The organism is Niveispirillum sp. (assembly GCF_017996735.1).
Lineage (GTDB): Bacteria > Pseudomonadota > Alphaproteobacteria > Azospirillales > Azospirillaceae > Niveispirillum.
The window spans coordinates 115,343-208,021 of record NZ_JAGOGJ010000002.1; the positions used below are offsets into that span (position 1 = coordinate 115,343).

Annotated in this window: 61 protein-coding genes (1 of these 61 running past the window's edge); 38 read left to right on the forward strand and 23 right to left on the reverse strand. The window is 66.2% G+C overall.

What is annotated here, in order from left to right:
* A protein-coding gene (locus tag KBA48_RS01425) for a S9 family peptidase (protein ID WP_292903025.1) crosses the window boundary here: on the forward strand, positions 1–379 show its 3' end. 1,838 nt of this gene lie to the left of the window's left edge; 379 of the gene's 2,217 nt are visible here — the last part of the coding sequence; its start codon lies off the left edge, out of view; the stop codon is at positions 377–379.
* Positions 380–450: 71 nt separating this feature from the next.
* Here KBA48_RS01425 and hutU read toward each other — a convergent pair whose 3' ends face one another.
* The 4 genes from hutU to hutI all read right to left on the reverse strand — a co-directional run bounded on the left by hutU (position 451) and on the right by hutI (position 5,848).
* Positions 451–2,121 (reverse strand): urocanate hydratase, encoded by a 1,671-nt coding sequence (gene hutU / locus KBA48_RS01430; protein ID WP_292903027.1) that lies wholly within the window; start codon positions 2,119–2,121, stop codon positions 451–453.
* Positions 2,122–2,129: 8 nt separating this feature from the next.
* Positions 2,130–2,954 carry an N-formylglutamate deformylase gene (gene hutG, locus KBA48_RS01435; RefSeq protein ID WP_292903029.1) on the reverse strand — a complete coding sequence of 275 codons (825 nt, stop codon included), beginning with the start codon at positions 2,952–2,954 and terminating at the stop codon, positions 2,130–2,132.
* Positions 2,955–3,140: 186 nt separating this feature from the next.
* Positions 3,141–4,685, reverse strand: a complete 1,545-nt coding sequence (gene hutH, locus KBA48_RS01440; RefSeq protein ID WP_292903031.1) for a histidine ammonia-lyase — start codon at positions 4,683–4,685, stop codon at positions 3,141–3,143.
* Positions 4,685–5,848, reverse strand: coding sequence for an imidazolonepropionase (hutI, locus tag KBA48_RS01445; protein WP_292903140.1), 1,164 nt, complete (start codon positions 5,846–5,848; stop codon positions 4,685–4,687). Before hutI ends, hutH begins: the two co-directional genes overlap by 1 nt.
* 338 nt (positions 5,849–6,186) lie before the next feature.
* Between hutI and KBA48_RS01450 the strand changes: the two genes are divergently transcribed.
* From KBA48_RS01450 to KBA48_RS01460, 3 genes are read left to right on the forward strand one after another with little or no spacing between them, the layout of a single operon-like run.
* Entirely contained in the window at positions 6,187–7,542 is a 1,356-nt protein-coding gene (locus tag KBA48_RS01450; RefSeq protein WP_292903033.1) for a formimidoylglutamate deiminase, read from the forward strand.
* Positions 7,539–8,267 carry a histidine utilization repressor gene (hutC, locus tag KBA48_RS01455; RefSeq protein WP_292903035.1) on the forward strand — a complete coding sequence of 243 codons (729 nt, stop codon included), beginning with the start codon at positions 7,539–7,541 and terminating at the stop codon, positions 8,265–8,267. The genes KBA48_RS01450 and hutC overlap by 4 nt, the downstream gene beginning before the upstream one ends.
* The gene (locus KBA48_RS01460; RefSeq protein WP_292903037.1) at positions 8,264–8,794 is read left to right on the forward strand and encodes a HutD family protein; all 531 of its coding nucleotides are present in this window, start codon (positions 8,264–8,266) and stop codon (positions 8,792–8,794) included. The genes hutC and KBA48_RS01460 overlap by 4 nt, the downstream gene beginning before the upstream one ends.
* A 166-nt stretch (positions 8,795–8,960) precedes the next feature.
* Here the strand turns inward: KBA48_RS01460 and KBA48_RS01465 are convergent, their stop codons facing one another.
* The 4 genes from KBA48_RS01465 to pgmB all read right to left on the reverse strand — a co-directional run bounded on the left by KBA48_RS01465 (position 8,961) and on the right by pgmB (position 17,979).
* Positions 8,961–10,181 (reverse strand): sugar MFS transporter, encoded by a 1,221-nt coding sequence (locus KBA48_RS01465; protein WP_292903039.1) that lies wholly within the window; start codon positions 10,179–10,181, stop codon positions 8,961–8,963.
* Positions 10,182–10,228: 47 nt separating this feature from the next.
* On the reverse strand, positions 10,229–12,211 hold the full coding sequence (locus tag KBA48_RS01470) for a hypothetical protein (protein ID WP_292903041.1): 1,983 nt from the start codon (positions 12,209–12,211) through the stop codon (positions 10,229–10,231).
* A 260-nt stretch (positions 12,212–12,471) separates the two neighbouring features.
* Positions 12,472–14,916 (reverse strand): TonB-dependent receptor, encoded by a 2,445-nt coding sequence (locus KBA48_RS01475; protein ID WP_292903043.1) that lies wholly within the window; start codon positions 14,914–14,916, stop codon positions 12,472–12,474.
* Between the two features lie 105 nt (positions 14,917–15,021).
* Positions 15,022–17,979, reverse strand: a complete 2,958-nt coding sequence (pgmB, locus tag KBA48_RS01480; RefSeq protein ID WP_292903044.1) for a beta-phosphoglucomutase — start codon at positions 17,977–17,979, stop codon at positions 15,022–15,024.
* Positions 17,980–18,240: 261 nt separating this feature from the next.
* On the opposite strand from pgmB, the gene KBA48_RS01485 reads away from it, so the two are divergent.
* A complete protein-coding gene (locus KBA48_RS01485) occupies positions 18,241–19,272 on the forward strand; it encodes a substrate-binding domain-containing protein (RefSeq protein ID WP_292903046.1) in 1,032 nt (343 codons plus the stop codon).
* Between the two features lie 109 nt (positions 19,273–19,381).
* Positions 19,382–22,039 carry a calcium-binding protein gene (locus KBA48_RS01490; RefSeq protein ID WP_292903048.1) on the forward strand — a complete coding sequence of 886 codons (2,658 nt, stop codon included), beginning with the start codon at positions 19,382–19,384 and terminating at the stop codon, positions 22,037–22,039.
* 142 nt (positions 22,040–22,181) lie between these two features.
* On the opposite strand, the gene KBA48_RS01495 is transcribed toward KBA48_RS01490, so the two are convergent.
* Positions 22,182–23,336 carry a GGDEF domain-containing protein gene (locus KBA48_RS01495; protein WP_292903050.1) on the reverse strand — a complete coding sequence of 385 codons (1,155 nt, stop codon included), beginning with the start codon at positions 23,334–23,336 and terminating at the stop codon, positions 22,182–22,184.
* 124 nt (positions 23,337–23,460) lie between these two features.
* Positions 23,461–24,192 (reverse strand): cyclic nucleotide-binding domain-containing protein, encoded by a 732-nt coding sequence (locus KBA48_RS01500; RefSeq protein ID WP_292903052.1) that lies wholly within the window; start codon positions 24,190–24,192, stop codon positions 23,461–23,463.
* Positions 24,193–24,406: 214 nt separating this feature from the next.
* On the opposite strand from KBA48_RS01500, the gene KBA48_RS01505 reads away from it, so the two are divergent.
* The 7 genes from KBA48_RS01505 to KBA48_RS01535 all read left to right on the forward strand — a co-directional run bounded on the left by KBA48_RS01505 (position 24,407) and on the right by KBA48_RS01535 (position 43,636).
* Positions 24,407–25,258 carry an MBL fold metallo-hydrolase gene (locus tag KBA48_RS01505; protein WP_292903054.1) on the forward strand — a complete coding sequence of 284 codons (852 nt, stop codon included), beginning with the start codon at positions 24,407–24,409 and terminating at the stop codon, positions 25,256–25,258.
* Positions 25,259–25,478: 220 nt separating this feature from the next.
* Complete coding sequence (locus tag KBA48_RS01510) at positions 25,479–27,137, forward strand: ShlB/FhaC/HecB family hemolysin secretion/activation protein (protein ID WP_292903056.1); 1,659 nt, start codon at positions 25,479–25,481, stop codon at positions 27,135–27,137.
* 11 nt (positions 27,138–27,148) lie between these two features.
* Complete coding sequence (locus tag KBA48_RS01515; RefSeq protein ID WP_292903058.1) at positions 27,149–37,294, forward strand: MBG domain-containing protein; 10,146 nt, start codon at positions 27,149–27,151, stop codon at positions 37,292–37,294.
* Positions 37,294–40,263, forward strand: a complete 2,970-nt coding sequence (locus KBA48_RS01520) for a CHAT domain-containing tetratricopeptide repeat protein (protein ID WP_292903060.1) — start codon at positions 37,294–37,296, stop codon at positions 40,261–40,263. Before KBA48_RS01515 ends, KBA48_RS01520 begins: the two co-directional genes overlap by 1 nt.
* Positions 40,264–40,266: 3 nt before the next feature.
* Positions 40,267–40,947, forward strand: a complete 681-nt coding sequence (locus KBA48_RS01525) for a hypothetical protein (protein ID WP_292903062.1) — start codon at positions 40,267–40,269, stop codon at positions 40,945–40,947.
* Positions 40,948–41,168: 221 nt separating this feature from the next.
* Positions 41,169–43,112 (forward strand): adenylate/guanylate cyclase domain-containing protein, encoded by a 1,944-nt coding sequence (locus KBA48_RS01530; protein ID WP_292903064.1) that lies wholly within the window; start codon positions 41,169–41,171, stop codon positions 43,110–43,112.
* Positions 43,113–43,183: 71 nt separating this feature from the next.
* Positions 43,184–43,636: a Crp/Fnr family transcriptional regulator gene (locus KBA48_RS01535; protein ID WP_292903066.1), complete on the forward strand. Its 453-nt coding sequence runs from the start codon at positions 43,184–43,186 to the stop codon at positions 43,634–43,636.
* Here the strand turns inward: KBA48_RS01535 and KBA48_RS01540 are convergent, their stop codons facing one another.
* Positions 43,637–44,512, reverse strand: coding sequence for a hypothetical protein (locus KBA48_RS01540; protein WP_292903068.1), 876 nt, complete (start codon positions 44,510–44,512; stop codon positions 43,637–43,639).
* 233 nt (positions 44,513–44,745) lie between these two features.
* Here KBA48_RS01540 and KBA48_RS01545 point away from each other — a divergent pair, with 233 nt between their 5' ends.
* Complete coding sequence (locus tag KBA48_RS01545; RefSeq protein WP_292903070.1) at positions 44,746–45,777, forward strand: LacI family DNA-binding transcriptional regulator; 1,032 nt, start codon at positions 44,746–44,748, stop codon at positions 45,775–45,777.
* 61 nt (positions 45,778–45,838) lie between these two features.
* Here KBA48_RS01545 and KBA48_RS01550 read toward each other — a convergent pair whose 3' ends face one another.
* Positions 45,839–46,606 carry a 4'-phosphopantetheinyl transferase superfamily protein gene (locus KBA48_RS01550; RefSeq protein ID WP_292903072.1) on the reverse strand — a complete coding sequence of 256 codons (768 nt, stop codon included), beginning with the start codon at positions 46,604–46,606 and terminating at the stop codon, positions 45,839–45,841.
* Positions 46,607–46,888: 282 nt separating this feature from the next.
* Here KBA48_RS01550 and KBA48_RS01555 point away from each other — a divergent pair, with 282 nt between their 5' ends.
* Together KBA48_RS01555 and KBA48_RS01560 are read left to right on the forward strand one after the other, a co-directional pair.
* Positions 46,889–49,348, forward strand: coding sequence for a M1 family metallopeptidase (locus KBA48_RS01555; RefSeq protein WP_292903074.1), 2,460 nt, complete (start codon positions 46,889–46,891; stop codon positions 49,346–49,348).
* On the forward strand, positions 49,345–49,875 hold the full coding sequence (locus tag KBA48_RS01560; RefSeq protein WP_292903076.1) for a DUF6702 family protein: 531 nt from the start codon (positions 49,345–49,347) through the stop codon (positions 49,873–49,875). Before KBA48_RS01555 ends, KBA48_RS01560 begins: the two co-directional genes overlap by 4 nt.
* Positions 49,876–49,881: 6 nt before the next feature.
* On the opposite strand, the gene KBA48_RS01565 is transcribed toward KBA48_RS01560, so the two are convergent.
* Positions 49,882–53,358, reverse strand: coding sequence for an autotransporter domain-containing protein (locus KBA48_RS01565; protein WP_292903078.1), 3,477 nt, complete (start codon positions 53,356–53,358; stop codon positions 49,882–49,884).
* Positions 53,359–53,604: 246 nt separating this feature from the next.
* Between KBA48_RS01565 and KBA48_RS01570 the strand changes: the two genes are divergently transcribed.
* A complete protein-coding gene (locus tag KBA48_RS01570; RefSeq protein WP_292903079.1) occupies positions 53,605–54,348 on the forward strand; it encodes a polysaccharide deacetylase family protein in 744 nt (247 codons plus the stop codon).
* Positions 54,349–54,386: 38 nt separating this feature from the next.
* Here the strand turns inward: KBA48_RS01570 and KBA48_RS01575 are convergent, their stop codons facing one another.
* The gene (locus KBA48_RS01575) at positions 54,387–55,187 is read right to left on the reverse strand and encodes a DUF2189 domain-containing protein (protein WP_292903081.1); all 801 of its coding nucleotides are present in this window, start codon (positions 55,185–55,187) and stop codon (positions 54,387–54,389) included.
* Between the two features lie 575 nt (positions 55,188–55,762).
* On the opposite strand from KBA48_RS01575, the gene ccoN reads away from it, so the two are divergent.
* From ccoN to KBA48_RS01645, 14 genes are all read left to right on the forward strand, one after another.
* Positions 55,763–57,244: a cytochrome-c oxidase, cbb3-type subunit I gene (ccoN, locus tag KBA48_RS01580; RefSeq protein WP_292903082.1), complete on the forward strand. Its 1,482-nt coding sequence runs from the start codon at positions 55,763–55,765 to the stop codon at positions 57,242–57,244.
* A gap of 13 nt (positions 57,245–57,257) precedes the next feature.
* Positions 57,258–57,986 carry a cytochrome-c oxidase, cbb3-type subunit II gene (ccoO, locus tag KBA48_RS01585; RefSeq protein WP_292903084.1) on the forward strand — a complete coding sequence of 243 codons (729 nt, stop codon included), beginning with the start codon at positions 57,258–57,260 and terminating at the stop codon, positions 57,984–57,986.
* Between the two features lie 10 nt (positions 57,987–57,996).
* Positions 57,997–58,164, forward strand: a complete 168-nt coding sequence (locus tag KBA48_RS01590) for a cbb3-type cytochrome c oxidase subunit 3 (protein ID WP_292903086.1) — start codon at positions 57,997–57,999, stop codon at positions 58,162–58,164.
* 4 nt (positions 58,165–58,168) lie between these two features.
* Entirely contained in the window at positions 58,169–59,038 is an 870-nt protein-coding gene (gene ccoP, locus KBA48_RS01595) for a cytochrome-c oxidase, cbb3-type subunit III (protein WP_292903088.1), read from the forward strand.
* 249 nt (positions 59,039–59,287) lie between these two features.
* The gene (gene ccoG, locus KBA48_RS01600; RefSeq protein ID WP_367273799.1) at positions 59,288–60,835 is read left to right on the forward strand and encodes a cytochrome c oxidase accessory protein CcoG; all 1,548 of its coding nucleotides are present in this window, start codon (positions 59,288–59,290) and stop codon (positions 60,833–60,835) included.
* Positions 60,836–60,838: 3 nt separating this feature from the next.
* Positions 60,839–61,318, forward strand: coding sequence for a FixH family protein (locus tag KBA48_RS01605; RefSeq protein WP_292903090.1), 480 nt, complete (start codon positions 60,839–60,841; stop codon positions 61,316–61,318).
* Complete coding sequence (locus KBA48_RS01610; protein WP_292903092.1) at positions 61,315–63,711, forward strand: heavy metal translocating P-type ATPase; 2,397 nt, start codon at positions 61,315–61,317, stop codon at positions 63,709–63,711. Before KBA48_RS01605 ends, KBA48_RS01610 begins: the two co-directional genes overlap by 4 nt.
* Positions 63,708–63,899, forward strand: coding sequence for a cbb3-type cytochrome oxidase assembly protein CcoS (gene ccoS, locus KBA48_RS01615; protein ID WP_292903094.1), 192 nt, complete (start codon positions 63,708–63,710; stop codon positions 63,897–63,899). Before KBA48_RS01610 ends, ccoS begins: the two co-directional genes overlap by 4 nt.
* Positions 63,892–64,071, forward strand: a complete 180-nt coding sequence (locus KBA48_RS01620; protein ID WP_292903096.1) for a hypothetical protein — start codon at positions 63,892–63,894, stop codon at positions 64,069–64,071. The genes ccoS and KBA48_RS01620 overlap by 8 nt, the downstream gene beginning before the upstream one ends.
* 146 nt (positions 64,072–64,217) lie before the next feature.
* The gene (locus KBA48_RS01625) at positions 64,218–64,880 is read left to right on the forward strand and encodes a DNA-binding transcriptional regulator (protein WP_292903098.1); all 663 of its coding nucleotides are present in this window, start codon (positions 64,218–64,220) and stop codon (positions 64,878–64,880) included.
* Positions 64,881–64,969: 89 nt separating this feature from the next.
* Positions 64,970–65,782: a ParB/RepB/Spo0J family partition protein gene (locus tag KBA48_RS01630; RefSeq protein WP_292903144.1), complete on the forward strand. Its 813-nt coding sequence runs from the start codon at positions 64,970–64,972 to the stop codon at positions 65,780–65,782.
* A 149-nt stretch (positions 65,783–65,931) separates the two neighbouring features.
* Positions 65,932–66,441 (forward strand): GAF domain-containing protein, encoded by a 510-nt coding sequence (locus tag KBA48_RS01635; RefSeq protein ID WP_292903100.1) that lies wholly within the window; start codon positions 65,932–65,934, stop codon positions 66,439–66,441.
* A 224-nt stretch (positions 66,442–66,665) separates the two neighbouring features.
* Positions 66,666–68,384, forward strand: coding sequence for an MFS transporter (locus tag KBA48_RS01640; RefSeq protein WP_292903102.1), 1,719 nt, complete (start codon positions 66,666–66,668; stop codon positions 68,382–68,384).
* Positions 68,385–68,563: 179 nt separating this feature from the next.
* Complete coding sequence (locus tag KBA48_RS01645; protein WP_292903104.1) at positions 68,564–69,229, forward strand: response regulator transcription factor; 666 nt, start codon at positions 68,564–68,566, stop codon at positions 69,227–69,229.
* Positions 69,230–69,299: 70 nt separating this feature from the next.
* Here the strand turns inward: KBA48_RS01645 and KBA48_RS01650 are convergent, their stop codons facing one another.
* Genes KBA48_RS01650 through KBA48_RS01665 form a run of 4 tightly spaced genes read right to left on the reverse strand, consistent with a single transcriptional unit; the run spans position 69,300 to position 73,967 of the window.
* Complete coding sequence (locus KBA48_RS01650; RefSeq protein ID WP_292903106.1) at positions 69,300–70,271, reverse strand: ABC transporter permease; 972 nt, start codon at positions 70,269–70,271, stop codon at positions 69,300–69,302.
* 3 nt (positions 70,272–70,274) lie between these two features.
* On the reverse strand, positions 70,275–71,399 hold the full coding sequence (locus KBA48_RS01655) for an ABC transporter permease (RefSeq protein WP_292903108.1): 1,125 nt from the start codon (positions 71,397–71,399) through the stop codon (positions 70,275–70,277).
* Entirely contained in the window at positions 71,396–72,967 is a 1,572-nt protein-coding gene (locus KBA48_RS01660) for an ABC transporter ATP-binding protein (RefSeq protein ID WP_292903110.1), read from the reverse strand. The genes KBA48_RS01655 and KBA48_RS01660 overlap by 4 nt, the downstream gene beginning before the upstream one ends.
* A 37-nt stretch (positions 72,968–73,004) precedes the next feature.
* Positions 73,005–73,967 carry a BMP family ABC transporter substrate-binding protein gene (locus KBA48_RS01665; protein WP_292903146.1) on the reverse strand — a complete coding sequence of 321 codons (963 nt, stop codon included), beginning with the start codon at positions 73,965–73,967 and terminating at the stop codon, positions 73,005–73,007.
* 317 nt (positions 73,968–74,284) lie between these two features.
* Here KBA48_RS01665 and KBA48_RS01670 point away from each other — a divergent pair, with 317 nt between their 5' ends.
* The gene (locus KBA48_RS01670; RefSeq protein ID WP_292903111.1) at positions 74,285–76,333 is read left to right on the forward strand and encodes a PhoX family phosphatase; all 2,049 of its coding nucleotides are present in this window, start codon (positions 74,285–74,287) and stop codon (positions 76,331–76,333) included.
* A 361-nt stretch (positions 76,334–76,694) separates the two neighbouring features.
* Positions 76,695–78,296, forward strand: coding sequence for an alkaline phosphatase D family protein (locus tag KBA48_RS01675; RefSeq protein WP_292903113.1), 1,602 nt, complete (start codon positions 76,695–76,697; stop codon positions 78,294–78,296).
* Between the two features lie 4 nt (positions 78,297–78,300).
* Here KBA48_RS01675 and KBA48_RS01680 read toward each other — a convergent pair whose 3' ends face one another.
* A complete protein-coding gene (locus tag KBA48_RS01680; protein WP_292903115.1) occupies positions 78,301–78,864 on the reverse strand; it encodes a hypothetical protein in 564 nt (187 codons plus the stop codon).
* 171 nt (positions 78,865–79,035) lie between these two features.
* On the opposite strand from KBA48_RS01680, the gene KBA48_RS01685 reads away from it, so the two are divergent.
* The 3 genes from KBA48_RS01685 to KBA48_RS01695 all read left to right on the forward strand — a co-directional run bounded on the left by KBA48_RS01685 (position 79,036) and on the right by KBA48_RS01695 (position 84,289).
* Complete coding sequence (locus KBA48_RS01685; protein WP_292903117.1) at positions 79,036–80,091, forward strand: sensor histidine kinase; 1,056 nt, start codon at positions 79,036–79,038, stop codon at positions 80,089–80,091.
* Entirely contained in the window at positions 80,088–80,693 is a 606-nt protein-coding gene (locus KBA48_RS01690) for a DNA-binding response regulator (RefSeq protein WP_292903119.1), read from the forward strand. Before KBA48_RS01685 ends, KBA48_RS01690 begins: the two co-directional genes overlap by 4 nt.
* 89 nt (positions 80,694–80,782) lie before the next feature.
* Positions 80,783–84,289: a PAS domain-containing hybrid sensor histidine kinase/response regulator gene (locus KBA48_RS01695; RefSeq protein ID WP_292903121.1), complete on the forward strand. Its 3,507-nt coding sequence runs from the start codon at positions 80,783–80,785 to the stop codon at positions 84,287–84,289.
* 7 nt (positions 84,290–84,296) lie between these two features.
* Here KBA48_RS01695 and KBA48_RS01700 read toward each other — a convergent pair whose 3' ends face one another.
* Both KBA48_RS01700 and KBA48_RS01705 read right to left on the reverse strand, forming a co-directional pair.
* Positions 84,297–84,749: a hypothetical protein gene (locus KBA48_RS01700; protein WP_292903123.1), complete on the reverse strand. Its 453-nt coding sequence runs from the start codon at positions 84,747–84,749 to the stop codon at positions 84,297–84,299.
* 128 nt (positions 84,750–84,877) lie between these two features.
* Complete coding sequence (locus tag KBA48_RS01705) at positions 84,878–85,486, reverse strand: DedA family protein (RefSeq protein WP_292903124.1); 609 nt, start codon at positions 85,484–85,486, stop codon at positions 84,878–84,880.
* A gap of 325 nt (positions 85,487–85,811) precedes the next feature.
* Here KBA48_RS01705 and KBA48_RS01710 point away from each other — a divergent pair, with 325 nt between their 5' ends.
* Positions 85,812–86,045 (forward strand): hypothetical protein, encoded by a 234-nt coding sequence (locus KBA48_RS01710; protein ID WP_292903125.1) that lies wholly within the window; start codon positions 85,812–85,814, stop codon positions 86,043–86,045.
* 281 nt (positions 86,046–86,326) lie between these two features.
* Here KBA48_RS01710 and KBA48_RS01715 read toward each other — a convergent pair whose 3' ends face one another.
* Both KBA48_RS01715 and KBA48_RS01720 read right to left on the reverse strand, forming a co-directional pair.
* The gene (locus tag KBA48_RS01715; RefSeq protein WP_292903126.1) at positions 86,327–86,857 is read right to left on the reverse strand and encodes a nucleoside 2-deoxyribosyltransferase; all 531 of its coding nucleotides are present in this window, start codon (positions 86,855–86,857) and stop codon (positions 86,327–86,329) included.
* Positions 86,854–88,815 (reverse strand): bifunctional 2',3'-cyclic-nucleotide 2'-phosphodiesterase/3'-nucleotidase, encoded by a 1,962-nt coding sequence (locus KBA48_RS01720; RefSeq protein ID WP_292903128.1) that lies wholly within the window; start codon positions 88,813–88,815, stop codon positions 86,854–86,856. The genes KBA48_RS01715 and KBA48_RS01720 overlap by 4 nt, the downstream gene beginning before the upstream one ends.
* Before the next feature lie 282 nt (positions 88,816–89,097).
* On the opposite strand from KBA48_RS01720, the gene KBA48_RS01725 reads away from it, so the two are divergent.
* Positions 89,098–92,358, forward strand: a complete 3,261-nt coding sequence (locus tag KBA48_RS01725; protein ID WP_292903130.1) for a TonB-dependent receptor — start codon at positions 89,098–89,100, stop codon at positions 92,356–92,358.
* Positions 92,359–92,679: the final 321 nt, after the last annotated feature.

Sequence of the window (92,679 nt, forward strand, 5' to 3'; positions counted from 1 at the left end):
GAGTCTGCTGCGCCATGGCGAGCTTTATGCCGCCGGCGTCGCCGCCGCGCCGGTCAGCGACTGGAAACTGTACGACACCTTCTATACGGAACGGTTCATCGGCCGCCCGGACGCCAAGGGCGGCGTCTATGAGCGGGCGGACGCCAACAGGCTGGCCGACAAATTGTCAAAGCCGCTGCTGCTGATCCATGGCATGGCCGATGACAATGTCTTCCTGGACAATTCCGTGCGCATGGCGGCCGCCCTGCAGCAGGCGCGCAAGCCGTTCGACATGATGTTCTATCCGGGCGAACGCCACGGCTTTTACGACACCAACCTGGCCGCGCATTATTATCTGTCGGCCAAGGCGTTTTTTGATCGGGAGTTGAAGGGGAAATAGGGGCGTCGCTCACCATCCCCCGCCCCGCTTCGCCGTGGCAGGGGATGATGAGACCGGTTGGGGGTGTGGCGTCAGCCCAATATGCCCGGCAGGTTCAGGCCCTTTTCCCGCGCGCAGTCCCGGGCGATGTCGTAGCCGGCGTCGGCATGGCGCATGACGCCCGTGGCGGGGTCGTTCCACAGCACGCGTTCCAGGCGGCGGGCGGCGGCAGGCGTGCCGTCGGCGACGATGACGACGCCGCTATGCTGGGAAAAGCCCATGCCCACCCCGCCGCCATGGTGCAGGGAGACCCAGGTGGCGCCCGACGCGGTGTTGAGCAGGGCGTTCAGCAGCGGCCAGTCGGAGACGGCGTCGGACCCGTCCAGCATGGCCTCTGTCTCGCGGTTGGGCGAGGCGACGGAGCCGCTGTCCAGATGGTCGCGGCCGATGACCACGGGGGCCTTCAACTCGCCCTTGGCCACCATCTCGTTGAAGGCGAGCGCCAGACGGTGACGGTCGCCCAGGCCGACCCAGCAGATACGGGCGGGCAGGCCCTGGAACTTGATCTTTTCCCGCGCCATGTCCAGCCAGTGATGCAGGTGGGCATTATCGGGCAGCAGTTCCTTCACCTTGGCGTCGGTCTTGTAGATATCCTCCGGATCGCCCGACAGGGCCGCCCAGCGGAAGGGGCCGATGCCGCGACAGAAAAGCGGGCGGATATAGGCGGGCACGAAGCCAGGGAAGGCGAAGGCGTCGGTAACCCCCTCCTCCAGCGCCATCTGCCGGATATTATTGCCGTAATCCAGCGTGGGCACGCCTTCTTTCCAGAAATCCAGCATGGCGCGGACCTGGACCGCCATGGAGGCGCGGGATGCCTTCTCCACGCTTTTGGGGTCCTCCTCCCGCGCCTTCAGCCATTGATCGAGCGTCCAGCCGGCGGGCAGGTAGCCGTTGATCGGGTCATGGGCGGATGTCTGATCGGTGACGGCATCGGGGCGCACGCCGCGGCGGACCAGTTCGGGGAAGACATCCGCCGCGTTGCCCAGCAGGCCGACGGAGACCGGCTTTCTGGCCTTGCAGCTTTCATCGATGATGGACAGCGCTTCATCCAGGCTGTCGGTGGCGCGGTCGAGATAGCCGGTGCGCAGGCGCATATCGATGCGCGATGGCTGGCATTCCACGGCCAGACAGGAGGCGCCGGCCATCACGGCGGCCAGCGGCTGGGCCCCGCCCATGCCGCCCAGACCGCCGGTCAGGATCCAGCGGCCGGCAAGGCTGCCGCCATAATGACGGCGGCCCACCTCCACAAAGGTCTCATAGGTGCCCTGGACGATGCCCTGAGTGCCGATATAGATCCAGCTTCCGGCCGTCATCTGGCCGTACATCATCAGGCCCTTGGCATCCAGTTCATGGAACTTGTCCCAGGTGGCCCAGTGCGGCACCAGATTGGAATTGGCGATCAGGACGCGCGGGGCATCTTCATGGGTGCGGAAGACGCCGACCGGCTTGCCGGACTGTACCAGCAGGGTCTGGTCATCCTCCAGATCGCGCAGTGCCGACACGATGCGGTCGAAACTGGCCCAGTCGCGCGCCGCACGCCCGATGCCGCCATAGACCACCAGCTCCTCCGGCCGTTCGGCCACGTCGGGGTCCAGGTTGTTCATCAGCATGCGCAGGGCGGCTTCCGTCAACCAGGACTTGGCGGTGCGGTCAGTGCCGTGGGGCGCGCGGATCACGCGGGTATTGTCGATGCGGCTCATCATGTCCTCGGTTATTTCGCGTCCGTCGCCCAGCCGATGCAGGCGGTCAGGATGTTGCGCAGGGCCTTCACCATCGGAGCCGCATAAGCGGCATCATAGGCGGGGGGCCAGTTGTCGGGCGCCAGATCGCCCTCGGGTTCCAGCAGGTAACCGCGTGTCGCCAGTTCCATCTGCACCGCATGCACGCCCTTGGCGGGCTGCCCGTAATGGCGGGTGATGTGGCCGCCCTTGAAGCGGCCATTGGTCACGCGGGTGAATTGTGTGACATCACACGCCGCCTCGATCACCCGCGTCAGGCTGGGGTCGCAGCTTCTGCCCTCGAACGTGCCGATGTTGAAATGCGGCAGGGCGCCGTCGAACAGGCGCGGCACGAAGGACCGGATGGAGTGGCAATCATAGAGCACCACACGCGGATGGGTGCGGCGCAGGCGCAGGATCTCGGCCATCAGGGCCGCGTGATAGGGGGCATGGAACAGTTCGCGCCGGCGCAGGCTTTCCAGCGCGTCGGGCTCGCGGCCGGGACGATAAAGCGGCTCGCCATCAAAACTGGTCAGCGGGCAGAGGTCGGTCGTGGCCTGTCCCGGATAAAGCGAGGCGCCGTCGGGCGGACGGTTCACGTCGATCATGGTGCGCGACAAGGTCGTCTGCACGATGGTGGCGCCCAGGTCGCGGGCGAAGAAATAAAGCTGATCCACCCACCAGTCGGCATCCTTGCGCGCCAGCCAGGGATCGACCAGCGCATCTTCCATTTCCCAATCGATCTCCGTTCCCGCATGCGGGATGGAAAGGATCAGGGGGGCGGTGCCCTGGTGGATGATCAGCCAGTCCTGTTCCATGATCGCTTCCTCCTGTTCTGGGCGGGGGGGGGGCCCCTCCCTCTCCCACCTTGGTGGGCGAGGGGTGAAATATCGCCCCTCTACCATTGTCGTGGGCGAGGGGTGGAATATCGCCCCTCTACCGTTTGCGGGAGAGGGAGGGGCCCGAACGCGGCAGCGTTTGGGAGGGTGAGGGAGCAACCATCCTTACATACAAGGCAGGTCCACGCCCGCCGCCGTCACTGTCCTGATCAGGGCACCGGAGCGGACCAGGGTCAAGGCGGCGGCAATGTCGGCGTGGAAATAACGGTCGTCGGTCAGGGTCGGCACCTCCGCGCGCAGGGTGGCGCGCAGGCTTTCCAGGACCGTGCTGCTGGTCAGGGGGGCGTGGAAGTCGCAGCCCTGGGCCGCCGACAGATATTCGATGGCCACCACGCTGTCGGCGTTTTCCACCATGGACAGCAGGCGCCGGGCGCCGTGGGCCGCCATGGAGACATGATCTTCCTGGTTGGCGGAGGTGGGGATGCTGTCGACGCTGGCCGGGTAGGCGCGTTGCTTGTTTTCCGACACCAGCGCGGCGGCGGTGACCTGTGGGATCATGAAGCCGGAATTCAGGCCGGGTTTCGGCGTCAGGAAGGCGGGCAGGCCGGACAAGGCCGGGTCCACCAGCATGGCGATGCGGCGCTCCGACAGGGACCCGATCTCACACACCGCCATGGCGATCATGTCGGCGGCGAAGGCCACCGGTTCGGCGTGGAAATTGCCGCCGGACAGCACGCTGTCATCCTCGGCAAAGACCAGCGGGTTGTCGGAGACGGCGTTGGCCTCCGTCAACAGGGTCTGGCCCGCCTGACGCAGCAGGTCCAGGGCGGCCCCCATCACCTGCGGCTGGCAGCGCAGGCAATAGGGGTCCTGCACGCGGATATCATCCTCGCGGTGGGAGGCGCGGATGGCGGAGCCGTCCATCAGGCGGCGCAGCGTGTCGGCCACGGCAATCTGGCCCTTATGCCCGCGCAGCAGATGGATACGCGGGTCGAAGGGGGTGTCGGACCCCTTGGCCGCCTCGGTGGAGAGTGCGCCGGTGGCGAGCGCCGAGCCGTGCAGGCGTTCGGCTTCGAACAGGCCGGCCAGCGCATAGGCCGTCGAGAATTGCGTGCCGTTCAGCAGGGCCAGCCCTTCCTTCGGCCCCAGGGTCAGGGGCGACAGGCCGGCCGCGGCCAGCGCGTCGGCGGCCTTCATGCGCGTACCCTTGGCGATGACCTCGCCATGGCCGATCATGGATGCTGCCATATGCGACAGGGGGGCCAGATCGCCCGAGGCGCCGACCGAGCCCTGGGCCGGGACCACGGGCAGGATGTCTTGCGTCAGCAGCGCTTCCAGCAGGTCCAGCGTTTCCGGCCGCACGCCCGAGGCGCCCACGCCCAGGCTGGACAGCTTCAGCGCCATCATCAGGCGCAGCACGGTACGCGGCATCGGCTCACCCACGCCGGCGGCATGGGACAGCACGATGTTGCGTTGCAGCAATTCCAGATCGTCGGTGGCGATGCGGACGGAGGCCAGCTTGCCGAAACCGGTATTCACGCCATAGACGGGGTCGCCCTTGGCGATGATGCGGGCGATGGTGGCGGCGCTGCGCTCCACCGCCGGGCGGCAGGCGGGGTCCAGTGTGACGGCGGCCCCGTTATAGATGCGGCGCCAGTCGGACAGGCTGACAGCGCCGGGGCGCAGCGTGACGGACATGGAGTGCGACATCAGATCCCCCTGTGGATACGGGCGTGCAGGGGGTTGAACCCCATGCGGTAGACAAGTTCGGCGGGACGCTCAATGTCCCAGATGGCGAGGTCGCATTGTTTGCCGGCCGCCAGCACGCCGATATCGGCCTGCCTTCCCAGCGCCTTGGCGGCGTGGCGGGTGGCGCCCAGCAGGCATTCCTCCACACTCATCCGGAACAGGGTGGCGGCCATGTTCAGCGACAGCAGCAGCGAAGTCAGCGGCGCGGTGCCGGGGTTGCAGTCGGTTGCCACCGCCATGGGCACGCCGTGCAACCGGAACAGGTCGATGGGCGGCGCCTTGGTATCGCGGGTGAAATAATAGGCGCCGGGCAGCATGACGGCGACCGTGCCCGATTGCGCCATGGCGCGCACGGCGGGTTCATCGACATGTTCCAGATGGTCGGCCGACAGTGCCCCGCACTGCGCAGCCAGCGCCGCACCGTTCAGGTTGGAAAGCTGCTCGGCATGCAGCTTGATAGCCAGCCCATTGGCCTTGGCGGCGTGGAAGACGCGGCGGACCTGGGCCAGGGAAAAGCCGATGCCTTCGCAGAACCCATCCACCGCGTCGGCCAGCTTATGCTGCGCAACATGCGGGATCATGGTGCGGCAGACCAGATCGATATAGGCGTCGTGATCCTCGGCATATTCCGGCGGTACCGCATGGGCGCCCAGGAAGGTGGTGGCGACATCGACGCCGCGATGATCGGCCAGCGCGCGGGCGGCGCGCAGCATCTTCACCTCGTCCGCCAGCGTCAGGCCATAGCCGGACTTCACCTCGATCGTCGTCACGCCCTCGTCCAGCAGCGCATCCAGGCGCGGCAGGGCCTGACAGATCAGCGCCTCCGTCGTGGCGGCACGGGTGGCACGCATGGTGGAGACGATGCCGCCGCCGGCCCGCGCAATCTCCTCGTAGGTCGCACCCTTCAGGCGCAGTTCGAATTCATGCGCGCGGTCGCCGGCATGGACCAGATGTGTGTGGCAATCGATCAGGCCCGGCGTGACCCAGCGGCCATCCAGGTCGGTGGTTTGTACCGCGTCGAAAGCGGGGGCGTCGGCCTTGGGGCCGGCAAAAATGATGCGGCCATGCTGCGCAGCAATCACCCCATCCTCAATGATCCCCAGGCCGGGCAGGTCGGGGCGCATGGTGGCAAGGCGCGCATGGGTCCAGAGATGGTCGGCGTTCATGGGGTTCACGTCTCCACTCCCGTCACCCCCGCGAAAGCGGAGACCCGGCGGGGGGCGCGGTCAGCGCCGATATGAGTCATGTCATCGCTTACGCTGCGCCCCCGCTTTCGCGGAGGTGACGCCAGCAGGGCCATCATCACAGGGTGACCATTGAACCCATGCCGCATGTCCGAACCCTTTCCGCTGAACCCCTTGCCCGGGCGTCTGTCGCACCCGTTTTGGCCTGTTTTATGTCTATACATAATTTATGTCTATACATTAATATGGGGCTCGCGACAAAATTCGGGGGTTGGGTGATGGCCGGGTTCTGGTTCCAGCAGGCGCTGCTGCCGGGCGGTTGGGCGGAGGGGGTGCGGGTGGTGGAACAGGGCGGGGTGATCACCGCCGTCAGCGTCCATGCTGCCCCGGAAGCGACCGATGAGCGTCAGGCGATTGCCATTCCGGGCCTGCCCAACCTGCACAGTCACGCGTTCCAGCGCGGCATGGCCGGGCTGGCGGAGGTGCGGGGGCCAGGAGAGGATAGTTTCTGGACCTGGCGGGAGCTGATGTACCGCTTTGCCCACCGGATCGGGCCAGACGAGATGCAGGCCATTGCCGCCATGGCCTTTGTCGAGATGCTGGAGGGCGGGTTCACGCGTGTGGGCGAGTTCCACTATATCCACCATGATCTGGATGGCCGTGCCTATGCCAACCCGGCGGAAATGGGCGCAAGGCTGGCGGATGCTGCGGCGGAGACGGGCATCGGCCTGACCCTGCTGCCGGTGCTGTATCAATATGGCGGGTTCGGCGGGCAGGCGCCCAGCCAGGGGCAGAAACGCTTCATCAACAGCATCGACGGGTTTGCGACCCTGGTGGAGGCCAGCCGCACGGCGCTGGCCGGGCTGCCCGACGGGTTGGTGGGTGTGGCCCCGCACAGCCTGCGCGCGGTGACGCCGGTCAGCCTGTCCCATGTCCCCGCCCTGGCGGCGGGTGGCCCCATCCATATCCATATCGCCGAACAGATCAAGGAAGTGGCCGATTGCCATGCCTGGAGCGGGCAGCGGCCCGTGGCCTGGCTGTTCGACCATGCGGATGTCGACGGGCAATGGTGCCTGGTGCATGCCACCCATATGGACGCGGCGGAGACGGCGAAGCTGGCCGCGAGCGGGGCCGTGGCGGGCCTGTGTCCGATCACCGAGGCCAATCTGGGCGACGGGATCTTCAACGGGCGGGATTATCTGGCGGCGGGGGGCCGGTTCGGCATCGGGTCGGACAGCAATGTCCTGATCGATGCGGCGGAAGAACTGCGCAGCATGGAATATGCCCAGCGTCTGGCCCACCGGGCGCGCAATGTGCTGGGCCGGGCCGACACGCCGTCCACGGGGCGGGTGCTGTTCGATGGCGCGCTGTCGGGTGGGGCGCGGGCGTTGGGGCAGAAGGGGGCTGGCCTGTCCGTAGGCGCAGCGGCGGATTTTGTGACGCTGGATACGACACAGCCCAGTCTGGCGGCGCGGCGGGGTGACGCGCTGCTGGACGGGTTCGTCTTTGCCGGGCAGCGCATGGTGGACGGGGTTTGGCGGCGGGGCCGGCGCGTGGTAAGCGGGGGCCGCCATATCGTGCGCGACGCCGTCGCCGCCCGTTACCGTCTGGCGCTGGGAACCATCCTGTCATGAGTTTGGACGATATAACCCTATCGCTGCATGCCCGCATCCGGGCCGATATCGAAGGGGCCATTCTATCGGGCACCCTGCGCCCCGGTGACCGTATTCCGTTCGAACATGAGTTGATGGCGCGCTATGGCTGCGCCCGCATGACGGTGAACAAGGCGCTGTCGGGGTTGGTGGAGGCAGGCCTGCTGGAGCGGCGCCGACGGGCGGGGACCTTTGTGTCACGCCCGCAGATCCATATGGCGGCCCTGGCCATCCCCGATATCCAGGCGGAGGTGACGGGACGGGGCCAGATTTACCGCCTGGAATTGCTGTCGCGCGACGTGTTACCGGCAGCGTCGGTCGATCCGGAACGGATGCGGCCGCCGCGCGGGGCCAAGGTGCTGTCGCTGACCTGCCGGCATCTGGCCGATGGTGTGCCCTTTGCCGTGGAGGAGCGGTTGATCAGTCTGAAAGCCGTGCCGGAAGCAGCAATGGCGGATTTCACCACCGTGGCGCCGGGGTCCTGGCTGCTGGCGCATGTGCCGTGGACGGAGGCTGAACACCGGATCACGGCGGCGGCGGCGGGAAGGCTGGCCGGCGCCCTGGACGTGGATGAGGGCACGGCCTGCCTGATCCTGGACCGCCGCACCTGGCGCGGGGACCAGCCCATCACCCATGTGCGGCAGGTGTTTCCGGGTGCCGGCTTCGATCTGGTGGCGCGCTTTACCGGCGCCGGGGGGGCGGGATGAGCGGGGTTCTGCTGCGCGCGGCAACCCGCGTATCGACGCCCTGGAAGAATGGCGGGGGCGAGACGGCGACGGTGGCCGTCTTCCCGGAAGGGGCGGGCCTGTCGGATTTCGACTGGCGCGTGTCCATCGCCCGGGTGGAGGGGGATGGGCCGTTCTCCGCCTTTCCCGGCATTGACCGGACGCTGACCATCCTGTCGGGCGGTTCCATGGCGCTGAACGGCCATGTACTGACGCCGGCCAGTGCGCCATTTTCGTTTGATGGCGGGGAGGCGGTGCAGGCATTGGTGACCGGCGGGCCGGTGCAGGACCTGAACGTCATGACGCGGCGGGGACGGTTCACGCATTCGGTGGCGCGTGTGCGTGGGCCGGTGGCGCTGGGCGCGGTGCCGGCGGTGCGGCTGCTGCTGGCGCTGGATGGCGGCTATCGGGGTTTGAGCCGCTGGGACGCGCTGATGGTCGGGCCGGAAGAGGTGGCCAGGGTGACGGGGGAGGGGTCGGGGCTGCTGGTGGTGATGACGGGGGTGTAGGGGGAGGGTTGTTCCCTCACCCTCCCAAGCCTTTGCAGGCTTGGGCCCCTCCCTCTCCCACTTTCGTGGGCGAGGGGCGAAATCAAGCTCAAGGTGTGTTTCCGTCCCTCGCCCGCCTGGCGGGAGAGGGAGGGGCCCGCCGCGTCGCGGTGGGAGGGTGAGGGGGCTAGGCTGCCGCTTTCGTCCGCTGGTTCAGCAGGAACAGCGTCACGGCGATGGCACCCATGGGCACCAGCGCCATGTAAAACGCCGTGTGGCCGCCCAGCCGGTCGAACAGGAAGCCGGTGACGAAGGAGCCGAAGGTGCCGCCCAGGGCGGAGAACACCACAATCAGGCCGGTCATGGCGGCATGGTCATGCTTGGGCAGGGCCGACAGGATCACCGAGTTGATCACCGGATAGATCGGCGCCATGAACAGGCCGATCAAAGGCAGCATGAAGGCGGCGATGGGGGCCGCCAGCCAGTTGGCCTCCGCCATTGGCTGCACCCCTTCGGCCAACGGCAGGGTCAGCAGGACCAGGGCCGTCATGGCCACCAGACAACCGGCCAGGAACGGGAACCAGCCGATACGGGCCAGCGCCACGCCCGCCCCCAGCCGGCCCAGCGCGATGCCGGCGGCGAAAATGCTGGTGGCCTGGATCGACATGGCGGCGGGCAGATGCAGTACCTCCGCGTTGAAGGTGGGCAGCCAGGTGCCGATGGCCTGTTCGATCAGGACATAGAGAAAGGCCGAGGCCAGGAAGACCACGGCGATGGGGGTGACGGCCAGGCGCGCCATCTGTTGCAGGCCGGGCTTGGCGTCCGGCGCATGCGCCTCGCTTTCATCCAGGGGCGTGATGGCCCAGAGTGCTGCAGCGGCAAAGGCGATGGCGGACAGGACCCAATAGACATTGAGCCAGGAGGGATCGGCGGGGTTGTCCTGATTCACGAACAGGCTGAACAGCCAGTAGCTGCCCAATACACCCAGCATGAACACGCCCTCGATCAGGTTGGTCAGGCTGGCATGGCCCTGTTTGTCGCGGGTCAGCAGGCCGATGGAGGAATATGCCGCCACCTTCACATGCGCAAAGCCGACGCCGATGCAGAAAAACATCAGCTTCATGGCCCAGAAGGCCGACAGGAAAGGCATCAGGGCCGCCGCCAGCCCCTCCAGCACCAGCGCCGCGATCATGGCGCGGCGATAGCCGATGCGGGGCAGAAAGCTGGCGACGATGAAGCTGGTGATGGCGATGGGCAGATCCTTGTAGGCCTCCAGCCGCCCCGCCTCCAGCTTGGTCACGCCAAAGCTCTGGATCGATTGCAGGATGACCGTGCCCACCGAATTCAGCAGCATGGCAAAGACCACATAGGTCAAAGCCACCGCCAGTACCGCCCGTCCGTTACGCATGCCTCATATCCTTCCCTGTTCCGTTCTTGTTGGTTTGGCGCTGTTTGTCAAAGGGCCGGTGGTTTGACGGCCAGATAGACCGTGCTCCACAACTGGGCGGCGTTGGATTCCGTCTGATCCCCGCCGCCCTGGCCGAAGGGGCGGTAGCTGAAGCGGCCGCTATTATAGGCCCAGGACCAGAGCTCAGAGGTCTGCTGATCGGCCGGCACGGCGCGGATCGCCCGCCACAGGGCGCGCTGGGCCGCGTGCAGGCGGGTGCGGGTGACGGCGGGCAGGTCGGTGCGCGCCAGTTGCCGTTCCAGGCCGGCGGCCATCAAGGCCTGCTGCCAGGACCAGATCACGGCGCCGTGGTAGTAGCCGGGGCCGAATTCGGCGCGGATGGGGGCGGGGGCCCAGGCGGCGTTGGCCACCACCATACCGGCATCGGTCATCAGGCCGGCGGGCAGGCGGTGCAGCAAGGGGGCGATGGCACGGTCCAGGGTGGCGGCATCGGGGTTCAGGAACAGCAGCGCAAAGCCCGTGTCGGAATGCATGACGGGCAGGGGGCGGCCGGCATCATCCAGGGAAAGCGCGTCGAAACTCAAGGGGCCGGGGGGCCGGGGGGCGGCGTCGATGCCCAGTTCGGCGGCAAAGCGGTTGGCGGCGGCCTGGGCTTCGGGTGCCGGGATGGTGACGGCGAAAAGACCGGGGGCCTTGTCGGTCCAGACCTTCGCCAGAGTTTCAGCGTGTGACAGGTCACGGGCGTAGGGTGCCATCAGGCCGGATGTGTGCAGGCGGGTGATGGCGGCCAGGGCGGCGGGTGCCAGGACGGCATTGACGCTGTAGGAATAGCGGCCGCCGGCCAGCCCTTCCTGGCTGTCGCGCCAGTCGCCCACCTTCTGTCCCGCCGGCAGGGGGATCAGGTTGGTGGCCACCGGGTCGGCGGCGAAGGCTTGCGCGCGGGTCAGGACGAAGGACAGGTTGCGGGCCAGCAGGGTGCCATAGGCCTCGCCCGATTGGGTGCGCCGCGCCAGGAACAATCGGGCGTCGCGGGCGGGGATGCGGCCCAGGTAATCGGCCAGGATGGGGGCCAGCATCAGATCATCATCGACCATCTTGTAATCAAAGAGGGGATCGGCGCTGCTGTTTCCCTGTTCCAGGCGGTGGCGCAGGACGGCGAATTCGCCCACATCCTCCTCATGCGCGACATCGCCAGACGGGCTGAGCCGTTCCAGGACGGCACCCAGCCCGGCCTCAATGGCGGCCGGTTGCAGAACCGGCATCAGCAGGCGCAGCGACATCAGCGTGTCGCGCCCGAAATAGGTGTTGTAGGCCCAGGACCCGGCCATCAGCTTTTCCCGGTAGCTGAGGAAATCCAGCACCTGCCTTGCCTTCTGGTCGGGGGCGGCTTTGTCGTTCAGCAGGTCGGACAGGGCGATGGGGGTCAGGGGCATTTCCCCACTGACCGCCGTCAGTGTCAGGCGCAGGGCGGGGGCGGGGGTGGAGAGGGTGACGGAGCCGTCGGGGTTGGCCGTGGCGGTGCCGTTCAGTGGGGTCAGGGTCAAGAGACAGCCGGGAGCGCCGTCCAGACGGTCACGCTGCCAAAGGACGGTGCTGCCGTTGACGGTTGGCGTGGTTTCCACCGGGGGCTGACGCGTGGAGGATTGCTGAAAGTCGCGCAAGATGCGGATGCTGGACAGGATCGTGTGGCGGAGGGTCAGGCTTTGGGTCGCGACCGTCACCGTGGTTTCGATGCCGTGCAGGGGGCGGCCCCGGATATCCGGGATGGTGATGGGGGAGAGGGGGCCGGCGGTGATGGCGGCCTGGCTGTCGGTCCACAGGCCGATGCCGGCATTGCCGGCGGGAAAGGCCACCACGATCCGGCCCGCCCCTGCCACCAGATGGGCGGAGACGGGGCCGTCTCGCAGGAACAGGTTCTGATGCTGCCCGACCGTCAGGTCGAAACGCAGTGCATCCTCCCCCCAGGCGGGACCCGCCAGAAGCAGGGCCAGCAGCGGCAGGGTCTTGCCGAGGCGGGTCAGGCGGGGCATGGCGGGCTCCGGGGTGGAGGATGCGGGAAAAGGACCCTCACCCTCCCGTTGGCTGGCGCCAACGGGCCCCTCCCTCTCCCACCTTCGTGGGCGAGGGGCGAAACTTTAGGGGTGAGCCTTGTTCTGCCCCTTTTCCACTATTGTGAGCGAGGGGCGGAACTTGGTGTTGAGCCTTATTTCGCCCCTCTACCGCTTGCGGGAGAGGGAGGGGCCCGAACGCGGTAGCGTTTGGGAGGGTGAGGGAGTGACGCTGCGGCGGTTTAGAACTTCGTCGCCACCGACATCTTCACGTTACGCCCGAAGATGGGGCGGCCCATGAACACGCCGCTGGTGTTGGCGCCGCCGATGATGCGGGCATTGCCCTCGGTCAGGCCCAACTCGTCCGTCAGGTTGGTGCCCGACAGCATCACCGTCACGTCATCGCCGATATCGGCGGAGATGCCGGCATCGATCGTGTCGAAGCTGGGCAGGCGCTGGGCGTTTTCCACATCGGCCCAACGCTTGCCGGTGTAGTTGTAGCTGGCGAAGAAGCGCAGCTTGCCCCAGTCCATGGGCACGTCATAGGAGGGCGAGAAGGTGAACTGGATCTTCGGCTGACGCTGCACCTGATTGCCGCTGTTTGGGCCGAAATCCTTGAACTCGCCCTTCTGGTAGTTACCGCGCAGGGCCAGGTTCAGGTTTTCCAGCGGGTTGACCATCAGTTCGAATTCCACGCCATAGGCCTTGGAACCGCCGATGCGGGTCAACTGTGTCTGGCTGCCATCGGGATTGATGATGAACTGCTGGAAGGGCAGGCCTTCGAACTTGTTGTGGAAGAAGGTGACATAGGCAGCATAGTCGGACGTGCGGGTCTTCAGGCCGATTTCCTGCTGATCGATCTTCTGCATCTGGTCCTGGCCGTCACGCAGATTGTCGAATTGCGGGAACTTGAAGCCGCTGTTCAGGCGACCGAACACCGACAGGTCGCCCGTCAGATAGTAGTTCACGCCCGCCGTCCAGGAGGTTTCCGTGTTGGAATAATCCAGCGTGCGGAAGGAGCCGTTCAGGACCGAGGTGGCGTTGTTCGACAGGGTCAGCGGATTGCCGTCCAGATCCATGGTCGAGACGTTTTCCAGGGTCGCATTGACCTTCTGCTTTTCCACACGGCCACCGATATCGATGCGCAGATCTTCGGTCAGCGCCCATTCATCGGCGATGAAGGCGGCGATGTTCTGGCCGTTATAGCTGGCATTGACGTCGAAGAAGGAGGTGCCGACAAAGCCGTTGCGCGTGACCTTGGCGCCGTTATTGAGCGTCAGGTTGATCAGCTTGGCATTGGGCGTGGCCGTCATCAGGACATTGTTGCCCAGGTACCAGAGATCCTTGGACGAATAATCGGCGAAATAGGCGCCGATGGTGATGGTGTTGCCGTCGAAGATCTCACGGCTGAAACGGATATCGTCGGTGAAGCTTTCGATATCCTTGTCCACCGACCAGAGGCCGGCCGTGATCACCTGTGTGTTCAGGTCGGTGATGGCGCCGCCGCCATTGGCGAAGCTGGCGGAACCGGCCGTGGCCGTGCGGCCGGCGGCGGCGACCACGGCGGCATTGCCGTTGGCGGACGTGATCTGATCGTTGATGAAGCTGCCGAGCGTCTGCGGATTGGCGCCCGTGAACAGGCCGCGCGTATCGGCCTGACCCTTCAGGTAGTTCATCTTATTGCTGACCGTCCATTCCCCGAAGGTCAGGTCGATCGTGTTGCCCACAACCGCGGCCTTCACGCCACGGCCATCGGCGAAATCGCGGCGGATGGTGCCGGGCGTGGCGCCGGGGGTGACCTCCAGCACGACATTGCGCAGATCATTGCCCAGGAAGGTGCCGGTGCCGGCATCAAAGCCCGGAAATTCCTTGATGGTCTTGCCATTGTTGGAAGAAATCAGCGGGATGGCGGTGTAGAAGGCGTTCTTGTCGCTGGTGTAACGGCCGTAGAAGGTGACCTCGCCGTTTTCCAGGACCTTGGTGATGTTGCCGCTGACCTGACCGCCACGATCGGCGGGGAATTCGGTGTCGCGGATGCCGTCCGACGTACGGTAGAAGCCGCCGACCGAGAACAGCAGATCCTTGTCCAGGGCCCCCTGGTAATAGGTGTCGAACCGGTACAGGCCCTCATCCCCCACGGTCAGCTTCAGGCTGCCTTCGGGGTCTTCCTTGCCCTTGCGCTGGATGAAGTTGATGGTGGCGCCCGGCTGACCGTTGGAGAAGATGGGCGAGGGGCCGCCGCGCAGCACCTCCACCCGCTCCACCGTGTCATCCAGACGGAACAGGGTGCTGTTTTCCAGGAAGGAAAGGGTGGGCGGCGGGAACAGGGGCGAGCCGTCCAACTGTACCGTGATGAAGGGCGCGTCGCCGCCACCGGGGAAGCCGCGCACATCGATATTGGCGCCGGACGTGCCGGACGAGCTTTCAACCCAGACGCCGGGGACGATCTTCAGGAGGTCGGCGGTGCTGGCGGGCTGCTGCTCGGCGATGGCTTCGGCATCGGCGGTAGTGATGGAGAAGCTGGCATCCAGCTTCTTGATACCGTCGGAGCGCGCCACACCGGTGACGATGATCTCCTCCAGCATGGCACCCTGGCCGGCTTCCTGCGCCTGGGCAGCACCCAAGGCGGGCAGCAGCAGGGCCGCGAAGGCGGCACCGGTCAGCAGCTTCTTGTCAAACTTTGTCATAGGGACCTCCCGTATGAGCATCACCCGGATGCTTCTTGATTGATGGGCTATCGTTTGTTTCCGTCCGGGCGACGCATCCCCCCTCTCGGGATGGCGCCCGGATTGTCAGGCCGGGCGGACGAAACGGTCCAGCCGGAATTCGCGTATATGGCCGATGACGGCATCGGCCTCTGTCAGGATGGCGGGATCACCGATACCCAGCGCCGGCATGCCGGCGGCTTTGATGGCGGTGATCCCGGCCATGCTGTCCTCCACGCCCAGGCACGCGGGCGCGGGAACATCCAGGGCCTGGGCGACCGACAGGAAGATGTCGGGCGCGGGCTTCGGATTGGGGATGGCACCGGCATCGGCGACATGGTCAAACAGGTCGATGATGCCCAGGCGTGTCAGAAGCGTGGGGGCGTTGCGGCTGGCCGACGCCACACCCAGCTTCAAGCCGGCTGCCTTGGCCGCCAGCAGCAGGTCGCGCACGCCGTCGAACAGATCATCGGGGCTGAACCGTGCGATCAGGTCCTGGTAATAGCCGTTCTTGGCGGTGGCGGCGGCCAGCTTCTCCGCGTCGGTCAGGGTGACGGCAGAGCCGGCCAGGATGCGTTCCAGGCTGCCCATGCGGTCGATGCCCTTCAACGCCTCGTTCTTCTCCCGGTCGAACGGTACGCCCAGTTCGTCCGCCAGACGCTGCCAGGCCTGATAATGGCCCTCCGCCGTGTCGGTCAGGACACCGTCCAGATCGAAAATGATGGCCTTCACCGCGACCGGAAAGGGCGTGTGGGCGATGGCCGTATCCTGGCCCGGCGTCAGGGTGACGGGGGTGCCGTGATGGTGGATGGTCAGGGCGTCGCCCGACAGCAGGTGGTAGGTGGTGCCGACCGGGTCCACCGTCACCCGCAGGCGGCTTCCCCGCCAATTGATGCCGAAACCGTAACGGGTCCAGCCGGGGGGCAGCAGCGGGGCAAATCGGGCGATGCCCCCCTGCCAGCGCAAGCCGCCGAAGCCCCAGGCGATACCCAGCCAGCTTCCGGCCATGGCTGCCATATGCACGCCATGGCTGGCATTGCCATGCAGATCATCCAGGTCGATGCGGGCCGTTTCGGTAAAGTAACGAATGGCCTTTTCACTGTCGCCCAGCTCTGCGGCCAGGATGCCGTAGCTGCTGGGCGACAGGGTGCTGTCATGCACCGTTACGGCTTCGTAATAATCGAAATTACGGCGTTTCAGAGTGGGCGTGAAACGGTCGCCGGCCAGCAGCATGGCCAGGACCACATCGGCCTGTTTGCACACCTGATGGCGATAGATGGCCAGCGGGTGATAGTGCAGCAGCAGCGGATATTTGTCGGCCGGCGTGTCGGCGAAGGGCCAGACGGGCTTGGACAGGAAATCATCATCCTGCGGGCTGACCCCCAGGTCGGGGTCGGTGGGCAGGTACATGGCGTCGGCCGCGCGCTGCCACAGGGCCACTTCGGCATCAGTCAGGCCGATGCGGGCCGCCAGGGCCGACAGATGGTCGGGCGCGTCGCTGCCCATGCGGCGATAAAGATCGGCGGCATGGGCCAGATGGGCGGCGGCCATGGCGTTGGTGTAGAAGTTGTTGTTCACGAGCGCCGTGTACTCGTCCGGCCCCGTCACCTCATGAATGGTGAAGGCCCCGCCCTTGCGGGCGTTGAAATGCCCGACCTGCGGCCAGATGCGGGCCGTTTCGAACAGCATTTCGGCGGCATGGGCGTAGAGGAAGGCGCTGTCGCCCGTCGCTTCCTCATAAAGGCGCGCGGCGAAGGCGATGTCGGCATTGATATGGTACTGGGCCGAGCCGCTGGGGTAATGGGCCGAACATTCATCGCCGGCGATGGTGCGCCAAGGGAACAGGGCCCCGGCGCTGTGCCCCATGCCACGCGCATGGGCGCGGGCGCGGTCCAGCCGGCCGATGCGGTATTCCAGCATGCGCCGCGCCAGGTGCGGGGCCGTGAAGGCCAGTACCGGCAGGATGAAGGTTTCCGTGTCCCAGAAATAATGGCCCTCGTACCCTTCCCCCGTCAGGCCCTTGGCCGCGATGGAGGTGGCGCCGTCGCGGCCCGTCGACTGGTACAGATGGAACAGGTTGAAGCGGATGGCCTGCTGCAGCCCCGCATCGCCATCGATCACCACGTCGGCATCGGCCCAGAAGCGGGCCAGATCATCGGCCTGTTCCGCGGCCAGCACGTCCCAGCCGGCGCTGCGGGCGGCGGCGAGGGTGGCACCGGCAGTGGCGAACAGACCGTCACTATCGCCATCCTGGTCGGCCCAGGCATAGGCGGCGAACTTCACCAGGCTGGTTTCCCCACCGGGCGTCAGGTCGGCATGGAAGGGCTGGCTGATGCTGTCCAGCGTCAGGAAGGGCTGGTCGGCGGATAGGCCGTGACCGGGCACGTGATCCTGGCGCAACAGGCAGGTGCGGCGCGACAGGCGGGCCGTCTGACGCAGGGCGGTGGGGATGCCGTCGGTTACAACCGGGAAACTGTCCACCCCGCCGGCGCCCAGAGAGACGCCGATGCGCGGATCATCGCCCTGCCCCTCCGCCCGGCGGCCCCAGCGCAGGTCCGACAGCAGGGTGACGGGGCCGGTATAATCGAGGGAACGGACGGTCAGGCGCAGGGCCAGCAGGCCGGGCCGGGCGAAGCTGACCAGACGGTCGGTAGTGATCTCAACCGTCCCGCCCTTTGCCGTATAGCGCATGGATGTGCGGAACCGGCCCGTGGACAGGTCCAGTTCCCGGATCAGGCCGGCATCCGGCGTCAGGCTGACACTTTCCCCGTCCAGCACGACCCGCACATGCTTGGCATCAGCCACGGGCACGCGGGTGTCGGTGGACAGCGCAAACCCGGTGAATTTCTCATGATAATGAATGGGCGCCTGTTCGAAGAAGGCGGCCAGGAAGGCACCGTCGCTGGCGCTGTCCACGCCATCGATGCCGCCGCGCACGCCCAGTGCGCCATTGGCCAGTGCGAACAGGCTTTCGTCACGCGCCGCATTTGCCGGATCGAAACCCGCAACCCGGATGGTCCAGCCATCCCCGGCATCGGCACGCACATCTCCTGCGCGGACGTGAGATGCTCTCTCCGCCACGGCAAACCTCCCCAAGATACGCTTGATCCACCGCCATGATGTGGTGGTTGGGCCTTAAGCTAACATCAATGTTATCGATGTCAAGATATCGATATCATTTTTCTGGCTACGTATGCGGCGACGGTCCGGTGCTTGGCAAAGGCAGGTCCCAAAGCCTTGGAAAAAATCGGCACCCATGCCAAAGTCCCCGTGCTTTCCCCCGTCCGTCACCCAAGCCGGAACCCGATGACAAAGCCTGTTGCCGACCGTGGACGTGAAATCGAGACCCGGACCGTTCCGGCCGGCCGCCTGACCATGGCCGATCTGGCCGAACTGGCGCAGGTGTCGAAGATCACGGTGTCGCGGGCGCTGCGCGACAGCCCGACGGTGAAGCCCGATACGCGGGCCAAGATCCAGGCACTGGCCAAGGAACATGGCTATAAGCTGAACCTGTCGGCGCGCAGCCTGCGCCTGCAACGGTCCAACAGCGTGGCCGTGGTGGTGGAGATGAAGCCCAGCCCCGACCGGCCCCTGTCCGACCCGTTCCCCATGGCCTTGATGGGCGGCATCTGCCAGGAACTGACCAGCATCGGCTATGCGGTGGTGCTGACCACGCGGGACGGGGTGCATATGCCGGCGGTGCAGACGGCCGATGGCATCATCCTGCTGGGCCAGGGCAGCCATGACGAGGCGGCGGCGCAACTGGCCGACAGCGATGTGCCGCTGGTGGTCTGGGGGGCAGAGGCGCCGGAGCATGATTATGTGACGGTCGGGTCCGATAACCGCCAGGGCGGGGCGCTGGCCGCCGACCGTTTCCTGGCGCTGGGCCGCCGTCGCGGCCTGTTCATCGGTGACACCAGCCACGCGGAGATCGAACAGCGCCATGACGGGTTCCGCGACGCCATGGTTGCGGGCGGCGGGCAACTGGTCGGCGGCATTTCCTGCCCGTTCAGCATTGCGGCCGGGTCGGCGGCGATTGCCGACTGGATCGATGGCGGGGGCGCCTCGTTCGATTGTCTGCTGGCGGCCAGCGACCTTCTGGCCATCGGCGCCCTGCAGGCGCTGCAGGAACGCGGCATCGCGGTGCCGGACATTGTTTCCGTGATCGGTTACGATGATACGCCGCTGGGCGCCTGTCTGACGCCGCCGCTTTCCTCCGTCCACCAGGATTGGCAGGCGGGTGGGGAATTGCTGGCACAGCGCATCCTGTCCCTGATCAACGGGGAGGAGGTGGCATCGGTCAGCCTTCCGGCCCGGTTGGTGGTACGGGGCACCTGAGGGCTGGCTCATCCATTGCCTCAGTGCTGGCTCGCCCGTTGCATGGTTGGGCCGGCTGGCCGGGACTCTCCCGGCTGGCCAGGAAATATTTGCCGCCGGAGTCCGTTCCATGCCCAGCCTGAAGACCGTCCTAGACGCCGCCATCACAGCCGGTGAAACCGTGACGGACGAGATCGAGCTGTTCCGCGATGTGCTGAACCAGGCGGGCATGATCTGGGGCGGCGAGCGCGTGCGCAACGGGGCCACCGACAGTGCGATCATGGTGGATGACCGGCTGGATAGCTGGTCCGATTACCGGACCGTGGCGGCCAAGGATCTGGCCATCATGTACCGCAACCTGGCGGTGGGCGAGATCCTGCATTTTGTCTGGAACAACGGCACCGTGGTCGAGGCGCACAGCGTCATCATCTATGCCGTCGATAAGCTGAACGGTGTCATCACCGCCTTTGATACGGAGGGACAGGGCGGGGTGCCGCGCCTGTTCACCCTGCTGCCCTCCACCATCCAGGGGCCTGTGCAGATACAGAGCTTCAACAACAGCCGTTCGGAATATCTGCGCGGCGACATCAAGGGCCGGATGGATAATTACATCGACGGCGCCGATGGCAATGACACGATCGATGGCGGGCTGGGCAATGACACGCTGATCGGCGGGGCGGGCGATGACAGCCTGATCGGCGGCTATGGCGATGACAGTTTGGAAGGCGGGTTGGGCAATGACACGCTGATCGCCACGGCCGGCAATGATGTGCTGATCGGCGGCGGCGGGGTGGACCGTCTGATCGGCGGGTCGGGCCAGGACCGGTTCGTCTTTGCCCGCGCCAGCGACACGCGCCTGTCCACCGCCCTGACCTTCAACAGCATGGATGTGATCGTCAATCTGGACCTTGGCAACAACGGCACCTTGCTGGCCGACACGATCGAAGTGCCCTTTGCCGTGAACAGTGTCGTCGGCGGCGGTGTTGTCCGTGTCACCGGCATCTCCTTCTATGAGGCCATGAACGGTCTTTTCGCGCGCGGGCGGCCCCTGTACGACACCAACAAGGCCGGGCTGTTCAATTATCTGGGCGAGGTCTATCTGGTCGTGTCCGGACCGTCGCGCAGCAACAATCTGGGGCTGGATGATTACATCTTCCGCCTGCAGAATTTCTCCGGCGTGCTGGATGTGTCGGATTTCGGCTATTCGTATACGACCACCGACAGAACCGGCAAGGTCACGCTGAATACGACCGCCTCGGCCTATACGCTGACGGCAACGCAGGACAATCTTGTCTATCTGGGGGCGGCGAGTTTCCGCGGCACCGGCAATAGCGGCGCCAATTCCATCCAGGGCGGGGCCGGGAACGACACGCTGAATGGCGGCGTCGGCGCCGATACATTGGTGGGCGGGGCCGGCAACGACACCTATGTCGTCGATAATATCGGGGACAGCATTATCGATACCGCCGGCACCGACACGGTGCGGACCAGCCTGACGACCTATGTGCTGGGGACCGGTCTGGAGAATCTGCAATTCACCAGTACCCTTGATGCCACGGGCACGGGCAATGCCGTTGCCAACAGCATGGTCGGCGGGGATGGGGCCGATACGCTGACCGGTCTGGCCGGTGATGACACGCTGGATGGCGGTGCCGGGATCGACAGTCTGGTGGGCGGGGTCGGCAACGATACCTATATCGTCGACGATCCGGGCGACATCATCCTGGAACTGACGGGAGAGGGGACCGACACGGTGCGGGCCCGCGCCGCCAGCTATGTGCTGCCCGACGAGGTGGAAAACCTTGTCTATATCGGGCTTGGCGCCTTTGACGGCACGGGCAACGCCCTGGCCAATTCCATCACCGGCGGGACCGGGGCCGATACGCTGACCGGTGGTGCCGGCGCCGATACGCTTGACGGGGCCGGCGGCGACGATGTCCTGGCGGGCGGGGCCGGCAACGATGTCTATATCGTCGCGGCCGGATCGGTCACCATCACCGAACTGGCGGGCGAGGGCACGGACACGGTCCGCACCGCCCTGGCCGCCTTTACCCTGGCCGCGGAGGTGGAGAATCTGGTCTTTACCGGCACCGGGAATTTTGCGGGCGACGGCAATGATGGCGACAACCTTCTGACCGGCGGGGCGGGGGCCGATACATTGACCGGCGGGGCCGGCAATGACACGCTGGATGGCGGGGTCGGGATTGACAGTCTGGTCGGTGGCGCGGGTGACGATACCTATATCGTCGACAATGCCGGCGACAGGGTGGAGGAGGTGGCGGGCGGCGGCAACGACACGGTCCGCACCAGCCTGGCCACCTTTACATTGGCCGCGAATATCGAAAATCTGGTCTATACGGGTACCGGCACCTTTGCGGGAACGGGCAATGCCGACGCCAATGCCATCACCGGCGGTGCCAGGGCCGACACGTTGAGGGGCGGCGGCGGGGCGGACACTCTGACGGGCGGCGGTGGGGCGGACAGGTTCGTGCTGTCCGATGCCACACAGAGCCCCGTTGCCACACCCATCACCATCGCCGATTTCAGCACGGCCGACGGCGACCGGATCGACCTGTCGGGCATGGATGCCAACAGCGCCACCCCGGCCAATGACAGCTTCACCTTCATCGGCACGGCCTTGTTCTCCGGTGTGGCGGGGGAAGTGCGCATCCAGGCGGTGGGCGCGGATCTGCAAGTGCTGGGCGATCTCAATGGCGACGGCACGGCCGATTTCGCCATCACCCTGACCGCCCTCACCACCCTGGTGGCGACCGACATCGTGCTGTAGTGGTAATCCGCCTGGACCCGTGACCGATCCAGGAAGATTGCGTGTTCCTCAGACGCCGGGCGCCGCCATCCGGCGGCTTGGCTTACGGCACCACGCGGTGCCGGGCGGGCGCATCCGCGCCGTTGGGCTTGCGTACATGGGATCAGGCCGCAGCCACCACCTGATTGCGGCCCTGGCGCTTGGCGCAATAGAGCGCCCCATCGGCGGCCTTCAGCAGGGAGGGCCAGTCCCGGCCGTGCGTGCCGTACCAGGCGACGCCGAAACTGGCCGCCACCGTCACCGGGCCGGCGGGGCTGTCGATGGACAGGCGGGCCATCTCCTGGCGGATCTGTTCGGCCAGTGCCAAGGCCTCGTGACCGGTCGCGTTTGGCAGCAGCAGGCAGAATTCCTCGCCCCCCAGCCGGGCTACCGCATCGTCGGGGCGCAGAAGCCGGCGGGCCGTTTCAACCACGCCCACCAGCGTGGCATCGCCCACGACATGGCCATGCGTGTCGTTCAACTGCTTGAAATGGTCCAGATCGAAGGTGGCCAGCGCGAAGCCCGTGCCGTCGCGCGCCGCGCGGGCCCGTTCCTGGTCCAGCCGCGCCAGCAGCGCGCGCCGGTTCAGTGCCCCGGTCAGGGGGTCCGTGGCCGCCTGCCGCACCAGATGTTCCTGCAGCCGCCCCACCACCAGCCAGACAAGGCCCAGCGCGTGGCAGGTCAGCATCAAGGTGCCCACCAGCATGGCCGGGGCCAGGGTGGCGATGGCGGCCGGCCGTCCAAAACCGTTGGCCGCGATATAGACAAGGCGGGCCACGGCATAAAGCGACCAGCAGCCGTGCAATGCCGCCAGCGTCAGGGCCGCCGGGCGCACCTGCCCCTTGCCATTGCGGTAGAGCAGCCAGGCATTCAGCCCGGACGTGCCGCCCAGGACGGCAATGGTCACCGCGATGATCAGGCCCGCCCGCCCCGTCAGCGACAGCAGCGGCAGCAGCACCAGCATCGCCAGGAACGCGCCCACCGCCGCCCGCGTCGCCCATCGGGACAGGCCCAGGAACCGGTGAAAGCCCAGGCTGGTCAACAGCGCGCCGGCAAAGCAGAAGAAGAAGCCGGGCATGGCCGTCGGCTGGATCGTCTTCATCATCGACAGATAGAGCAGCAGGAAGCCGGTGAAATAGGCAGCCTGACCGGCCGCCCACGGGCCGATGCCGCTGATGTCGGGCTGATGCCGCCGGATGACCGTCAGCACCAGGGCCGTCACGCCCGCGATGACGCTGTTGGCTACAAAAATGGTGGCGAGATCCAAGGCCGGCAGCATCGGCAACCCAATGTTGTTCGACCGGATGCTACACCCGGCCGACCCTGCGGTGCCACTTCTCCTTGAAGAACACGGGCGTGTGCGGTCTTGTCGCGCCAATCATGCCTGCACGCCGTGCAGATGATCAGCCGCTGCGTTCGATCCGTTGCACGTAAGAGGTGATCAACTGGCGAATCAGGGTGGGGGCCGCCCGCAGCAATTCCTCGAACCGCAGACGCTGGATCACTTCGCACACGGTCAGTTCCACCGCCGTGACATTGGCCGCCCGGTTGGCATCGCGCAGCAGCGCCATTTCTCCGAACACCGATCCGGGGCCGGCCTGGCCCAGCACCTGAACCTGATCATCGGTCGTGTCCTTCCAGATCTCCACCAGGCCCGACTGGATCAGATAGGCGTTATGCGCCTCGTCCCCCCGGCGGAAGATGACGCGGCCGGGGGCGAATGTATCGCGGCGCAGCAGCTTGTGCGTGCGTTCCGACACGATGGGATCATCGGCGAACAATGGGTCGCCATGATCGGTGGGAATGCCGTTGATGGCCCGCAGCGTGCGCACCAGCGAATGCAGCACATAACGCACCAGGGGCGGGCTGGCGCGAAGCTGTTTCACGAAGACATCGCGGGAGATCACGATCAGCCGCGTCGGTTCCATGCTGGCGATGCAGGCCGAGCGCGGGGCATTGTCGATCAGCCCCATTTCGCCCGCGATCTCCCCCGGCCCCAGCGTGGCCAGCCGGTGCTTGGTGCCGTTGACGGCGCGGAAAACCTCCACCCGGCCGGCGGTGATCAGGAACGCATCACCCGACCAGTCGCCTTCCTTGATCAGCAGCTTGCCGGGGCCGACATTGATTTCTTCCAATTCCGGTTTCCTGTTCGGTGACGCAGGCGGGCAGTCTGCCCATGGAATATTAACAATCATTTACGTACGTCAGTATGACAGCACAAGGGCGGCATATCCCGAATTCCTGTGGCGGATGGGCGGTGGGTGGTTGCCCTTTTCCAATCCTTGGCTGAAAGTGCCCCTGTTGGGTCCGCGGTTGATCCAGCGGGACAGAGGCGGCGGACCGGCGGAAATGAGTGACAGCGGCTTTTTTGTGCGATTCTGGGGCGTGCGCGGCAGCATCGCCACCACCGGTGCCGACACGCTGCGGTATGGCGGCAATACCACCTGCCTGGAAATGCGCTGCGGCCCGCACCTGCTGATCTTTGACGCCGGCACGGGCATCCGGCTTCTGGGCGACGCTCTGGAGGCGACGGGAGAGCCGGTGACGGCCGACCTGTTCTTCACCCATTCCCATATCGACCATGTCGTCGGTTTCCCGTTCTTTTCCCCCTTCCATGACAAGCGCAGCCGCATCAGCCTGTGGGAAGGGCATCTGGGACCCGACCTGACGCTGGGCGGCGTGCTGGGCAGCCTGATGGCCGCCCCGCTGTTCCCGGTGCCGCTGCGCGGGCTGGAACGCTGCCTGGATTATCGGAAATTCATAGCCGGCCAGGTGCTGGAACCCCGGCCGGGCCTGGTGGTGCGCACCTGCCCCCTGAACCACCCCAACGGGGCCACGGGTTACCGGGTCGATTACCAGGGCCGGTCCATCTGCCTGATCACCGATACCGAACATCCGGCCCAGGGCCGGGACGAAACCATCGCCGATCTGGTGCGCGGCGCCGATGTCATGATCTATGATGCCAGCTATACCGATGCCGAATATGCCGACCATGTCGGCTGGGGCCATTCCACCTGGCAGGAGGCGCTGCGTCTGGCCGACCATGCCGGCGTGCGTCACCCGGTGATCTTCCATCACTGCCCCGACCGGACCGATGCCATGCTGGACGAGATCGCCGCCGCCGCCCGCGCCCTGCATCCCGGCGCCCTGGTGGCGCGGGAGGGACAGGTCATCACACCGGAGGGTGAGCGGGTCCTTTAAGCCAGGCATCGGCCGGCATGCATTGACATGCGGCGTCAGTCATTTGCCAGTTACTATCAATAGTCGTATTTCTTCTCTATCACTTCTACAAATAACGCGAACAATATCCGTGCGTTAATGCACAAACGGCTGGCGTAGCCAGTGCCTTCCGGCTTAAATCCTTCTCGCCATATCAGGGAAGGCCCGAAGAAGAATGCGACGGCGGTTGGCAATTGCGGGGATGGCGGCCGTTCTGGCGCCGGCCGGGGCCGGTGCGCAGTCCGTTCCCGGTGGCCGGTTGCCCGGCAGTGTGGAGCCGGGCCGCCCCAGCATACCCGCGCCGCTGGAGGAAATGCGCAAGGCGCCCAAGGCACAGTTGCAGTTTTCCATCCCGGCGCAGCGCAAGGGCGCCCCCGCCGCCGGGGCCGGCGACCTGCGGTTCCCCCTATCCCGGGTCATCGTGGAAGGGGCCACGGTGTTCAACCCGGAAATGGAATTTGCCGAGGCCATCGCCGCCCTGATCGCGCAGCCGGTGACCCTGGCCGATGTCGCCGCCTTGGCCGACCGTATCCAGGCACGCTATCTGGCTCTGGGCCATGGCCTGACCCGCGTGTTTGTGCCAGCGCAGGAATTGCGCGACCAGACCATCACCATCCGTGTCATCGAAGGCCATCTGGAACGCGCCCGGGTGGAAGGCGGGGGGCCGCGCGAACGGGCGCGGGTGGAGGCGCGGCTGGCCGATGCCCTGGCCGCGCGGCCGGCGCGCGTCGACCTGATCGAGCGCGGGCTGCTGCTGGTCGATGATCTGCCGGGCGTGACGGTCACGGGCCTGATACGACCGGGCGACAGTTTCGGGGCGGCCGAACTGCTGGTCGGGTATACGCAAACGCCTTATGCGCTGGTGGCCGGGGTCGGCAATCGCGGGTCGGAATTTGCCGGACCCTGGTCGGCCTTTGTCGATATCGCCGCCAATTCCCCCTTTGGCTTGGGTGAGCAACTGGGCCTGACCCTGTCTGCCACGCCGCAGATCCGCGAACAGCGGTCGGCCAATGGCCGCTGGGTGCAGCCGCTGGCCGGCAGCGGCCTGTCGCTGACCAGCAATGCCAATTATAGCCGGGGACGGCCGGGGGCCGCGCTGAAACCCTTCGCGGTGGCCACCGAATCCTATGGCGCAGGACAGCGCCTGTCGCTGCCGCTGGTCCGGTCGCGGGCGCGCAATCTGAGTGTGGAGGCGGGGTGGAACGCGCAGACCGCGACCGTGGAGCTGCTGAACCTGCCCTTCAGCCGTGACCGGTGGCGCAGTGTGGACGCCAGGATCAGCTATAGCGAGATGAAGTTCCTGGGGGGCGACCTGTTCGCCCAGGCCGGGGTGACACAGGGGCTGGATGTGGCCGGTGCAACCGGGCGGGGGGATCGTGAGGCCAGCCGCCTGCGGCCCGATCCCTGGTATATGAAGGTCAATGGGGAAATCGCCTATGGCCGGCGCCTGCCCGCCGATATCACCGCCACCCTGACGGTGGCCGGGCAATATACGCCCGACACGCTGCTGGCCGGCGAGGAATTCGCGCTGGGCGGCAGCCGATTCGGGCGCGGCTATAATGGTGGTGACCTGTCGGGGCCCAACGGGGTGGGGGCCGGCCTGGAACTGCGCCGCGCCTGGAATCCGGGGGTGGAGCAGGTGGACGGCGTGACCTTCTATGGCTTTGTCGATACGGGCCGGGTCTGGGACAGCGTGGCGGCCAGCACGCATCTGTTGTCGGCCGGCGGCGGCGTGCGCCTGGGGCTGCTGGGCAAGGCCAGCCTGTCGGCTGAACTGGCCCGCACCCTGCGGTCCCTGCCCCTGCCGGGGGCCGAGGGACAGCGGACAGGTCTGTTCATCGACCTGACGGTCCAGATCTGAGGGCGGGCGGCATGGCAACGGCGCGGCAACAGGGAAACGGGCACAGGCGATGGGGGCGGGGATTCCGCGCCCTGACGCTGGCTTCCGTCTTCACCCTGCCGGCGGCGGCACAGACGCCCGGCCCCACGCCGCAGGGCGGGACCGTCACCGTGGGGACGGCCGGGATCAGCAGCCAGGGCAGCCAGACCCTGATCAACCAGACCAGCGATCGCGCCCTGATCGACTGGCGCCGCTTTGATATCGGCAAGGATGCGTCGGTGGCGGTGACCCAGCCGGGGGCGGGGTCCATTCTGGTCAACCGCGTGACCGGTAGCGGGGCAGGCACCAGGATCGACGGTTCGCTGACCGCCAACGGCCAGGTGGTGGTGATCGACAAGGCGGGTGTGGTGATCGGGCGCGGGGCGCGGGTGGATGCCGGCGCCTTTCTGGCCACCACGGCCGATATCGACAATGCGGATTTTGCCGCCGGGCGCCTGACCTTCGGCAAGGCCGGGCAGGCGGGGGCCGCCATCATCAATGAGGGCACGATCCGCGTGGCCGATGGCGGCTATGCCGTGCTGGCCGCGCCCGATGTGCGCAATAGCGGCGTGGTGGAGGCCCGGCTGGGCCGTGTCGTCCTGGCCGGCACGGAACGGTTCACGCTGGATCTGGCGGGTGACGGTCTGCTGCGGTTTGAACTGCCGGCCGATCTGGCGGGCCGCGTGGTCAATGAGGGCAGCGTCACGGGCGCACAGGTCCTGATGACGGCGCGGGCGGCGCGCGACGGCATGGCCGGGGTGGTGAATGCCGGCGGGTTGGTGGAGGCCACGACCGCGCAGGAAGTGGATGGCCGCATCATCATCGGCGGGGAGGGGACGGAGACCGAGGTCACCGGGACCCTGCGGGCGGCGGGCGGGGCCATCGACATTCTGGGCGACCGGGTGGCGCTGACCGGGGCGCTGGTCGAGGCCAGTGGCGCCGGTGATGGCGGACAGGTGCGGATCGGCGGGGATTTCCAGGGCGGCGGCGACCTGCACCGCGCCCGTACCACCCGCATCGATGCCGACAGCAGCATCCGGGCCGATGGGGCGGCGGGGGCGGGCGGGCGTGTCATCGTCTGGTCCGACGGGCGCACGGATTACGCGGGCGCGATCAGCGCACGCGGCGCCAGTGATGGCGGCTTTGCCGAAGTGTCGGGCAAGGGCAGCCTGCGCTTTGCAGGTAAGGCCGATCTGGCGGGTGGGGCGGGCGGCAAGGCGGGCCAATTGCTGCTGGACCCCACCAACATCACCATCGGCACCGTTGCCGATGTGGATGGAACGGGCGCGCAGGATGACGATATCCCCGCCAACGGCACCATCGGATCGGGCGATTATGGCAGCGTCACCAGCCTGATCACCGCCAGCGCCATTGCCAGCCTGCTGAACAACGGCACCAGCGTGACGCTGACCGCCAGCAATGACATCAATGTCAACAATTCCATCGCCAAGACGGGCGGCACCGGCGCCACCCTGTCCCTGACGGCGGGGCGGGACCTGAGCTTTGCGTCGGGTGTGGGGGTGACGTCCAGCAGCGGCAGCCTGTCCATGGGCTTCACCGCCGGCCGGTCTGTCACCGCCACCAATGGCAGCTTCACCAGCAATGGCGGCAGTATCACCGTCACCGCCACCGGAACGGGGGCCATGACGGGTATCAACCTGTCGGGTGTCAGCATCGCCGCCGGGTGGGGTGGCTTGTCGCTGACCGGTACGGGCAGCATGGCCGGCGTCCGTCTGGCCGGCAATACCCAGCTTTCGACCGGCACTGGTAATCTGTCCGTGACCGGTAATGGCGTCATCGGTGTGGATTTTGCCTATGCCACGGCCAGCAGCACAGGCGCCGGCACGATCGGCATCACGGGCACGGCGCAGGGCGGCAGCACGGATGCCGTGGGCATCCGGCTGGATGGCGGTAGCGGCGGGGGCATCGGCAGCAATGGCGGCACCGTCACCCTGACCGGTGCGGGGGCCGGCAGCAGCGGCAGCGCCAACCATGGCGTGCTGCTGACGGGCGGATTCGCGGTGTCGGCAGGGTCGGGCAACCTTTCGGTCACGGCCACGGGCGGGTCGGGCAGTGTCGGCCTGGCCATCGATGGCAGCGGCACCTTCGGCGGCGGCTCGCAATCGGGCACGGTCACCCTGTCGTCCAACGCCATGTCCCTGTCCGGGGGCACGGTGCGGTCATCGGGCCGCGTGCAGGTGCGGACGCAGAGCAATGGCACCAACCTGATCATCGGCGGCACCGACGACACGCAGGGGCTGGCCCTGTCCACGACGGAACTGGGCACCATCAATGCCGGCACCCTGACCCTTGGCCATGATCAGCATACCGGCAGCGTCAGCGTCACGGCCAACCCGTCCACCACGGGTATCGGGGCCCTGGAACTGGTCAGCAACAGCCTGAGCCTGGGCAGCGCCATCACCGGTCTGCTGGAAAATTTCCTGAACGCCGGCAAGAACGCGACGGTGCTGACCACCGGGTCCATGATTATCGCCGACAGCATCGCCAAGAGCGCCGGTACGGACGCCATCCTGACCCTGCGGGCCGGTGGCGACCTGACCTTCAGCAGCGCCATCGGCGTGACATCCAGCAGCAACAAGCTGTCCATGGACTTCACCGGCGGCTATGGCGGGACGGGCAGCCTCAGCACCACGGGCACCGGCAGCTTCACCAGCAATGGCGGCAATATCGGCTTTGCCGGGCGCACCGGCCTGTCCCTGAACAGCAGCGCCGTGAGCGCCGGGGCCGGTACCATCACCCTGGCCGGCGGCGATATCGCCCTGTCCGCCACCTCCATCACCAGCAGCGACCGCGTCATCCTGCGCCCCTATGCGGCGGACGGGCAGATGAGTTTCGGCGGGTCCACATCCGGCGTGGCCAATGTCTCCCAGGCTGAACTGAACCAGATCAGTGCCGGGGTGATCCGGCTGGGCGCCCTGGATGGCGGCAATCTGGTGATCAGCAGCGCGCTGAGCCATGCCAGCGACACGGTGGAACTGGCCAGCGGCGGGAATGTGACGCAGACGGCCGATATCAATGTGGCCAACCTGTCGCTGCTGGGCACAGGCACCCATACGCTGACGCGCAGCGGCAACAGCGTCACCAGTCTGGCCGCCAATACCGGCACTATCGATTTCCGGTCCGGGTCGTCCTTTGCCGTCGGCACGGTGGCGGGCACGACGGGCATCACCTTCACCGGCAATGCCAGCCTCTATGCCTCTGCGGCTCTGGTAACGCTGGGCCAGACGGCAACCTATGCCGGGGCGGGCACGGGCACCCTGACCCTGTCCGGCGACATTGATGTGACGGTGTCGGCCAATGCCGGCGTATCGAACAATGGCAAGCTGAATATCGTGCTGGCCGCCGACGGCAATGCCGCCGGCTCCTCCGGCCGTGTCGCCATCAGCAATGCCAGCCTGTCCACCAATGGCGGCGCCATCACCATCGGCAGCGGGGCCACCCCCGCCACCCGCGCGGCGGAGGGCAAGGCGGATACCGGCATCGGCGTCAACATCCTGTCCAGCACCCTGAACAGCGGGACGGGCGGCACTATCCTGATCAATGGCGACGGCGCCCCCAGCGGCACCAACAGCGCCACCGGCATCGGCATCAATATCTCGGCCAGCAGCCTGATCGCCGCCGGTTCGGGCACCATCACGCTGAATGGCAAGGGCGGGGCCGGCAACAGCCTGACGGCCGGCATCGCCATCGGGAATGGTAGCACGATCCGCACCGCCAGCGGCGCGCTGGCCCTGAACGGCGAGCAGGCATCATCCGGCAGCAACCGGTACGCCATTCTGCTGCGCGATGATCCCACGACGCGCAGCGCCATCTATTCCACCAACAGCGGCGGGGTGGAACTGAAGGCCACGGGCACGGATGGCCGCATTTCCGCCAATGGCGGCACGGGTGACAGCAGCCGCGCCTATATCGGCTGGGACGGCACCAATGCCTATGCCGGCACCGTGACCCTGACGGCCGACAATATGGTCCTGACCAGCGCCACCGGCACGGCCGCCATCAGCATCGGCGGGTCGGGCACCCTGATCCTGAAACCGGTCAGCACCGGCGCCAGCATCGGCGTGGGCGACGGGGCCATCGGCGGCAACGACCTGGAACTGGGTCAGGCGGAACTGGATACGCTGCGCGCCGGGTTCGGCAGCATCGTGGTCGGCCAATCCACCGGCACGGGCACTGTCACCGTGTCGGGCGCCAGTTTCAAGGACAATACCACCATCCAGGGCGGGACCGGGGCCGTCACCATTGCCGGCGCCCTGTCCACCGGCACGGGCGGCGATGCCGGCACCCTGTCGCTGGAAACCAAGGGGCTGCTGACCATCAGCGCCGCCATCACCACCCAGAACCAGAATATCACCCTGACGGCGGACAGGCTGGCCCTGACGGGCAGCGTCAATGCCGGCACGGCCACCGCCACGCTGACCGTGGCCACGGCGTCGCGCGCCATTGACCTGGGGTCCACCACCAATGCGGCCGGCGCGCTGGAGATTTCGGCGGCGGAACTGAATCTGGTGACGGCGGGGGTGATCCGGGTGGGGGCTGCCAATGCCGGCGCCATCAATGTGAGCCAGAATATCGCGCCGACCGGCAGCAGCACCCTGCATCTGCGCAGCGGCGGGGGGATCAGCCAGAGCGGCAGCATCACGGTCAGCAATCTGGCCGTGACGGCGGGCGGCACGGTGGCGCTGGCCTCCGTCAATAATGACGTCACCAGCCTTGCCGTCAGCGCCAGCAACCAGACTATGGCCTGGCGCGATGATAGCGGCTTTGTCATCGCGACGGTGGATGGGGTGGCGGGCGCCAGCCTGGGCACGGGCACGCTGAGCCTGACCAGCACGGGGGCGGTCACGCAGACGGCGGCCATCGGTGCCGCGGGTCTGGCCCTGACTGGGGTGGGGGGCGCCTACACATTGGCCCATGCGTCCAACGCCGTCTCCACCATCGCTGCCGATACCGGATCGGTCGATGTGGGGGTGTCGGGGGCGGCCAGTATCGGCACGGCCGGGTCGGTGACGGGGATCACCACCACCGGCACGGTCAAGCTGAGCAGCGGCGGCAACCTGACCCTTGCGGCGGGGGCGGCGGTGTCGGCCACCGGCACGGGCGACGCCCTGGTCCTGGCTGCCAATGGCACCTTCACCAATAATGGCGGGGCCACTTCTTTGTCCGTGTCGGGCGGCGGGCGGTTCCTGGTCTTCTCTGCCTCCCCCCTGACCAGCAGCACGGGCGGGGTCGATGCCCTGCCCTATTACAACCGTGCCTTCACCTTCACCGACCGCACCTATACGGCGCTGACCAACACGGGCAACCGCTTCGTCTATGCCTATGCCCCCACCCTGACCGTGACGCCCGATGCGGTGAACCAGACCTATTCGGGGGCCACCTTCACCGGTTCAGCCTATACGATCACCGGACTGGTCACGGGTGACACGCTTTCCAATGCCGTCAGCGGGACGGCTTCCATCAGCGGGTCGGGCCGCAATGCTGGCACCTATACCCTGACGGCGGGGGTGGGGACGCTGGTGTCCGACCTGGGATACGGGTTCAGCTATGGCACCGGCACCCTGAGTGTGGCGCGCAAGGACCTGACCTATGCGGTGGCCAATGGCAGTTCCACCTATGGCACCTTGGCCACGAACGGGGCCGTCACCCTGACCGGTGTCGTGGACGGGGACAGAGTGGCGGGCACCGTCACCACCTGGCGCGGACCCAACGCGGAAACCCTGGCCATCCGTACCGATGTGGGCAGCCTGACCCAGAAGGTCACGGACTTGACCGGCACCGATGCCGGCAATTACCAGATCGCGGCATCGGGCAATAGTGACGGCACCCTGACCATCGGACAGAAGGCCCTGACCTATGTCATCGATGCCGCCAATTCCATCTATGGCACGCTGGCCACGCTGGGCGGCGCCACACTGACCGGGGTGGTGGAGGGCGATGAGGTCAGCACCAGCGTCGGCCTGTCGGGTGTCACGCATGAGGCGCGGCTGGCCGCCGGCTCCTATGACCAGACAGTGACGCTGGGCGGGACCGATTCCGGCAATTACAGTCTGGCCGCCACGGGCAACAGCATCGGCCAACTGACGGTGGCGCGCAAGACGCTGACCTATGCCATCACCGATGTCGACAGCATCTATGGCACGCTGGCCACCCTGTCCACGCCCAGCCTGACGGGCGTGCTGATGGGCGATACGGTGGCGGTGGCCGCCCAACTGCAAAGCGGGACCCTGTCGGCGCGGTTGGCGGCGGGGGATTATACGCTGGTGGCGGGTGACCTGACGGGGGTGTCCGCCGCCAATTATGTGCTGGCCGGCAGCGGGCATACGACCGGTACCCTGCGCGTGGCCCGCAAGAGCCTGACGGCCACCATCGCGGCGGTGACCAGCACCTATGGCACGGCGGCCAGTACCGGGGCCGTCACCTTCACCGGCGTTCTGGAGGGCGACACGGTCGGCGCCAGCGTGGTCGTGTCGGGCACGGGCGGCACCGTGACCCTGATCCCCACCCTGGATGCGGGGGCCTATACACAGACGGTAATGGGCCTGACGGGCAGTTCCGCCACCAATTACGAATTGACGGGCGGACCGGTCACGGCTGGGCTGACCGTCAACCGCAAGGACCTGACCTATCGCGTTGCTAATGGCACTGTCACCTATGGCACCCTGGCCGGCAATGGGGCCGTGACCTTTACGGGCGTGGTTGATGGCGACACCGTCGCCGGCACCGTCACCACCTATCGCGGCGCCACGGAGGAAACGCTGGCCGTCCGCACCCCGGTCGGGACCTTGACGCAGAAGGTCACGGCCCTGACCGGCGCCGATGCCGGCAATTACCAGATCGCGGCGTCGGGCCATACGGATGGTGTGCTGACCATCACGCAGAAGGCCCTGACCTATGTCGTCACGGCCGCCAATTCCGTTTACGGCACGCTGGCCACGCTGGGCACGGGCACCCTGACCGGGGTGGTGGAGGGCGACAGTGTAACCGGCATTGTCAGCCTGTCGAATGCCGCGCATGAGGCCAAGCTGGCGGCCGGCACCTATGACCAGATGCTGACGCTGACGGGCAGCGATTCCGCCAATTACAGCCTCTCCACCACCGGCAACAGCCTGGGCCAACTGACGGTGGCGCGCAAGGCGCTGACCTATTCCATCGCCGATGTGGCCGGCACCTATGGCACGCAGGCGACGCTGTCCACGCCCGACCTGTCCGGGGTGGTGGAGGGCGACGTGATCACGGCGCCGGCCCTGCTGCAGGGTGGAACGCTGTCCGACCGGCTGGCCGCCGGTTCCTATACGCTGGTGCTGGGCGATCTGACGGGGGCGGCCGCCGGCAATTATATCGTGCTGGGCGAAGGCAACCGCGATGGCACCCTGGTCGTGTCGCCAAAACGGCTGATTGCCAGCATCGAAAGCGTCACCGGCACCTATGGTCAGGCGATCGAAACCGGAACCGTGACGCTGGACGGACTGCTGACCGGTGACGATGTGCGCACGGGTCTGGTGGTCGAAGGCGGTGGCGGGACCGTCACGGTGGGGCCGACATTGGGGGCCGGCACCTATACCCAGCGGATCACGGGGATCATGGGTGGGGATGTGGCCAACTATGTCCTGGCGGATGGTCCGGCCCTGACCGCCTCCCTGATCGTGACGCCCGCCTTATTGACGGTGAAGGCTGATGACCTGACCCGTATCTATGGCGCGGCGGACCCGGCCCTGACCTATACCGCGACGGGCCTTGTCAATGGCGACGGTCTGACCGGCAGCCTGACGCGCGATGCGGGCAAGAATGTCGGCACCTATGCCATCGGGCAGGGCAGCCTGACGGCCGGGGCCAATTATACGATCAGTTTCCAGGCCGGGACCCTGACCATCGATCCGGCGCCGTTGAGCATCATCGCCGCATCGGCGGTGAAAACCTATGGTCAAGCCGATCCTTCCCTGTCCTATAGCGTGACTGGTCTGGTCGATGGCGATGGGTTGACGGGCAATCTGGTGCGCGCGGCGGGCCGGGATGCCGGCACCTATGCCATCGAACAGGGCAGCCTGTCGGCCGGCGCCAACTATACGATCAATTTCCAGGCCGGGACCCTGACCATCGACCCGGCACCATTGAGCATCATTGCCGCGTCGGCGGTGAAAACCTATGGCCAAGCCGATCCATCCTTCACCTATAGCGTGACCGGTCTGGTCGATGGTGATAGTTTGACGGGCAATCTGGTGCGGGATGCGGGCAAGGATGCCGGCACCTATGCCATCGGCCAGGGCAGCCTGTCGGCCGGCGCCAATTACACGGTCAGTTTCCAGGCGGGGACCCTGACCATCAATCCGGCGGCGCTGACCATCATTGCCGGATCGGCCGCCAAGACCTATGGCGATGCCGATCCCACCCTGTCCTATGCCGCATCCGGTCTGGTGCAAGGCGATGGATTGACCGGTGCGTTGAGCCGTGCGGGCGGGGAGAATGTGGGGACCTATGCCATCGGCCAGGGCAGCCTGTCGGCCGGGGCCAATTATGTGGTCACGTTCCAGGGTGGGGAACTGACCGTCACGCCCGCGGCCCTGAGTGTGACGGCCAATGCCGTGACCCGTGCCTATCTGGATGCCGATCCGGACCTGACCTATGGTGTGTCGGGGCTGAAACGCGGGGATGCGGCGGCGGCTGTCCTGTCCGGCACCCTGTCGCGGGCGGCGGGGGAGGATGTCGGCACCTATGCCATCACCCAGGGCAGCCTGACCGCCAATGCCAATTACACGCTGAGCTTCACCGGCGCCGACCTGCGGATCACGCCGGCCAGCCTGATCCTGTCGGTCGTGGCGGCCAATGCCAGCAAGATCTATGGCGATGATGATCCGGTTTTCGGCTACACGGCCAGCGGGTTGAAGGGCAATGACACGCTGGCGGGCCTGCTGTCGGGCACGCTGTCGCGGGTGGCGGGGGAGGATGTGGGCACCTATGCCATCACCCAGGGCAGCCTTGCCCTCACCAACCCCAATTATGTGCTTTCCTTCACGCCCGGCACCCTGACCATCAGCCCGGCCAGCCTGTCGGTGGCGGCCCTGATGGTGACCCGCACCTATGGCGATGCCGACCCGTCCCTGACCTACAGTGTCAGCGGGCTGAAACGTGGGGACAGTGCCGGGTCGGTCCTGACCGGCAGCCTGACGCGGGCGGGGGGCGAGGATGTGGGCATCTATGCCATCGGGCAGGGCAGTCTGGCCGCGGCCACGGGCAATTACACACTCTCCTTCACGGGCGCGGACCTGACCATCAACCCGGCCCTGCTGTCGGTCACGGCCAATGCCGCCCGCCGGCTCTATGGGGCGGCCGATCCCGTGCTGACCTACGATGTATCGGGGCTGAAGCGCGGGGATGCGGCGGGGGCCGTGCTGTCGGGCGGGCTGACACGGGCGGCGGGCGGCACCGTCGGGCGCTATGCCATCGGCCAGGGCAGCCTGGGTGCCAACGCTAATTACCGGATCAGTTTCCAGGGGGCCGACCTGACCATCGATCCGGCGCCGCTGTCGGTTCTGGTCGACAATGCCACGCGGCAGGCCGGGGCCGCCAACCCGGTCTTTACCGCGCGGTTCCAGGGGCTGGTCAATGGCGATACGGGCAACAGCCTGACGGGTCTGGTTTTCCAGACCAATGCCGACGCGGCCTCGCCGGCCGGCACCTATGCCGTCAGTGCCGGGGGCATCACCAGTATCAATTACCAGATCACCTATGTCGACGGGGTGCTGACCGTGACCGGTGGCGCTGTTCTGCCGCCGGCCCTGGCCGAAGCCGTGCCCATCACCACCGTGACACAGCCTGTGCGTGCGCCATCCGTGCCCACGGTGACGGTGGCGGCGCCCGCCGCGCCGGCCGCGCCCGTGGCCCCGCCGCCGGCCCCGGCCAGCACCGCACCGGCCCCGGCGGGTGATGGCGGCGGCGCGGCGCTGGCGGCCGTGAACCAGAATGTACAGTCGGCCAGCGGGTCGGCCGCCGATGATGACAGCGCGGCGGAGGAGATGATCCCCGGCCTTCTGTCGCAGCAGCGCCGCCTGCCCGGCGAGACGCCGGAAGGAACGCCCGGCCTGGAACAGCAATTCCCCAACCTGGGACGGGTCTGGTGATGGCGCGGCGGCTTACCCCCCTGATCCTGGCCCTGCTGCTGGCCGGCTGTGCCGCCAAGGGCCCCCGGGTGCCGGCAATATCCGCCGGCCCCATCGCCATGGGTCGAAACGCCATCGGGGAGGAATGCCGCGCCCTTCCGGCCGACAGCGCCGATGGCCAGGCCTATGCGCTGTATTGCGGGGCATGGGAACAAGCCAGCGGCGCCATCGCCGTAACCCGGCTTTACGACCCCCTGCCCGAGGGGGAGGAGGCGCGGGCGCGGCAATTGGCGGTGGAGGCGGGCCGCACCGCCTGGGCCGGATCGCTGGCGCAGAAAGCCATCTGCCAGCCGGCCCAGCCCGTACCGGGCGGGTTGCTGACCCAATGCCAGTTGCGCGAAGGCGGCTGGCCCTATATCGGCGTCACCCTGGCCGACGGAACGCGCATGGTGCAGGCCGATGGCATTCCGGCCGTGGCCGACCTGCTGATGGCGGCGCCTTCGCTGCTGAATGCCGGACCGGTCACGGAAAAGACCGATATTGCGGCGCTGCTCCGCGCCACATTGGGTGACGAGGCGCTGCGTTTCGGCCGCGGCGACCTGAATAGTTTCGAGCGGCTGTCGGAGGTGGGGCGCCTGTCCAATTCCGTGGAGGATTATGCGGGGGCGGAGGCGGCCTATCGCAAGGCGCTGGACCTGCAGGCGCGGGCCCTGGGGCCGGACAGTCCGGGGGCGGGCGACACGCTGATGGCGCTGGCCCTGGAAGTCTCCAACCAGGGGCGGGGGGCGGAGGCGGATGCGCTGTTCCGGCGGGCCGATGCTTTGCTGCAAAAGAGCTTCGACAAGGCGGCGCGGGCGCGGCTGGGCAGTTACATGGCCTTCCATGCGGCCAATAGCGGCGATGCGCGGCGCGCCCTGTCGCTGGGCCGCGACAGCAGCGCCACCCGTCGCGCCCTTGTCGATGACCTGGAGGAACAGGCGGGCGGTGGCGCCAACCGGGCCGTGCTGGGCAGTCTGGCCGCCGCGCGGGGCGACCTGATCCATTCGCTGCTGCTGGAGGCCACGGTATCGCTGCGGCTGGAACAATATGGGCTGGCCGAGGCGGCAACGATCGAGGCGGCCACCCTGTTCAGCCGCACGCGCGGCCTTCCCCCCTGGTGGCATGCCCGCATACTGGGCATCCAGGGCCTGGCGCGGGCCGGCAAGGGCGATGCCGCCGGCGGGGCAGCCCTGATGTCGAAGGCGGTGGCGTCCAACAAACAATTGTTCGGGGCCGGATGGCCCGTGGCGTCCAGCATGCTGGAACTGGGCCGCGTCTATGCCCAGGCTGGCATGGATGCCGAGGCGCTGGCCATCTATCGCGAGGCGCTGTCGATGGTGGCGGGGCTGGATACCGAGCGGGGGCAATTGCCGCTGGACCGGTTGATCCCGTTCCTGGATGTGCTGTACCGGCGCGGGCAGGCGGAGCCGGACCGGCGCGCCGATCATTATGCGGAGATGTTCGCCGCCCTGCAGGCCGTGCGCGAGGGGGTGGTGGGCCAGACCATCACCCGCGCCGCCGCCCGTTTCGCCAGCAGCGATCCCGCCGTCGCCGACCTGATCCGCCAGCAGCAGGACGCGGTGCGCAGCCGCGACCGCCTGCGGATCGAAGCCGCCGCCGAAACCGCCAAGCCCGATGCGCAGCGTGACCGGGCACGCGAGGAAACCCTCCTGAAACAGTTGCAGGAGGTCTCGGCGCAGGCGCAGGGGCTGGAGCGGCAATTGCAGGCCGCCTTCCCCGATTATGCGCGGCTGACCAAGCCGGCGCCCGTGCGTGCGACCGACCTGTCTGCGCGGCTGGCACCGGGACAGGCGCTGGTGCAGTTCGCCTTCGGCAATGCCGGTTCCTATGGGTTCATTGTCACCGATCGCGGGGTTCATGCGTATCCGGTCACGATCGACCGTGGTGCCTTGCAGGATCGGGTGGCGGAGCTGCGCCGGTCCATCACGCCCCGCGCCGGGGTGCTGCCGCCCTTCGACCTGGACCTTGCCCATGATCTTTATCTGCGGTTGTTCGGGGGGGCGGGCGATACGCTGGCGGGGGTGAAGCATCTGGTGCTGGTGCCGTCGGCCTCGCTGTCCAGCCTGCCGCCCGCCCTTCTGGTGCGTGACAAGCCGCAGGGGCGGGATTATGCGCGCGCTGGCTGGCTGGTGCGGGACATGGCCATATCGGTGGTGCCGTCTGTATCCTCCTTCCTGGCCCTGTCCGGCGCAGCGGCGCGGCCGACGGCGGTCAAGCCCTTCATCGGCTTCGCGGCCCCGCCCTTCCAGGGCCGGGATGCGGGCGGGTTGAAGGCGCTGGGCGATGAATGCCGCACCGATGCGGCCCTGGACCCGGCCCTGCTGCGGGCCCTGGCCCCCCTGCCGGAAACGGCGGATGAGATCAGGGCTATCGGTGGGCGGCTGGGCGCGACCCCGACCGATCTGATCACCGGGGCCGGCGTCACCAAGGCGGCGGTGCGCGGCGCGGGGCTGGACCAGTATCGTATCGTCTATTTCGCGACCCACGGCCTGTTGCCGGGGGAATTGCGCTGTCAGGCGCAACCCGGTCTGGCGCTGGCGCCGCCTGCAACCCCGCCGGCCAGTGCCGCCGATGACGGGTTGCTGACCGCGTCCGACATCGCCTTGCTGCGCCTGAACGCCGATCTGGTGGTGCTGTCGGCCTGCAATACGGCGGGCGGGGATGCGCGGCTGGGCGGCGAGGCGCTGTCGGGTCTGGCGGAAAGCTTCTTCTTTGCGGGCGCACGCTCGCTGCTGGTCAGCCATTGGCAGGTGCCGTCGGCGCCCACCGTGCGGCTGATGACGGGCCTGTTCGCCGGGGACGGCGACACGGCGCAGGCGCTGGCGCGGGCGCAGAGGGTTCTGGCGTCCGATCCCGCGACGGCGCATCCTTTCAACTGGGCGGCCTTCACCCTGGTCGGTGCCGCCCCCCATTCCGGCAAGGGAGTTTGATCCATGTTCCGCCCCGCCCCGTTCCTGGCGCTCGCCCTTTTCCTGGCGGCCCCCGTCCAGGCCGCCCCCCTGGTGGTGGTGGAGGCCAAGGGCACCGATCTGGCGCCCGGCGCCACCATCGATGACAAGGCCCCGCTGACCCTGGCCGATGGCGCGCGTCTGGTGCTGATCGGGGAGGATGGGTCGCAGGTGACCTTACGCGGGCCGTTCAAGGGTGCGCCGGCCGGCGCCGGCTCGGGAGCCACGCAGCAACTGGCGGGCCTGCTGTCGGCGCGCGGGGCCGACACCACCAGCCTGGGGGCCGTGCGCGACGCCGGCCCGGCCGCCCCGCTGCCCGAGGCCTGGATCGTCGATCCGGCCGTATCGGGGTCGGCCTGTGTGAAGCCGGGGCAGGAGGTCGTGCTGTGGCGGGCCGATGCGGCGAAACCCGCCCGCCTGACCCTGATGCCGGCCGATCGCGCCTGGACCGCCAATGCCGAATGGCCGGCGGGCGAGGGGCGTCTGGCCCTGCCCGAACTGCCCATCACCGATGGCGGCACGCTGCTGTTCGAACTGGACGGGGCGGCGGCGTCGGTCACGTTCCATCTGCTGCCGGCCGCCGTCACGGCGCCGAAGATGACGGCGGGATGGATGGCGGCGAAGCAATGCGACCGGCAGGCCCGTGCGCTGCTGGCCGGTGGGTGAGGGTGGCGGCGGTGCTTTCATCCGGCGGTTTTGCCCTCACCCTCCCATCGGCTGGCGCCGACGGGCCCCTCCCTCTCCCACCTGCGTGGGCGAGGGGCGGAATTGAAGGTGAGGCGCAGGTTTTTGCCCCTCGCCCGCTTGCGGGAGAGGGAGGGGCCCATCGCGCAAGCGATGGGAGGGTGAGGGACAAGCACACCGGCCGCGCCGGGACGGGATGACCAATGTCCATTCGCCGCCTTCCGACTATTCTGTCCATCCTGCTGCTGGCCGGTCTGTTGCCCGTGCTGCTGGTGCGGGCCGCGCCGTTTTTGCAGGGGATCGAGAACTGGGTGGCGGATTACCGGGTGGCGACCCTGACACCGGCCCAGCCGCAGCAGCCCGACATCGTCATCGCCGCCATCACCGAGGATACGCTGGCGCGGTTCCCCTACCGGTCCCCCGTGGACAGGGCTTTCCTGGCCGATCTGCTGCGTGTGCTGCAGGCCAAGGGCGCGCGGGCCGTGCTGCTGGACGTGCTGCTGGATCAGCCGACGGAGCCGGAGAAGGATCAGGCGTTGGCGGCGGCCATCCGGGAGATGAGTATCCCTCTGGTGGTCAGCCATGGCGGGGCGGCGGAGGGGCTGACCGAGGCGCAGGTGACCTATATCGACGCCTTCGTGCCGGCGGACCGGCGCGGCTGGGCCAATCTGGTCAAGGATAATCTGGACGGCACGGTGCGCTGGATCTTCCCCGGTAAAAACCGGGCGGACGGGCAGTGGCAGGCGGGGGTGGTGCCGGCAATGGCGGCGCATCTGGGCCTGACCCCGCCGCGCGAACGGATCCCCATCGCCTGGCGCGGGCGGCCCGATGCGGCCACGGCGCCCTTCCGGCAGTTCCCGGCCCATGCGGTTGCCGTGCTGCCGGCCGCCTGGTTCAAGGACAAAGTCGTGCTGGTGGGGGCCGACCTGTCGGACCGCGACCGCCATGTCACGCCGTTCCGTACCGCCTTTGCCGGCAATGCCGGCGTGCTGCCCGGCATCACCATCCATGCCCATGCCCTGTCGCAGGTGCTGGAGGGGCGGACGGCGCCGGGGCAGGGGGGGGCGCTGGCCATTCTCGCCGGCCTGATCGCGGCGGGGCTGGGGCTGGTCCTGGGTCTGGTGGAAATATCGCTATGGCTGCGCGCGCTGCTGGGCCTGGGCGTGGTGGCCGGCATCTGGCTGCTGGCGGGGCCGGCCTATGCCCAGGCCAATATCCTGCTGCCGCAGATCGGACCGTCGCTGTCGGTGCTGCTGGGCCTGTGGCTGACCGATATCTGGCGCGGACGGCGGGAACGGGACCAGAAACGGTTCGTGCAGGCGGCCTTTGCCAAATATCTGTCGCCGGCCTTGCTGGACGATATCCTGAAAGACCCGTCGAAACTGTCCATCGATCCCAAGCGCCGCGACATGTCCTATGTCTTCACCGATGTGGCGGGCTTCACCACCATCTCGGAAGGCATGGACGCCACGACGCTGGCCGATGTCATGAACCGCTATCTGGACGGCATGGTGAAGGTGGTGTTCGCCCATGGCGGGACCGTCGACAAGTTCATCGGCGATGCCGTCTTTGCCCTGTTCGGGGCGCCGCGCGACATGGAAGACCATGCGGCCCGCGCCGCGTCCTGTGCGCTGGAACTGGACCGGTTCGCGCAAGGGTTCCTGGCGGCGGAGACGGCGGCGGGCCGGCCGTTCGGCATGACACGCATCGGCGTGCATTCCGGCCCCGCCAGCGTGGGCAATTTCGGGTCGGATGCCCGGTTCGAATATACGGCCCTGGGCGATGCCGTGAATACCGCCGCCCGCCTGGAAGGTCTGAACAAATATTTCGGGACGCGGGTGGCGATGAGCGGGGCAACGGCGGAACGCTGCCCCGATCTGCCGCGCCGGCCCATCGGCCGCATCGTCCTGAAGGGCAAGACCGAGCCGATCGCCGTCTATCAGCCCTTGACGCAGGAAGAGGCGCGGAGCGGGTTCATGCAGCGCTATCAGGCGGCCTATGCCGCCATGGCCGCCGGTGACGCCGGAGCGGCGCCCCTTCTCGCCGAGCTGGCGGCGGAACGGCCCGATGACGGACCGGTGGCGATGCATCGCGACAGGCTGGCCAAGGGCGGCGACAGCGACCTTGTGGTGATGAGCGACAAGTAGACCCCAACAATACCTTGCCAGCACGGGTGCAGGGAACGATAACAAGCGTATGCTCTCTCAGGGATCAGGCAATGGCCGAAGGCATCCTCAACCGTAAGTTCGTCCCTGCCGGCAAGCAGCTTTTCCTGACGGGGGAGCGTGGCGAGCACATGTATCTGGTGCAGTCGGGCCGTATCCGCATCTGGCGGGGCGAACCCGATCATCCCGTGGTGCTGGCCGAAGTGGGGCCGAACTGCCTGTTCGGGGAAATGGCCCTGATCGATGACGGCACCCGCTCGGCCTGTGCCCATGCGGTTGAGGATACGACCCTGATCGTCATTTCCGGGGAGAAGGTGCGCCAGCGTCTGGCCGAGGCCGATCCGTTCGTGGCCAGCATCGTGCGTATCCTGGCCCGCAACCTGCGCGCCGCCAACGACCATCTGGAAGGGCTGATGGGCCAGATGCTGGCCGTCAGCGCCATCAAGGCCCGCGAGATCGCCCCCAACGAGGATGTGAAGACCCTGTCGGGCGCCGCTGAGGAATAATCACCCCTCCACCAGCAGCGGCCAGGCGGCCTTGCAGCGTTCGGAAAAGATGCGCAGGTGGCCGATGGCGCCGCCGCCGGCCGCCGCCACGGGAATGGTGCGGTGGGTGATGCGCGCGGCCGGGAAAAAGGCCGCATGGTCGCGCACCACGGCGGGCGGGATCATCTCGTCATCCTCGATCGCGATCAACCGCACCTCCCCCGTCATGCGGGACAGGTCGGGCTGCGGCAGGGCACGGCCCCATTCCCCGCGGTAGAAATCGCGCCGGATGCACCAGCGCCGCCATTGCCAGAAGGCGCGGGCCGGCAGGTCCGCCCCCTGGCCCAGGATACGCCCCGGCATATAGCCCAGCGCCAGGGTCGCGACGGGGCCCAGCAGGAACCAGAAGGCCATGGCCTTGCCGATGAAATGGCGCGGATGGCGGGTCCAGTGCGCGGGGCCGGTGGCCACCGTCGTCAACCGCCGCACCAGACCGGCCTTTTCATGGAAGGGCAGACCCATGCCGCCCAGGGAATGGCCCATCACCTCCAGCGGCAGGCCGGGGAAGCGGGCTGCCAGCCAGTCCAGCGCTGCCCCCTGGTCCCGAACGGCCCAGTCCCCCATGTCCGACCGGGCGTGGCGCACGGACCCGCGCGCCGAATGGCCGCAATCGCGGTAATCATAGATCAGCACCGCCGCGCGCCGATAGCCGGCCAGCCAGGCGGCGAAACGGGCATAATAATCGCGCGGCACACCCGTGGCCCCATGCAGGACCAGCGCCAGGTCCATCTCCGCCCCCTCCGGCGGCAGGAACAGCCGCCCCGCCAGGACCGGCCCGTCGGCACAGGGGATGGTGACCATTTCGTCGCTGTGTGGGCTGGTGGCCTGTTCCGTCATATCCTGCTCCCACCTTTTGCTGCGTCTGGTCAGAATATAACGAACGATCGTGCTATGAACAATATCGAGGATTTATGCCGCCACGCCAGTCGGCGCGGATACCATCGGTCAGACATTTTGACCGGCGGTATTATCAGGCTGTTGTGTCCCACGCCTTTCGCATTGATTGCCAGACCCCTGTCTCGCTCTATATGGTGGTCACAGGGAGAAAACAGGCAGAAGCCGGGACAACAATGCGGGCGAAAAGGCCGACGTCCTTCGATATCGCTGAACTGGCGGGCGTTTCGCAATCCACCGTGTCGCGCGCGCTGCGCCGCGACAGCATGGTCAGCGAGGATACGCGCCTGAAGGTGGAGCAGGCGGCGCGGCAACTGAACTACAAGGTCGACGTTAATGCCCGCAACCTGCGGTCCCAGCGCACCAAAACGCTGGCCCTGTTGTTGTATGAGGATCCGGGCGCGTCAGAATCGCTGATCAACCCGTTCTTCCTGTCGATCCTGGGCAGTGTCACGCGGGCCAGTGCCAAGCGTGGCTATGATCTGCTGATCTCCTTCCAGCAATCCAGCACCGATTGGAATGCCGATTACGCGGCGTCGAAACGGGCCGATGGCATCATCTTCTTAGGGTATGGCGATTACACCGCCTATCTGGACAAGATATTGTCCCTGGACGAGGCGGGTATCCAATACATCACCTGGGGCCCCGTGCTTCCGGGCCAGCCGGGCCATTTCATCGGGTCCGACAATGTGCAGGGCATGGCAGAGGCCGTGTCGCACCTGATCGCCACGGGCCATCGCGACATCGCCTTTCTGGGTGATATTTCGGAAAACTGTCCGGAATACCGCGACCGGCATCAGGGATATGTGCAGGCCTTGACGAAGGCCGGCCTGTCGGCCGACCCCGCCTTGCGGCTGGACAGCCAGACGTCGGAGGAGGCGGGCCATGCGGCGGCCCTGCGCCTGCTGAACAGCGGGCGGCGGTTCGATGCGGTGGTGGCCGCCTGTGATCTGGTGGCCATCGGCGCCATGCATGCGCTGCGCGACCGGGGCGTGTCGGTGCCGGGTGACGTGTCGGTGGTGGGGTTCGACGATATCCAGGCCGCCAGCTATACCAACCCGCCCCTGACGACCGTGCGCCAGGACACGGTGGCGGCGGGCGAATTGCTGGTGGAAAACCTGTTGCGCCTGATGAACGACCAGCCGTTGGAACGCACCATCATCCCGGCGCGGCTGGTGCTGCGCGGGTCGACCAGGGTGCGGGGCTAGGGTTTTGGAAGCCTTTAATCCCCGATGAGTGGGGATTAAAGGCCGCCGGTCTCACATGCCATCAGACCAAAATCGGGGCGCCGTCGGCCAGGGCGGCCAGACCGTCGGCCGTGACGCGCAGATGGCGCAGGGTACCCGGCGGGCCATTCAGGCTGGCGGCGGCCAGGACATGGCCATCCACCTCCCACTGCGACAGGCGCCAATCACCGGCGCGCAGCCATTCCTCATGCGCGGTCAGGGTGGGGCCGGCGTCGGGCGTGGGCGGGATGACGGTGAATCCCGTCAGTTCCTGCGACAGACCACGGCCCGTGGCCTTGATCACGGCTTCCTTCAGGTTCCAGATGCGCATGAAGCGGGTGCGCTTGGCATCCTCGTCCAGTTCCCCGCCGATCTGCGCCACCTCATCGCGGGAGAACCAGCGATCGGCGATTTCCAGTTCCACGGTGCGGTTGGGCACCAGCGGTTCGATATCGACCCCCACCTCGCCCTGTGCGGAAACGGCCACGGCCACCATGGACCGTGTATGCGACAGGTTGAAGGAAGCGCCGCCGCGCACCAGCACCGGCTTTCCGTAAGGGCCGGCATTAAAGGCCAGCGATCCCGCCGACCGGCCCGTCCAGGCGCCCAGGAACAGCCGGGTCAGGCCGTGGGCCGCAATATAGGCGTTTCTGTCGGCGTCGAACTGGAAACGGGCGGCACGTTCCCGCTCCGTCCGGTCCAGCGTGTGGGAGAGGGGCGCCAAATCCCGCGTGCCGAGACCTTCAACGGCCAAGGTCAGCACGATCACATCATGTCGCCAATCGCCACGCACGGCAAAACCGTCCCGCATCCGATGCCCCCGTTTCCTGAAAGCGCGGATCATAGGCGCTTCGATATGGTTTGGTAAGAAAAGAAGCCCCGACGCTGGGTGAAGGCGGCCCCGCGAATCCCGAAGGGCGCGGATTTTTTGCCTGTTACCGAACCGTTACAATATTCCCCCCACTCTGACCTTGAAATCATTTTGCGCAGGCCCGCCCCCTGAGCATTATCAGTATCTTGTCGGCAGCGGGCCCGTTCGGACGCGGGCCCGGCCGTATGGCTGGGGGTAGGGATGGGGTATTGGCAGGGACGCGTGGCGCGCCTGGTGGTCGCCACGGCTTTGGTATTGTCGGCCGGCATGGCCGGAACGCAGATGGCGGCGGCCGATGCCATCGAACAGACCAAGGGCACCTGGCAGGACAAGTTCCGCCAGTTGGACGTGGATCTTCCCACCCCCAACACCTATCGCACGGCGTCGGGCGCGCCCGGCCATCAATATTGGCAGCAGCGCGCCGATTACAGCATGGACCTGAAGCTGGACGCGGCGGGCAAGCGCCTGACGGGCCGGCAGACCGTGCGGTACCACAACAATTCCCCGGACAGCCTGCGCTATCTGTGGCTGCAAGTTGATCAGAACATCTATAAGGACAGTTCCATCGCCGAACTGACCCGCACGGCCAGCCCGGCCAAGGATGGCGGCGACCAGATCAGCTATGGCACGCTGGCCCGTGTCCAAGCCCTGAAGGACACAAAATACGGGGTGGAGATCGGGTCGGTCACCGACGAGGGGGGCCGGGCGCTTCCCTATACGGTGGTCGACACCATGATGCGCATCGACCTGCCGCGGCCGCTGGCGCCCGGTGCGTCCTTCACCTTCAAGGTGGAATGGGCGCACAATATCATCAATCAGGATATTGTCGGCGGCCGCAGCGGGTATGAGCATTTCCGCGACAACAATACCGACCTGTTCTTCCTGGCGCAGTTCTTCCCGCGCATGGCCGCCTATACCGATTATGCCGGCTGGCAGCACAAGGCCTTTCTGGGAAGGGGTGAATTCACCCTGGAATTCGGTGATTACGATGTCGCCATCACCGTGCCGGCCGACCATATCGTGTCGGCCTCGGGCGAGTTGCTGAATGCCGGCGATGTCCTGACAGCCACGCAGCGCGACCGTCTGGCCAGGGCCGCCAAGGCGGACAAGCCGATGTTCATCGTGACGCCGGAAGAAGCCCTGGCCAATGAGAAGGAGACGGACAAGGCGACCAAGACCTGGCGGTTTTCCGCCAAGAATGTCCGCGATTTCGCCTTTGCCAGTTCCAACAAGTTCATCTGGGACGCGATGGGGGTGAAACAGGACAATCCGGCGGGCAATCCCGTCCTGGCCATGTCCTTCTATCCCAACGAGGCGGAACCGCTCTGGTCGAAATATTCGACCTGGGCCGTGGCGCACACCATCAAGACCTATAGCAAATATTCCTTTGCCTACCCGTACCCGACGGCGCAGTCGGTCAATACCTGGGACGGGGGCGGCATGGAATATCCCATGATCACCTTCAACGGCTACCGGCCCAATATCGACAAGAAGACGGGCAAGCGCACCTATACGGCGGCCGCCAAATACGGCCTTATCGGTGTGGTCATCCATGAGGTCGGGCATTTCTATTACCCGATGATCGTGAATTCCGACGAACGGCAATGGAGCTGGATGGATGAGGGGCTGAACACCTTTGTCCAGAACGTGGCGCATCTGGAATGGGAGGAGAATTTCGGCGAGCATCGCCGCAATCCAAACCTGCCGTCCGACATTACCAGCTACATGACCAGCCAGGGTCAGGTGCCGATCATGACCCAGTCGGACTCGGTGCTGCAATTCGGCCCCAACGCCTATACCAAGCCGGCCACGGCGCTGACCATCCTGCGCGAGACGGTGATGGGGCGTGAGCTGTTCGACCACGCTTTCCGTGAATATTCGCAGCGCTGGAAATTCAAGCGCCCGACCCCGTCCGATTTCTTCCGCACCATGGAGGATGCGTCGGGCGTGGACCTGGACTGGTTCTGGCGCGGCTGGTTCTATACGACCGACCATGTCGATATCGATCTGGCCAGCGTGCGGGAATACCGCATCTCCACCGGCAATCCGGACGTGGAAAAGGCGCTGCAGCGCGAGGAATATCACCGCGACAACAAGGAGCCGCTGGCCCAGGTGCATAACCGCGAGCAGGGGCTGAAAACCCTGCTGGAGCGCGAGCCGGACCTGAAGGATTTCTATAACGAGAATGACAAGTTCACCCCCACCAACAAGGACCGCAACAAGTTCGCGGAAATGGTGGAGGGGCTGGAACCCTGGGAGCGCGAGGCGCTGGCACGGGCCGAGAAGGATGGCGACTGGGTCTATTTCCTGGATTTCGCCAACAAGGGCGGGCTGGTCATGCCGCTGCCGCTCCAGCTTACCTATGCCGACGGCACAAGTGAGTTCCTGATGATCCCGGCGGAGATCTGGCGTTACAATAGCAAGGCCGTGACCAAGATGCTGATCCGGCCCCGCCAAGTGGTCGGCGTCGAACTGGACCCGCGCCAGGAGATCGCCGATGTCGACGTCTCCAACAACGCCTATCCACGCAAGATCGCGGCCTCGCGCCTTGAACTTTACAAGTCCAAGGATGAGACGAAGGACCTGATGGCCGACATGCTGGTTGAATTGAAGGCCAAGAAAGAGGGCGAGGGCAAGGAAGGGGGCAAGGACGTGCCCCTGACGCCCGGAGGGAAGCCGTGACGGTTGCGCGTATCGGCCGGCGCCGGGTGATGGCGCTGGCCGGGGCAGGCCTGCTGGCCGGCCTGGCGCTGCCTGCCCGCGCGCACCGGGCCAAGTCCGCCCTGACGCTGGTCACCTGGAACAAGGCGGCGGGGCTGCTGGAGGTTGACCATTCCCTGCATGCCCATGACGCGGAAACTGCCCTGGCGCAGGTGGGTGGCGTCAGCGCGCCCGACCTGTCGCGCCTGGAGGATCAGGCGCGGCTGGCGCTTTATGTCGAGGGGCGGTTCGCCCTCAGCATCCCCGGTGGATCGCCGCTGCCCCTGAAACTGCTGGGGGCGGAGCCGGAGGGCGATAATATCCATGTCTATCAGGAAGTGCCCCTGACGGCGGTGCCCGCCCGTCTGCTGGTGCGCAACATGATCCTGCGCGACATTTTCCCCGTGCAGATCAATCAGGTGAATATCGATATGGGGGGCGGCCCGGACCATATCCGCACCCTGACCTTCCTGGGCGGCGACGGCGAAAAGGACGCCACGCCGGGATAAGGGCCGTCAGCCGAAGCGCCAGCGGACGCCGCCCGACAGGCTCTGCCGGTCGCTGTCGCGCCGTTGTTCCAGATCGACCTGGGCATAGGCTTCCAGCCGGTCGTCAAGCTGTGCGGTGATGCCGGCGCCCAGGATGGCCGCGTCCCGGCCCGGTTTCTCCCCGGTCAGGTCGAAGGAGGCGCCATCCAGCCAGGCCCGGCCGGAGATGGTCACGTCCCGGAAATCATGGTCCCAGCGCAAGGAGAGTTCCGGTTCCAGGATCATGTCGTTCAGGCCCCGGAACCGCCAGGCGGCGCGCAGGCCCAGATTGCCGCGTACCGCCGTGCTGTCCAGATCATCGATGGTCAGGTCCAGCGTGCCGGCCCCGGTCTCGCTGAAGCCCTGGCGATCGGTGCGGTCGAAACGCAGGCCGGCGGCCGGTTCCAGGATCAGGTTCCCCACCGCCCAGCGATAGCCGGCGGTGATGGCGGCCGCCAGCGCATCGCCGCTTGCCTCCGCCCGTGCCGTGCGTTCCAGGTCCCCCAGGCGGATTGAACGCCGGCTGTCATTGTCGGTGAAGGCGATGGACAGGCTGCCTTCCGCAAAGAAACGCCCCCGCGTGACCCCGCCATACCCGGCCAGCACCACCATATCCTGTGTCGCCTGGCCCGGACCGCCGTCCAGATCGTTGCGGAAATAGCCGAACGCCATGCCAAGATCGAGATTGCCGGCCAGACGCGTATCAATGCCCGACACGAAGCCGGCACTGTCCAGATCGAAACCGCCGCGCGTGCCCGACCCGACCACGGCCCGCCCCCACAGGCCGGTGCCGCCGGCCGATGGTGCCAGGTCGGCCATGCTCAGCGCCTCCCCATCCTCCGCCTTGCGCATCACCTCGGCCCCCAGGCGCAGCGACAGGCCGCCGCGCCGGGCCGCCGCCGTCCGCTGCGACAGCAGATCGCCGAACAGCCGCATTGTGTCGAGACCGGCCGCGTCGGTTTCGGCATGGACATTGCCCGCCAATCCGTCGAACAGCGCCGGAAGGTTGGCCGCCGCCAGCCCATACAACCCGCCATAGACCGTGTCGCGATCGGTGAAATCACGGGTGCCAGCCGCCGGCCGCGCCTTGTCCAGGGCGGACGCCACCTGTTTTTGTGAGCCTGTCAGGCCCGGCAACGCCGCATAGAGGTCGGGCGTGACCCACAGGGTCACGGTATCCGATCCATAGGACAGGTCGAAACGGGCATTGGCCGGCAGGTCCGCCGTCGGCTGGGTCACGGACTGGAAACTGCCCGACACGCCGCCGGCCGCCTGCAGGATGGTGAAATGCTGTCCGATGACGGGCGTGAAGGGTGTGGCGGCAGCTTCCGCGAATCCACGGATGACCGGGGTGACGCTGCCGCCGGCCGTGAAGCGGCCGCCGACCTTCACCTGATCATGGTGACCGTCGCCGGCACCGGCCGTCGTTCCATCCAGTTCCACCCGCAAACCGGCCGCCGTCCCGCTGTTCATGAGCGAACCGGTGACGGTCAGGATGCCTGGCGAGCGGCCCGGTGCCAGGGTCCCGGCATTGATCACCGACGTCTCCAGCACCCCGCCGCCGGCAAGCACGGCGCCGGGCAGCACGGTCAGGCTGCTGGTCGTCAGGCGCCCATCCACCCGCAACGTGCCTGCATCCACCTGCGTGCCGCCGGTCAGGACGCTGTCGGCGGCCAGAATCAGGGTGCCTTTCCCCTGTTTCAGCAGCGTGTCGTTGCCGGTCAGGGTGCCGGTGAAGTCCAGCGTGTCGTCGCGGTCAAAAATCAGCTTGCCGCTTTGTCCAGGCAGCAGGTCGGCCGCATACCAGGCAATACCTTCATAGGCATAGCCGTCCGCCGTGAACCCTTCCGTCAGGGAGGGGGTGTAGAGATGGCCCCCCCGGACCGAGTCGTTGAAGCGATGGATGGGGGCGGCGCCGGCCATGGGGCGCGTCAGGCCGGTGAAGGCCGCCCCGATCTCCGCATAGCCGCTGTCGCCCTGGCGCAGCCGCGCGATTTCCGCCGGGTCGAGCGTATAGATGTGGTCGGTAGCCGCCGCCGAATGGAAGGCGATCACCGCCGATTTTCCCAGACCGGGGGCCTCGTTGGAAAAGGGCACGCCCTGTTCGGTGAAACCCTGGGCCAGCAGGTCGGCGGCCTGCCGGCTGCTGGCCGTATAGACCGTATCCGCCGTTGCGGCATTGTACAGGCGGAACACAATGGGCATTCCATCGGCGCTGTCATAGGCAGCCACCTGCTGGGCGGCGTGGCTGACGGTCAGGGTCTGGTCCAGGGCGTTGCTGATCGCCAGGGTCTGTGCGGCGGCCGGCCTTGTATAGGTGACGCCCGGCGTCGGCGTGCGGCCGGGGCCGCCGGGCGTGTAGATGTCGCTGTAGCCGGCGACGGCGGCGGTAGGGATGGCGACATTGACCAGGCTGCGGATCGCGGCCTCGTCCCCGTTCAGGATGATGTCGATATAATTGTCATTGTCGTTGCGGTAATAGGGGGCGGGAATGCCGGTGGCCGGCGGCCCCAGTTCGGCCAGCCCCACCACCGTGACCGTTCCCAGGCCGGCGCCGAGATCATAGGCGACACCGGTGCGGCTCAGGGTGACCAGGGCACCGGTGGCGTCGCGGGCCTGCAACTGGAAAAACTTGGAAAAGTCGCCCGGCAGCATGGGGGAGACACCATCGGCGGAGAAGCCGCCCGTGGTCATCAGCCGCAGCCGGTAGGCGGATTGCCCCTGATAAAGCGTGGCGCCATCATTCAGGACCCCGGCCGTCAGGGCGGCGGGGCCGGCATCCCCGACCGAGGAGAAATGGCTGACACGGGCCGCCAGCAGGCTGGGCCCCGTCACGAAGGGGTTGCGGCTTTCGGCGGTCAGGCCGACAGCCGATTGCAGGCCGCCGGGCCCGACCAGCATCAGCGGCTTGCTGTCGGCCACGATCTCCACGGACACGGGATAGATGGCGCCGGGTGTGCCCGGTGTCAGGCGGTTGCCGAATTCCCCGAAAACCACGACGACATTGCGTTCATTATAATCGCCATTGGGATTGAGGCCGGCGGCCGCAGGTGTCACCACCTCCCCCGTATTCAGGTGGATGGCGATATCGGTGGGGGCCAGCGTGCCGGGCAGCACCGGCCAACTGAACACGATCGGCAGCGCATCGCCCCGCACAACATTGGCGCCATATCCGCCCAGCACCCCGGTGCCGACCGGCTGTGCCGATGTCAGGTTGCGCAGCGGCGGCGTCGGGGTCAGCCCGGCCAGATCGCGGTTGATGCCGGCCCCCGCAGCGGCAGCCAGTTCCAGGCCGCCCGGCCCGTCCAGCCCCGGAATGCCGATGATCCCTTCGAAGCCCAGATCCGCCGACAGAATCCGCGCCGTGGTCGACCAGATATCGGCATTGATCACGATCTCGCGCTGAAGCTCGATATAGGCCGGCGAGATGATCGGGGCAGCAGCGGAGTCGGGCAGGGCATCCATCTCGCAGAAAACTCCGTCCAGGCCGGTTTGCAATTCATCCTATCGTCGGCAGGAGATTTACACCAAAGCCGTGCCAAGTGTCAGCGTCTTCACCGATGCCGCCTTCATTCCTGGTCAAAGCGTCCGCTGCTCAGTAAGGTAGCGGTAACAGGCGGCATTATACCGGGCGGCGGCAGTCGCCGCCGTACCATCGGTCAAGAATTTGACCGATGGCATTATTGCTGCCGGACAAGGGAGGAAAATGCCATGAAATGGCTTGCGTTTTCGGGTTTGATCCTGGGCTTGCTGTGTTTGCCGGCCGCTTCGGTCCTGGCCGCGGATTGCGGGCCGGATGCGTTGGGTACCACCCGCACCATCAGTTTGAAGCGCGGCGCCGGCGGGGCGTTCGGCACGGTGCAGCATCCGGCCCTGCCGGGGCTGCAAAAGGGGGAGGTGGTGCTGACCTTCGATGACGGGCCGGTGCCGGTGCTGACGCCCAGGGTGCTGGACGCGCTGAAGGCTGAATGCGCCAAGGCCACATTCTTTATGACGGGCGGCAATCTGGATGCCCATGGCGATCTTGCCAGGCGCGCGGTGGCGGAGGGGCATTCGGCCGGCATCCACAGCTATAGCCACCCGCATCTGGGGACGTTGAGCGAGGCGGCGCAACTGGACGATCTGGCGCGGACGCAGGCCGCGTACAAGCGGCTGTTCGGGGTGACGGCCCCGTCCTACCGCTTCCCGTTCCTGGAAGAGACGCCGGCCCTGATGGCGGCGCTGGCCAAGGACAAGGTGGCGGTCTTCTCCATCGATCTGGCCATCACCGACTGGCAGCCCGCCGACACGACGGCAATGCTGGCCGACCGCCTGTCCAAGGCGCTGGACGAGGCCGGCGGCGGCATCATCCTGATGCATGATGCCAATCCCCCCACGGCCGAGGCCATCGCCACCCTGCTGCGCGTGATCAAGCAGAAGGGATACCGGCTGGTGCATGTGGATTGGGAGGGGTAATGCCGACGGCCGAAATATTTGACCGTTAGTATAAGGCATCACCCCTCCGTCACCAGATCCTTATAGGCGTGCCAACTGGCATGGCCGATCAGGGGCAGGGTGACGATCAGGCCCACAAACAGGGTCGCGATGCCGATGGCCGTCAGGAAGACGATGATGAAGGCCCAGAGCGCCATGGCGGGCAGGTTCACGCGCACCGCCATGATGCTGGTCGCCATGGCCGTGAAAGCGTTGGTGCGGCGGTCCAGCAGCATGGGGATGGACACGACCGACACGGCAAAGGCAACGCCTGCGAATCCGGCGCCGATCAGGGTCCCGGCGATCAGGAAGGGCAGGCTGGCCCCGCTGTGGAACAGGGTGGCGGTCAGCCCGTCCAGCGTCGGCGAAAGGTCGGCGAAGAACAGCGCATACATCAAGGTCGCCACCCGCACCCAGAACAGGTGCAGCAGCAACAGCAGCACGCCCAGGAACCCGACCTGCAAAGGGTTCACGGCCCAGGCCCGCAGCGCGCGGCGCAGATCGGGCACCCGTCCCTTGCCCAGGTCGCGCGAGGTGGCATAGAGCCCGACGGCGATCAGCGGCGCCACCAGCGTGAAGCCCGAGGTCAAGGGCAGCATCAGCATGACATGGCCGGAGCCGATGACCAGCAGGGTGAGCGCCAGGCTGAACCCCGCGATCAACGCGCCATAGGTCAGGCTGACCCGCCAGGCGGCCCCCAGATCGGCCATGCCCAGTTGCAGCCAATGCCAGGGCCGGTCCACGGGAACGGGACGGATATGCGGCACCGGTCCACTGAATACAGGGACGGGGCCGACATCATCTTCATGGTCGATTGTCATTTCCTACCCCAATAGTTCACCAAGTGTCGCTTTTCGCGGCTTTTGTTGAGTATGGCAGGTTTTGGGGCGGGGGGAAGGGGCGCCATGCTTTTGATGAATATTGGGGGTGCGGAATTTAATACCAGCCATGGAGCATGGCTCTTGGTAAGTGCACTCGCCTTCAGCGCCGATTTGATACCAATCTTCCTTGATCGTGACCGATCCAGGAAGATTGCGTGTTCCTCAGACGCCGGGCGCCGCCATCCGGCGGCTTGGCTTACGGCACCACGCGGTGCCGGGCCGGCCGTCGCCGGCCTGCAATCCACCGAAGGTCACTTCGGTGGATTGGTATGAGCCTTGTTTTGGCAGACGCCGCTCTGCCCGGGGGCCCCCGGCTTTCGCGGGGGTGACGGGAAAAGCGTGGAGCGCCCCCACCCCCTTGATCTTCCTTCCGCTTGATGTTTTGCCCCCGAACCATCGGCGGGTTGATGCATGTCAATGCGCATCCCCCCGGCATGGCTCATGAAGGCAGGGTCGGGGATCGGGCATGGGTCCGGTCCTGTCCTGAGAGTTTCCGCCGACACCGGGGGTTTGTCATGGGTGTAGCAATCGCCGACGGGGCGTATGGGGGAACGGCCAAAGCCGTACCCGTCGAGGCGTATCACGAGGACGTTGTCCGCGCCTTCGTCGTCGCCGCCATGTTCTGGGGCATCGCGGCCTTTGCCGCGGGTGTCTATATCGCTTTCCAGCTTGCCTTTCCCGATCTGAACCTGGGGCTGGAATGGACGACCTTCGGGCGGCTGCGCCCGCTGCACACGTCCGCCGCCATCTTCGCCTTTGGCGGTTCCGCGCTGATCGGGTCCTCGCTGTACGTGGTGCAGCGCACCTGTCGCGCGCCGCTGTTCGGCGGGCGTGAATGGGGCTGGTTCATCTTCTTCGGCTATCAGCTTTTCATTGTCATGGCCGCCACCGGCTATCTGCTGGGCATCACCCAGGGCAAGGAATATGCCGAGCCGGAATGGTATGTCGACCTGTGGCTGACCATCGTCTGGGTCGTCTATCTGGTCGTGTTCGTCGGCACCATCATGAAGCGCCGCGAGCCGCACATCTATGTGGCCAACTGGTTCTATCTGGCCTTCATCCTGACCATCGCCGTGCTGCACATCGTGAACAACACGGCCCTGCCGGTCAGCCTGACGGGCACCAAGTCCTATGTGGCCTGGGCCGGCGTGCAGGACGCGATGATCCAGTGGTGGTACGGCCATAACGCGGTCGGCTTCTTCCTGACGGCCGGCTTCCTGGGCATGATGTACTATTTCATCCCCAAGGCGGCGGGTCGCCCGGTCTACAGCTACCGTCTGTCGATCATCCATTTCTGGGCGCTGATCTTCCTCTATATCTGGGCCGGTCCGCACCATCTGCACTATACGGCGCTGCCCGACTGGACGCAGACGCTGGGCATGGTGTTCTCGGTCATCCTCTGGATGCCAAGCTGGGGCGGCATGATCAACGGCATCATGACCCTGTCGGGTGCCTGGGACAAGCTGCGCACCGATCCGTCCTTGCGCTTCTCGGTCACTGCCGTCGGCTTCTATGGCATGAGCACGTTCGAAGGCCCGGTCATGTCGGTGAAGGCGGTCAACGGCCTGTCGCACTATACGGACTGGACCATCGGCCATGTGCATTCCGGTGCCCTGGGCTGGGTCGCCTTCATCTGCTTCGGCATGATCTATTATCTGGTGCCGGTCCTGTGGAAGAAGCAGCGGCTCTATTCCGCCCGTTTGGTGGAATGGCACTTCTGGACCGCGACCGTCGGCATCGTCTTCTACATCACCGCCATGTGGGTCAGCGGCATCATGCAGGGCCTGATGTGGCGTGCCTATGACGAATACGGGTTCCTCCAGTATTCGTTCGTCGAGACGGTGCAGGCCATGCATCCCTACTACATCATCCGTGGCATCGGCGGTCTGCTGTTCCTGACCGGCGCCATCCTGATGGTCATCAACCTGATCCGCACCGTGCGCAGCGCCCCGGCCCTTGAGCCGGTGACGCAGGCCGCGGCCGTGGCGGCCGAATAAGGAGGGCGCCACCATGAAGTTCTCCCACGCGATCATCGAAAAGAACGTCATCCTGATGGCGGTGCTGACCCTGATCACCATCTCCATCGGTGGTCTGGTGCAGATCGTGCCGCTGTTCACGGTGGAAACCACCATCGAACGGGTCGACGGCATCCGCCCCTACAGCCCGCTGGAACTGGCCGGCCGCAACATCTATGTCCGTGAAGGCTGCTATCTCTGCCACAGCCAGCAGATCCGCACCTTCAAGGACGAGGTCGAGCGCTATGGCCATTACAGCCTGGCGGCCGAGAGCATGTATGACCATCCGTTCCAGTGGGGGTCGAAGCGTACCGGCCCCGATCTGGCCCGCGTTGGTGGCAAATATTCCAACGACTGGCATGTGGCGCATCTGAACAATCCGCGCGCCCTGGTGCCGGAATCGATCATGCCCACCTATGCCTTCCTGAACCGGCCGCTGAATTTCGACGATGCGGCGGAGCATCTGAAGACGCTGCGCACCCTTGGTGTTCCGTATTCCGAGGATGACATCGCCAATGCCGCCAAGGACCTGAAGGTCCAGGCGGGCGCCCTGCCCGACGAGGATACGACGGCCCTGCTGGCCCGCTATCCCAAGGCGCATCTGGGCGATTTCGACGGCAAGCCGGAACAGGTGACGGAGATGGACGCGCTGGTCGCGTACCTCCAGATGCTGGGCACGCTGGTCGATTTCACCAAGATCAATCCCGAAGACCTGAAGCAGTGAGGGGGATGCCATGCATGAACTTCTCCCCCTTCTGAAACAGCTCTGGCTGGTCTGGTTCCTGGTGCTGTTCCTCGGGATCGTGTTCTGGGCCTTCCGGCCCAGCGCCAAGCGCCGGTTCGAGGCCGACGCCATGATCCCGCTGAACGACGACCCCAGCCCCGCCCGAAACAACAGGTGATCCCATGCCGACGAAGATCGAAAAGGACGCCACCACGGGCACGGAAACCACGGGCCATGAGTGGGACGGCATCAAGGAACTGAACACACCGCTGCCGAAATGGTGGCTGTATACCTTCTATGCCTGCATCGTCTGGGGCGTGATCTATACGATCGTGTTCCCGTCCTGGCCGACGCTGTCCAGCCATTTCGGCGGCACGTCGGGCTGGACCCGGCGTGGCGAGGTGGCGGAAGCCCTGGCGGCCCAGAAGGAAGGCCAGGCCGAGATCCGTGAAAAGATCGTGGCCATGGATATTGACAGTATCCGCAAGGACCCGGCCCTGATGGGCTATGTCCAGGCGGCGGGCCGCGTGGCCTTTGCCGACAATTGCGCGGGCTGTCACGGTGCCGGCGGTGCCGGTGCCGTGGGCTTCCCCACGCTGGCCGATGATGACTGGATCTGGGGCGGCAAGCCGGACCAGATCTTGGCAACCATCACCTATGGCATCCGCAACACCAACGAGAACAGCCGCGTGTCGGACATGCCGCGCTTCGGCGCCGACGGGCTGCTGACCAAGGAACAGATCGGCGACGTGGCCGATTATGTCCTCTCGCTGTCGGGTACGCAGGGTAATGCGGCGGCGGTGGAACGCGGGGCGACCGTGTTTGCCGAGAACTGCGCCGCCTGCCATGGCGAAAAGGGCGAAGGCATCCAGGATATGGGTGCCCCCCGCCTGTCGGATGGCATCTGGCTTTATGGCGGCGACCGCAAGACGGTGGTGGAGACCATCACCTATGCCCGCCGCGGCAACATGCCGGCCTGGATCGAACGCCTGGACCCGGCGACGGTCAAGGTGCTGGCGACCTATGTTCACGCTCTTGGTGGCGGGCAGTAACCCCCCGAACCTCCTAGCCCCCACCCAACTTGCACCCCGCCGGAGAGAGACCGGCGGGGTGTTTTGTTTTGGGGGATCGGCGCTGGCCTTCTATGGAATGTCTTACCCCCCTGCGACCAAACATCCCCCCGCCAATCATTCCCCCGTCATTTGATTTATCGCAACGCGCGCCGGTTGGGAGCGGCCTAGGGTACGGTCAGGGTGGGTTGGCCACCGAACTGTTCATGACCGTTCCCAAGGGGTGCCCCGATGTCCGGGCAGGAGACATTGCTGGAGAAAGCCGCTGCCGCCGATGCGGCGCAGGCGGCGTTCGAGACGGTGAAGGCGCGCAAGCCGGCCATGGTGCCGAAGGCGGCCGATGTGCCGCCGCCCTCGCTCTATGCCGCGCGCGTCAAGGTGCAGCCCAAGTCGGTGACGGGCAAGTACCGCACCATCAAATGGGCGGTGCTGATCTTCTGCCTGACACTTTATTATCTGGCGCCGTGGATCCGCTGGGACCGGGGGCCGGATGCGCCGTCCCAGGCCCTGCTGATCGATATCGGGGCGCCGCGCGCCTACCTGTTCGGGATCGAGATCTGGCCGCAGGAGGTCTATTTCATCACGGGCCTGCTGGTGCTGGGGTCGCTGGGTCTGTTCCTGGTCACGGCCCTGTTCGGGCGGCTCTGGTGCGGGTACGCCTGTCCGCAGACGGTGTGGACTGACCTGTTCATGCTGGTCGAGCGCTGGATCGAGGGTGACCGGGGCGCGCGCATGCGCCTGGACAAGGCGCCGATGAGTGCCGAGAAGGTCGTGAAGCGCACGGCCAAGCATGGGGCCTGGCTGGTGATCTCGCTCGCCACGGGCGGCGCCTGGGCGCTGTATTTCAACGACGCGCCGACCTTTGTGGTCGAGTTCTTCACGGGTCAGGCCAGCCTGGTCCAGTATTTCTTCGTGGGCCTGTTCACCACCACCACCTATGTCCTTGCCGGCTGGGCGCGTGAGCAGGTCTGCACCTATATGTGCCCCTGGCCACGTTTCCAGGCCGCCATGCTGGACGACCAGTCGATGGTGGTGACCTATGAGCGCTGGCGCGGGGAGAAGCGCGGGCCGCACAAGGCGGGCACAAGCTGGGACGGACGCGGTGACTGTATCGATTGCGGCCAGTGCGTGGCCGTCTGCCCCACGGGCATCGATATCCGCGACGGGTTGCAGCTTGAATGTATCGGCTGCGGCTTGTGCATCGACAGTTGCAACCAGATCATGGACAAGGTGGGCCGCCCCCGCGAACTGATCACCTTCGACACCGAAGCGCGGCAGCAGGCGCGCGCCAAGGGTGGCCGCGCCAAATGGAAGATCGTGCGCCCGCGCACCATCATCTATGCCGGGCTGCTGGTCCTGGTCAGTGCCGTGATGCTGGCCGCCCTGTTGATGCGGACCACCGTTGAAGTGAATGTCCTGCGTGACCGGGCACCGCTGTTCGTGACACTGTCTGATGGCGGGGTGCGCAACGGCTATACGCTGAAGGTCCTGAACAAGCGGCGGGAGGAGGTGGATTTCCTGCTGACACTGAAGGGCCTGCCGCAGGGCCACCTGCTGGTCCAGGATGTGGGCGAGGCGGGGGACGGCCAGTCGGTCATCCTGCACGCCAAGCCCGACAAGGTCGCCACCTTCCGCGTCTTCGTCACGGCCCCGCCGGACAAGGGTCGCGACGAGCGGGTGGATATCGAATTCGTGCTGACCAACCCGGTGCGCGGGGAGGGCGACGCCTATGACGCGGTGTTCGTCGGTCCCCATATCGCCGGCCGCGCAAGGGAGTGAGACATGGTCATGACCATTGAACAGCCGCGCAAGAGCAACTGGATTCCCTGGGTCTTCGTGGGCGCCATGCTGATCGTCATCGCCGTCAACGCCGTGATGGTGACCTATGCCATCAATTCCTATTCGGGACTGGCGGTCGACAAGCCTTATGAACGCGGCGTGCATTACAATGACGTGCTGGCGGCCCAGAAGGGGCAGGACGCCCTGGGCTGGCGCGTGTCGGTCAATGTGGAGGCAGGGCAGCTTGTCATGCGCGTCCAGGACCGGGATGGCCAGCCGCTGAACCATATCGGCATCACGGGCCGCCTGGAACGGCCGGTCAGCAATGACGCGCCGCTGCCGCTGGGCATCACGGCCGTGGGCGACGGCCAGTATGTGGCCCGGCTGAACACGCCGCATCCCGGCCAGTGGGATGTGAAGGCGGCCCTGCGCCATGGCGACGACCAATATCTGCTGGTTCAGCGGATCATGGTGCCGAAATGACATCCGTCAAGGCCGGTGCCGCCAGGATCGTGACCGATCACGGTTCATCCGTGGGATGTGCCCATTGCGGGCAGCCCGTGGCGGCGGGGGAGCGTTTCTGTGGAACGGCCTGCGCCGAGGCCCATGCCCTGATCCATGATCTGGGCCTGGACGCCTATTATGCCCGGCGTGATGCCGCCGCCCCCACCCCGGCGGGGGAGGAGGAGGCGCCGCTGGACCTGTCGTCGGCGGTGGAGACGCTGCCCGACGGGTCGCATTGTTTGCGGCTGGTGGTGGATGGGGTGACCTGCGGGGCCTGTGTCTGGCTGATTGAAAGTGCCTTGCGCCGCGAGGCGGGTGTGACGGCGGCGCGGGTGAACCTGACGACGCGGCGCCTGTCGGTGACCTGGGCCGGCGGTGCGGAGGGCATGGCGGAAAGGCTGGCCGGCATCGTGCGCCGCCTGGGCTATCGCCCCGCCGTGGCGGGCATGGACGGGGCCGATGATCCGCAGAAACAGGCGGAAAAGGAACTGGTCCGCGCCATGGCGGTGGCCGGATTCGGCATGATGAACATCATGCTGCTGTCCGTTTCCGTCTGGTCCGGCCATGCCGGCAGCATGGGTGAGGCCACGCGCACCCTGATGCACTGGCTGTCGGCCCTGATCGCCATCCCCATCGTGGCCTATGCGGGAAGGCCCTTCTTCCGGTCGGCCATCAATGCCCTGAAGGCCGGGCGCACCAATATGGATGTGCCCATCTCCCTGGGTGTGACGCTGGCCACCAGCGTCAGCCTGTGGGAGACGGCGCGGCATGGGGAACATGCCTATTTCGACGGCGCCGTCATGCTGCTGTTCTTCCTGCTGGTCGGGCGGTTTCTGGATGCCCGCGCGCGGGGTCGGGCACGGAGCGCGGCCGAACATCTGCTGGCCCTGGGCCGCGCGCCCGTCATGATGCTGAACGAGGCCGGGGCCGCCGTGCCCACAGCCCCGGCGCAGGTGCCCGTCGGCGCGACGGTGCTGGTCGCGGCGGGGGAGCGGATCGGCGTGGATGGCACCGTGGCCGATGGCGTGTCGGACATCGATACATCGGTCGTTACGGGCGAAAGCCATCCGCAGCCCGCCCGCCCCGGCGACAGGCTGTTCGCCGGCATGGTCAACCTGTCGGCGCCGCTGCGCCTGACGGTGACGGCGCGGGGCGAGGGCACCCTGCTGGCCGAGATCGTGCGGTTGATGGAGGCGGCGGAACAGGGCCGCGCCCGGTTCGTGGCCCTGGCCGACCGGGTGGCCCGTTCCTATACGCCGGTGGTCCATACCGCCGCCCTGACCACCTTCCTGGTCTGGGTGCTGTGGGTGGGCATCGCCTGGCAGAGCGCGCTGTTCATCGCCGTCGCGGTGCTGATCATCACCTGTCCCTGCGCCCTGGCGCTGGCCGTGCCGGCGGTGCAGGTGGTGGCCACGGGCCGGCTGATGCGCGGCGGCATCCTGCTGAAATCCGCCACCGCGCTGGAACGGCTGGCCAAGGTCGATACGATCGTGTTCGACAAGACGGGCACGCTGACGCTGGGCCGGCCGGACCTGCTGCCCGATCCCGCCCGCGACATGGCCGATCTGAATCTGGCCGCCATGCTGGCGCGGGCCAGCCGTCACCCGCTGTCCCGCGCCATCGTCCGCGCCGCCGGCCCCGGCCCCGTGGCCGACGGGGTGCGGGAGGTGCCGGGTGCCGGCCTGGAATGGCAGGGGCCGGAGGGGCTGGTACGGCTGGGCCGCCGGGGCTTTGTCGGACCGGTCAGCGTGCCGGGCGGCCTGATCGAAGGGCCGGAACTGTGGCTGTCCCGGCCGGGCCGGCAGCCGATCCGCTTCACCTTCGCCGATGCGCCGCGCGCCGATGCGGTGGCCGTGGTGGCCGACCTGCGGCGCAAGGGATACCGCCTGGCCCTGATTTCCGGCGACCGCGAACCGGTGGTGGCCGCCATGGCGGCCCGCCTGGGCATCGAGGACTGGCGGGCCGGTGTGGACCCGGCGGGCAAGGCGGCGGCCCTGGCGGAAATGAAGGCCAAGGGGCGGCGCGTGCTGATGGTCGGCGACGGGCTGAACGATGCGGCGGCCCTGTCGGCGGCCGATGTCTCGGCCTCCCCCGGCAGTGCCGTGGACGTGGCGCAGAATGCGGCCGATGCCGTGTTCCAGGGTGACAGGCTGGCGCCGCTGGCCGAATTGCTGGACGTGGCGCGCAAGGCCGACCGGCTGGTGCTGCAAAATCTGGGCTTTTCGCTTTTCTACAATCTCTGCGCGGTTCCCATCGCCATGCTGGGCCATGCCACACCGCTGATCGCGGCCCTGGCCATGTCCAGTTCGTCGCTGGTGGTGCTGGCCAATGCGCTGCGCCTGTCGCGCCGGGCGCCGGAGGGACGTCGATGACCAGCCTTCTGTTCCTGATCCCCATCGCGCTGGGCATGGGCCTGATCGGCCTGGTGGCCTTTCTCTGGTCCGTGCGCAGCGGACAGTTCGAAGACCTGGACGGGGCGGGTGCCCGCGTCCTTTTCGATGACGGGCAGCCCCTGCCGCCGCCCGCCCCCCAACCTTCCAAGGAGAAACATCGTGACTAATATTGTTCTGCGTCTTGTCGGCATCGCCCTGGGCTTTCTGGGCCTGTTCCTGGCCGCCGGTGCAAAGGACCCGGGCATGTTCCTGGGCGGTATGCTGTTCTGCCTTTTCGGCGTGGCGCTGAACTTCTGGCTGATTGCCCAGGACTACCCGCATCACCACCAGAGCGCGTAAAGACAAGCCGGGGGCGGATGCCGCCCCCGGCATCCGTGCTTCAGGTCATTGCCCCTTGAAGGCCAAGTTTTTATTTACGCGGCCATTTCCCGCTTCATGCAATGTCCGGAATCAGTGTAAAGGAGTCCCTATCCATCAGTTTCGGCATGTCGGGCAACATGGACGGGCATTTGATCGGAAGTGACAGGGTCTGCTGGCCGGACATGCTGCGCATGGTCCGTGGCACAAGGTTCTGGACACTTACCCAGATGGCCGCCCAGTTGAAGGTGTCGCCCGCCGCCTTGCGAAGCTGGGAATCCGGTTATGATGTGCCCGACCCGGCGGCGCAGCGTCTGGTTCGCGATCTTCTGGACACCCCCGTGGGGGAGGCGCAGTTGACGGCGATCATCCGGGGCAGCACGGCCTGTCGTTACCTGTTCCGGGCCGACCGGTCGCCGCAGGTCGGCAAGCCCAGCCGCATCCTGGAATTGAGCGACGCGATGGTGGCCGAGCAGCCGTTCGGCCGGGATGTCTTCTTTGCACCGCGCACGCCGCAGCACGTTGAGTTGACGGCGGAATCCGATGCCGTCCTGAACAGCCAGGGCAATTTTTATGGGGGTGAGATGGTGATGGCCACCATGCGCCTGATCTGGCTGCAATATGTACAGGGGGGCATGACCGTGCGCCACGCCCTGACCCGCTGGGTGCCGATGCGCCTGCCCGACGGCACCCCCGTCTGTCTTTATGAACGCCGCACCGTAACGCCCTCGGCCTATCTGGCCCTGCCGGCCCAGCCCATCTTCACGCCGCTGGATGGGCTGGTCGGCTGAAGGCCACCCTGTCAGCGCCCGCATTGACGCGCCGGGGCGATTGATCTAATGCCAGGGCATGTCCACCAACGGACCCGCCAGCCGTGCAGATGAACCCGCCGATCCAGGCCGACAGCGACGATTCCCAGGCGCCCCGCATCCTGACCCTGGCCCTGCAACGGCTGCGGCCGCGGCCCGATCAGCCGCGCCGGCATTTCGACCTGGATTCGCTGGACGAACTGGCGGCCAGCATGGCGCGGGTGGGTGTGCTGCACCCGCTGCTGGTACGCCCCGCCGTGGACGAGGAGGGGATGTACGAGATCGTGTCGGGCGAACGGCGCTGGCGGGCGGCCAGGCGCCTGGACTGGGACTGGCTGCCGGCCCTGGTCACCCGTGGCGATGTGGACGAGATCGCCCTGATCGAGAATTTACAGCGTCAGGACCTGAACGCGCTGGAAGAGGCGGCGGCGCTGCAGCGGCTGATGGACAAGCATCATTATACCCAGGATGCGCTGGGCCGGGCCATCGGGCGCACCCAGGGGCAGATCAGCTCCACCCTGCGCCTCCTGAGCCTGCATCCCGATATCCTGGACCTCTATCCGCAACATGAGCGGCAGGTGTCGCGATCCATGCTGGTGGAACTGGCCACGATCGACGATCCCGACCGGCAGATGGCCCTGTGGGACCGCGCCTGCCAGGGTTCGCTCACCGTGCGCGCGATCCGGGCGGAAAAGGCGGCGCAGGGCCCGGCCAATGACCCGACGGCGGGACTGTCCACCGATAAGGTGACCGTGGCGCTGCGCCATGTGGACAGGACCGTGACGGCGCTTGAACAACTGCGCGTGGGGCCGGCCGGCCTGACCGACGGGCAGCGCGCCCATCTGGCGGCCCTGTCCCGGCGGATCGCGGCGCTGATCGGGTGAGTTGGGGTTGACGGCACCACGTGGTGGAGGCCGGTCCACGATGGGGACCGAAATTTCGCGCTGCGATATTGCATGGATACCCGTCGCAATGAATAATCGTTCTACCGCCGGGGAAATCATCCCCGCGCGGCCATGGGGCGGAGGCGTGCATGCGGCATGTGCGGGCGGCCCTGGCGCTGTTTCGTGGACGGGCAGAGGATCTGCCCCCCGTTTTCGACGCGGCCTGCCGGGACATTGTCGAGGATCTGGGCGTCAGCAGTGGCAGCGTCTGGTTTTTCGATGATGACGGGGCCGCCATCGAATGCGCCGCCCTGCATGACAGCCGCGATGCCCATCTGCCGCGCGGCGCCCGGCTGAACGATGCCGATGCTGGCGCGTATTTCAAGGCCTTACGCCAGGAACGGCGCATCGTGGCCGAGGATGCCCTGACCCATCCGGCCACATCCTGCCTGCACGATTATCTGACGCGGCGCGATGTGCGGTCATTGCTGGACCATGTCGTCTCCACCCATGGCAAGGCGGTCGCCGTGATGTGCTGTGAACAGGGCGGGCGGATGCGGCGATGGTCGGAGCAGGACGAAGCCTATCTGCGGCAGATGTGCATCCTGCTGGGTGTCGCCTTCGATCTGCATTGCGAGGCGCGGCGGGCGGGCGCATGAGGCGTTAACGCGCCCGTCATGTTGCGGCGCACAAATTACATAATGGTTTCAAGCCTCTGGACCAAGGTCGAAGCGACCAAGGTCGGGGCTGTGTTAACCTTCCGTCTGTCCCATCGTGACAGCCTCAAGACCGACCCGGAAGCCCAATAACGGGCCGCCGGTATGGCGGCCATAATAGCCGGGGCCGGTCCGTCTGATGCTGACGTGCGAAAAAGGGAGGGCACATGGCTAATGTGGCAGCGGCCGGGGCGGAACCAGCTCCGATGACCAAGGAAGAGAAGAAGGTGATCTTCGCCTCTTCCCTGGGCACCGTGTTCGAATGGTATGACTTCTACCTGTACGGCTCGCTTGCGGCCGTCATCGCCAAGCAATTCTTCTCCGGCGTGAACGAGACGGCGGCGATGATCTTCGCGCTGCTGGCCTTTGCCGCCGGTTTCTTCGTGCGTCCGTTCGGTGCGCTGGTGTTCGGCCGGCTGGGCGACCTGATCGGCCGCAAATACACCTTCCTGGTCACCATCCTGATCATGGGTGCCTCGACCTTCGTCGTCGGTATCCTGCCCAATTATGCCACCATCGGCATCGCCGCCCCCATCATCCTGATCGGTCTGCGCATGCTGCAGGGTCTGGCGCTGGGCGGTGAGTATGGCGGTGCCGCCACCTATGTGGCGGAACATGCCCCGCATGGACGGCGCGGCAATTACACCTCCTGGATCCAGACCACGGCGACGCTGGGCCTGTTCCTGTCGCTGCTGATCATCCTGGCCTGCCGCTCCTCCATGTCGGTGGAGGATTTCGAGAGCTGGGGCTGGCGTATCCCGTTCCTGATCTCCATCGTGCTGCTGGGCATTTCCGTCTGGATCCGCCTGATGCTGAATGAAAGCCCGGCCTTCAAGAAGATGAAGGAAGAGGGCAAGCATTCCAAGGCGCCGCTGACCGAAGCCTTCGGCAACTGGAAGAACCTGAAGATCGTGATCCTGGCCCTGGTCGGTCTGGTCGCGGGTCAGGCCGTGGTCTGGTACACGGGTCAGTTCTATGCCCTGTTCTTCCTGACCTCGACGCTGAAGGTCGATGCCTATACGGCCAATATCCTGATCGCCGTGGCGCTGGCGCTGGGCACCCCGTTCTTCGTGATCTTCGGCACCCTGGCCGACAAGATCGGCCGCAAGCCCATCATCATGGCCGGTCTGGCCCTGGCCATCGTCACCTATTTCCCCATCTTCAAGGGCATCACCCACTTCGCCAATCCGGAGCTGGAACAGGCCGTTGCGACTTCGCCCGTCGTCGTGATCGCCGATCCGGCAAGCTGCTCCTTCCAGTTCAACCCCGTCGGCACCTCCAAATTCACCAGCTCCTGCGATATCGCCAAATCGGCGCTGGTGAAGAAGGGTATCCCTTATTCCAACGAAGTGGCCCCCGCCGGCACCCTGGCCGTGATCAAGGTCGGCGAGACCGTGATCTCCGCCTATGATGGCTCCGGCATGGCTGCCAAGACCGAGGTTTCGCTGCATGGCCCGGCCCATAGCAGTGCCGCCCCGGCCGATCCGAAGACCGCCGCCGCCGAGTTCGACAAGTCCCTGGGCGACGCGCTGAAGGCCGCGGGTTATCCTGCCAAGGCCAATCCGGACAAGATCAACAAGCCGATGGTTGTCGCCCTGCTGACCATCCTGGTGATCTATGTGACGCTGGTCTATGGCCCCATCGCCGCCATGCTGGTGGAGATGTTCCCGACCCGCATCCGCTACACCTCCATGTCGCTGCCCTACCACATCGGCAATGGCTGGTTCGGCGGGTTCCTGCCGGCCACCAGCCTGGCCATCGTGGCGGCCACCGGCGACATCTATTCCGGTCTCTGGTACCCGATCATCGTTGCGGCCGGCACGCTGGTCATCGGCCTGCTGTTCGTGAAGGAGACCAAGGACGTGGACATCTACGCCGACGATTGATGTCCGGCGCGGGTCTGTCGATTTCCCCCTAAAAACTTGGCGGGTGGTGAAAACCATCCGCCATATTCTTTTTTTGTGAATTGTGTGCTTGCGTCCGTGTCCGGATGCGCATTCAATCCTTCTTTCCAAGAAAGCGGCGGAACAGCCGCGGGCATGAACGGTCGGGAGGGGCGAAGGGAATGTCGATCCGGGTTCTGGTGGCCGACGATCATCCGTTGATGCGTGCCGCCCTGTGCCAGTCGGTGGTGGGCGCCATGCCCGACCTCGGCACCGTGGAGGCCGCCTGTTTCGCCGATGTCGAAGCGGCGCTGCGGCGCGAACCGGGCATCGACGCCATCCTTCTGGATTTGCACATGCCGGGCATGAACGGGCTGATCGGCCTGGCCCTGTTGCGCAACGAACATCCGACCATCCCCATCATCGTGGTGTCGGCATCGGAAGATGCGGCCACCATCCATCGTGCCATGGAATATGGGGCGGCGGGCTTTGTGCCGAAATCCGCCCCCATCACCCATATCGGCGACGCCATCCGCGCCGTTCTGGACGGGGCCGTCTGGCTGCCCACGGCCGGCACGTCGGCCGGTACTGTTGCCCCGGCACCCGATGCCGATATGGCCGCCCGCGTGGCCGGCCTGACGCCGCAGCAGTTGCGCGTGCTGGCCGGCATCGCCGAGGGCAAGCTGAACAAACAGATCGCCTATGAGATGGGCGTGGTGGAAACCACCGTTAAGGCCCATGTCACGGTCATTCTGCGCCGCCTGGGTGTCGTCAGCCGCACCCAGGCCGCCATCGTGGCATCCAGGCTGGCCCTGGCGCCGGTGGAGGCGCAGGCGGAGGCGTCGTAGGTCAGGTCGAGGCGAATGCCTCACCCTGACAGCAGGGCTTTCAATTCCCTGCTGTCAGCGACGCGAACCCTTACCGGTCCTTCACATAAGGCCGCCCGCTGGCCTTGGGCGGGATGGCCTTGCCCACAAAGCCGGCCAGCAGCAGGACCGTCAGCAGATAGGGCAGCGCCTCGATCAACTGTACCGGCACCTCGCCGATGCCGGGCAGGGCCACGCCCTGCAACCGCGTCTGCAGCGCGTCGGCAAAGGCGAAGGCCAGGCAGGCGAACAGGGTTGGCACCGGCTTCCATTTGCCCAGGATCAGGGCGGCCAGCGCCAGGAAACCTTTGCCGGCCGTCATGTTGGTCTGGAACCCGGCCCCTTGCGCCGTGGACAGGTAGCTGCCGGCGATGCCGCAAAGCACACCCGCGATCAGGACCGCCTGATAGCGCAGTGCCGTGACCGAGATGCCGGCCGTGTCCACGGCGGCGGGGTTTTCCCCCACGGCGCGCAGGCGCAGGCCGAAACGCGTGCGGTAGGCGATCCACCAGGTCAGCGGCACGATGGCCAGCGCCAGATAGACCAGGATGTTGTGACCACTGACCAGTTCATAATAGATCGGGCCCAGCAGCGGCACGCCGCGCAGCGTCTCCGCCAGCGGCAGGGTCAGTTCGCCGAAACGGGCATCGGCCGGCAGGTTGGGGGTGCGGCCCCCCATCTGGAACCAGGCATTGCCCAGAACGGCCGTCAGGCCCAGGGCCACGATGTTCAGCGCCACGCCCGACACGACCTGATTGCCCTTGTGCGTGATACAGGCGAAGCCATGCAGCAGGGCCAGGGCCAGCGACGCCAGGATGCCGGCACCCAGGCCGACCCAGGCCGAACCATAGATGGCGGCGGCAGCGGCCGAGGCGAAGGCCGCCACCAGCATCTTGCCTTCCAGCCCGATATCGACCACGCCGGCCCGTTCCGAATAGAAGCCGGCCAAGGCCGCCAGCAGCAGCGGCGTCGCCAGGCGGAACGTGCTGTCCAGCAGCGACAGGAAACCCAGAAGCGTATCCATGGCTCAGGCCCCCGCCGGCTTGGCTGCCGCTTGCGCGCGGCGCGTGAACAGGCGCACCAGGGCCGGGCGGAACATATGTTCCAGGGCACCGGCGAACAGGATCACCACACCCTGGATCACCACCACCAGTTCCCGGCTGATATTGGGATAGTCGAAGACCAGTTCCGTGCCGCCCTGATAGAGCGCGCCGAACAGCAGGGCCGCCGGGATGATGCCCGCCGGATGGTTGCGGCCCATCAGGGCGACGGCGATGCCGGTGAAGCCCAGGCCGGCCGGGAAATTCAGCAGCAGCCGGTGCTGCACCCCGTGCAACTCGTTCACGCCCAGCAGCCCGGCCAGCGCCCCCGACAGGGCCATGGTCACCACGATCACCTTCTTCGGATCGATGCCGGCATAAAGGGCCGCATTCTCATTGGCGCCCGTGGCGCGCAGCGCGAAGCCCCAGCGCGTGTGCCAGATAAAGGCCCAGACGGCGAAACAGGCCAGCAGCGCCAGGAACAGTGAGAAGTTCAGCGGCGAACTGTCCATCTCAATCCCGATCGTCGCCATCATGTCGGCCATCATGGGCAGGAACATCGACGCGCTGAACGCCTCGCTCTCCGGCGACATCTGGCCCGGTTTGATCAGCACATTGACCATCAGATAGACCATCAGCGAGGACGCGATGAAATTGAACATGATGGTCGTGATAACGATATGGCTGCCGCGATAGGCCTGCAGCCAGCCGGGAATGGCTGCCCACAGCGCGCCGAAGGCGGCACCACCCAGCACCGACAGCGGCAATGCCGCCCACCAGGGCCAGCCGGGCAGGGCCAGACAGACCAGACCGACGCCCAGGCCGCCGATATAGGCCTGCCCCTCGCCCCCGATATTGAACAGCCCGCCATGGAAGGCGATGGCCACCGCAAGGGCGGTGAAAATCAGGCTGGTCGCGTAATAGAGCGTATAGCCAATGCCCTCGCCCGTGCCGATGGCACCGCGCAGCATGGTGCCCAGCGCACCCAAAGGGTCCTCCCCGATGGCCAGGATGACCAGGGCGGACACGGCCAGCGCCAGGCCCACATTGAGGACGGGCAGCAGCAGGCCCGTCACCCACCAGGGAAGATTGTCGGAACCGCCCGCGCTCATGCCGGAACCCCTTCAGCGACGGGAGCGTCCTTGATGCCCGCCATCATCGTGCCGATCCGGCTTTCATTCGCTTCGGCCGCCGACAATTCGCCCACGATCTCTCCGTCGCACATCACCAGGATGCGGTCGGACAGCGCCAGGATCTCATCCAGTTCGGCCGAGACCAGCAGGATGGCCTTGCCCCGGTCGCGCAAGCTGACAAGCTGGCGGTGGATGAAGGCGATGGCGCCGATATCGACACCGCGCGTCGGCTGTCCCACCAGCAATATATCCGGCTCCCGCTCCATCTCCCGCGCCATCACCAGCTTCTGCTGGTTGCCGCCGGAAAACAGGGACGTGCGCAGGTTTGGGTTGGGCGGGCGCACATCGAATTGTTCCATCAGCGAAACAGTCTTTGCGACCACTTGCTTCCAGTTCAGCCGCCAGCCCTTGGACAGGGACTTGTCCTGGTGATAGCCCAGGATGGCGCTTTCATGCGCCGGGAATTCCTTGATCACGGCCAGTTTCAGCCGATCTTCGGGCACATGGGCCAGCCCCCGGCGGCGGGCGTCGGCCGCGTCATATTTCGTGGCCGGATGGATCTCCTGCCCCTTCAGCGTGACCGTTCCGCTATCGAAACGGCACATGCCGGACAGGACCTCCAGCAACTCGGACTGGCCATTGCCGGCCACACCCGCCACGCCCACAATCTCGCCCGCCCGGACATTCAGGCAGGCATCCTTCAGGGTGGTGACGCCGCGCCCGTCAATGACGTTCACATTCTGCGCCGACAGCAGCACATCGCCCGGATGGGATGGCGCCTTGTCCACGGAAAGCGAGGTCTTGCGGCCCACCATGGCATCGGCCAGGGCCTGGCGGTCGGTCTCGGCGGTGATGAATTCTGCCACCACCTGACCCCGGCGCAGCACCGACACGCGGTCGGTGATGGCCATGATTTCCTTCAGCTTGTGCGTGATCAGCAGGACGGTGCGACCCTGCTGACGCAGCCGTTCCAGGATGCGGAACAGTTGTTCCACCTCCGGCGGGGACAGCACGGCCGTGGGTTCGTCGAGGATCAGCACCTCGGCCCCGCGATACAGCGCCTTCAGGATTTCCACGCGCTGCTGCACGCCGACGGGCAGGTCGGAGACCAGCGCGTCCAGCGGCACCTCCAGCCCGAATTGCCGCTCCAGTTCCCGCACCTCCGCCCGTGCCCGCTGCATGGCGGGGCCCAGGACAGGCCCGCCCTCGTGCCCCAGCAGCAGGTTTTCCAGCACGGTGAAGGTCTCCACCAGCATGAAATGCTGATGCACCATGCCGATGCCCAGGCGGATGGCATCCTGCGGCGTACGGATATCGACCTGCTTGCCACGCACCAGAATCTCCCCCGCATCGGCCTCATAGAAGCCGTAGAGGATGCTCATCAGCGTGGATTTGCCGGCCCCGTTCTCCCCGACCAGCCCATGAATGCTGGAGGGGGCGAAACGGAGCGTGACGTCGCGGTTGGCATGGACCGGGCCGAATCGCTTGTCGATGCCGACAAGTTCGACCGCCCAGGCGGGGGAAACGGGGGGAGGGGCGGCCGACATGGGTCCTGCTCAGGCGCGGAAGTCAGTCAGGGGGTGATCAGTACTTGCAGCCCTTGGCGTCGTCATAATTGGCGACGGTACGGGTGCCGGACTTGATCTCGGCCGTGGCCTTGTCCACGGCTTCCTTCATGGAAGGCGTGATCAGGGCCTTGTTATTGTCGTCATAGGCCCAGCCCACGCCATCCTCCTTCAGGCCCAGGCGGCGGTGGCCGGCCTTCCAGGTGCCGTCCTGCGCGGTCTTGAACGCTTCATAGGCGGCGACATCCACGCGCTTGACCATGCTGGTCAGCACCTTGCCGGGGAACAGGTAGTTCTGGTTGCTGTCGACGCCGATGGACAGCTTGCCGGCATCGGATGCGGCCTGCAGCACGCCCATGCCCGTCTGTCCGGCGGCGGCGAAGATCACGTCCGCGCCCCGGTCGAACTGGCTTTTGGCCAGTTCGGACCCGCGCGTGGGATCGGCCCAGGCGGCGGGGGTGGAACCTGCCATGTTGGCCAGCACAGAGGCCTTGGGGTTGGTGGCCTTCACGCCCTGTTCATAGCCGCAGGCGAAACGGCGGATCAGCGGGATATCCATGCCGCCGACAAAGCCCACCGTTCCCGTCTTGGACGCCAATGCGGCCAGCACGCCGACCAGATAGGAGCCTTCATGTTCGGCGAATTCGATGGACTGCACATTGGGCAGGTCCACCTTGCCGTCGATCAGGGTGAAGCGGACATTGGGGAACTCCTTGGCCACCTTTTCCACGCTGGGCGCCATGGAGAAACCGACCGACACGATGATGTCGGCGTTGCGGCTGGCCAGACGGCGCAGGAACTGCTCGCGCTGCGCCTCGTTCGTCACCTCGAACCAGCGGAAATTGGTGCCGGTATCCTTCTTGAACCGTTCGGCCCCGTTATTGGCCCCCTCATTGAAGGACTTGTCGAAACGGCCGCCCATGTCGAAGACGATGGCCGGTTCGAACCCGAAGGCGGGTGCGACCGTGGCGGCGGTGGACATAAAAAGGGCAAGGGCCGCACAGGCGGCACGGCGGGTAAAATTCATCGGCTCCGTTCCGAACAGGGGAACCCTTCTGGTGGCCTTGTGCGCGGGTGCCACCGGGAAAGGGTCCAAGCAATCATACCAGCCTGTGAAGCTAGCCAGTTCGCGGGCGCACGGCAAGGTGACAAAGCCGGCCTTGCCCTTCGGCGATGCGGAATCTGCGACCTGTGTCACATCGCCGCCCTGTGCCCGCGGGGAGGCACTGTCAAATAACTGTAGCGTCCGGGGCGTATGAAACCCGGTAGCGATCCTTACGTGCCGGAGTCTGCCGTTCCATGTCCGACCAGCATTTCCTGACCCATGAAGAGTTCGAGGCCATCCAGGACAGGGGCGCATCGCCGGACAGCGAACCGACCTTCGGAGAGGTGGTGCAGCAGCGGCTGGGCCGGCGCGATATCCTGCGCGGCATGCTGGGCACCAGCGCCATTGCCGCCTTTGCGCCCGCGATTCCCGCCGCGCTGATGGGGGGGGAGGCCCGGGCGCAGGGCGCCGGGGGGCAGGCCGGATTCGGATTCGCGTTCGAGGAGCTGGAACGCGGTGTCGACGGCAAGCATCATGTGGCACCGGGTTACGATGCCGATGTGCTGATCCGCTGGGGCGACCCGCTGTTCGCCGACAGCCCGGATTTTGATCCGTACAAACAGACGGCCGACAGCCAGTTGAAGCAGTTCGGCTATAATTGCGACTTCACGGCCTATTACCCGCTGCCGCTGGGTTCCAGCAGCGCCGACCATGGTTTGTTGTGGGTGAACCATGAATATACCCAGGCCGAGATGATGTTCCCCGGTCTGGCGCCCGAGGGGCAGGACAAGTACCCGCCGGAAGCCGTCACCAAGGAGATGGTGGATATCGAGATGGCGGCCCATTCGGGCAGCATCGTCGAGGTCCGCCGGACCAAGGATGGCAAATGGTCCTATGTGAAGGGCGGCAAGTTCAACCGCCGGCTCAACGCCCTCAATACCCGGATGGCCTTTACCGGCCCGGCGGCCGGCCATGCCCGCATGAAGACAAAGGATGATCCCGACGGTCGCACCGTCATCGGCATGCTGAACAATTGCGCCGGCGGCGTCACCCCCTGGGGCACGGTCCTGTCAGGGGAGGAGAATATCGACGGCTATTTCATGGGCACGATCGACCAGACCCATCCCGAACAGCGCAATTACGACCGCATGACGGTGCCGTCGCCGCTGTATCAGTGGGGCCGGTTCCATGACCGGTTCAACATCAACAAGGAGATCTATGCCGCGAATCGTTACGGCTGGATCGTCGAGATCGACCCCTATGACCCGACCAGCACGCCGCGCAAGCTGACGGCGCTGGGCCGGTTCAAACATGAAGGGGCCGGTGTCACCCTGAACAAGGATGGAAGGGCCGTCGTCTATATGGGCGATGATCAGCGGTTCGAGCATGTGTACCGCTTCGTATCCAAGGGCAAATTCAACCCGGCCGACCGCAAGGCCAACATGACGCTGCTGGACGAAGGCACCCTGTCGGTGGCGCGATTCGATGCCGACGGCACCGTCACCTGGCTGCCGCTGGTCCACGGGCAGGGGCCGCTGACGCCGGCCAACGGCTTCAAGGATCAGGGCGACGTGGTCATTTCCGCCCGGATCGCGGCCACGCTGCTGGGCGCCACCCGCATGGACCGGCCGGAAGATATCGAGGTCAATCCCCGGACGGGGCTGGTCTATGTCATGCTGACCAACAATGACGACCGGCTGCCCGACAATCCCATCCACCCGGTCCAGGCCAGGCCCAATGCCGCCAACCCGCGCCCGGCCAATAGCTGGGGCCATATCGTGGAGATGACCCCGCCCGGCGGCGACCATGCGGCGGCAAAATTCAAATGGGAGATCCTGGTCAAGGCGGGCAACCCCGCCGATCCCAAGACGGGCGCCAGCTTCAACAAGGCCACCACGGAGAATGGCTGGTTCGCCTGCCCCGACAATTGCGCCTTCGACAGCATGGGCCGCCTGTGGGTCGGCACCGATCAGGGCAGCAAATGGCAATGGACGTCCGGTTCGTCGGACGGCATCTGGGCCGTGGAGACGCAGGGGCCGCTGCGCGGGACGGCGCGGCTGTTCTTCCGCGTGCCGGTGGGGGCCGAACTGACGGGCCCCAGCTTCACACCCGACGACCAGACCCTGTTCATCTCTGTCCAGCATCCGGGGTCGGACGCGGTGGACAAGGTGACGAAGTCCGGCAACCGGCAGGGCACCTTCGCCGATCCGGGTACGCGCTGGCCCGACTTCAAAGACAATATGCCGGCCCGGCCGTCCGTGGTGGTGATCACCAAGAAGGGTGGGGGGGTGATCGGGGTTTGAGTTTTGCCCGCAGCGTTTTGCCCTCACCCTCCCGAATGCTGACGCATTCGGGCCCCTCCCTCTCCCACGTTCGTGGGCGAGGGGCGGACTCTGGCGTTGAGTGAAACTTTGCCCCTCGCCCGCTTGGCGGGAGAGGGGGGGGGCCGCCGCGCAGCGGTGGGAGGGTGAGGGCGAAGGGGGTGGGGTGAAGAGACAGGTCATCTTGTTGCAACGCATCGGACACTTGCCAACCCGCCCTGACCGATGTCACAAGCAAAGGTGACGAAACCGGAAGGCCGGTTCGTTCCTCTTGCATCCGCCTCCCTCCGCCGGCCCGCCATCCTTGCGGCCGGGGCGGGGCGTTTTTGATGGGTCGTGCCTGATGAAATCCGTGTTGCCGTCAACCATCGCCCTGTCCCGTCGTCAGTTGCTGCGCGGCGCGGGGGCCCTGGCCGTGGCGGCGCTGGCGATTCCGGCCGATCCGCGTCTGGCCTTCGGCGCCGTCAATTTCATCGATTATCCGTTCCAGCTTGGTGTGGCCTCGGGCGAGCCCTGGCCCGACGGATTCGTCATCTGGACCCGTCTGGCGCCGCGTCCGCTGGAACCGGGCCATGGCATGTCGGGCGATATCGTGCCCGTGGATTGGGAAGTGGCGGAGGACCGGCTGTTCCGCAAGGTGGCGGCCAAGGGCACCGCGCTGGCCCATCCCGAACTGGGCCATGCGGTGCATGTGGAGGTGGCGGGGCTGCTGCCGGGCCGTCCCTACTGGTACCGGTTTCGCTGTGGCGACCACCGGTCGATGCAGGGCCGCGCGCAGACGGCGCCGCCCGCCGACGCGCCGCTGGCCAAGCTGCGTTTCGCCGTTGCCGGCTGTCAGAATTATGACCAGGGCCTCTATACCGCCTTCGACCACCTGTCGCGGGAAGAGGTGGATTTTGTCTATCATTATGGCGACTACATCTATGAGGGCCTGTCCAAGCCCTTCTATTTCAGCCGCCATCTGGATGATGTGGTCCCCAGCCCGCGCCGTGCCGACCTGCCCGACCCCTATTCGGTGGACGAGTACCGGCGCCGCTACGCCCGGTACAAGATGGATACCGACCTGCAGAAGGCCCATGCGGCGGCCCCCTGGATCGCCGTCTGGGACGATCATGAGATCGTGGATAACTGGGCCAGCGACTTCAACTGGGACAATACCCCGCCCGACATTTTCCGCCTGCGCCGCGCCGCCGCCGCCCAGGCCTATTATGAACATCTGCCCTTCCGCCGCTCATCGCTGCCCGATGGCGCGCGCATGCAGCTTTACCGGAAGTTCAGCTTCGGCGATCTGGCCGACATGCATGTGCTGGACACTCGCCAGTATCGCAGCGACCAGCCCTGCCGCGACGGGTTCCGCCCCGCCTGTCCGGAGGTGGACAATCCCGCCCTGACGGTTCTGGGCGAGGCGCAGGAGAAGTGGCTGTTCGACGGGCTTGCGGGCGGCAAGGCACGGTTCAATCTGCTGGCGCAGCAGGTCATGCTGATGCCGTGCGACCGGGAACCGGGCGAGGCCAATATCCGCAACCTGGACACCTGGGACCCGTACCGCGTGGCCCGCGCCCGCCTGTTGAAACATATCCAGGGCAACAATATCCGCAACGCCGTGGTACTGACCGGCGACGAGCATCAGAATATCGTCGGCAACGTGATTTTCGACGACAAGGACCCGAACAGCGCCGTCGTGGCCAGCGAGTTTGTCGTCACCTCCATTTCCTCCGGCGGCGATGGTGGCGAACAGCGGCCGGCCACCAAGGGCATGCTGGCCGAGAACCCGCATATCAAGCTGATCAACGACCAGCGCGGCTATGGCATCTGCGAGGTGACGCCCAAGCATCTGACCATGGACCTGAAGGTGCTGGATCAGGTGACCACGCCCGGCGGCAAACTGTCCAGCCGCGCCAAGTTCGCCGTCGATCCGAATAAGCCGGGTGTGCAGAAGGGGTGAGGTTTCACCCCCGTTTCCGCCGGACATCGACCAGGATTGCCACCACCGTCACGGCATAGACGAGGGCCACCGCCAGCGGCAGCAGGGTCAACCGTGCATCCGGCAGCCAGAACCAGAGCCAGGTGGTGACCAGCGCCCGGATGACGGCATGGCCCGCAAACAGCGGTAGCCGGTCATAGGTCCAGCCGATGACCGGCCAATGGCCCGACATGCCGATGGCCAGGATCAGCGGCGCCAGTTCCGGGGCGGTGGCCAGCGCGGCCGCCAGCAGGGGCCAGAACAGCAACATGGAGATGAAGGCAGGCAGCAGAACACTGGTCACTGCCGTCCGATCCCCCATGAAGCGGCAGTTGAACAGCCGGGCAAACAGCAGGGCCAGTGGGAAGATCAGACCACTGCCCCAGACGGCCACCATCAGCCAGCCATTGAATGACAGCGTCTGTCCCGCCCCGGCCAGCGCCAGCCAATAGACGATGCCCGCCAGCGGTATCGGGAACCCGCCGCGCAGCCGGATATAGCTGGCCTGCCGGTCCGCCGCCACCAGTGCCCGAAGTGCCATACTGTCCATGTCCGCCTCCCTCCCCTTGCGATGGGCCGATCATGGGGGCGGGGGGGGCGCGGTTGGCAGTTGCGTGTGTCATCTGGTGCGGGTGACAGATGTCACTTTTCACCCGGCGGTTGGGCCCCCTATCGTGCGCGATCGTCAGGCAAGGGGGTGCGTGTGGACCGGGGTGCAGCCTTGAAACGCTTCTGGTCCGGGCCGCTGCCCTGGCTGGCCTACCTGCCGCTCCTGTTCTGGCCCTGGCTGTGGGGCATGCCGGATCAGGCGCAGATGCCTTTGATCCTGGCTGTGCTGGCCCTGTTCCTGCCGCTCTATCTGCTGGGTTACCACTGGCCCGACGGGCGCCGGCGGCTGGCCGCTCTGGGTGTGCTGCTTTTGTCCTTCATCCTCACCGGAACCGGTGCGGTATGGACGGTGCTGGCCATCTACGCGGCCGCCATGGTGGCGGAAACGCGCCCGGCCCGACAGGCCGTGATGGTGATCGTCGCCTTCATGCTGGCGGCATTGGCGGTTGGGCTGTGGCGCGGGGGGCCATGGGTTTTGTGGGTGCCGGGTCTGGGCATGATGGCCCTGGCATCGGGTGCCGGCATGGCGAATGCCGCCATCCGGGAGCGCAATCGTCTGCTGCTGGAAAGCCAGGATGCGGCACGGCAACTGGCAGCATTGGCAGAGCGTGAACGCATCGGCCGGGATCTGCACGATCTGCTGGGGCGCACCCTCACCCTGGTCTCCATCAAGGCGGAACTGGCGGCGCGGCTGGCCCAGCGGGATACGGTCCGGGCCGAACAGGAGATGCGGGACGTGGCACAGGCCGCGCGTGAGGCGCTGGCCGAGGTGAGAGCCGCCGTCACCGGCATGGTCGCCAGCCTGCCCCGCGAACTGGACGCGGCCCGTGAGGCCTGTGCGGCGGCCGGTATCGATTGTACCATCGATGGGGGATCAAACCCGCTGGGGCAGGGCACGGGTGCGGTACTGGCCATGGTCCTGCGTGAGGCCGTGACCAATGTCGTCCGCCATTCCGGCGCCGACCATTGCCGCATTCTGATTGCGCCGCTGGGGGGCCGTGTCCAACTGTCCGTGACCGATAATGGAAAGGGGGGCGCCATGCAGGAAGGATCGGGATTGCAGGGCCTGCGCGCGCGGGTCATGGCTGCCGGCGGGGAATTGCTGATCGATTCGGGATCGGGGGGCACAAAGGTTCTGGTGACCATGCCCGATACTGGTGCCGCATGATCCGCGTGGTGGTGGCGGAAGACCAGTCGCTTGTTCTGGCCGCACTGTCGGCCCTGATCGCACTGGACGGGGATATCGAGGTGGTGGCCCAGGCGCGCGACGGTGCCGCCGCCCTGGACGCGGTGCGCCGCCTGTCGCCGGACCTGCTGCTGTCCGATATCGAAATGCCGGGCATGACGGGGCTGGAGGTGGCGGATGCCATCCGGGCGGAGGGTTTGAAGACCCGAGTGGTGATTGTCACGACCTTCGGCCGGGCCGGATACCTGAAACGGGCCCTGGCGGCCGGCGTTCGTGGCTACCTGTTGAAAGACGCCCCGCCGGAAATGCTGACCCGGGCGTTGCGGCAGGTGGCGGCGGGCGGTAAAGCCATCGCGCCGGAACTGGCGGCCAGCGTCTGGGATGTGGGCGACGACCCTCTGACCGATCGCGAGCGTACCATCATCCGGCTGGCGGAGGAGGGTCGCACCAACAAGGAAATCGCCCTCCTGCTCGATCTGTCGCCTGGAACAGTGCGCAATTATCTGTCGGAGGCTGTACTGAAACTCGGCGCCACCAACCGCATCGATGCCGCCCGCATCGCCCGCAGCCAGGGATGGCTGTAGCGAAGCCCCCACCCCGACCATCGCCCCCATGACGCCGCCCCCGCAACCGGCGTAGGATAGCCCCAACAAAGAACACCCAAGGGGCATCCATGTCGAGCTGGCCGGTTCTGGGGTTGGCGCTGGGCTATCTGGCGGCCTTGTTCGCCATCGCCTGGTGGGGTGACCGTTATGCCACCAAGCAGCCAGAGGTGCAGGAGCGCCGCGCGCCGCTGCTTTATGCCATGTCGCTGGCCGTCTATTGCACCTCCTGGACCTTTTACGGCGCCATCGGGCGGGCGGCGGCCAGTGGCTGGGATTTCCTGTCCATCTATGTCGGGCCGATCCTGCTGTTCAGCCTGGGCTGGCCCATCCTGGCCAAGATGGTGCGGGTGGCCAAGGCGGAGAACACTGTCTCCATCTCCGACTTCATCTCTGCCCGCTATGGCAAAAGCCGGGTGCTGGCGGCCCTGATCACGGTCATGGCCGTGACGGTGGTGCTGCCCTATTTCGCCCTGCAATTGAAGGCCATCACCATCAGCCTGGAGGCGCTGGCCGGCGATCCGTTCGCCAACCGGGTGATGGATATTCCGGGCGAAACAACCTTCATCATCACCTGCGCCATGGCCCTGTTCGCCATCCTGTTCGGGGTGCGCAACATCCATGCGAACGAACATCATCGCGGCCTGATGATGGCCATTTCCACCGAAAGCCTGGTGAAGCTGGGGGCCGCCATCCTGGTGGGCGGCGGCATCGCCTTTGCCGTGGCGGGCGGGCCGGCGGGCATCTTCGAACGGGCCGCCGATGATCCGCGCCTGGCCCATTTGCTGACCCCGCATTTCGGGGTAAGCTGGTGGTCCATCACCCTGCTGGCGGCGCTGGCCATCCTCTGCCTGCCACGGCAATTCCATGTAACGGTGGTGGAAAACACCCATGTCGGTGACATCCGCACCGCAAGCTGGCTGTTCCCGCTGTATCTGGTGGCCATCAACATCTTCGTGCTGCCGGTGGCGCTGGCCGGCCTGATGATGTTCCCCGATGGCAGCGTCAATGCCGACACGTTCCTGGTGACCATGCCGCAACGGCTGGGCCATGACTGGATGGCCGTGCTGGCCTTTCTGGGCGGGCTGTCGGCGGCGACCAGCATGATCATCGTGGGGGCCGTGGCCCTGTCCACCATGGTCTGCAACGACCTGATCGTCCCCATCCTGATGGCCATCCCGTCGGCCATGCGCCGCTGGCAGGACGATCCCAAGCCCATGCTGCTGACGGTACGGCGGGTGGCGGTCGTGGCCCTGCTGGGCATGGCCTATCTCTATTACCTGATGATCGGCACCACCTTTCCGCTGGCCACCATCGGCACGGTGTCCTTTGCCGGCGTGGCACAGTTCGCGCCGGCCCTGCTGATGGGCCTGTTCTTCCGGCGAGTGACCAAGGCGGGGGCCATCTGCGGCCTGGTCACGGGTTTCATCGCCTGGGGCTATACGGTGCTGATCCCGTCCTTCGCGGTGGCGGGGCTGGTGCCGGGCCATCTGATGGATCAGGGGCTGTTCGGCCTGGGCTGGCTGACGCCCACGGGCCTGGGCGGCATCCATGATCTGGACACGCTGGCCCATGGCGCGCTGACCAGCCTGGGTCTGAACCTGTTCGTCATCGCCCTGGTATCGGGCATCACCGGCCAGTCCGACCTTGAAAAGCAGCAGGCACGCCGTTTTGTTTCCATGCGCCATGACGCGCAGGACGGTGTCGGCCCGCCGCGCCGCGGCGTGACGCTGGGCGACCTTTACGAACTGGCCGCGCGCTATGTCGGCAAGACCCGATCGGAACCGGTGTTCCGCGACCTCGTGGCCCAGCGCGTGGCCGAAGGCGGGGACGCGGATTTCGAAAAGGGCCTGAAGGAACGCATCGACGAGGAAGCGGTGCAGGCCACCGAATGGCTGCTGGCCGGGGCCATCGGGTCGGCCTCGGCCCGTGTGGTGGTGGCCAGCCTGCTGTCCGACCGGCGCCTGTCGCGGTCCGACGCGCGGTCGATCATCGACGAGGCGTCGCGCGTCATCCTGGACCAGCATGTGCTGATGCGCTCCACCCTGGAAAATGTCGGCAAGGGCATCTGCGCCGTGGACAAGGATTTCCGCCTGCGCCTGTGGAACCGCCGCTTCCTGGAGATGCTGGAGGTGCCGGACGGGCTGATCAAGGTGGGCACGCCCATGGGCGAACTGGTCGCCTATCTGCAGGGGCAGGGCGAGTTCGGGGAGGAGGGGGAGATGGAAACCCTGTTTGCCCGCCGCCTGGACCCCAAGCGCCGCGACATGCCCGACAGTTTCCACCGCACAAGGCCCGACGGATCGGTGCTGGAGATCATTTCCAACCCCCTTCCGGACGGGGGCTTCGTGGCCGTCTATACCGACGTCACCGAACGCCACCGGGCGGCCGAAGCCCTGCGCGCCGCCAATGAAGGGCTGGAGCGCGGCATCGCGGAACGCACCATCGACCTGGCCATCGCCAAGTCGGAGGCCGACCGCGCCAACCAGGCCAAGACAAGGCTGCTGGCCGCCGTCAGCCACGATCTTTTGCAGCCGCTGCACGCGGCCCGCCTGTTCATCTCCGCGGCCTTGGACCGGGGGCCGGACACGCTGGTGACCCAGGCGGACGCGGCGCTGCGATCGGTGGAGCAGTTGCTGGGCGACCTGCTGGACATCACCAAGCTGGACACGGGCGTGGTAAAGCCCAACCGTACCTCGGTTGCCATTGATGATGTGCTGCGGCCGCTGACCGATGAACTGGCCGTGGTGGCGCAGCGGCACGGGCTGGCCCTGCGCTTCGTGCCCTGCAAGGCCTCGGTCGATACCGATGCCGTCCTGCTGCGCCGCATCGTGCAGAACCTGCTGGCCAACGCCCTGCGCTATACCCCGCGCGGGCGCATCCTGGTCGGGTGCCGGCGCGTCGCGGGCGCGCTGCGGGTGGAGGTCTGGGATACCGGCCCCGGTATTCCGGAGGAGAAGCGGCAGGAGATTTTCAAGGAGTTCCGGCAGTTGGGCAATGGCCAGAATGACCGCGACAAGGGGTTGGGGCTGGGCCTGTCCATCGTCGAACGGTTCGCCGCCATCCTGGGCCACAAGGTCAGCCTGCGGTCAGCGGTGGGCAAGGGCTCCTGCTTTGCCGTGGAGGTGCCGCTGGCGACCCGTGCCGCCGATCCGCAGCGGCCCGTGGCCGGGGCGACCGTCACGGGGCTGGAGGGGACGCTGGTCCTGTGCGTGGAAAACGAACCCGCCATCGCCCAGGCCACCATCGCGCTGCTGTCGGGCTGGTCATGCGAGGTGGTGTGGGGGGCGACGGGTGCCGACGCGCTGGCGGCCCTGGGTGAACGGGTGCCGGATGTGGTGCTGACGGATTACCATCTGGACCATGGCATGGGCGGGCTGGAGGCCCTGTCCCTGATCCGGGCGAAGGTCGGGCCCGACCTGCCGGCCGCCGTCATCACCGCCGACCGTACCGACGCGGTGAAGGACAGCGTGGCGCATGCCGGTTGCCGCATCCTGTACAAACCCGTGCGGCCGGGCGCCCTGCGCGCGCTGTTAAGCCATATGCTGGCCGAAAAGCGGCGGGGGCGGGCGGCGTGATCGCTGCCTATGCCCGTTCGCGCCAGCGGATGATGGCGGCGATGGCCAGTGCCACGCCAATATGGGCCGCAATGTCGGCGATGGAGAAAAGCCCGTCCCAGCGGGGGAAGATGCCGGGCCAGCGCAGCGGCAACACCAGCAGATACATGACGAGATAGAGGCCCAGCCCGTAGGCGATGGCGGCCTGCCAGCGCCGCCGGCGCAACAGCCCGATGCGGGACAGGGCCAGCATGAAGACAGCGGCCATGACCAGCGCGATGCCGATATGGGTGGCAAAGCCCAACAGGGCGGTGGCGATGCCCCCTTCCCGCGCGGCGGCCCCGATCCAGCCGCCCGCCACGCTCTGCCATACCCGCATCACGCCGATGCCGCGAATGAGGCCCATGAGGCTGGCATAGGCGCCATCGACGGCAGCCCCCGCCAGACCGGCCAGGATGATTGTCACCGCCGTCCGCCGCATTTCCAACCCTCCCCTTATGCTGGAAAGAGTAGGGCCGGATCTGTCGGTCCGATGGACCCAATTGCGGACCGCGCCGGGGTGCCGCCCGAGGCCTTCAATTCCGATCTGTCGGGATATAGCTTCGGTTATCAGTTCCGCTTGCCCCGCACCAGCCGCCAGCCCATGCGGCCCAGATAGATGGCGATGCAGCCATAGACCACGATTTTGGAAACGGGATCGACCCAGGTCTCCACCTTGTCATAGTGGTTTTCCAGCAGATAGCCGGAAGCCGTCAGGATGCTGGTCCAGACCAGCGAGCCCAGCGTGGTCAATGCCAGAAAGACCGGCATGCTCATCTTTGCCATGCCGGCGGGCACGGAGATCAGGGTGCGGATGGCGGGGATCAGGCGGCCCAGCAGCACGGCCTTGCGCCCATGCCGGGCGAACCAGGTGAAGGCCATCTCCACGTCGGGCGGATCCATCGTCATGATGAAGCCGAATCGCTCCGACAGGGCGATCAGACGATCATGCCCGAAAAACCGGCCGATATAATACCAGGGCAGGGCGCCCAGCACCGATCCCGCCGTGCCCACCAGCACCACCAGGATCGGGTCCATCTTGCCCTGCGCCGCCAGGAACCCGCCCAACGGCATGATCAGTTCCGATGGTATGGGAGGGAAAACATTTTCCAGGAACATCAGAAGCAGCAGGCCCCAGTAGCCCAACTGATCCACCAGGTTCAGAAGATTGTCGAACATGTTTCTTTTATCCGGTCACCGCCCCCTGCCAAAAGGGCCGGAGACCCTGTAGCGCATCACGCGGATCATCGCCATGGCAAAGGTGGAAGGGTGGTTCCTGGCCTTTCGACACATGTTAGGACATGCTTCACCCCTTGACCTAATCCGGATGGTCTATTCCTTAGGGAGAAATTTCCGCTATCATAGGGGCGTGGATCAGGCTATCCACCCTATAATCCCGTTCAATGGCGCCGGCCCGTCAGGGGGCAGGCGGCCGGGGGCGGTGGTAACCGGTTTCGGCGCCGTTCCTTTTGGAAACCGCGGTGCCTCGTGCAGGAGAGTGGCGATGGTATTGTCCAGGCGTGTGGCGGAACCCCCCAAGGCCGGGGAATGGTTGGAAGAGCTGAAGATGCCGCGGCGCCGGTTGCTGGTGCATGCCGTGCATCAGCATACTGCCCGTCCGACGCATGTGGAATTCCTGGTGGAAGGGCGCAACAGCGACCGGTTGTCGCTGGCGCTGGAGGTGGTGCTGGACGCCACCCGCTTCCGTCGCCTGGGTCACAGCCAGCACGCCGCCTGAACCGACCGCACGCAGGACAAGGACGCCGCCGGGTCCCCTGGACGGGCCATGGCGGCGTTTTGATTCCTACCCTTCTCCCTTAGCGCCGGGCGCCGCCATCCGACGGCTTGGCCTGCGCGCCCTGTGGCGTGGGCTGACCGTCGCCAGCCTCCCGACCGCCAGGGGTCAACCCTTGGCAGTTTGGTATCATACGTGTGTCAGTAAATCCTGACTTGTCAGGATTTACTGACGTCGGCGGCAGTCGCCGCCGTACCATCGGTCAAGAATTTTGACCGATGGTATCAGACCTTTGCCTGGGCGAACCAGAGAGCGGCCGCGCGGGCCGCCTGGGTGAAGCTGGGATGCACCGGCCCCGTGGCCGGATCGACCAGCATCAGGTTCACGGGCAGGCCGAACTCCTCCACCTCCATCTGGTCGGCATCGCGCCAGACGCGCCCATCATGGGCCAGATACTGGCGCGACTGGGTCCGCTGCAGCAGCGGGCGGATATCGCCCGACCAGGGGAATACCGGTTTGCCCAGCGCCGCCGCAAAGCCCATTTCATAGGCCGTGCCGTCATCGACGGACGGCCCCCGGAAGGGCATGCAATTGGCGATCACGCCGTCCGCCGCCCGGATCAGATCCAGATTGGCCTGACGGATGCGGGCGGCAAACGCCGCCCCGCCCTCGCCCTGGGCCGGGGACAGGGCGTTATCCATGGGAAACGCGCCCTCCAGCCCCAGTTCTTCGCAGATGGCCTTCATCGATGCCGCCGCCGCCAGCGGGTCGGGCAGGAAGACGTCGGGTCCGGCCAGATAGAGGCGCGGCCTCACGGCTTGACCCCGATCTTCACGGGATCGATGCGGAAACGGGCGAAACCATTCTCACCCGGCCCCTCATAGCTGAGCGCCGGCTGTTCGGACAGCAGTTCCTGGGCCAGCGGCGAGCTTTCATAGACCAGATTGACGCCGGCGGGCAGGGGCGCGATCCGGAAACTATGGTCGGTCGACGGCTCCACCACGCCCTTGGCGCGGATATACTCAATGATGGCCGACTGCACCGTGTCGGGCGACTGGTAGATCACAGTGGTGCCGTCCAGCCCCGGATAGGAGCCGCCGCCATTGGCGCGGTAATTGTTGGTGACGACGATGAATTCCTGTTTCTCGTCGATGGGCTTGCCCTGGAACATCACATCCTTGACGCGATGGGCCTTGTCATCGGCCAGCTTGCCGTCACGGTCGAACCGTTCCGGCTGCGTCACATCGATCGAATAGGTGATGCCGTCGATGATGTCGAACACATAGGCCGGCACCTTCACATTCACCAGCGGCTGCTGGACTTTGCTTTTGACATCGATCACCGACAGGGCGCGCGATGCCATTTCCAGCCAATCCTTGACCTGCCCGCCCGTCAGCTTCACCGCCGCGATCTGGTTGGGATAGAGATAGAGGTCGGCGACATTGCGGATGGCGATCTCCCCCGCCGGGATGTCGGTGTAGAATTTGGCACCGGGACGCCCGCCCGACTTGAACGGCGCCACCGCCGACAGGATGGGCAGACTGGCATTTTCCGTGCCGGCCAGGGCGCGGGCCACATAGGCGCGCTGTGCCTCTGCCACAAGTTCCACACCGGCGCTGTCGCCCAGGAAGCTGAAATAGGAATGGATACGCCCCGTGGTCTTGCCCACGGGGCGGCGGACATAGGACAAGGTGCCCTCATGGCTGGGCGCCAGCAGGCTCGCCACCTCGGCGTCCGGCTCCACATTCACGGTCTTTCCATCCTGGCGTTCCTGGATGGGCCGCACCTCGCCCTTGCCACCCGTGACCTTCCAGCCCTTGCCCACGGTTTCAAGCTGGAAGGTGATGACGCCAAGATGGCTGCCATAATATCCGGCCATCACCACCGGCTTGCCATTCACGGTTCCCTGCTTCAGGTCGGACTTGGGCAGGCCTTCATATTCCTTGCTGGGGAAGACGCGGTGGCTGTGGCCCGAGACAACGGCGTCCACACCCTCGATCTCGGTCAGGTAGTTGGCGGCGTTTTCTTCCCCGCCTTCGCGGTTCAGGAAGGTCAGGCCGGAATGGGCGACGGCGATGATGATGTCGGCGCCCTGCTTCTTCATTTCCGGCACATGGACCTTGGCCATGTCGATCATGTCGCGCGTCGTGACGCGGCCTTCCAGCTTGTCCTTGTCCCAGATCATGATCTGGGGCGGCAGCAGGCCCAGAATGCCGACCTTGATCTTGTGCTTGGCGCCCTTCGCATCCACCACCGTCCGGTCCAGGATGGCATAGGGCTTGAACATCAGTTCGTCGTTCCTGCCCCCGTCCACCTTGAAGACATTGCCGGACAGCACGGGGAACTGGGCCCCCCCATATACATTGTGCAGCACCTCCAGCCCGTAATTGAACTCGTGGTTCCCCAGGATGGCGGCGTCGTAGTGCAGCAGGTTCATGGTGGCCATGGCGGGATGCAGGGGCTTGTCCTTGCCCACACCGCGCTCCCGCACCACCCAGTCGCCCATGGGCGTGCCCTGGATCAGGTCGCCATTATCGACCAGAATCGTGTTGGGGTTGGCCTCCCGCGCCGCCCGGATCAGCGGCGCCACCCGGACCAGACCCACGCCCGTATCCTTGTGGTCTCCGTAATAATCGTAATCTTCCAAATACATATGCAGGTCAGTCGTCGACAATACCTGCAGGTCGACCTTTTCCTGTGCCGATACTGGACCGGCCAGCGCCAGGAACAGGGCGCCCGCCATCAGGGCGCCAGGGCGGGAAAGACGAATCACGGAACACGCTCCATCGGGCTCTGTTGCCGCCGGGCAGCAGGTGCATCGCAGCAAACACGGTTAAGAAATGCAGGGAGCGCGGGACTCGCCCCCCGGAACCGGCATGCTGCGCCGCAAAACTGTGGCGGTAATGATACGCTGGCTGAGATATAGCCGTTCAAGCCCCTGCAGGCATAGCTGCAGAGGTGCCTGTCATGGAACTGTAATCTATTCGTTACCTAAGCGTCACGGGCATCTGGTGTTGTCCGCGCAATCCGGTCCGGCTTATTGGGGGCTCTTCGTATGACCATCGAAAATAAGAAGGCGGCAGCAATTCTCCGCCGTCAGCTATCCGCTTTGAATCTCGGTACGGGTGCCCTGGCGCTCGCCATTGCGTCTTCCTGGGCCATCCCGGCCGTAGCGCAGCAGACGACCTCGTCCATGACGGGTCAGATCACCACCGCTTCGGGTGCGCCGGCCGCCGGCGCCGAGGTCACGATCGTCCATACGCCGTCGGGCACGCGCTCCGTCACCACCGTGAACGAGGGCGGCCGCTTCCAGGCTGGCGGTCTGCGTGTGGGCGGTCCCTACACCGTGACCATCACCGCTTCCGGCACCGAACCGCAGGTACTCGAAGGCATCTTCATCTCCCTGGGCGAGCCGTTCGCCCTGGATCTGGCGCTGGGCGCCAAGATGCAAGAGATCGTGGTGACCGGCGAACGCGCCGCGGCCGAGACGGTTGGCATCGGCACGAATTTCGGCCAGCAGCAGATCAACAATGCGCCGTCCATCAGCCGCGATCTGAAGGACATCATCCGCAACGATCCGAAGGTCTATATCGACGTCACCAATTCCGGTGCCATCCAGATCGCCGGCTCCAGCAACCGCTTCAACAGCCTGACCATCGACGGCGTGAAGCAGAACGACGATTTCGGCCTGAATGCCGGTGGCTATCCGACCCAGCGCTCGCCGCTGTCGATCGACGCCATCGAAGGCCTGTCGGTGCTGACCGCCCCCTATGACGTGGAATATTCCGGCTTCCAGGGCGGCACGATCAACATCGTCACCAAGTCGGGCGAAAACACCCCGCACGGCTCCTTCTATTACTATTATGGCGATGACAGCCTGTCGGGCGACCGCTCGGGTAACAACCGCAACCTGATCAGCCCCTACAAGGAAAAGACCTGGGGCGGTTCGCTGGGTGGCGCTCTGGTCGAAGACAAGCTGTTCTTCTACACGAGCTACGAGAAGTTCAAGAGCCAGGCTCCGGTGGTGTTCGGCACCCAGGACAGCGGTCTGGGCAACCCGGTCCAGGGTGTCACCTCTGCCCAGGTGGCGCAGATCCGCGCCATCGCCCAGTCCGTCTATGGCTATGACACGCTGGACCTGCCCAATGGCAGTCTGCCGGAAGAGGATGAGAAGATCCTCGCCAAGCTGGACTGGAACATCAGCGACGATCACCGCGCGTCGTTCGCCTATCAGCGTAACGAGGGCAACAATATCCGCGACGGCGCGTCCAGCACCAGCGCCACGCCGCGCACGCTGTCCTTGCAGTCGAACTATTACGATTACACCCAGATCATGGACAGCTACTCGTTCCAGCTGTTCTCCGACTGGACGTCCGACTTCTCCACCGAGGTCAAGGTGGCCCGCAAGGAAGTGGACAGCCTGCGCCTGCCGCTGAACGGCCTGGGCTTTGGCGAGATGCGCATCAGCACCAACCCGACCGGCCTGGCGGTGAACAACACCAACTATGGCCAGGTCGTTATCGGTCCTGACATCTCCTCGCACAGCAACGTGCTGAGCACGAAGACCGACAGCGCCAAGCTGAAGGGCACCTACCTGCTGGGCGATCACAAGATCACCGGCGGCTACGAATACGAGAACGTCGACTACTACAATCTGTTCCTGCAGCGCAGCCTGGGCTATTGGGAGTTCGCCTCCATCGAGGCCTTCCAGAACCGCACGGCCCAGCGCTTCCGGTACGCCAACGCCGTTTCCGGCAACCCGGAAGATGCGGCGGCGAAGTGGGACTACACCGTCCACTCGTTCTACCTGCAGGATACGTGGGACGTCACCCCGGACTTCCAGCTCCAGGGCGGTCTGCGCTACGAGCTGTACAAGACCGACGATGCGCCGCTGGCCAACGCCAACTTCCTCACGCGCTACGGCTTCTCCAACAACGCGACGATCGATGGCGTCGATCTGTGGCTGCCGCGCTTGGGCTTCACCTATGACGCGACGGAAAGCACGGTCGTCCGCGGTGGCGCCGGCCTGTTCTCCGGCACCGGTGCGGCCGTGTGGCTGTCCAACGGCTACAGCAATGACGGTGTGACCCAGCGTTCGTTGGATATCACCCGTCCGAGCACCGGTACGGTACCCGCCAACAACGCCCTGCTGCTGAACGGCGTCACCGGTCAGGTGCCCGGCGCTGCGACCACCCGCCTGACGACCGTCGGCGAAGGCTTCGTCAACGCGCTCGACCCGAACTACAAGATGCCGTCCTCCTGGAAGTTCAGCCTGGCTGTCGACCAGAAGGTGGATATCCCGGTCCTGGGTGACGACTGGCTGTTCACCGCCGAGGCGATCTATACCCGCGTGAAGGACGCCAACTTCTATCGTGACCTGCGTCTGGTGAAGACCGGCACGGCCCCCGATGGCCGCCCGATCTACAGCCAGAACATCCAGGCCGGCGATACGCGCGGCAATGGCTCCGACCTGTTGCTGACCAACACCGACAAGGGCAAGAGCCTGATCCTGACCCTGTACGGTTCCAAGTACTGGTCGACGGATTACGGCGATGTCGATTTCGGTGCCGGCTACGCCTTCCAGGACAGCAAGGATGCCAGCCAGGGCACCAGCTCGGTGGCCGGCTCCAACTACGAGCAGTTCGTGACCACCGATCCGAACACGGATCTGCTGGGCACCTCGTCCTACGAGACGAAGCATCGCTTCACGGCGAACACCAGCTATAGCATCGAATATTTCGATGGCTTCAAGTCGTCCCTGTCGCTGTTCGGTCAGGCTTACTCCGGCAAGCCCTACACGTTCAGCTTCACCTGCGCCAACACGGCCACCAACAACCCGTTCGGCGATCCGGCCTGCCGGTCCAGCCGCTCGCGTCAGGCCATGTATGTGCCGACCGGCGCCAGCGACCCGCTGGTCAACTGGACGGCTACCGGCTCGGTCACGGCCGCGCAGATGGATGCCTATATCCAGCGCAACGGTCTGGAAAAGTATCGTGGCGGCATCATTCCGCGCGGCGCGTTCGAGAGCTCCTGGACCTATTCGGTCGATGCCAAGCTGGCCCAGGAAATCCCGGCGCCGATCGAAGGCCACAAGGCCATCCTGACCCTGGACATCCTGAACCTGACCAACCTACTGAACAAGGATTGGGGCCGTCAGGAAGCGGTGCCGTTCTTCCAGTCGATCGCCGGCCCGCAGGCGACGATCGGGCCCGATGGCAAGTATGTCTTCACGTCCGTCGGTCGCGACGTGACCGAACAACTGAGCAACCGCGCTTCGGTGTGGAAGATCCAGTTGGGTGTGAAGTACGAGTTCTGATCCTGACCGAAATCAGATCAGTGATCTTGGGGAAAGGGCGGCCTTCGGGCCGCCCTTTTTCGTTATGGCTGGCCTGCGCCGGTAACAATCTTTCTATATCCTCCGGGCAGTATCGGATTTGGGGGTATTTTGGTAAATTTGTATCCATGATCGCCATGTCCGACACCCCGGCCGAACGCCGCACGCATCCGCGTACCCCGACCGAACCCATTTATCTGATGGTTGCCGGCCGCCCCGCCCGTCTGCTCGACTGGTCGTTCGGGGGGCTGCGTGTGCGTCCGGAGGATCGGGGCGGCCGGCAACCATCAGATAAATGGGTTC

What these genes read in the sequence shown, in the direction of transcription:
- KBA48_RS01530 (WP_292903064.1), top strand. Translation starts at nt 41,169, where the DNA reads ATGTCCATTCGCCGCCTTCCGACTATTCTGTCCATCCTGCTGCTGGCC.
- KBA48_RS01450 (WP_292903033.1), top strand. Translation starts at nt 6,187, where the DNA reads ATGGCCGGGTTCTGGTTCCAGCAGGCGCTGCTGCCGGGCGGTTGGGCG.
- ccoN (WP_292903082.1), top strand. Translation starts at nt 55,763, where the DNA reads ATGGGTGTAGCAATCGCCGACGGGGCGTATGGGGGAACGGCCAAAGCC.
- KBA48_RS01710 (WP_292903125.1), top strand. Translation starts at nt 85,812, where the DNA reads ATGGTATTGTCCAGGCGTGTGGCGGAACCCCCCAAGGCCGGGGAATGG.
- KBA48_RS01690 (WP_292903119.1), top strand. Translation starts at nt 80,088, where the DNA reads ATGATCCGCGTGGTGGTGGCGGAAGACCAGTCGCTTGTTCTGGCCGCA.
- hutC (WP_292903035.1), top strand. Translation starts at nt 7,539, where the DNA reads ATGAGTTTGGACGATATAACCCTATCGCTGCATGCCCGCATCCGGGCC.
- ccoP (WP_292903088.1), top strand. Translation starts at nt 58,169, where the DNA reads ATGCCGACGAAGATCGAAAAGGACGCCACCACGGGCACGGAAACCACG.
- KBA48_RS01650 (WP_292903106.1), bottom strand. Translation starts at nt 70,271, where the DNA reads ATGGATACGCTTCTGGGTTTCCTGTCGCTGCTGGACAGCACGTTCCGC.
- KBA48_RS01565 (WP_292903078.1), bottom strand. Translation starts at nt 53,358, where the DNA reads ATGGATGCCCTGCCCGACTCCGCTGCTGCCCCGATCATCTCGCCGGCC.
- KBA48_RS01655 (WP_292903108.1), bottom strand. Translation starts at nt 71,399, where the DNA reads ATGAGCGCGGGCGGTTCCGACAATCTTCCCTGGTGGGTGACGGGCCTG.
- KBA48_RS01470 (WP_292903041.1), bottom strand. Translation starts at nt 12,211, where the DNA reads ATGCCCCGCCTGACCCGCCTCGGCAAGACCCTGCCGCTGCTGGCCCTG.
- KBA48_RS01700 (WP_292903123.1), bottom strand. Translation starts at nt 84,749, where the DNA reads ATGCGGCGGACGGCGGTGACAATCATCCTGGCCGGTCTGGCGGGGGCT.
- hutG (WP_292903029.1), bottom strand. Translation starts at nt 2,954, where the DNA reads ATGGAACAGGACTGGCTGATCATCCACCAGGGCACCGCCCCCCTGATC.
- KBA48_RS01535 (WP_292903066.1), top strand. Translation starts at nt 43,184, where the DNA reads ATGGCCGAAGGCATCCTCAACCGTAAGTTCGTCCCTGCCGGCAAGCAG.
- KBA48_RS01665 (WP_292903146.1), bottom strand. Translation starts at nt 73,967, where the DNA reads ATGTCCACCGCCGCCACGGTCGCACCCGCCTTCGGGTTCGAACCGGCC.
- KBA48_RS01510 (WP_292903056.1), top strand. Translation starts at nt 25,479, where the DNA reads ATGGCGGCCGTTCTGGCGCCGGCCGGGGCCGGTGCGCAGTCCGTTCCC.
- KBA48_RS01725 (WP_292903130.1), top strand. Translation starts at nt 89,098, where the DNA reads ATGACCATCGAAAATAAGAAGGCGGCAGCAATTCTCCGCCGTCAGCTA.
- KBA48_RS01460 (WP_292903037.1), top strand. Translation starts at nt 8,264, where the DNA reads ATGAGCGGGGTTCTGCTGCGCGCGGCAACCCGCGTATCGACGCCCTGG.
- KBA48_RS01695 (WP_292903121.1), top strand. Translation starts at nt 80,783, where the DNA reads ATGTCGAGCTGGCCGGTTCTGGGGTTGGCGCTGGGCTATCTGGCGGCC.
- KBA48_RS01505 (WP_292903054.1), top strand. Translation starts at nt 24,407, where the DNA reads ATGAGTGACAGCGGCTTTTTTGTGCGATTCTGGGGCGTGCGCGGCAGC.
- KBA48_RS01625 (WP_292903098.1), top strand. Translation starts at nt 64,218, where the DNA reads ATGTCGGGCAACATGGACGGGCATTTGATCGGAAGTGACAGGGTCTGC.
- KBA48_RS01540 (WP_292903068.1), bottom strand. Translation starts at nt 44,512, where the DNA reads ATGACGGAACAGGCCACCAGCCCACACAGCGACGAAATGGTCACCATC.
- hutH (WP_292903031.1), bottom strand. Translation starts at nt 4,685, where the DNA reads ATGTCGCACTCCATGTCCGTCACGCTGCGCCCCGGCGCTGTCAGCCTG.
- KBA48_RS01675 (WP_292903113.1), top strand. Translation starts at nt 76,695, where the DNA reads ATGAAATCCGTGTTGCCGTCAACCATCGCCCTGTCCCGTCGTCAGTTG.
- KBA48_RS01610 (WP_292903092.1), top strand. Translation starts at nt 61,315, where the DNA reads ATGACATCCGTCAAGGCCGGTGCCGCCAGGATCGTGACCGATCACGGT.
- KBA48_RS01520 (WP_292903060.1), top strand. Translation starts at nt 37,294, where the DNA reads ATGGCGCGGCGGCTTACCCCCCTGATCCTGGCCCTGCTGCTGGCCGGC.
- KBA48_RS01640 (WP_292903102.1), top strand. Translation starts at nt 66,666, where the DNA reads ATGGCTAATGTGGCAGCGGCCGGGGCGGAACCAGCTCCGATGACCAAG.
- ccoO (WP_292903084.1), top strand. Translation starts at nt 57,258, where the DNA reads ATGAAGTTCTCCCACGCGATCATCGAAAAGAACGTCATCCTGATGGCG.
- hutI (WP_292903140.1), bottom strand. Translation starts at nt 5,848, where the DNA reads ATGCGCCCCGACCTGCCCGGCCTGGGGATCATTGAGGATGGGGTGATT.
- KBA48_RS01590 (WP_292903086.1), top strand. Translation starts at nt 57,997, where the DNA reads ATGCATGAACTTCTCCCCCTTCTGAAACAGCTCTGGCTGGTCTGGTTC.
- KBA48_RS01515 (WP_292903058.1), top strand. Translation starts at nt 27,149, where the DNA reads ATGGCAACGGCGCGGCAACAGGGAAACGGGCACAGGCGATGGGGGCGG.
- KBA48_RS01680 (WP_292903115.1), bottom strand. Translation starts at nt 78,864, where the DNA reads ATGGACAGTATGGCACTTCGGGCACTGGTGGCGGCGGACCGGCAGGCC.
- KBA48_RS01635 (WP_292903100.1), top strand. Translation starts at nt 65,932, where the DNA reads ATGCGGCATGTGCGGGCGGCCCTGGCGCTGTTTCGTGGACGGGCAGAG.
- ccoS (WP_292903094.1), top strand. Translation starts at nt 63,708, where the DNA reads ATGACCAGCCTTCTGTTCCTGATCCCCATCGCGCTGGGCATGGGCCTG.
- KBA48_RS01495 (WP_292903050.1), bottom strand. Translation starts at nt 23,336, where the DNA reads ATGCTGCCGGCCTTGGATCTCGCCACCATTTTTGTAGCCAACAGCGTC.
- KBA48_RS01525 (WP_292903062.1), top strand. Translation starts at nt 40,267, where the DNA reads ATGTTCCGCCCCGCCCCGTTCCTGGCGCTCGCCCTTTTCCTGGCGGCC.
- ccoG (WP_367273799.1), top strand. Translation starts at nt 59,288, where the DNA reads ATGTCCGGGCAGGAGACATTGCTGGAGAAAGCCGCTGCCGCCGATGCG.
- KBA48_RS01670 (WP_292903111.1), top strand. Translation starts at nt 74,285, where the DNA reads ATGTCCGACCAGCATTTCCTGACCCATGAAGAGTTCGAGGCCATCCAG.
- KBA48_RS01605 (WP_292903090.1), top strand. Translation starts at nt 60,839, where the DNA reads ATGGTCATGACCATTGAACAGCCGCGCAAGAGCAACTGGATTCCCTGG.
- KBA48_RS01660 (WP_292903110.1), bottom strand. Translation starts at nt 72,967, where the DNA reads ATGTCGGCCGCCCCTCCCCCCGTTTCCCCCGCCTGGGCGGTCGAACTT.
- KBA48_RS01475 (WP_292903043.1), bottom strand. Translation starts at nt 14,916, where the DNA reads ATGACAAAGTTTGACAAGAAGCTGCTGACCGGTGCCGCCTTCGCGGCC.
- KBA48_RS01550 (WP_292903072.1), bottom strand. Translation starts at nt 46,606, where the DNA reads ATGCGGGACGGTTTTGCCGTGCGTGGCGATTGGCGACATGATGTGATC.
- KBA48_RS01630 (WP_292903144.1), top strand. Translation starts at nt 64,970, where the DNA reads ATGAACCCGCCGATCCAGGCCGACAGCGACGATTCCCAGGCGCCCCGC.
- KBA48_RS01490 (WP_292903048.1), top strand. Translation starts at nt 19,382, where the DNA reads ATGCCCAGCCTGAAGACCGTCCTAGACGCCGCCATCACAGCCGGTGAA.
- KBA48_RS01570 (WP_292903079.1), top strand. Translation starts at nt 53,605, where the DNA reads ATGAAATGGCTTGCGTTTTCGGGTTTGATCCTGGGCTTGCTGTGTTTG.
- KBA48_RS01465 (WP_292903039.1), bottom strand. Translation starts at nt 10,181, where the DNA reads ATGCGTAACGGACGGGCGGTACTGGCGGTGGCTTTGACCTATGTGGTC.
- KBA48_RS01575 (WP_292903081.1), bottom strand. Translation starts at nt 55,187, where the DNA reads ATGACAATCGACCATGAAGATGATGTCGGCCCCGTCCCTGTATTCAGT.
- KBA48_RS01645 (WP_292903104.1), top strand. Translation starts at nt 68,564, where the DNA reads ATGTCGATCCGGGTTCTGGTGGCCGACGATCATCCGTTGATGCGTGCC.
- hutU (WP_292903027.1), bottom strand. Translation starts at nt 2,121, where the DNA reads ATGATGAGCCGCATCGACAATACCCGCGTGATCCGCGCGCCCCACGGC.
- KBA48_RS01485 (WP_292903046.1), top strand. Translation starts at nt 18,241, where the DNA reads ATGACAAAGCCTGTTGCCGACCGTGGACGTGAAATCGAGACCCGGACC.
- KBA48_RS01545 (WP_292903070.1), top strand. Translation starts at nt 44,746, where the DNA reads ATGCGGGCGAAAAGGCCGACGTCCTTCGATATCGCTGAACTGGCGGGC.
- KBA48_RS01705 (WP_292903124.1), bottom strand. Translation starts at nt 85,486, where the DNA reads ATGTTCGACAATCTTCTGAACCTGGTGGATCAGTTGGGCTACTGGGGC.